108 protein-coding genes, 1 tRNA gene, 3 pseudogenes and 1 riboswitch (2 of these 113 cut by a window edge) are annotated in these 114,387 nt (G+C 52.1%); of the genes and pseudogenes, 62 read left to right on the top strand and 50 right to left on the bottom strand.

Annotated elements, in window-relative coordinates; translation table 11 throughout:
- The 10 genes and pseudogenes from zorC to I6L74_RS21370 all read left to right on the top strand — a co-directional run.
- A protein-coding gene (gene zorC / locus I6L74_RS05120) for a type I Zorya anti-phage system protein ZorC (protein ID WP_059177446.1) crosses the window boundary here: on the top strand, positions 1-375 show its 3' portion. Its footprint begins 1,476 nt before the window's first position; 375 of the gene's 1,851 nt are visible here — the last part of the coding sequence; its start codon lies beyond the left edge, outside the window; it ends in the stop codon at positions 373-375.
- Positions 375-3,602 carry a type I Zorya anti-phage system protein ZorD gene (gene zorD / locus I6L74_RS05115; protein WP_059177447.1) on the top strand — a complete coding sequence of 1,076 codons (3,228 nt, stop codon included), beginning with the start codon at positions 375-377 and terminating at the stop codon, positions 3,600-3,602. Before zorC ends, zorD begins: the two co-directional genes overlap by 1 nt.
- Before the next feature lie 592 nt (positions 3,603-4,194).
- On the top strand, positions 4,195-6,009 hold the full coding sequence (locus I6L74_RS05110; RefSeq protein WP_207761304.1) for a DNA recombination protein RmuC: 1,815 nt from the start codon (positions 4,195-4,197) through the stop codon (positions 6,007-6,009).
- A 120-nt stretch (positions 6,010-6,129) separates the two neighbouring features.
- On the top strand, positions 6,130-6,993 hold the full coding sequence (locus I6L74_RS05105) for a GTPase family protein (protein WP_059177449.1): 864 nt from the start codon (positions 6,130-6,132) through the stop codon (positions 6,991-6,993).
- A gap of 92 nt (positions 6,994-7,085) precedes the next feature.
- Positions 7,086-7,907 (top strand): DUF932 domain-containing protein, encoded by an 822-nt coding sequence (locus tag I6L74_RS05100; protein WP_059177450.1) that lies wholly within the window; start codon positions 7,086-7,088, stop codon positions 7,905-7,907.
- 218 nt (positions 7,908-8,125) lie between these two features.
- Entirely contained in the window at positions 8,126-8,827 is a 702-nt protein-coding gene (locus I6L74_RS05095) for a DeoR family transcriptional regulator (protein WP_059177451.1), read from the top strand.
- A 40-nt stretch (positions 8,828-8,867) separates the two neighbouring features.
- Positions 8,868-9,104, top strand: a complete 237-nt coding sequence (gene ypjK / locus I6L74_RS05090) for a protein YpjK (protein WP_042015432.1) — start codon at positions 8,868-8,870, stop codon at positions 9,102-9,104.
- A complete protein-coding gene (locus I6L74_RS05085) occupies positions 9,104-9,547 on the top strand; it encodes a YfjS/YafY family lipoprotein (protein WP_059177452.1) in 444 nt (147 codons plus the stop codon). Before ypjK ends, I6L74_RS05085 begins: the two co-directional genes overlap by 1 nt.
- Positions 9,548-9,570: 23 nt before the next feature.
- Complete coding sequence (locus I6L74_RS05080) at positions 9,571-10,038, top strand: YfjT/YkfB family phage-associated protein (protein ID WP_059177453.1); 468 nt, start codon at positions 9,571-9,573, stop codon at positions 10,036-10,038.
- A 968-nt stretch (positions 10,039-11,006) separates the two neighbouring features.
- Positions 11,007-11,369 (top strand): annotated as a pseudogene (locus I6L74_RS21370) (transposase).
- Between the two features lie 43 nt (positions 11,370-11,412).
- Here the strand turns inward: I6L74_RS21370 and mcrC are convergent.
- From mcrC to I6L74_RS05045, 8 genes and pseudogenes are all read right to left on the bottom strand, one after another.
- The gene (gene mcrC / locus I6L74_RS05075) at positions 11,413-12,564 is read right to left on the bottom strand and encodes a 5-methylcytosine-specific restriction endonuclease system specificity protein McrC (RefSeq protein ID WP_059177454.1); all 1,152 of its coding nucleotides are present in this window, start codon (positions 12,562-12,564) and stop codon (positions 11,413-11,415) included.
- A complete protein-coding gene (locus I6L74_RS05070; RefSeq protein ID WP_059177455.1) occupies positions 12,561-14,516 on the bottom strand; it encodes an AAA family ATPase in 1,956 nt (651 codons plus the stop codon). The genes mcrC and I6L74_RS05070 overlap by 4 nt, the downstream gene beginning before the upstream one ends.
- 78 nt (positions 14,517-14,594) lie before the next feature.
- A pseudogene (locus tag I6L74_RS21365) lies at positions 14,595-14,726 on the bottom strand (hypothetical protein); the annotation flags it as partial.
- Between the two features lie 463 nt (positions 14,727-15,189).
- Positions 15,190-15,531, bottom strand: coding sequence for a ubiquitination-like system serine protease family protein (locus tag I6L74_RS05065; RefSeq protein WP_072241721.1), 342 nt, complete (start codon positions 15,529-15,531; stop codon positions 15,190-15,192).
- On the bottom strand, positions 15,528-16,910 hold the full coding sequence (locus I6L74_RS05060) for a ThiF family adenylyltransferase (RefSeq protein WP_059177456.1): 1,383 nt from the start codon (positions 16,908-16,910) through the stop codon (positions 15,528-15,530). Before I6L74_RS05060 ends, I6L74_RS05065 begins: the two co-directional genes overlap by 4 nt.
- The gene (locus I6L74_RS05055; RefSeq protein ID WP_059177457.1) at positions 16,907-17,998 is read right to left on the bottom strand and encodes a multiubiquitin domain-containing protein; all 1,092 of its coding nucleotides are present in this window, start codon (positions 17,996-17,998) and stop codon (positions 16,907-16,909) included. Before I6L74_RS05055 ends, I6L74_RS05060 begins: the two co-directional genes overlap by 4 nt.
- Before the next feature lie 136 nt (positions 17,999-18,134).
- On the bottom strand, positions 18,135-18,683 hold the full coding sequence (locus I6L74_RS05050) for a MarR family transcriptional regulator (RefSeq protein WP_059177458.1): 549 nt from the start codon (positions 18,681-18,683) through the stop codon (positions 18,135-18,137).
- A 4-nt stretch (positions 18,684-18,687) separates the two neighbouring features.
- Positions 18,688-19,815 carry a hypothetical protein gene (locus tag I6L74_RS05045; protein ID WP_059177459.1) on the bottom strand — a complete coding sequence of 376 codons (1,128 nt, stop codon included), beginning with the start codon at positions 19,813-19,815 and terminating at the stop codon, positions 18,688-18,690.
- A 148-nt stretch (positions 19,816-19,963) separates the two neighbouring features.
- Here I6L74_RS05045 and I6L74_RS05040 point away from each other — a divergent pair.
- From I6L74_RS05040 to I6L74_RS05020, 5 genes and pseudogenes are all read left to right on the top strand, one after another.
- Positions 19,964-20,101, top strand: a pseudogene (locus I6L74_RS05040) (transposase); the annotation flags it as partial.
- A gap of 371 nt (positions 20,102-20,472) precedes the next feature.
- On the top strand, positions 20,473-20,952 hold the full coding sequence (gene radC / locus I6L74_RS05035; RefSeq protein ID WP_059177460.1) for a RadC family protein: 480 nt from the start codon (positions 20,473-20,475) through the stop codon (positions 20,950-20,952).
- 14 nt (positions 20,953-20,966) lie between these two features.
- A complete protein-coding gene (locus tag I6L74_RS05030; protein ID WP_059177461.1) occupies positions 20,967-21,302 on the top strand; it encodes a type IV toxin-antitoxin system YeeU family antitoxin in 336 nt (111 codons plus the stop codon).
- Between the two features lie 66 nt (positions 21,303-21,368).
- Positions 21,369-21,689: a TA system toxin CbtA family protein gene (locus I6L74_RS05025; protein WP_059177462.1), complete on the top strand. Its 321-nt coding sequence runs from the start codon at positions 21,369-21,371 to the stop codon at positions 21,687-21,689.
- Positions 21,690-21,802: 113 nt separating this feature from the next.
- Positions 21,803-22,636 (top strand): DUF4942 domain-containing protein, encoded by an 834-nt coding sequence (locus tag I6L74_RS05020; RefSeq protein WP_059177463.1) that lies wholly within the window; start codon positions 21,803-21,805, stop codon positions 22,634-22,636.
- A gap of 102 nt (positions 22,637-22,738) precedes the next feature.
- Here the strand turns inward: I6L74_RS05020 and I6L74_RS05015 are convergent.
- A tRNA-Ile gene (locus I6L74_RS05015) sits at positions 22,739-22,814 on the bottom strand.
- Positions 22,815-22,939: 125 nt separating this feature from the next.
- Between I6L74_RS05015 and mug the strand changes: the two genes are divergently transcribed.
- Positions 22,940-23,446, top strand: coding sequence for a G/U mismatch-specific DNA glycosylase (gene mug / locus I6L74_RS05010; protein ID WP_059177464.1), 507 nt, complete (start codon positions 22,940-22,942; stop codon positions 23,444-23,446).
- A gap of 118 nt (positions 23,447-23,564) precedes the next feature.
- On the opposite strand, the gene rpoD is transcribed toward mug, so the two are convergent.
- The 3 genes from rpoD to rpsU all read right to left on the bottom strand — a co-directional run bounded on the left by rpoD (position 23,565) and on the right by rpsU (position 27,824).
- The gene (gene rpoD / locus I6L74_RS05005) at positions 23,565-25,460 is read right to left on the bottom strand and encodes an RNA polymerase sigma factor RpoD (protein ID WP_072241722.1); all 1,896 of its coding nucleotides are present in this window, start codon (positions 25,458-25,460) and stop codon (positions 23,565-23,567) included.
- Between the two features lie 165 nt (positions 25,461-25,625).
- Complete coding sequence (gene dnaG / locus I6L74_RS05000) at positions 25,626-27,371, bottom strand: DNA primase (RefSeq protein ID WP_059177465.1); 1,746 nt, start codon at positions 27,369-27,371, stop codon at positions 25,626-25,628.
- 237 nt (positions 27,372-27,608) lie between these two features.
- Positions 27,609-27,824 carry a 30S ribosomal protein S21 gene (rpsU, locus tag I6L74_RS04995; RefSeq protein ID WP_001144069.1) on the bottom strand — a complete coding sequence of 72 codons (216 nt, stop codon included), beginning with the start codon at positions 27,822-27,824 and terminating at the stop codon, positions 27,609-27,611.
- Positions 27,825-28,175: 351 nt separating this feature from the next.
- Here rpsU and tsaD point away from each other — a divergent pair, with 351 nt between their 5' ends.
- Positions 28,176-29,189, top strand: coding sequence for a tRNA (adenosine(37)-N6)-threonylcarbamoyltransferase complex transferase subunit TsaD (gene tsaD / locus I6L74_RS04990; protein WP_059177466.1), 1,014 nt, complete (start codon positions 28,176-28,178; stop codon positions 29,187-29,189).
- Between the two features lie 40 nt (positions 29,190-29,229).
- On the opposite strand, the gene ureG is transcribed toward tsaD, so the two are convergent.
- The 8 genes from ureG to plsY form a co-directional block, all read right to left on the bottom strand.
- On the bottom strand, positions 29,230-29,847 hold the full coding sequence (gene ureG, locus I6L74_RS04985; RefSeq protein WP_059177467.1) for an urease accessory protein UreG: 618 nt from the start codon (positions 29,845-29,847) through the stop codon (positions 29,230-29,232).
- 9 nt (positions 29,848-29,856) lie between these two features.
- Positions 29,857-30,531, bottom strand: a complete 675-nt coding sequence (locus tag I6L74_RS04980) for an urease accessory protein UreF (protein WP_059177468.1) — start codon at positions 30,529-30,531, stop codon at positions 29,857-29,859.
- A 7-nt stretch (positions 30,532-30,538) separates the two neighbouring features.
- Positions 30,539-30,997 (bottom strand): urease accessory protein UreE, encoded by a 459-nt coding sequence (gene ureE, locus I6L74_RS04975; RefSeq protein WP_059177469.1) that lies wholly within the window; start codon positions 30,995-30,997, stop codon positions 30,539-30,541.
- Between the two features lie 9 nt (positions 30,998-31,006).
- Positions 31,007-32,710: an urease subunit alpha gene (gene ureC / locus I6L74_RS04970; protein WP_059177470.1), complete on the bottom strand. Its 1,704-nt coding sequence runs from the start codon at positions 32,708-32,710 to the stop codon at positions 31,007-31,009.
- On the bottom strand, positions 32,703-33,023 hold the full coding sequence (locus I6L74_RS04965) for an urease subunit beta (RefSeq protein ID WP_059177471.1): 321 nt from the start codon (positions 33,021-33,023) through the stop codon (positions 32,703-32,705). The genes ureC and I6L74_RS04965 overlap by 8 nt, the downstream gene beginning before the upstream one ends.
- Before the next feature lie 8 nt (positions 33,024-33,031).
- Positions 33,032-33,334 (bottom strand): urease subunit gamma, encoded by a 303-nt coding sequence (locus I6L74_RS04960; RefSeq protein WP_015960451.1) that lies wholly within the window; start codon positions 33,332-33,334, stop codon positions 33,032-33,034.
- A gap of 10 nt (positions 33,335-33,344) precedes the next feature.
- On the bottom strand, positions 33,345-34,169 hold the full coding sequence (locus I6L74_RS04955) for an urease accessory protein UreD (protein WP_059177472.1): 825 nt from the start codon (positions 34,167-34,169) through the stop codon (positions 33,345-33,347).
- A gap of 135 nt (positions 34,170-34,304) precedes the next feature.
- The gene (gene plsY, locus I6L74_RS04950; protein WP_059177473.1) at positions 34,305-34,916 is read right to left on the bottom strand and encodes a glycerol-3-phosphate 1-O-acyltransferase PlsY; all 612 of its coding nucleotides are present in this window, start codon (positions 34,914-34,916) and stop codon (positions 34,305-34,307) included.
- Positions 34,917-35,023: 107 nt separating this feature from the next.
- Between plsY and folB the strand changes: the two genes are divergently transcribed.
- Positions 35,024-35,392 (top strand): bifunctional dihydroneopterin aldolase/7,8-dihydroneopterin epimerase, encoded by a 369-nt coding sequence (folB, locus tag I6L74_RS04945; RefSeq protein ID WP_059177474.1) that lies wholly within the window; start codon positions 35,024-35,026, stop codon positions 35,390-35,392.
- A gap of 106 nt (positions 35,393-35,498) precedes the next feature.
- Positions 35,499-36,320: an undecaprenyl-diphosphate phosphatase gene (bacA, locus tag I6L74_RS04940; protein ID WP_015960447.1), complete on the top strand. Its 822-nt coding sequence runs from the start codon at positions 35,499-35,501 to the stop codon at positions 36,318-36,320.
- A gap of 10 nt (positions 36,321-36,330) precedes the next feature.
- Here bacA and I6L74_RS04935 read toward each other — a convergent pair whose 3' ends face one another.
- Both I6L74_RS04935 and I6L74_RS04930 read right to left on the bottom strand, forming a co-directional pair.
- Complete coding sequence (locus I6L74_RS04935; RefSeq protein WP_059177475.1) at positions 36,331-37,572, bottom strand: multifunctional CCA addition/repair protein; 1,242 nt, start codon at positions 37,570-37,572, stop codon at positions 36,331-36,333.
- 61 nt (positions 37,573-37,633) lie between these two features.
- On the bottom strand, positions 37,634-38,254 hold the full coding sequence (locus I6L74_RS04930; RefSeq protein ID WP_059178022.1) for a TIGR04211 family SH3 domain-containing protein: 621 nt from the start codon (positions 38,252-38,254) through the stop codon (positions 37,634-37,636).
- A 229-nt stretch (positions 38,255-38,483) separates the two neighbouring features.
- On the opposite strand from I6L74_RS04930, the gene I6L74_RS04925 reads away from it, so the two are divergent.
- The 3 genes from I6L74_RS04925 to hldE all read left to right on the top strand — a co-directional run bounded on the left by I6L74_RS04925 (position 38,484) and on the right by hldE (position 44,253).
- The gene (locus I6L74_RS04925; RefSeq protein ID WP_059177476.1) at positions 38,484-39,785 is read left to right on the top strand and encodes a CYTH domain-containing protein; all 1,302 of its coding nucleotides are present in this window, start codon (positions 38,484-38,486) and stop codon (positions 39,783-39,785) included.
- A 20-nt stretch (positions 39,786-39,805) separates the two neighbouring features.
- Entirely contained in the window at positions 39,806-42,646 is a 2,841-nt protein-coding gene (gene glnE / locus I6L74_RS04920; RefSeq protein ID WP_059177477.1) for a bifunctional [glutamate--ammonia ligase]-adenylyl-L-tyrosine phosphorylase/[glutamate--ammonia-ligase] adenylyltransferase, read from the top strand.
- 176 nt (positions 42,647-42,822) lie between these two features.
- Positions 42,823-44,253: a bifunctional D-glycero-beta-D-manno-heptose-7-phosphate kinase/D-glycero-beta-D-manno-heptose 1-phosphate adenylyltransferase HldE gene (gene hldE, locus I6L74_RS04915; protein WP_059177478.1), complete on the top strand. Its 1,431-nt coding sequence runs from the start codon at positions 42,823-42,825 to the stop codon at positions 44,251-44,253.
- 124 nt (positions 44,254-44,377) lie between these two features.
- Here hldE and ubiK read toward each other — a convergent pair whose 3' ends face one another.
- A complete protein-coding gene (ubiK, locus tag I6L74_RS04910) occupies positions 44,378-44,674 on the bottom strand; it encodes a ubiquinone biosynthesis accessory factor UbiK (protein WP_059177479.1) in 297 nt (98 codons plus the stop codon).
- Positions 44,675-44,853: 179 nt separating this feature from the next.
- Positions 44,854-45,004, top strand: a riboswitch (FMN riboswitch).
- 105 nt (positions 45,005-45,109) lie between these two features.
- Between ubiK and ribB the strand changes: the two genes are divergently transcribed.
- Positions 45,110-45,763 (top strand): 3,4-dihydroxy-2-butanone-4-phosphate synthase, encoded by a 654-nt coding sequence (gene ribB / locus I6L74_RS04905; protein WP_059177480.1) that lies wholly within the window; start codon positions 45,110-45,112, stop codon positions 45,761-45,763.
- A gap of 30 nt (positions 45,764-45,793) precedes the next feature.
- Here ribB and zupT read toward each other — a convergent pair whose 3' ends face one another.
- Positions 45,794-46,567, bottom strand: coding sequence for a zinc transporter ZupT (zupT, locus tag I6L74_RS04900; RefSeq protein WP_059177481.1), 774 nt, complete (start codon positions 46,565-46,567; stop codon positions 45,794-45,796).
- Positions 46,568-46,763: 196 nt separating this feature from the next.
- On the opposite strand from zupT, the gene ygiD reads away from it, so the two are divergent.
- Positions 46,764-47,552, top strand: a complete 789-nt coding sequence (gene ygiD / locus I6L74_RS04895; protein WP_059177482.1) for a 4,5-DOPA-extradiol-dioxygenase — start codon at positions 46,764-46,766, stop codon at positions 47,550-47,552.
- A 36-nt stretch (positions 47,553-47,588) separates the two neighbouring features.
- Here ygiD and I6L74_RS04890 read toward each other — a convergent pair whose 3' ends face one another.
- From I6L74_RS04890 to tolC, 3 genes are all read right to left on the bottom strand, one after another.
- Entirely contained in the window at positions 47,589-48,749 is a 1,161-nt protein-coding gene (locus I6L74_RS04890) for a glutathionylspermidine synthase family protein (protein ID WP_059177483.1), read from the bottom strand.
- 2 nt (positions 48,750-48,751) lie between these two features.
- Positions 48,752-49,417, bottom strand: coding sequence for a DUF1190 family protein (locus I6L74_RS04885; protein WP_059177484.1), 666 nt, complete (start codon positions 49,415-49,417; stop codon positions 48,752-48,754).
- Positions 49,418-49,593: 176 nt separating this feature from the next.
- Positions 49,594-51,078, bottom strand: a complete 1,485-nt coding sequence (tolC, locus tag I6L74_RS04880; RefSeq protein WP_059178023.1) for an outer membrane channel protein TolC — start codon at positions 51,076-51,078, stop codon at positions 49,594-49,596.
- 202 nt (positions 51,079-51,280) lie between these two features.
- Between tolC and nudF the strand changes: the two genes are divergently transcribed.
- Genes nudF through parE form a run of 5 tightly spaced genes read left to right on the top strand, consistent with a single transcriptional unit; the run spans position 51,281 to position 55,688 of the window.
- Positions 51,281-51,913, top strand: a complete 633-nt coding sequence (gene nudF / locus I6L74_RS04875) for an ADP-ribose diphosphatase (protein ID WP_059177485.1) — start codon at positions 51,281-51,283, stop codon at positions 51,911-51,913.
- Entirely contained in the window at positions 51,910-52,332 is a 423-nt protein-coding gene (locus I6L74_RS04870) for a DUF1249 family protein (protein ID WP_059177486.1), read from the top strand. Before nudF ends, I6L74_RS04870 begins: the two co-directional genes overlap by 4 nt.
- Before the next feature lie 27 nt (positions 52,333-52,359).
- Positions 52,360-53,187 carry a 3',5'-cyclic-AMP phosphodiesterase gene (gene cpdA / locus I6L74_RS04865; protein ID WP_059177487.1) on the top strand — a complete coding sequence of 276 codons (828 nt, stop codon included), beginning with the start codon at positions 52,360-52,362 and terminating at the stop codon, positions 53,185-53,187.
- A complete protein-coding gene (gene yqiA, locus I6L74_RS04860; RefSeq protein ID WP_059177488.1) occupies positions 53,187-53,768 on the top strand; it encodes an esterase YqiA in 582 nt (193 codons plus the stop codon). The genes cpdA and yqiA overlap by 1 nt, the downstream gene beginning before the upstream one ends.
- Positions 53,769-53,795: 27 nt before the next feature.
- Positions 53,796-55,688 (top strand): DNA topoisomerase IV subunit B, encoded by a 1,893-nt coding sequence (gene parE, locus I6L74_RS04855; RefSeq protein WP_059177489.1) that lies wholly within the window; start codon positions 53,796-53,798, stop codon positions 55,686-55,688.
- A 74-nt stretch (positions 55,689-55,762) separates the two neighbouring features.
- Here parE and I6L74_RS04850 read toward each other — a convergent pair whose 3' ends face one another.
- Entirely contained in the window at positions 55,763-57,904 is a 2,142-nt protein-coding gene (locus I6L74_RS04850) for a TonB-dependent siderophore receptor (RefSeq protein ID WP_059177490.1), read from the bottom strand.
- Between the two features lie 376 nt (positions 57,905-58,280).
- Here I6L74_RS04850 and I6L74_RS04845 point away from each other — a divergent pair, with 376 nt between their 5' ends.
- From I6L74_RS04845 to I6L74_RS04825, 5 genes are read left to right on the top strand one after another with little or no spacing between them, the layout of a single operon-like run.
- Positions 58,281-59,090 carry an ABC transporter ATP-binding protein gene (locus I6L74_RS04845; protein WP_059178024.1) on the top strand — a complete coding sequence of 270 codons (810 nt, stop codon included), beginning with the start codon at positions 58,281-58,283 and terminating at the stop codon, positions 59,088-59,090.
- A complete protein-coding gene (locus I6L74_RS04840; protein ID WP_096759547.1) occupies positions 59,087-60,070 on the top strand; it encodes a FecCD family ABC transporter permease in 984 nt (327 codons plus the stop codon). The genes I6L74_RS04845 and I6L74_RS04840 overlap by 4 nt, the downstream gene beginning before the upstream one ends.
- Positions 60,067-61,119, top strand: coding sequence for a FecCD family ABC transporter permease (locus tag I6L74_RS04835; RefSeq protein WP_059177492.1), 1,053 nt, complete (start codon positions 60,067-60,069; stop codon positions 61,117-61,119). Before I6L74_RS04840 ends, I6L74_RS04835 begins: the two co-directional genes overlap by 4 nt.
- Before the next feature lie 12 nt (positions 61,120-61,131).
- The gene (locus tag I6L74_RS04830; protein ID WP_059177493.1) at positions 61,132-62,079 is read left to right on the top strand and encodes an iron-siderophore ABC transporter substrate-binding protein; all 948 of its coding nucleotides are present in this window, start codon (positions 61,132-61,134) and stop codon (positions 62,077-62,079) included.
- The gene (locus I6L74_RS04825) at positions 62,076-62,963 is read left to right on the top strand and encodes a MurR/RpiR family transcriptional regulator (protein WP_059177494.1); all 888 of its coding nucleotides are present in this window, start codon (positions 62,076-62,078) and stop codon (positions 62,961-62,963) included. The genes I6L74_RS04830 and I6L74_RS04825 overlap by 4 nt, the downstream gene beginning before the upstream one ends.
- On the opposite strand, the gene I6L74_RS04820 is transcribed toward I6L74_RS04825, so the two are convergent.
- Entirely contained in the window at positions 62,964-63,803 is an 840-nt protein-coding gene (locus I6L74_RS04820) for an AraC family transcriptional regulator (RefSeq protein WP_059177495.1), read from the bottom strand. It abuts the gene before it with no gap.
- 166 nt (positions 63,804-63,969) lie between these two features.
- Here I6L74_RS04820 and I6L74_RS04815 point away from each other — a divergent pair, with 166 nt between their 5' ends.
- Genes I6L74_RS04815 through I6L74_RS04805 form a run of 3 tightly spaced genes read left to right on the top strand, consistent with a single transcriptional unit; the run spans position 63,970 to position 68,304 of the window.
- Positions 63,970-65,787 (top strand): DUF2264 domain-containing protein, encoded by a 1,818-nt coding sequence (locus I6L74_RS04815; protein ID WP_059177496.1) that lies wholly within the window; start codon positions 63,970-63,972, stop codon positions 65,785-65,787.
- Between the two features lie 33 nt (positions 65,788-65,820).
- Positions 65,821-67,089, top strand: a complete 1,269-nt coding sequence (locus I6L74_RS04810) for an oligosaccharide MFS transporter (RefSeq protein WP_059177497.1) — start codon at positions 65,821-65,823, stop codon at positions 67,087-67,089.
- A gap of 27 nt (positions 67,090-67,116) precedes the next feature.
- Positions 67,117-68,304, top strand: coding sequence for a glycoside hydrolase family 88 protein (locus tag I6L74_RS04805; protein ID WP_059177498.1), 1,188 nt, complete (start codon positions 67,117-67,119; stop codon positions 68,302-68,304).
- 89 nt (positions 68,305-68,393) lie between these two features.
- Here I6L74_RS04805 and I6L74_RS04800 read toward each other — a convergent pair whose 3' ends face one another.
- The 4 genes from I6L74_RS04800 to qseB all read right to left on the bottom strand — a co-directional run bounded on the left by I6L74_RS04800 (position 68,394) and on the right by qseB (position 71,433).
- A complete protein-coding gene (locus I6L74_RS04800) occupies positions 68,394-68,708 on the bottom strand; it encodes a putative quinol monooxygenase (protein WP_059177499.1) in 315 nt (104 codons plus the stop codon).
- 29 nt (positions 68,709-68,737) lie between these two features.
- Positions 68,738-69,319, bottom strand: coding sequence for an NAD(P)H-dependent oxidoreductase (locus I6L74_RS04795; RefSeq protein ID WP_059177500.1), 582 nt, complete (start codon positions 69,317-69,319; stop codon positions 68,738-68,740).
- Between the two features lie 111 nt (positions 69,320-69,430).
- A complete protein-coding gene (gene qseC / locus I6L74_RS04790) occupies positions 69,431-70,777 on the bottom strand; it encodes a quorum sensing histidine kinase QseC (RefSeq protein WP_059177501.1) in 1,347 nt (448 codons plus the stop codon).
- Positions 70,774-71,433 (bottom strand): quorum sensing response regulator transcription factor QseB, encoded by a 660-nt coding sequence (gene qseB / locus I6L74_RS04785; protein WP_059177502.1) that lies wholly within the window; start codon positions 71,431-71,433, stop codon positions 70,774-70,776. Before qseB ends, qseC begins: the two co-directional genes overlap by 4 nt.
- 149 nt (positions 71,434-71,582) lie before the next feature.
- Between qseB and I6L74_RS04780 the strand changes: the two genes are divergently transcribed.
- From I6L74_RS04780 to I6L74_RS04760, 5 genes are all read left to right on the top strand, one after another.
- A complete protein-coding gene (locus I6L74_RS04780) occupies positions 71,583-71,990 on the top strand; it encodes a YgiW/YdeI family stress tolerance OB fold protein (RefSeq protein ID WP_059177503.1) in 408 nt (135 codons plus the stop codon).
- 119 nt (positions 71,991-72,109) lie between these two features.
- Entirely contained in the window at positions 72,110-74,368 is a 2,259-nt protein-coding gene (parC, locus tag I6L74_RS04775) for a DNA topoisomerase IV subunit A (RefSeq protein WP_059177504.1), read from the top strand.
- Positions 74,369-74,492: 124 nt separating this feature from the next.
- Positions 74,493-75,230 (top strand): 1-acylglycerol-3-phosphate O-acyltransferase, encoded by a 738-nt coding sequence (gene plsC / locus I6L74_RS04770; RefSeq protein WP_059177505.1) that lies wholly within the window; start codon positions 74,493-74,495, stop codon positions 75,228-75,230.
- A gap of 183 nt (positions 75,231-75,413) precedes the next feature.
- Positions 75,414-76,826, top strand: a complete 1,413-nt coding sequence (gene ftsP / locus I6L74_RS04765) for a cell division protein FtsP (protein WP_059177506.1) — start codon at positions 75,414-75,416, stop codon at positions 76,824-76,826.
- 118 nt (positions 76,827-76,944) lie between these two features.
- Complete coding sequence (locus tag I6L74_RS04760) at positions 76,945-79,119, top strand: YgiQ family radical SAM protein (RefSeq protein ID WP_059177507.1); 2,175 nt, start codon at positions 76,945-76,947, stop codon at positions 79,117-79,119.
- A 259-nt stretch (positions 79,120-79,378) separates the two neighbouring features.
- On the opposite strand, the gene dkgA is transcribed toward I6L74_RS04760, so the two are convergent.
- Complete coding sequence (dkgA, locus tag I6L74_RS04755; RefSeq protein WP_059177508.1) at positions 79,379-80,206, bottom strand: 2,5-didehydrogluconate reductase DkgA; 828 nt, start codon at positions 80,204-80,206, stop codon at positions 79,379-79,381.
- 103 nt (positions 80,207-80,309) lie between these two features.
- Complete coding sequence (gene yqhD, locus I6L74_RS04750) at positions 80,310-81,473, bottom strand: alcohol dehydrogenase (protein WP_059177509.1); 1,164 nt, start codon at positions 81,471-81,473, stop codon at positions 80,310-80,312.
- Between the two features lie 195 nt (positions 81,474-81,668).
- Here yqhD and I6L74_RS04745 point away from each other — a divergent pair, with 195 nt between their 5' ends.
- Positions 81,669-82,568: an AraC family transcriptional regulator gene (locus I6L74_RS04745; RefSeq protein WP_059177510.1), complete on the top strand. Its 900-nt coding sequence runs from the start codon at positions 81,669-81,671 to the stop codon at positions 82,566-82,568.
- A gap of 31 nt (positions 82,569-82,599) precedes the next feature.
- Here I6L74_RS04745 and yghB read toward each other — a convergent pair whose 3' ends face one another.
- Together yghB and metC are read right to left on the bottom strand one after the other, a co-directional pair.
- Positions 82,600-83,259, bottom strand: coding sequence for a DedA family general envelope maintenance protein YghB (yghB, locus tag I6L74_RS04740; protein ID WP_059177511.1), 660 nt, complete (start codon positions 83,257-83,259; stop codon positions 82,600-82,602).
- A gap of 142 nt (positions 83,260-83,401) precedes the next feature.
- Complete coding sequence (gene metC / locus I6L74_RS04735) at positions 83,402-84,589, bottom strand: cystathionine beta-lyase (protein WP_059177512.1); 1,188 nt, start codon at positions 84,587-84,589, stop codon at positions 83,402-83,404.
- A 250-nt stretch (positions 84,590-84,839) separates the two neighbouring features.
- Here metC and exbB point away from each other — a divergent pair, with 250 nt between their 5' ends.
- Together exbB and exbD are read left to right on the top strand one after the other, a co-directional pair.
- Positions 84,840-85,571 (top strand): tol-pal system-associated acyl-CoA thioesterase, encoded by a 732-nt coding sequence (exbB, locus tag I6L74_RS04730; protein WP_059177513.1) that lies wholly within the window; start codon positions 84,840-84,842, stop codon positions 85,569-85,571.
- Positions 85,572-85,577: 6 nt separating this feature from the next.
- On the top strand, positions 85,578-86,003 hold the full coding sequence (exbD, locus tag I6L74_RS04725; RefSeq protein WP_059177514.1) for a TonB system transport protein ExbD: 426 nt from the start codon (positions 85,578-85,580) through the stop codon (positions 86,001-86,003).
- A gap of 43 nt (positions 86,004-86,046) precedes the next feature.
- Here exbD and I6L74_RS04720 read toward each other — a convergent pair whose 3' ends face one another.
- From I6L74_RS04720 to I6L74_RS04710, 3 genes are all read right to left on the bottom strand, one after another.
- On the bottom strand, positions 86,047-86,943 hold the full coding sequence (locus I6L74_RS04720; RefSeq protein WP_059177515.1) for an SDR family oxidoreductase: 897 nt from the start codon (positions 86,941-86,943) through the stop codon (positions 86,047-86,049).
- Between the two features lie 141 nt (positions 86,944-87,084).
- Entirely contained in the window at positions 87,085-87,537 is a 453-nt protein-coding gene (locus I6L74_RS04715; RefSeq protein ID WP_059177516.1) for a hypothetical protein, read from the bottom strand.
- A complete protein-coding gene (locus I6L74_RS04710; protein ID WP_059177517.1) occupies positions 87,530-87,934 on the bottom strand; it encodes a hypothetical protein in 405 nt (134 codons plus the stop codon). The genes I6L74_RS04715 and I6L74_RS04710 overlap by 8 nt, the downstream gene beginning before the upstream one ends.
- Before the next feature lie 101 nt (positions 87,935-88,035).
- On the opposite strand from I6L74_RS04710, the gene I6L74_RS04705 reads away from it, so the two are divergent.
- Both I6L74_RS04705 and I6L74_RS04700 read left to right on the top strand, forming a co-directional pair.
- Positions 88,036-88,539 (top strand): ESA_00282 family adhesion-associated protein, encoded by a 504-nt coding sequence (locus tag I6L74_RS04705; RefSeq protein ID WP_059177518.1) that lies wholly within the window; start codon positions 88,036-88,038, stop codon positions 88,537-88,539.
- An 81-nt stretch (positions 88,540-88,620) separates the two neighbouring features.
- Positions 88,621-89,118 carry a TIGR00645 family protein gene (locus tag I6L74_RS04700; RefSeq protein ID WP_015960399.1) on the top strand — a complete coding sequence of 166 codons (498 nt, stop codon included), beginning with the start codon at positions 88,621-88,623 and terminating at the stop codon, positions 89,116-89,118.
- 47 nt (positions 89,119-89,165) lie between these two features.
- Here I6L74_RS04700 and I6L74_RS04695 read toward each other — a convergent pair whose 3' ends face one another.
- Entirely contained in the window at positions 89,166-90,206 is a 1,041-nt protein-coding gene (locus I6L74_RS04695) for an aldo/keto reductase (RefSeq protein ID WP_059178025.1), read from the bottom strand.
- A gap of 82 nt (positions 90,207-90,288) precedes the next feature.
- Here I6L74_RS04695 and yghX point away from each other — a divergent pair, with 82 nt between their 5' ends.
- The 3 genes from yghX to I6L74_RS04680 all read left to right on the top strand — a co-directional run bounded on the left by yghX (position 90,289) and on the right by I6L74_RS04680 (position 94,217).
- Positions 90,289-91,176: a YghX family hydrolase gene (yghX, locus tag I6L74_RS04690; protein WP_096759545.1), complete on the top strand. Its 888-nt coding sequence runs from the start codon at positions 90,289-90,291 to the stop codon at positions 91,174-91,176.
- 1,012 nt (positions 91,177-92,188) lie between these two features.
- Positions 92,189-93,826, top strand: coding sequence for a methyl-accepting chemotaxis protein (locus I6L74_RS04685; RefSeq protein WP_059177520.1), 1,638 nt, complete (start codon positions 92,189-92,191; stop codon positions 93,824-93,826).
- A 103-nt stretch (positions 93,827-93,929) separates the two neighbouring features.
- Positions 93,930-94,217, top strand: a complete 288-nt coding sequence (locus I6L74_RS04680; protein ID WP_059177521.1) for a DUF2623 family protein — start codon at positions 93,930-93,932, stop codon at positions 94,215-94,217.
- On the opposite strand, the gene fucR is transcribed toward I6L74_RS04680, so the two are convergent.
- The 3 genes from fucR to I6L74_RS04665 all read right to left on the bottom strand — a co-directional run bounded on the left by fucR (position 94,199) and on the right by I6L74_RS04665 (position 96,817).
- Positions 94,199-94,915 (bottom strand): L-fucose operon activator, encoded by a 717-nt coding sequence (fucR, locus tag I6L74_RS04675; protein ID WP_059177522.1) that lies wholly within the window; start codon positions 94,913-94,915, stop codon positions 94,199-94,201. The genes I6L74_RS04680 and fucR overlap by 19 nt on opposite strands.
- Entirely contained in the window at positions 94,912-95,895 is a 984-nt protein-coding gene (locus tag I6L74_RS04670) for a sensor domain-containing diguanylate cyclase (RefSeq protein WP_059177523.1), read from the bottom strand. Before I6L74_RS04670 ends, fucR begins: the two co-directional genes overlap by 4 nt.
- 313 nt (positions 95,896-96,208) lie before the next feature.
- Positions 96,209-96,817 (bottom strand): helix-turn-helix domain-containing protein, encoded by a 609-nt coding sequence (locus tag I6L74_RS04665; protein ID WP_059177524.1) that lies wholly within the window; start codon positions 96,815-96,817, stop codon positions 96,209-96,211.
- Between the two features lie 450 nt (positions 96,818-97,267).
- Between I6L74_RS04665 and I6L74_RS04660 the strand changes: the two genes are divergently transcribed.
- The 3 genes from I6L74_RS04660 to I6L74_RS04650 all read left to right on the top strand — a co-directional run bounded on the left by I6L74_RS04660 (position 97,268) and on the right by I6L74_RS04650 (position 99,053).
- Positions 97,268-97,528, top strand: coding sequence for a hypothetical protein (locus I6L74_RS04660; RefSeq protein ID WP_059177525.1), 261 nt, complete (start codon positions 97,268-97,270; stop codon positions 97,526-97,528).
- 464 nt (positions 97,529-97,992) lie between these two features.
- A complete protein-coding gene (locus I6L74_RS04655; RefSeq protein ID WP_164841594.1) occupies positions 97,993-98,430 on the top strand; it encodes a LuxR C-terminal-related transcriptional regulator in 438 nt (145 codons plus the stop codon).
- A gap of 8 nt (positions 98,431-98,438) precedes the next feature.
- A complete protein-coding gene (locus I6L74_RS04650) occupies positions 98,439-99,053 on the top strand; it encodes a helix-turn-helix domain-containing protein (protein WP_059177527.1) in 615 nt (204 codons plus the stop codon).
- Positions 99,054-99,104: 51 nt separating this feature from the next.
- Here I6L74_RS04650 and I6L74_RS04645 read toward each other — a convergent pair whose 3' ends face one another.
- From I6L74_RS04645 to mscS, 3 genes are read right to left on the bottom strand one after another with little or no spacing between them, the layout of a single operon-like run.
- On the bottom strand, positions 99,105-99,437 hold the full coding sequence (locus I6L74_RS04645) for a hypothetical protein (RefSeq protein ID WP_059177528.1): 333 nt from the start codon (positions 99,435-99,437) through the stop codon (positions 99,105-99,107).
- On the bottom strand, positions 99,434-100,516 hold the full coding sequence (ydiK, locus tag I6L74_RS04640; RefSeq protein WP_059177529.1) for an AI-2E family transporter YdiK: 1,083 nt from the start codon (positions 100,514-100,516) through the stop codon (positions 99,434-99,436). The genes I6L74_RS04645 and ydiK overlap by 4 nt, the downstream gene beginning before the upstream one ends.
- Positions 100,513-101,388 (bottom strand): small-conductance mechanosensitive channel MscS, encoded by an 876-nt coding sequence (gene mscS / locus I6L74_RS04635; protein ID WP_059177530.1) that lies wholly within the window; start codon positions 101,386-101,388, stop codon positions 100,513-100,515. The genes ydiK and mscS overlap by 4 nt, the downstream gene beginning before the upstream one ends.
- Positions 101,389-101,555: 167 nt before the next feature.
- On the opposite strand from mscS, the gene I6L74_RS04630 reads away from it, so the two are divergent.
- Both I6L74_RS04630 and I6L74_RS04625 read left to right on the top strand, forming a co-directional pair.
- The gene (locus tag I6L74_RS04630; protein ID WP_059178026.1) at positions 101,556-102,608 is read left to right on the top strand and encodes an ABC transporter substrate-binding protein; all 1,053 of its coding nucleotides are present in this window, start codon (positions 101,556-101,558) and stop codon (positions 102,606-102,608) included.
- Positions 102,608-103,291, top strand: coding sequence for a molybdate ABC transporter substrate-binding protein (locus I6L74_RS04625; RefSeq protein ID WP_059177531.1), 684 nt, complete (start codon positions 102,608-102,610; stop codon positions 103,289-103,291). Before I6L74_RS04630 ends, I6L74_RS04625 begins: the two co-directional genes overlap by 1 nt.
- Positions 103,292-103,318: 27 nt before the next feature.
- Here I6L74_RS04625 and yghU read toward each other — a convergent pair whose 3' ends face one another.
- Positions 103,319-104,188, bottom strand: a complete 870-nt coding sequence (gene yghU / locus I6L74_RS04620; RefSeq protein ID WP_059177532.1) for a glutathione-dependent disulfide-bond oxidoreductase — start codon at positions 104,186-104,188, stop codon at positions 103,319-103,321.
- Between the two features lie 256 nt (positions 104,189-104,444).
- Here yghU and gss point away from each other — a divergent pair, with 256 nt between their 5' ends.
- From gss to I6L74_RS04585, 7 genes are all read left to right on the top strand, one after another.
- Positions 104,445-106,307, top strand: coding sequence for a bifunctional glutathionylspermidine amidase/synthase (gene gss, locus I6L74_RS04615; RefSeq protein WP_059177533.1), 1,863 nt, complete (start codon positions 104,445-104,447; stop codon positions 106,305-106,307).
- Between the two features lie 503 nt (positions 106,308-106,810).
- Entirely contained in the window at positions 106,811-107,356 is a 546-nt protein-coding gene (locus tag I6L74_RS04610; RefSeq protein WP_059177534.1) for a YfaZ family outer membrane protein, read from the top strand.
- A 134-nt stretch (positions 107,357-107,490) separates the two neighbouring features.
- On the top strand, positions 107,491-108,042 hold the full coding sequence (locus tag I6L74_RS04605; RefSeq protein WP_059177535.1) for a peroxiredoxin: 552 nt from the start codon (positions 107,491-107,493) through the stop codon (positions 108,040-108,042).
- Between the two features lie 29 nt (positions 108,043-108,071).
- Complete coding sequence (locus I6L74_RS04600) at positions 108,072-109,304, top strand: protein-disulfide reductase DsbD family protein (RefSeq protein ID WP_059177536.1); 1,233 nt, start codon at positions 108,072-108,074, stop codon at positions 109,302-109,304.
- 20 nt (positions 109,305-109,324) lie between these two features.
- Positions 109,325-109,885, top strand: a complete 561-nt coding sequence (locus tag I6L74_RS04595) for an RNA polymerase sigma factor (protein ID WP_059177537.1) — start codon at positions 109,325-109,327, stop codon at positions 109,883-109,885.
- Positions 109,872-110,498, top strand: a complete 627-nt coding sequence (locus tag I6L74_RS04590; RefSeq protein ID WP_059177538.1) for an NrsF family protein — start codon at positions 109,872-109,874, stop codon at positions 110,496-110,498. The genes I6L74_RS04595 and I6L74_RS04590 overlap by 14 nt, the downstream gene beginning before the upstream one ends.
- Positions 110,480-111,388: an HNH endonuclease gene (locus tag I6L74_RS04585; RefSeq protein ID WP_059177539.1), complete on the top strand. Its 909-nt coding sequence runs from the start codon at positions 110,480-110,482 to the stop codon at positions 111,386-111,388. The genes I6L74_RS04590 and I6L74_RS04585 overlap by 19 nt, the downstream gene beginning before the upstream one ends.
- Positions 111,389-111,467: 79 nt before the next feature.
- Here the strand turns inward: I6L74_RS04585 and I6L74_RS04580 are convergent, their stop codons facing one another.
- Positions 111,468-112,088 (bottom strand): DUF2238 domain-containing protein, encoded by a 621-nt coding sequence (locus I6L74_RS04580; RefSeq protein WP_059177540.1) that lies wholly within the window; start codon positions 112,086-112,088, stop codon positions 111,468-111,470.
- 114 nt (positions 112,089-112,202) lie between these two features.
- Positions 112,203-114,387, bottom strand: partial view of an autotransporter family protein gene (locus tag I6L74_RS04575; RefSeq protein ID WP_059177541.1) — the 3' portion only. 773 nt of this gene lie beyond the right edge of the window; 2,185 of the gene's 2,958 nt are visible here — the last part of the coding sequence; its start codon lies beyond the right edge, outside the window — the gene reads right to left on this strand; its stop codon occupies positions 112,203-112,205.

Raw genomic sequence — 114,387 nt, 5'->3', positions numbered from 1 at the left:
TTTGAAGCCAAGGGAATTAGTTACTCTAATCCGGTAGTCCGTAAGTCACCTGCCTCCCAGTCTATGCCCAGTACAGCTATTTCAGAGTTTTCAATCAAAGCCAAACAAGTGCAAGATGAAGAACGGGATCGAGAAGAGCAGATCAGAATTATTTCTAACTCACTGAAAGCCCGAAAAGAACGTGAGGATCCTTCAATCCGAGAACAGCAAATCCGGGATGTAATTAAATCAGTCGATTGCAAAGTTATGGATAAACGAGGCCTCGGTGGCGCTATTCATATTCAGTTTAATGAACCCGATCACGAGGCTGCGAGAAAGTTGCTTAGCCTTGGATTTAAACCGGTCCTGGGCAAATTCACTTACTGGAGCAAGTAATGTTCAAAAGTCTGCTAAGTAAATTTATCAAAGATAAAACAGCACTGTCGCTACCCGTTGAACCGCTGTACACCATCCAACCTGAAGGGTTGGCATTTGCGTTTCATTTAGCAGATAACAAAGATAATTGGCTCGTTGTTTCCTGCCTTGAGCAGTTGCATGAAGAGGACTATGTCTCCCACTGGTCTGATTGTTGGTTCTTGAGCTGGGATGATTTTTATCGTCTAAATGGTGTAGAAGATTACGCGACAAGTTTAGGAATCTTTGCTTTTCCACCGCAACGTGAGCTGGTGGCGCATCTTTCTTCTTCAGGCAGCATTAGCGATGATAATTTTCGCGTCATTATAGATAAATGGACCCATCCTGAAGATTACCGCGTTGTTGAAATGAAGCGAACTGGTGCGAGTTTTTCGACGTCTGAAGGCACATTCATTTTGAATTCTGAAAACTGGCATTTGATTGATTCCCTCAAGCAGTTACGCCAGCAGCAGAGCCAACAGCCAGGTGAAGCGGTTAACCAGATGGGGTGGGCAAAGATTCGGCGCCAGGCGAAAAAAGCCTGCGCGAAAATGGACGATTATTTGACGAAAACTATTGTTGTCCGGCCAGAATCTTTACAGCTCAAATTACGTGAGGCTCGGATAGCGGATACAAAGGTTTATGAAATTGAACCCACCTTTGAAGATCAACCCGTCAACTGGTTACAAAGCTTTGACCGTACACAGCAAGTGCAGGACCGGTATCGTGTACTGGGCGAAGATGGTGAGCTAAACCATGTCATTTTATCACCCGAGGTTAAAGAAGTTCTGTCTTCCGTTCATGCGATTACCGGGCGTCGTGTAGCTGGAGATGATGCGTTATCTTTTATTCGTAACCCTTATTCTTGGGTTGGTGAGGATGCAAGCAAGGTTTTAGATCCAGACGTATATGAGAAAGATCTGCAGGAAGCAGGGATCTATTTCTATGACTTTCGTCTGGAACCGAATTTTAGTGAACAGAATGAAATAGCCGCAGTTTCGCTTATTCTAAGTCCCAGAACAGAAACCCCCCAAGCGGATGAAACATTTAATTTCACTCGCCCATTTGAACTTGAAAGCTTCATTAAAGAGCTGCAACTGAAGTTGGCTTCTGACTTACCGGTCGGTATTTGGCAAGGTTACGATATTGAGTTAGGAAGGCTGACTTCTGCAGATCTTGAAAGCTATCAATCCCTTGTCGAAACCTGGCAAAAGCAGGCGGAGGGGCATGATTTTACACACGTACTGGATCTGCAAAAATACAGTGACAGGGTCATTGGTATTGGCGAATTTGAAAAAATCAGTTCACCTTACCTGGTTAAAAGTGAAAGCGAGAAATGGCTTCCGGATGATGTGGCAAAAGAGATGTGTGAAGCCATGTTTTCGGGCTGGGATCTGGACAATCAACAGCATTTCCATGAACTTGAAGAGCGTATACAACAAGCCAAGGATACTGAAGCAACTGAAGTCGCTATGCCCTGGAATGATAATCTTCTGCCGCGAGAAGATGCTGAGATTTTCCATGATAAATGGTCTAAAAAAATAGCTGATGATAGCGACACATCAGGACCTGCTGATCCACAGAGTAGGGCCGTGTTACTGATTGAGCAGAATATCGAACAAGCTCTTTACGTCAAGCAGCGGCGTGCATCATTGTTATCAGCTCATCAAGCTGAGCCAGAGCTACCTTTAGCCCTAAGAGAAAACATCGTGTTACGGGAACATCAGCGTAAAGGTGTTGCCTGGTTACAACAGCTCTTTCTCAAGTCACCGACTGAAACTACCGGTTGTTTACTGGCAGACGATATGGGACTTGGGAAGACGCTGCAGATCCTCACATTTTTGGTTTGGCATATTGAACAATTTCCGAATGGCGACCCAGCTTTGATCGTAGCCCCTGTATCATTACTTGATAACTGGGAACGTGAAGTGGGTAATTTTTTCTATCGTGATCAAATTTCAATATTAAAACTGTATGGGAATGAGTTACGAGATAAAAAATGTCCTAAGGAAAGTCTCCCGTCTGAGATAAGAAATAAAGGTATTAAAAATTTATTGCAAAATGACTGGGTCGGCGATGCACGTATCGTCCTTACAACCTATGAAACATTGCGAGATCAAGAGTTTTCTCTGGCACGCCAATCATGGTCTATCATGGTTTGTGATGAGGCCCAAAAGATTAAAAACCCGGCGGCATTAATAACCCACTCAGCTAAGGCCATTCAAGCCCGATTTAAAGTGGCATGCACCGGTACACCCGTTGAAAATACATTGGTTGATTTATGGTGCCTGTTTGACTTTGTCCAGCCTGGACTTCTCGGTGCATTAAATAATTTTGGTAAGGACTATTTACGCCCTATCGAACAACAGGGCGATGAAGTTGCTCTTGAAAAGCTCCGTAAATTAATCGAACCCCAGACTCTTCGTAGAATTAAAGAAGATGTGGCACGAGATCTCCCTGCAAAAATTGAAGACCAGATCTGTAAAAAATTAAGCATGTTGCCACTGCAGCGTGATCTCTATACTCATTCGATAGCGAAGTGGCGAAGCCAGCAGGAAATGAGTGAGGGCCTTGAGCAGCGTGGGGCCGGTATGCTTGGTTTATTACATCGTCTTAAGTTGATTTGCGCCTTGCCTTATTCAGTCAGTGCTGACTTACGTATGCGTGACAATGCTCCGAAAGTTAAGTGGATGCTTGAAACGCTAAGGCGCATACAACGATCTTCTGATGATAAGGTAATTATTTTTACTGAGTTGCGTGATATTCAGCGGGAATTACAGCAGATGGTATTACACAACTTTGGTTTTAAGCCTTTTATTATCAATGGAGATACCAGTACTAAATCTGGAAGCAGTCAAAACCGTCAAAGCCTGATAGACCAATTTCAGGATGCCGAGGGATTTAACGCCATTATACTTTCAACTGTTGCTGTCGGTTTTGGTGTCAATGTACAGAAAGCCAACCATGTTATTCACTTTACGCGTTGTTGGAATCCAGCAAAAGAAGATCAGGCAACAGACCGCGCTTATCGTATTGGCCAAACAAAAGATGTTTATGTTTATTACCCTACGGTCCGTGATAGTGAATTAATGACTTTTGAAGAAACACTGGATGAGTTGCTTAATCGTCGTCGTGCTCTGGCAAGAGACATGTTAAAAGGAGCATCAGAATTAACCGTTGCCGATTTTGAGGCTGTACTGGTTAGTTAAACATCCTCCGTGGCATTTATGTTACTTGCATGAGCGCCACATATTTACGAAATTAATAATAGATGAGTATTCTTGTTATGAAAGTTCTTTGTGTTTCTATATTCTCACTTTTTATTAGCTTTGCGGTGCAGGCCAATACATATCGTACCGACAGTTTTGGTACCACACGAGACGATCATGGTAATACCTGGCGTACTGACAGCTTCGGTAACACGCGTGGCAGTGATGGGAGTGTGTCCAGAACTGATTCTTTTGGTACGACAAGAGTCACTGATGGTAACGGCAATAATTCCAGCTATCGTACTGATTCATTTGGTACGACTCGTGGCAGCGATGGTTCCGTATCTCGTACCGATAGTTTCGGGAATACTCGCATTACTGATGCTCAAGGGAAGACGACTACCTGCCGGAGGGATTCGTTTGGTACAACACGTTGTGACTAAATTCATTGTTCTAAATATAACTAGTTGAAATATATTTAGAATTAATTATTGTTTGATATGTTTCATCAAGCATCAATGATGCGCAAGCCTGAAAGTTATCAATATTTGTGCAATATGAATAAGTAATATTTATTAAAAGTATGGGGGTAATGATGTTTTCAGTTGAATGGAATCTCGGGACTTTAATTTTTCTTATCTTTCTTGCTCTTCTTTGTTGTGGAATAGGCTATCTGTTTTCTCTTACCAGACAAGGGCGTAAGGTTGCACAGTTATCACTTCAGATTGAGCAAAATCTACAGGCTCTTAGTGTTTCAAATGCAACAATTTCTGAACAAACTTCATTACTGGATGACCGTCAGAAATCGCTGCATCAATACGAACTTTCTGAAAGTAAAATTCAGGATAAATTAAACGGCGCCCTGAGCACTGAAAAACGTCTATTAAGTGAGTTAGCCGAGTATAAAAGTAATCTTATATCGTTGGGGCAACAACTCACTGATAATCGACAGAAGCAACATGAAGCAGAAATGCAGAGTGAAACTTGCTTAGCTGATATTCGTTCGCTCAAATCCCAAGAAACTGAATTACGTGAACGCCTTAGCCATATGGAGAAAAGCTTAGAGCAGGAGCGAGCAACTACAAATGGCCTAAAAGAATTACTGGCTGAAGAAGGGAAAAAAACAAAAGCAGTAGAATCCACCAATAACGAGACACGTGAGCAATTAAGAGAATTGAAAGAACAGCTTTCTAATGCAGCAAATAAATACGATACCCTGCAGGGAAACTATGGGGAATTGCAGAGCCAATACACTAAACTTGAAACTGCGCAGCAAGAGCGCGAAGCTAGCCATAACCGAGAAGTTGCCAGTTTCGAAACTCAGAAGGCCAGCTTGGTTGAGCAATTTAAAGTGCTGTCCGGCGAGATTCTTGAGACAAAAACAAAGTCTTTGCAGGAAAGTAGTAAATCAACGTTAAGCGCACTGATGAATCCGTTCCAGCAATCAATTGATAGCTTTAAAAAAGAAGTACAGGAAATACATCATCGCGAAACTACTCAGCAAGGTGAGCTACGTAAGGAGCTGGAGTCTCTTAAAGAGTTAAATCAAAAAATCACGACTGAGGCACATGAATTATCCACCGCATTACGCGGGCAGAAAAAGCTGCAGGGTAACTGGGGAGAAATGATTCTGGAAAATGTTCTGGAACGCTCAGGTTTGCTGTTGGATAAGGATTATAAACGCGAAGTTAGTATCAATACTGAAGAAGGGCGACAACGCCCTGATGCGATAATTTATTTACCACAGGGTAAGCATTTAATCATTGATGCTAAAGTTTCTCTTAATGCCTATACTCGTTATATTAATGCGGAAGATGATGCTGAACGCTCACTTGCACTGAAAGAGCATGTGAGTGCTATCGGGGGACGAATCAGAGAGTTAGCTGATAGAGATTATTATAAACTTCCAGGTCTTAACTCTCCTGAAATCGTCTTTATGTTTGTTCCGATCGAGTCTGCTTTTGTTGAAGCGCTTAAAGCTGATGAGACGTTGTTCCAGCAAGCAATTGAAAAGAATGTCCTAGTTGCCACTCCGACAACATTGCTAACCAGCTTAAATATCGTTCGCCAGTTATGGCGCTACGAGGACCAGAATAAACATACTGCAGCTTTGGCTAACAAGGCTGAAACAGTGTTTAAAAAGTTAAATTCATTCTTGGGCAGTTTCGAGAAAATCAAGAAAGGACTTGATACGGCAAATTCTGCATATATTGCAGCAGAAGGTCAGCTGGTTAGTGGTAAGGGTAATCTTATAAAGCAAGTTGGTGAGTTTAAAAATCTGGCTCCTGCTATTAAAGCGGAGCTCCCATCATATTTTGCAGATAAAGCATCCCTCGAAATCGATTTCATACCCATGGAATTTGATGATCATAATGACAAGGAAGCAGTATTATCTGTATCACCATAATATTATCTTGAATAACATTTAAAGCTATTTTAGATATATATCATCTCCTTGAATGTTCCAACATAACGGCGAATCCATATAGGATTCGCCATTTTTGTTTTCTTTGTCTCAGGAGATGTCATGAGAAACCAAGAAGGCCTGCAACCCTTACAGGACTCACTTAAGGGATTACCGGAATGGGCTTCAGAGCGACTCATGCAGCAAATTCGTCAGCTCACAAACTACGAGCCGGTTATCGGCATCATGGGCAAAACTGGAGCAGGTAAATCATCGCTATGCAATGCCCTGTTTGCTGGATATGTGTCGCCAGTTAGTGATGTGGCAGCCTGCACACGTGAACCCTTGCGCTTTCGCCTGCAGGTAGGCGAGCGGTGCATGATGCTGGTGGATTTACCGGGCGTCGGTGAAAGCGAAAAACGCGATGTGGAATATGCTGCACTCTACCTTCACCAGTTACCAAAGCTTGACCTGATACTGTGGCTGATTAAAGCCGATGACCGTGCACTCGCAGTCGATGAGCATTTTTACCGTCAGGTGATAGGTGAGGCTTACCGGCATAAAGTGTTGTTTGTTATCAGCCAGTCAGATAAAGCGGAGCCCACCAGCAGTAGCGGTCAATTGTCCACTGAACAGAAACAAAATATCAGCCGTAAAATCTGCCTGCTGCACGAACTGTTCCAGCCCGTGCATCCGGTGTGCGCCATATCGGTCCGTCTGCAGTGGGGAGTACGGGTGATGGCAGAGCAGATGATTAAGTGCCTGCCACGCGAGGCCAGCAGCCCGGTAGTAGTGCATCTGCAGCGCCCCTTTCGCACAACGGTAGTCCAGGAGCAGGCCCGGAATGATTTTGGTGAAACCATAGGTACAGTACTTGATTCAGTCAGCGCCTTTCCCCTGATACCTGCCCCGGTGCGGGCCATCATTCAGGCCGTGCGCACCACAGTGGTGTCCGTGGCCCGCGCCGTCTGGGATTTCTTCTTCTGAGTATTTAACCCTTTCCTGTTATTCCCCAGGCCCTGTCGCTTAAGCGACAGGGTTTTCCTGTATCTATTTTTCCAGTAATGAGGAGTTTAGCTATGACCCGTCTGGCTTCGCGCTTTGGCGCAGCAAACCTTATCCGTCGTGACCGTCCGTTAACCCGTGAAGAGTTGTTTCGGGTGGTGCCCAGCGTATTCAGCGAGGATAAACACGCATCCCGCAGTGAGCGATACACGTACATACCGACCATCTCTCTGCTGGACAGTCTGCAGCGGGAAGGTTTTCAGCCGTTCTTTGCCTGTCAGACCCGGGTGCGTGACCCAGGTCGTCGGGAGCATACAAAGCATATGCTTCGCCTGCGTCGGGAGGGACAGATTACCGGTAAGCAGGTGCCGGAAATTATCCTGCTCAACTCTCACGATGGCACCAGTTCGTATCAGATGCTTCCGGGGTTATTTCGTGCCGTGTGTCAGAACGGCCTTGTCTGCGGCGAGTCGTTTGGTGAAGTAAGGGTGCCACACAAAGGGGACGTGGTGAGTCAGGTGATTGAAGGGGCATATGAGGTGCTGGGGATTTTTGACCGGGTGGAAGAAAAGCGCGATGCCATGCAGTCACTGCTGTTGCCGCCTCCCGCGCAGCGGGCACTGGCAAAAGCCGCTATCACGTACCGCTTTGGCGAGGACCACCAGCCCGTGACCGAATCGCAGATACTCTCCCCGCGCCGCTGGCAGGATGAGAGCAATGACCTGTGGACCACTTATCAGCGCGTGCAGGAAAACCTGATTAAGGGCGGACTCAGTGGCCGTAATGTTAAAGGCGGGCGGACGCACACCCGTGCGGTACGTGGCATTGACGGGGATGTGAAGCTTAACCGGGCACTGTGGGTGATGGCGGAAACATTGCTTACACAACTGCAGTAGTCATTCCCATTGTTGCCATGTTGTTAATATCGGACACCACCTGTCCGCATTGCAACGTACTGACAGATCTCACTCCCTCGAAGATGACCTGTAACCCCCGCCACATCTGACTTTTGCAGAAATGAAAAATAGTTTCTGCAGTGTCCATACCCTGTCCACACCCCTCTTTAAAATATTCACATCATTTTCAGTCAGTTAACTTTCACGGAGAACCATTCATGATACAGGCAGAACGCCGCCATGACCGGCTGGCTGTCAGGCTGTCACTGATAATCAGCCGTCTGGTGGCGGGGGAAACGCTGAGCATACGCAAACTGGCCGCTGAGTTTGGCGTGTCAGTGCGCACACTGCGGCGGGATTTTCGTGAGCGGCTGATGTATCTGGACCTGGAATATCAGTCCGGCTACTGCCGCTTACGTACTGCTGGCAGTGAGATGCAGATGGTGCCAGATGTGCTTATCTTTGCCCACCGGAGCGGGCTGGCCGGGCTTTTCCCTGGCCTTGACCGACGCCTGGTGAACGCACTGCTGATGTGTGACGAGTCTCCTTGCGTGATATCGCCCGCCAGTCCGCTCCCTTCACCGTCTGGCTCATTGTCTTTCTGGCGGTTGATTCAGGCTATTACCGGGCGCAGGCGGGTGATGCTGATTGCGGATGGACAGCGCTGTGAGCGACTGGCCCCCTGTCGGTTGCTCATCCACCAGCAGGCCTGGTACCTGGTGGGTGAGCACGGCGGACATATCGCCGTATTCACCCTGGATGAAATCCATCTGGTTCAGCCCCTGCAGGAGACGTTCCGCCGTAATGACAGTCTGTGCCGCCTGGCTGAAGAACCGGTGTTCATTCAGGCCTTGCCCCATTTTCGCTTTATCCAGCAGTCACTGCTTGCGTTTGTTCCGGCTGACAACCCACCGGAATAGCACAGGCTTTGTTATCAACCCGGCAACAGGGAGGAGCCCTATGCCCGTTATTGCCATTATCGCCATTGTTGTCATCGTCATCATTCTGAACAAAACCGGGGTGTCTGACAGCCTCACGGCCCTGACACTTGGCACCGTTGCCGCACTGCTGACAGGCGGTGGCGCAGCCGGTGCTGCCAGTGTTGCGCTGACGCCGTTCGTCGGTGTTCCGGTAGGCATTTTCGTGGGGATTTATGTCTTTGCCAAAGTCGTTCGTCTGATTTCAGGAAAAAAATAATGAAACGTAAAACACTCCCTCTGCTGACACTGGTTGCCACCACCCTGTTGCTGAGCGCCTGCGATGACAGGAGTGATGACCTGAAAGCCATCAGCAAATTCAAGGACCTCACGCCTCCGCGCTTCAGTGACGTGGTCAGCCGCCAGGATGATGTCAGTGAGGAATGGGCACAGATTGGCTTCTCCACAGGTCTCACCCTGCAGGTCTTACGTACCCGTCAGTCGCCGGAAGGTTGCGAGGGCGGCAGTTATTACTACCTGGTGGATATGGAGGAAAAAACCGTGCAGCCGCTGATGAATGCGCTGTGTATTGCCGACAACATCAAACTGGAATACCACGAGATCACGGACCCGTATACGAAGGAAAAATACTTCGAATACTCCCATGACGGCAAACTGATGGGGCGGCTGCTGATACCGTCAAATCCTGATAATCAGGAATAAAAACAAAGATAAAGGAAACAGGAATGAAAACACATTCACTCAGCCGGTTTGTGCTGGCAGGCGTACTGCTCGCGAGCTTTAATGCTTCTGCGGTTCCCGGACTCTGGCAGCAGGGTTACGGCCAGGGCAATGCGGAATACAGCGTGACGGACGCCAGTGGGAAGATGTTTACCATCAACTGTACGGAAAATCCGGACCAGAACGGTATCTACCAGCACTCGGTTTTTCTTACCCTCGCGGGAGACAAAACGGTCAGTTCGCATGATGACGGTACCGACATCACGGTGGTGATGAACCATCAGCAATACCCCATTCCGTCCAGCCTGGGCTGGCGTAACGGGGATAACGCCTGGTACGGCTTCATCATGGATATTCGCAAGGCCTCGCAGTTCGAGGTCTACGTCAATGACAGGAAAGTTGGAACGTTTAAATCTGATGTGCAGAATGCACAAAAGGTCCTGCCAACGTTAGCGGACTGCACTAACGACTGATACGTTCATTTCGATATGCAATCCAACCCCGACAGCCACCAGGCTGCCGGGGTTTTCTTTTTTTGTCGCTGAATCTCCATCGCTCTTCGTTCACTTTCACTCATGTTAAAGTTCGGCACTTATCTACGATGGATTAATTTGGGGCATCCTGGAACGTCCTCTTACAGAAATCCAATAGCGCTTTGAAATTGGGTCGACGCCAAGAAAAACAGCTATAACTCATCTCCACCTACTGAAACTAATGTAAGTTTCTGATCCGTCACTTTTTTAAAGCAGAAGCAATGATAAAATATTCGCGTATTATGTTGAGATTGTTTGTTTATTCAGCGGATGAGAAAAATTATGGATAAAATTTGTGAAAAGTGCGGACACATGATGAGTGCATGTACCTGTGGGATTTGTGAGGATTGTGACGAGAAAGAGTCTGACTGTACCTGCAAAAAATGTAACCAGTGCAACAAGCTTGAAGACTTCTGCTCTTGTAGAGTTTGTGAAGAATGTGCTGAAAAAGAAGAAGAGTGCTGCTGTTGATGTGTTAACAATACTAGCTGCAGGTGCTTCCTGCCTGCAGCTTTGATTGCCGACGTTATACCGGCTACAGCTGTGAGAACTGCTAAATACCCAATTCAAACATCGCAGCACAAAAGGATGTAGGTGTGGCCACTTCACAAGAAAATTTCGAAAGTATCCGTAACAAGTGCCGAATTCTCCTGCAGGAAAATGACCCAGAAGGTCTTCAGCAGGTTTTTCAAAATAATCTTCGTTGAGCCCATTTATTAAACGGGTATAACAGACAGCAATGAGCGAAGCGAAATTGGTATCACAGTGTATTGAGCCGTTGAAGTAACGTAAGCGTAGAGCCACTGCCGCCTGTTATTCAGATCCCGGGATCCTTAATTTAAAGTTCAGTCTAATTTAGAAGGGGATCTATTCATGGACGATACGCCGGATGACGAACCGAATCCCGCATTGTCTATTCCATCGACTTTAAACTTCGCATCGTTGAACTAGCCTCTCAGCCCGACGACAATGTTGCATAGATTGCTCGCGAAAATGGGGTTGCACACAACTTCATCTTTAAGTGGCTACGTCTGTGGCAAAACGAGGGCCGCATATCACGGCGTCTTCCGGCAACCATAGTTCACCCGGCACTGTTACCTTTTGAGATCGTGCCTGAATCTGTATCACCAGATATCAGCTCAGCCCCATGCTCGCTGAATGCCTCTTCCTATTGCGTAGAGTTCCGCCACGGCAAAATCACTCTGGAAAACCCATTGACAGAGCTACTTGCTGTTCTGCTACTTGAACTCATCGGGAGAAGTCCCGGATGATTAATCTTCCGTCGGGTAACAGCTACGTGGCTGCAATAGTAGATTAAATTGCAGCTACTGCTTTATGAAGTGGCAAGCCCTCAGCCGCGACTCCCGCGCAATCATGGGCTAATTCCAGTAATTGTTTTTTAATAGTTTTGGCATCTACAGCCATATCTACCGTAGCAAAATGGATCTTATGTCCCTGAGTGACAACATACTCATTGAGCATATAGCCAACGGCGGGATGAAGCAGAAGGCCAGCGGCATTGAGCGAAAGTGGGTCTGCCTTGCTTTCCTGTGTTCTAAGATAAGTATATAACTGATAAATATAACTATTGCGTAGCGATTGTTCTCGATGCCAGCCCTTTGTCAGGATCGCATTAAACTTGGTATCGATAATAATGCGTTGCTGGGCCATCTTGTGTTCAAGAATAATGTCTGACTTCATCGTCGGAAAAATATCTGCGCTGCCCGCACTTTGATCGCTCAATGCCCATTTCAGCTCTTTCCCGGCAAAGATCCGCCAGGTTGTTTTGGTGAGGTGTACACGATAAAAGCCCGCAATACCTTTTTCAAATAGCCTTCTCATCCAGTAAAGATTATCTGAGGGCGCGGGCAAAAGATGTTGCCCTTGATCTTCGGTCGGCATCAGCAGTTCAAAAGCTAATTGTGCGGCATCGACCATCGGTTTATCAGCGGCATCATGGCGTCCAAAACGCCGCACCGAGGGCAGTTCGCGGTTGTCAGGATACCCTCCGTTTATTCCCTCACGGCGAAGTGATAATGCCATAGCGTGGCAATCTGCTGCCAGCGACGGCTTCGCTATGATCGGAGTCAGACGTTCTAACGCGCAGCGAACATAGCGGTTTCGTGGGTTGTCGAGGGTCATGTCCTGAAAATGGCAGGCGACCCGACCCCGCTCCATCAACTGATGACTGGCCGTATACAGCACATCAATGCGTCCTCTCACCCGGTTCAGGGCCGCATGACGGGTTTGGTATCCCATGCTTAAATTGCGATGACGGCGCAGCGCAATCTCATGTAGCAAGATTGTCGCCACCAAGTCGGGTATTTCTGCCGGGTTATCTTCAACCTCAATATGACTGCGTCCCAACTGGCGAAACAGATCTGAAGCGTACAGCATCAGCAGCCAAAGATTTCGCACGGGAATGCGTGACGCTTTATGTTGCTCACTCCCGGAGATTGTCGTCATTCTGCTAATAACACTTTTCTAGCTTCGTCGACTTTGTTCGGGGCATCAAACCAGTATTCGGCTAGCAAAGGGCAGATCTCTGTATCGACGACCTGTTCATACCAGGTCTGAGCTTCGTTGATTTGCTGGCCGGTGGCTGGGGTGACGTAGCTGTGACCGATACAAAACTGCGGCCCTAAGGTGACATCTTTTGCCAGCATCTCGTTTAGCGCCGTCAGTCGAGATTCGATGATGGCTAACAGGTCTAAATCAATTGCGAACTTATGATTTACCCAGTTTTTCCACGCGTCATTAAACGCTGGCTTTAAATCGATAAATGCAAAACGGCGACGCAGTGCCAGGTCGAGTAGTGCCAGGGAGCGGTCTGCAATATTCATCGTGCCGATGATATACAGATTCTCAGGTATGTAGATTTTTTCATCAGCATTTTCACTGTAGGAGAGCGCCAGCGCCTCGGTCGGTGTGCGTTTATCGGCTTCCATCAACGTGAGTGTTTCACCGAATATTTGCGCAGGATTGCCACGGTTAATCTCTTCAATAATCACCACATATTTCGCGGCAGGATTATTGATCGCAGTTTTGATTGCATTCACAAAAGGTCCATCGATTAGCGTTAATCGCCCCTCTTTTCCTGGACGCCAGCCACGAATAAAGTCTTCGTAAGAGAGGTTCGGGTGAAATTGCACCGCGCTAATACGCTCAGGCGCTTGTTCTCCCATTAAGCAGTACGCCAGGCGGCGCGCCAGCCAGGTTTTCCCTGTTCCTGGTGGCCCTTGTAGGATCAGGTTTTTCTTGTCGATCAGGCGCTGAAGTATGAGTTGGATCTTCGCTTTTTCCAGGAAACAGCCCTCCTGAATCAGATGACTGATGGCGTAAGGCGCGTGAGTGAGTTTTGGTGGCGGCGCACTCTCTTCAACTGTTTCCTCTGTTATCGTCTGGGATTCGTTTTTTTCAAAATTCAGGTATTCATAATTTCCGCGCTCAAGGAATTTTAACTCATCATCATCGCGTAATTTCTGCAGATAAAAGGAGATTGAGCTTGTAACCGTTTTGCTCTCAGGACGTTCTGCCTTGAATACGTCCAAGTAGTTTTCTTTCAACTCCGAAGCAGTGAAATAAGGGCTCTCTTTTTTCAGGCATAACGCCTTAATTTTATTCAGTAGAGAGGCTTTCCACGTTCGATTTTCCACTTCTTCTTTAGACTGGCTAAGATCGGTATGCCACGCTGACAGGGAGAGTTCCGGGAAGGAATGAACCGGATAGTTGGGTTGGGTAAAGGCCTTGTTAAGCGCCTGCATAATGCTCAGGTAGCTTTGCCCACTGCAGCGACCTTTTACTCCGTTTTTAAGGATCTCAATGTTTAACACTTTCTGGATGTAATACTGCGACTGGCTATCTAAAGTGGGGTAGAACCAGGGACGGGCCCAGTACAGCCCCATGGTCAGATTCCAGCCGACATTCCTCACTGCAGAAGCGATGTCATATGCGGAAGTGAAGTCTGCGGAGTTGGTATTCTCGTTATCCGCAAACGTCATTGCCTGTGAGAACATCTCCCACAAGCGTTCAATGTCATCAGGATCGCGCGATTTTTCATAACCAAAGAACCAGGATTTTTGGTTATTCAGCAGCGGGATGCCGGCAAATGAGTCAGGAACCGGTTCGTTCACGCCCAACAAATTCGCCAGCCTGGCGGCAATAATTTTGCGATTGGTGTCGGTTAGGTTGCGATTGAACAAGCCCATGGTAGTAAACGGACAAATGTCTTTTAAAGGAAAGGCCTCACCCTTGGTGGGTTTGTCCTGCAGATGGGACATTCCGTCGACATCTGCGGCAATCAGGTGAATGCCTTTGGCTAATTCGTCTCTCCGGTTCCGCCAGGTCAGTAACGCGCTGGCAAAAGCCTCATAAAAACGAGCCCATGCAAATTTGACGTCATGTTCTGTTGTGTCCACGGATACTCCCTTATGCTTGTTGGGCATTGATAACTTATCTGTGTGAATTTTAATATATTATTATCAGTCTCGGGAAACTTAAACTACCTGATACAGCGATCGACATGCAGTTTTCAAGAGGTCATAGTCCACCAGCTCAACCCGATTCCCGTCCGGATCTGCAATCACCGCTTCATAAAACCCATCCCCGGTCATGTGCGGTGGGCTTAGAGCGGTCGGAGAGAAGCAAAACATGAATGGTACGCTGTCTACCACCAATCCCGAAAAAGGTCGTGCATGACCGTTTTTGGCACGCAGCAGATAGGCTGGGTGGTCATCAGGTCTGATATGAGCGATGAACGGAAGTTCGCAGTTGTTTTCACATCTGATGAATGCATTACGTAAATCGTGGTGTATTAGTCAATGGAGTGCAGGTCACGCTTACTATTTATTTTACAAAGAGAAAAGCTCGCTGAGCTGGTTCGGCTAATTGCAAACATGACAAAAGAAGAACAAACAGAACTGATTACTTAATTAAAAAGTAATCAGTCATAGTGTGCGATAGGTAAATAAAAATTAGAAACACTGGTAGCTACAAAATAATATATCACTTCATTGGGTTTTATGAAATTTAAAAAATGTAAGTTTTTAGGTTAATAACGCCAATTAGTTGGCAATGTAATATTTATCAAAATTAAGCCCAGTATATGCGACCATTTTTCAGCCAAAAATGTGATTCACATCCTGTATTCAGCCAGACCGAAGGATACAGGGAAGGCCTGTTATTTTTATCAACAATGTAACTCCAGTGTGGTGTGGCATCTTTAATAAGTAATAGTTCAATAACAGAACCACACCCACAGGGGCATCTGAAACCGACACTCCAATCCTCATCTCCATCTTTCGTTAAAATGACTGTCCGCCGCGGTATTTTTGCCGGTAACATATCGCCCTCTATAATGAGTAGCTGTCTTGCAGGAAGCCATGGTTCTGCGCCACGTATTAGTGCAGATAAGAGAGTTTTCATAAAGCTCATTTTGTGGCCCTCAGTTCAGGAAAGCCAAGCAGAGGTTCTCGGCATGCTTCTGCAAGATGGGCATTACTTCTTTTAACAAATGAATCCTCCTTATAATAGTCCTCATCTGCTCCCGCAAGGCTGAAACGAGTCCGGGCAAAGTAAGCGTTAGGGTCTTCACGAAACGGGAAGCATCTGGCAATAAACTCTGAAACGCATGCTGACGCAGCCCGCATGTTGAGAGTAATAACTGACGGTGCTTCTTCCTGAATCCCTGTTATGTAACCTTGAGCCTGTTGCTCTTGATAAAGCGCTGGTTGTGTTTTCGAGAGCATCTCCTGATGAAGCAGGGCTGATGTGTATACTTCACGATCGAAAAGTGTTGTCCCTCCAGGCTTCACATAGTCAATTCTCCCGCTAACATCAGTGATCTTTCTGCCATCTTCCGGTTCAATATGAGTTGGTATTTTGACCCCGACATCTAGAAGTGGGATAAGGAATGCCGAGGAAATGAGATCTGCAACCATTCGCCCTTGGTAACTGTCCACACAGCAAAAAATAACGTCTGCGTCAGCAACCATCAATACAGCCTCTCTGGAAAATACAGACTTATGGATTGGGACAGCAACATCTTCTCCACGAATCTTGGCTACTGCGCAGGCAAACATATCAACCTTTGATTTATTGAGCGAAGCATCTGCCAAAGTTGAATTCAGGATCCTGTTCAGGTTCTTTTCTTCGATATGGTCATCATCGACGAGTAAAATTTTGCCAAATCCCAACCGTGTTATCTGTTCAGCGACAATTGAACCGGTACCGGAGACCCCAATAATCGCTGCGGTGAGATGGTTAAAGCAGGCGGTCATACCTGAAGTAAACGCTATAACTTTATTTTGCGTAACTTTTTCATCAGCTCGCCAGAGACAAATGTTATCGCCTGGTACACTAACAAGATCTACGTTTCGCGCGTGTATCCCTTCAGGATAGATGCGAGCCCGTAGCCGACCATCAGGTACCATGATAGCTGAGCCATGGATCGCTGTGACGCCCTGATAAAGAGAGGGAATTGTCATAGCATCACTTTCATCATCTTGCAGCGAAAAATCCAGGAGTCCACCCGGATGTGAGTGGACAAGTAGAATGGACATTGAAGCTGCTTCTGCAGCATCAATCGCGCTTTCAAGGTACAGCCCTGGCCAGGATATAAAATCATTTTGGCGTGATTTACATTCATCATAGGGCACCGTAATGACGTCTTTAGCGAGCAGCTTCAGGCGATTTCCTTCATAACGATTACAGAGCAAAATTGCCGCAGCCTCCATACCATCACCCGGAAAGAGATGATTCTTAAGTTGTTGATGAAGATGCTCTGGTAAGACTAGATTAGTATATTTGTTCACTGGTCTACCTCCTGAAGCAAACAACCATTAGCCATTGCCAGTTGAGAAATTACTGTATCAGTTGCTGGATCCCAAGGGCGATGGCGGGACCATCCCTGGAATGTATTCTGATCAACTACCGCCGTGATATGTGTTGCTGGAATCTCTAAACCATTTGTCAGCTTAAGCGGTGGAAAAACGTAGAACATATCCAGCATGCTAATTGGGTAGCCTTCAGGGATGAGCAAGGCTAGCTGGATACTCTTTTGGTTGTACCCTTCAGGCAAAAGGTAATCATTAATAACGAGCCAGCGTGATTGATTGCTAAAACATGTTTCCCAGCGGTACTCCATATCATTAAGGTATTTTTCATCAGTCTCCAGAAGGCCAAAATCGTAACGGAGAGTGGTTGTAGCTTCTCCGTTTTCAACATTGCGTGGAGTCAAACGCAGTTTTTCAATGCCAGGGGTGGTTAGGTCAAGATGATCATCAATGGTTTTCTCTACCTTTGGCTGTCCTTGAACCTTGAAAAAAATAAACCAGGCTTGATCAGGATTCAGACCTGCTTTTACAACTGCATCCCTGACACTGATCACTGGGGTGTTAAAAACATACTCCTTGCCTTGGACATTGAGCTTCCAGATCGGATCTCGGCTAATAAAACGCTCAATGCCTTCTTGTTCAAGGGATACAAACTGGTGGTCCTGAATCTCTGCATCAGCAGCATCTTCTTTTTCAAGCAGAAGCCTTTTTCCTTCAGCCACATCGCCAAGCTTACGAATAGTATGCCCTGTGATCTGATTACATGGCCACTCCAGGCGTTCGCCATCAACGGTGAAAAAGTAGACCCGGTCCGATTCAACAACGATAAATTTATTATTCTCAGCACCAGAGCGGGCAAGTTCGCCAGGACTTATGCTTTCAAGCGCACCATTTGCCAGGATCTGCAGGATCACGGGAAGTTGATCCGGTTTGAAACCCGCTACTGCTGAGATTTGGTTGCCTGTGAGTGTGTTGTCATCAACGATGAACTGTTTGAAATGCAGGTTTTTATCAGCAATTTCAATTGTTTTACATTCCTTACTGCTTTGGGTATTGGAGGTAATCATGATTTCAGTCTCGTAGGTTATCCATTGATATCATTTCTGGTGAAGTTAACTAGATTTACCAGATAGCGCAAGTTGGCAAGCCAACAAGTAGGAAGATAACTCTAGGTTCTGATTAACGCAAGCAGATTTATCAGATTTATTTTATTGGAACGTAGACAAACTCATGTCCACCGGACTCTGCAACTTCCTTCTTGCCAAGGATAAGCCCTTGACGGTAAAGTTTTTTGAGCTTGCCGCTGGCATTTTGAGTAGATATATCAAATTCTGATGCCACCATGCTTGTAGTCGTGAATTCATTTTTCATGATGAAATCAATGAGCTGCATTGTCCCCTCAGTCAGGGCTGGGCCAATAATTTTATAACTGTTGTCATAAACAAAAATTGGTTGGTCCTTTGCTGTAGCGGCATATGACCAGTTATCAAGCAGGTCTTTAGACATGACCCGAGTGAGATAAAACCCTTTGTCTTCTCTTAGTAACTTTGCCAGTGAAATGACACTTTCTCTTGGGAAGGAGGCATCTGTGGCTTCAATTCCTTCAAGTGATATGCCGAAGACATTCTCCTGAGGATTATCGTCCACTATCTGTTGTAGCTTACCGAAGACCTTTCTTCCCATTTCGTTACCGAATGCAAAAGAATCCCCGACAAGATCTATGAGCTTGATGATGAGAGATTTCTGTTTCATCTGATTAAATTAATCCGATATCTTCTGAAGTGTCAATAAAGAAATCGAAACAAATATGAGTACCGCTTATCAAACTCAGATCATTCCTGACCTCTGATGATAGGAGATTCCCATCTTTGTACCTTTGCTCAATGCTGAAAGTTGTTTGTCTGATGATGAGTAGCGCTTCGTTTTTGGATGCTTGTTTTCGGGAACTCTCAAAACCTAAACCTCTACCACCCTTAGGACCATGGCGACTGATTCTACCGTTAGAGAAAACGTGCTTAACGAGTTCTACATCCGAATGTGGTGATCCGACAGGGAACTGAGCATCTAAATCAGGATAATTTTCTTTGAGCGTTGCGCGCAGCGTTGCCACAAGTCCAACCCCACTATCTGAAATGACGGTTTGGATGTGCTTTCTTTGGCCATTGTAACTCTGCAAAGCTGCAAACCCGGGAATACGACTATCGCTATGTTCTTTCACATTGTGAATGAATTCGCTAAAGACCGTCATTATGATCTGAAAGTAATCTTTCGAAGCTGCAGTAACGAATCGTTTTCCCAATCTTTGTATCAGTTGGCCGATTTCAGCGTCTGTTGAATTAAGCTCAATAGCACCAAATTCAACAAGGCTATGGCTGTTATCTTGGTATTTCACCGCTGCAGAACTACCGGGCTCTGGCCTGGATGGAAGGACTGTTATGTCCTGATGTAGCAGATCAAAAAAACCAGAACGGTTAAGAAAAGAGCTTGTTTTTTTACTTTTCGATAAATCTATGGTGACCGCGATGTTTTTGGACGAAAGCTGGTTAAGTAAAGATAGCATCCTGGCAATAGCCACCATCATCAGTGAGCAATCTTTGGGAAAAGTAATGATCGCCGATTTATAGGTACCATCAAAAGGATTGCCACGTTCGCTGAGTGCGTCTTCAAAGTGATCTTGGGTCATCCAAGATACAGGAGCAAAAGAAAGTTCAAATTCTCTGTTTTTTGACTGATACCACTTGAAGTCGTCGGTTTGTTGAAATAGATGTTTATTTCGACTCAGAAAGGAGTTGACCTTTTTTTTGTCAATATCAAGATGCTTGGCAATTTCACGTCCTGTCAGACCTGGGATAGTTTTGAGTAGCTTATCGATTGCACTGAACATTCTTATATTTTTTCCTGTCAATCCTCAGCGGAGGTCTTACCCATCATTCTAAATATTTCTTTCCGATTTCGCTATAGTTACAGCCCCATCGCGATTCACTCACATACTTGCTTGACGATCCGCTATTTAGGTCCGGTATGACACCACCATGCAGTCCTCACAAGATCGCCCGCAACACTATTCCGATATGGCCATTACCACCATACTGCCGCTTAAGAGCGTGTTTCACCTCACGTTGCGGGTTGTTCAGGGCTTTGTTGAATTAATAAATTTTTGGCTGATTGGGTCAACCGGGTGAGGTACTTTTTTTATTTGGCCGCCTAAGCAAATACGTTAACTTCCGCTTCTGGCACCCTGCAGACGATCATATCCGAGAAGTATTTGAACGAAAAAATTTCATAATAGGTCTCGGAACAAATCCATTTTTCTAAATAATTACAGATAGATATTATCCCTATGCATTCTCCCGCATCCTCACTGGATTGCGAGATTTTTTATTTTTAACACTCTGATTGGGTATGAACCACTGGTTCATTACTGGCTTCGTATCCTCATACATTTCGCACAGGTATTGCCATCTGCCTGCTCGAATACACCCATTACGTCTCCGTACCGAATCCAGTGCCATCCTTACAACCATTGATTAGGAGTTTTGCCATGGAGAAACAACTGACCTTGTTTACGCCAGAACTACCGTTGACCTCACTGCGTACCATCAAACGCGCCCTGAGTCTGCTTGACCAGCACCTGCGCGAACCGGGTGTGGCATTCACCTCCACACAGACCGCACGCGACTGGCTCAGGCTGAAGATGGGCACCCTTGAGCGGGAAGAATTTGTCGTGCTGTACCTCAATAACCAGAACCAGCTGCTTGCCCATGAAACACTGTTCACCGGCACTATCAGTCACACTGAAGTCCATCCCCGCGAGGTGGTGAAACGCGCCCTGTACTTTAACGCGGCAGCAGTGATATTTGCCCATAACCACCCATCCGGGGAGGTTGCGCCGAGCCAGGCAGACAAAGCCATCACCCAGCGTCTGGTACAGGCGCTGATGCTGGTGGAAATCCGGGTGCCAGACCATCTGATTGTCGGCGGCAGGCAGATATTCTCTTTCGCCGAACATGGTCTTCTTTAAACAGGAATAAAATTATGAATAAAGACGTTACACAAACCTGGGGTCTTAAACGAGAGATCACACCGTGTTTTGGAGCACGGCTGGTGCAGGAAGGCCATCGTCTGCATTTTCTGGCGGACTGGGCAGGATTCACCGGTATGTTCAGTGAGGTACAGGCCCTACAACTGGATGAAGCCTTCCCTCATTTTGTCGCACATCTGGAGCTGATGCTGCTCTCCTGTGAACTGAATCCCCGGTACGCGCACTGCGTCACGCTGTACCGTAACGGGTTGACCTGTGAAGCCGATACGCTGGGTAGTCATGGGTTTGTATATATCGCAATTTATCCCTCAAAACAGGTTAAAGACTGATTTTTAGCTTTATCCCTGCATCGTAATTCTTCAAACCTTTTCCTCCTTTATTAAGAGACTCAACTCATGCAAACCTCAACTGTACCGGTCACGGTGCCGGTTTTGTCACGCCTGTCGCCCGTGCAGGTCTGGCAGCAACTGTTAACGTACCTGTTAGAACACCATTACGGTCTGACACTTAACGACACGCCATTCCATGATGACGCGGCCATCCAGGAGCATATCGAAGCGGGAATAACATTGGCTGATGCGGTGAATTTCCTGGTGGAACGTTATGAGCTGGTGCGCACCGACCGCAAAGGATTTACCTGGCAGGAGCAGACGCCATTCCTGACCGCTACCGATATTCTCAGAGCAAGGCGAGCTACCGGATTAATAAACACGTAAATTCTTCGAGCCTCATTCCTGATTTTTACCTCTGTACTTTCCACCCTTTTTATTCATCGCATAATGCGCCTGCCAATTCCGGCAGGCGTGTTTGCTTTTACGGACAATTAACGATGCAAACAGAATCCGATGTATTAACGGAACACAATGAGCTTATCTGTTCCACCAGCATTGAACGTATTGTTACAGGCCGCAATGCTGCGCTGGTACAGATTGAATCCCTCATCCGGCAACTTGATGACATCTCGACACTGACCCGCAGTCTTGGTGGTGGGATGGCAAAAGACTGGGGCATGCGACAAGACTTTCGATCGGGTTGCTGGTTAATGGAGAGAATGGCAACGGCCATGGACGTCATTACCCGCAATCTTGATCGCAGTATATGGCGAGATTTGATGAAAAAATCAGGAATGCTCAGCCTGATGGATGCCCAGGCCAGGGAGCAGTGGGACAGAAATCTTGAGGGCGATAATATTCCAGCCATCAGCGAAGCCAATATCCTCAGTACTTTTGAGCAGCTACATCTGAACAAAATGGACGTCTTCGAACGTGGCGTAATCAATGTCTTCAAAGGGCTGTCGTGGGATTACAAAACCAATAGTCCCTGCAGCTTTGGTAAAAAGATCATCGTCAACAATCTGGTGACGCATAGCCGCTGGGGATTTAGTCTGAACTGGGGTTGGCGTCGGGATCAACTAGCGGATCTGGAGCGAATGCTATTTCTGCTGGATGGTAAACCGATACCCGACAATCGTGGCGATGTTACTACTCGATTGATGGAGCATATTCGGGACAACCCTTCGAAGGATGTTTACGAAGATGATTTCTTCAGTTTCCGTTACTTTCAGAAAGGAACCGCGCACATCACTTTTAAGCGGTACGATCTGACAGAAAAGATGAATGATATTGTGGCGAAGCACTACCCGGGGATGCTGGCAGCGAGATGAAGAGGGCAGGGAGGTAATTCCTTACCTGACCCATTACCTGACCCGATTCGTATAAAATGAAAAAGGAGTCAGACGATTTCTCATCTAACTCCTTGTTTTATTTGGTGGCCCCTGCTGGACTTGAACCAGCGACCAAGCGATTATGAGTCGCCTGCTCTAACCACTGAGCTAAGGGGCCGTGGCGGTGAATTATAAAGTAACTCAGCCGCGCAATCCAGCCATTCACACCTGCCTGCTGTTTTTATAAACAATGCATAATCAATCCTTTATACTAACTACCTGATGTATTGATCGGAGAATGGGATGATCAACGATATTCTTGCGCCCGGGCTACGGGTGGTGTTCTGCGGGATCAACCCGGGTAAGTCATCGGCGCACACGGGTTTTCACTTTGCCCATCCTGGGAATCGCTTCTGGAAGGTGATTCATCAGGCCGGATTTACCGACAGGCTTCTGAAGCCAGAAGAGGAGCAGCATCTGCTGGATACCCGCTGCGGTATTACTATGCTGGTCGAGCGACCCACGGTACAGGCGAATGAGGTGAATCTGCACGAATTGCGCAGCGGCGGCAGGGAATTGGTCAAAAAGATTGAGGACTATCAGCCTGCAGCGCTGGCGATCCTCGGTAAGCAGGCGTATGAGCAGGCGTTTAGTCAGCGCGGGGCGCAATGGGGCAAGCAGAGTATCACGATCGGCATGACCCAGGTGTGGGTGCTGCCCAATCCGAGCGGGCTCAACAGAGCGACGCTGGATAAACTGGTGGAAGCCTATCGGGAACTGGATGAAGCACTGGTGGTGCGGGGAAGATAATGCAGTTCTGGCCGTTCGCTCATCTTCACGTTCTTTTAAGAGAATAAATCCACGGGTTTGGCTCTGTACAGGCATAAAAAAAGCTCCCCGTAGGGAGCTTTTTTGAGTTCCGGGGCGATTAATCGTCCAGGAAGCTACGTAAAACTTCAGAGCGGCTTGGGTGGCGCAGTTTGCGCAGTGCCTTCGCTTCGATCTGACGAATACGTTCGCGCGTTACGTCGAACTGTTTACCCACTTCTTCCAGCGTGTGGTCGGTATTCATGTCGATACCGAAACGCATACGCAGGACTTTCGCTTCACGTGCGGTCAGGCCAGCCAGAACGTCGTGAGTGGCAGCACGCAGGCTCTCGGTGGTGGCAGAGTCCAGCGGCAGCTCGAGGGTGGTATCCTCAATGAAATCACCCAGATGCGAATCTTCATCATCGCCGATTGGCGTTTCCATGGAGATTGGCTCTTTCGCGATTTTCAGCACTTTACGGATCTTGTCTTCCGGCATCAACATGCGTTCAGCCAGTTCTTCCGGCGTTGGCTCGCGGCCCATCTCTTGCAACATCTGGCGAGAAATACGGTTGAGTTTGTTAATTGTCTCAATCATATGCACCGGAATACGGATGGTGCGCGCCTGATCCGCGATAGAGCGGGTAATCGCCTGACGAATCCACCATGTTGCGTAGGTGGAGAACTTATAACCACGACGGTATTCAAACTTATCTACCGCTTTCATCAGACCGATGTTGCCTTCCTGAATCAGATCCAGGAACTGCAGACCGCGGTTGGTGTATTTCTTGGCGATAGAAATAACCAGACGCAAGTTTGCCTCAACCATCTCTTTCTTCGCACGACGGGCTTTCGCTTCGCCGATAGACATACGACGGTTGATGTCTTTCACCTGCTCGATGGTCAGGCCGGTCTCTTCTTCAATCTGACGCAGTTTCTGCAAGCCGCGCTGAACGTCATCAGAGACGTCGTGCAGCTTTTCAGACCACGGTTTGTTCATGGCGATAGCGGCGTTGAACCAGGTTTCGCTGGTTTCGTTGCCGGTGAACAGTGTGATGAAGTTTTTCTTCGGCATTTTGCACTGTTCAACGCACAGTTTCATGATGATGCGTTCCTGGGTACGCACGCGATCCATCATGACGCGCATGCTGTTGACCAGGTAATCAAACTGCTTAGGCACCAGGCGGAACTGCTTGAACACGTCAGACAGCTTCTGGATCTCTTCCTTCGCAGCGGCGTGACTACGGCCTTTCGCTTTGATGGTGTCGCGGGCCAGTTCGTACTGCGTACGCAGTTCGCCAAACTTCTCGCGAGCCAGCTCAGGATCGATGCTGTTGTCGTCTTCTTCTTCTTCGTCTTCTTCGTCTTCTTCCTCGTTCTCTTCGCGCTCTTCTTTAGTGAGCTCAGAGCCAACGTGAGTAGCAGTCGGAGCGACTTCTTCTTCAGCGTTAGGATCGACGAAACCGGTGATGATGTCGGAAAGACGCGCCTCTTCAGCCTCTACGCGATCGTACTGTTCCAGCAGATAGGTGATCGCTTCCGGGTACTCGGCAACAGAACACTGAACCTGATTGATCCCGTCTTCGATGCGTTTCGCGATGTCGATTTCGCCTTCACGGGTCAGCAGCTCAACGGTACCCATTTCGCGCATGTACATGCGCACCGGGTCAGTGGTACGACCGATTTCAGATTCAACGCTGGACAGAACCTGTGCAGCGGCTTCTTCAGCGTCTTCATCGGTGTTGTTGGAGTTTTCAGCCAGCAACAGATCATCGGCATCGGGTGCTTCTTCCATCACCTGAATACCCATGTCATTGATCATTTGGATGATGTCTTCGATTTGATCTGAATCGACGATATCTTCCGGCAGATGGTCATTGACCTCGGCATAGGTCAGATAGCCTTGCTCCTTACCGCGTTGGACAAGAAGTTTCAGCTGTGACTGCGGGTTTTGCTCCATAAGACGGTATCCACACTTATTTCGTTTATTTGGTGTCGGCGGTGCTGCTACCAACATTTAAAGCGAGGGCGTACTTATATTTGTGCCGCTGCCTCTCAGTGCGGCTGCCGGGGGCTTCCCGATCGATATTCGGCATTTAAGCCGTTAAATTCTTTTATCTTTCAAGTTGTCTCTGCGTTCGCTTGCTGACTTAATGCAACTCGAATGATGTTGTCTTTCAGTTTATTTCTTGGCCAGTTCCTGGTTTAACATCCAGAGTTCCCGGCGTTCTTCGCTGCTTAAACCGTGTGTGCGCTCGCGAGCGATTAACTCTTCCTGGCGCAGCTCAAGCATCGAATCAAACATATGGTTCAGCGAGTCGGTGAACGTTTTTTCTGCAATATCCTTATCTGCTATATCGTCCCACATCGACAGTTTTTCAAGGGTTGCGGACTCTTTTGTGCCGCGATAATGCTCTAAAAGCTGTCCGGTGGTCAGTCCTGGCTGTGACAAACAGGTGTTAACCAGTTCTGAAAATAAACCGAGCCCGGGCAACTTCTCATGATTCAATCCGACCAGCGACGGCACTTGCGGTGCCAATTCCGGGTTTTGAACCAGTAACCCTATCAGTATACGCATGGTTGTGCGTTTTAGCTGTGGAGCGGGGCGAACCGCGCCGTTTTCAGACAGTTTCGGCATTAAACGTTCAAGCTGGCTGTCATCCAGAATGCCAAGCTTGTTGCCGAGTTCCTGTCGCAAATAGATACGTAGCGTTTCGCCTGGAACCTGAGTAATCAACGGCAGCGCCAGCGTACTGAGCTGCGCACGGCCATCTGGCGTGCTCAAATCTACCTGCGGCATCAGGCTGTTAAACAAAAACGTGGAGAGCGGCTGAGCCAGCTCCATCCGCGCTTCGAACGCCTCTTTGCCTTCTTTACGCACCAGCGTATCGGGATCTTCACCGTCGGGCAGGAACATAAAGCGTAACTGACGCCCATCGGTCATATAAGGCAGTGCCGTTTCCAGGGCGCGCCAGGCGGCTTCGCGTCCGGCACGGTCTCCGTCGTAACAACAGATAACGTTATTCGTCGCTCTGAACAGCAGCTGAATGTGGTCGGCAGTGGTGGACGTTCCCAACGACGCGACCGCGTAGTTGATATCGAACTGTGCCAGTGCAACCACGTCCATATAGCCTTCGACCACCAGTAAACGCCGGGGTTCAGCATTATCCTGTTGGGCTTCATAAAGGCCATAAAGCTGGCGACCTTTGTGGAAAATATCGGTTTCCGGGGAGTTGAGGTATTTCGGCAGGGCATCGCCCAGCACGCGTCCACCAAACCCAATCACCCGGCCTCGCTTATCGCGAATGGGGAACATCACCCGCTCGCGGAAGCGGTCGTAGCTTCGTCCCTGGTCGTTGGTGACCAGCATGCCCGCATCGATCAACGATTTACGATCTTCGCTATTGCCGCCAAAACGCTTTAACACGTTGTCCCAGCCGGGAGGGGCGTAACCAATAGCGAAACGCGCAATAACGTCGTCGCTTAATCCGCGCTGGTTCAAATATTGACGCGCAGGCTCAGCGGCAGATTGCTTCAAAGACTGTTGGTAAAAAGAATTCAGGCCTTCCATCAACTGATACAGCGTTTGCCGTTGATGGCGCTCTATCTGTGTTGGACCGCTGCCCGCTTCATAAGGCACTTCAAGGTTATGCATTGCGGCCAGTTCTTCGACGGTTTCTACGAACTCAAGTTTGTCGTAGTTCATCAAAAAATCGACGGCGTTACCGTGTGCGCCACAGCCGAAGCAGTGGTAAAACTGTTTTTCACCATTTACGGTGAAAGAGGGGGTTTTTTCGTTATGGAACGGACAGCACGCGTGGTAGTTCTTGCCCTGTTTTTTTAGCTTTACCCGCGCGTCGATGAGATCGACGATGTCGGTTCTGGCCAACAGGTCATTGATGAAAACGCGTGGAATTCGTCCAGCCATAAGCCCCGTTTTTTACACGTCATCCTTCAAACTGTCTCTGCGTCGGCTACGTGCGTTCACCCCTGTCACTTACTTGTGTAAGCGCCCGAGATTTACACATTTGCCACCTTGATACAGTGCGAATAATTTTGCGTAAATGCAGATTCATAAACGAAAATAAGCCGCGCATTCCTTTCGGAAGCACGGCCTTACGACTACAACTCGGTCTGTCAATTGAGGGCGCAAACCCCCAACAGATTAGTACAGACGAGTACGGCGTGCGTTTTCGCGAGCCAGTTTCTTCGCGTGACGTTTCACAGCAGAAGCTTTAGCGCGTTTACGTTCGGTAGTCGGTTTTTCATAGAACTCACGACGACGAACTTCCGCCAGAACACCTGCTTTCTCGCATGAACGCTTGAAGCGACGCAGTGCTACGTCGAACGGCTCGTTTTCACGTACTTTAATTACCGGCATGTAACTCTCACCTTTAATAAATTCGGTTTGCCGCTGGCATCAACGCCAGCTTATTTCAAAATGGTGCGGAATTTTACTGCAATTGCTGCTGCTTTGTAAAGCACCGGCGCGATTTTGAAAGGGACTTTTATAAGGAAAGGGAGTATACACGACCGATCTTCCTGGGGCGAACAAAGTTTTACCCCTTTTGCCAGTCAAACGACAGGCCCGTTTGCTTGCCTTTCTCACCCCATTGACCTCGTTGTTCCTGCGCTACCGGGGATCCGCAGTGTCGGCGCTGCACTCCTGAGGGTATACATCACCTCGCAATCGACCTAAACTGCGCGGTATTGAAAAGAGGTAAAATTAGCCATGCGTGTACTGGGTATTGAAACATCCTGCGATGAAACCGGCATCGCCATTTACGACGACGAAAAAGGCCTGTTAGCCAACCAACTGTATAGTCAGGTGAAATTGCACGCTGATTACGGCGGAGTGGTGCCTGAACTGGCTTCTCGTGACCATGTGCGTAAAACGGTTCCGCTGATTCAGGCGGCGTTAAAAGAGTCGGGGTTAACCGCGAAAGATATCGATGCAGTCGCCTACACCGCAGGCCCTGGCCTGGTGGGTGCACTTTTGGTGGGCGCGACGATTGGACGCTCGCTGGCGTTTGCGTGGGATGTGCCTGCCATTCCGGTTCACCACATGGAAGGGCACCTTCTGGCACCGATGCTCGAAGACAATCCTCCGGAATTCCCGTTTGTGGCGCTGCTGGTGTCTGGCGGTCATACCCAGCTTATCAGCGTGACGGGTATTGGCGAGTATGAACTGCTGGGCGAGTCCATCGATGATGCCGCCGGTGAAGCATTCGACAAAACCGCCAAACTGCTCGGCCTGGATTATCCTGGCGGCCCGATGCTCTCTAAACTGGCGTCGCAGGGTGTCGAAAAACGCTTTGTCTTTCCGCGTCCGATGACCGATCGTCCAGGGCTGGATTTCAGCTTCTCCGGTCTGAAAACCTTTGCTGCGAACACGATCCGCAATAACGAAAACGACGATCAGACCCGCGCTGATATCGCTCGCGCTTTTGAAGATGCCGTCGTGGATACGTTGATGATCAAGTGCAAACGCGCGCTGGATCAGACCGGCTTTAAGCGTCTGGTGATGGCGGGTGGCGTCAGCGCTAACCGCACGTTGCGGACCCGGCTGGCGGAGATGATGCAAAAACGTCGCGGTGAAGTGTTTTACGCGCGTCCGGAGTTTTGTACCGATAACGGTGCCATGATCGCCTATGCGGGTATGGTGCGCGTGAAAGGCGGTGCGACGGCCGATTTGAGCGTGTCAGTGCGTCCGCGCTGGCCGCTGGCGGAGCTGCCAGCAGCGTAACGGTTTTGCCCGGCGGCAATCCTGCTGGCCGGGCGATTCATTACACCTTCAACATTCCTTTGTCTTCCAAAAATCCAATAATCTTACTCAGACCGTCGCCAACTTTCAGATTGGTAAACGTCCACGGGCGTTCGCCGCGCATCCGGTTCGTATCCCGTTCCATGACCTCCAGCGATGCGCCCACGTAAGGTGCCAGATCGGTTTTGTTGATCACCAGAAAATCGGATTTCGTGATCCCCGGCCCGCCTTTACGCGGGATCTTTTCGCCTTCCGCCACGTCGATGACGTAAATCGTCAGATCCGCCAGCTCCGGGCTAAACGTTGCGCTTAAGTTATCACCGCCGCTTTCGACAAAAATCAGATCCAAATTGCCGAACTTTTCGCTGAGCGCTTCGACGGCGGCGAGATTCATCGACGCATCTTCGCGAATCGCGGTATGCGGACAGCCTCCCGTTTCCACTCCGACGATCCGATCCGGCTCCAGCGCGCCCGCTTCGGTCAGGATGCGCTGATCCTCTTTGGTGTAAATATCGTTGGTCACCACCGCCAGCTGGTATTGGTCACGCATTGCTTTGCACAGCGCTTCCAGAAGTGCGGTTTTGCCCGAACCCACCGGGCCGCCCACGCCAACGCGCAGGGGATGTTTATATTCAGCCATTGTGAAACCTCATGATCGGAATAACCGTGAATATTGTGTTTCGTGACGTGCCGACGCAATGGCTGAAAGCGGCGTTGCTGCGCCCAGCTCCTCATCGCCGCGTCGCCACGCGTGTTCAAGCCCAGCGGCAAAATGGTCGCTCAGCTCTATGATCAACTGCTGCGCAGCCTGTTGCCCGAATGGCACCAGTTTGACGCCCGCCATCACCGCGCTTTCGATCCAGCTATAGCCCAGGCTCAGCGCCAGTTCGTGTGCGTTTATTTCCCAGCGCACGCCCAGCCACGCCAAACCACACAGCTGACTTTGCGCAAACAGCGGCAGCCATTCTTGCGGGCAGTCGGGTTCCCAGCTTTTAATCAGTCGGGTAAACGCGGCACCGCGGTTGCGTTCTTCTTCGCGCAGCTCGCGCGTTTCGCGACAGGCCAGCAGATACGCAGTCCAGCGTTTGGCGCTCACCGCGTCGTTCTGCTCACAGGCGCGATACAGGCGGATGAACAGCGGCAAATCGACGCAGAAAAAACTCTGTTCCATCTGCTGGATCTGCCAGCGCTTAAACTCAGCATTGGTCGTAATCCAGCCCGCTTCTACCGCCCATTCCAGCCCCTGTGACCAGGTGAACGACCCCACCGGCAAACTGCTGCTGGAAAGCTGCATCAGGCGCAACTGCTGGCGGTTGTGTTCCATTTGGTTCCTAATGCGAATGCGCGTGAGAATGGCTGTGGGCGTCGCTGGTATAGGCTCCGGCTTCCGGTTCAAACGGCAGATGCGCGAAAGTGACGTCGAGATCAAACTGACGCAGCATATCGTCAAGGACGTGATCGTGGTGATAGCGCAGCTCGCCGGGCAGGATTTGTAGCGGCACGTGACGGTTGCCGAGGTGATAACAGGCGCGGGCGAGGAGATAAGGATCGGCACAGCGCACGACGGACACGGATTCTTGTGCGGCGATCACTTCGATAATCTCGCTACCGTCATCCGTGGAGAGTAAATCCCCCCCGCGTAACAGCAGACCGCGCGGCAGCATCAGACCCGCTTCGCGGCCATCATTCAGTTCCACTTTGGCGCGGCTTTTCACCCGGATATCAATCGGTAGCGTGACGCTGGCGGTCACAGTGTGCGCATGGTCAAGGCGTTGGGTTAAGGTGATCATCGTTGCTCCTCAGAACAGAAAATAACGTTGCGCCATCGGCAAAACGTCTGCCGGCTCGCTGGTAATGAGTTCGCCGTCGATACGCACCTCGTAGGTTTGCGCGTCAACGGTGATATTCGGTTGCAGACCGTTGTGGATCATGTCGGCTTTTTTCACCGTGCGGCAGCCTTTCACGACCGCAATCGCGCTTTGCAGATTGAGCTGTTGCGGGATGCGGTTGGCGTCCGCGGCTTGTGAAATAAACGTCAGGCGCGTGGCATGACGTGCCGCGCCCAGCGAGCCAAACATCGGGCGATAATGCACGGGCTGCGGCGTAGGTATGGACGCGTTGATATCGCCCATCGGCGCACAGGCAATCATCCCGCCTTTCACAATCGAAGCGGGCTTCACGCCAAAGAAGGCGGGTGACCAGACCACCAGATCCGCCAGTTTTCCCGCCTCAATGGAGCCGACCTCATGGGCGATGCCGTGCGTCAGCGCTGGATTGATGGTGTATTTCGCGACGTAACGCTTCACGCGGAAGTTGTCGTTATCGCCGGATTCTTCGGCCAGCGCACCGCGTTGCACCTTCATCCGATGCGCGACCTGCCAGGTGCGGATAATCACTTCCCCGACGCGCCCCATGGCTTGTGAATCCGATGATGTAAGCGAGAATGCGCCGATATCGTGCAGGACATCTTCTGCGGCGATGGTTTCTCGGCGAATGCGTGATTCCGCGAATGCCACGTCTTCGGCGATATCGGGATCGAGGTGATGGCAGACCATCAGCATGTCCAGATGCTCGTCGATGGTATTTACCGTGTACGGCAGCGTGGGATTGGTGGAGGAGGGCAAAATATTGGGGTGCGCGCAGGCAGTGATAATATCGGGGGCATGACCGCCGCCCGCGCCTTCGGTATGAAACGTATGAATGGTGCGACCGTCAATGGCGGCCAGCGTGTCCTCGACAAAACCCGCCTCGTTCAGCGTGTCGCTGTGCAGCGCCACCTGAATGTCCATCTCCTCGGCAACGCTTAACGAGCAGTTGATCGTCGCAGGCGTGGACCCCCAGTCCTCGTGAATTTTAAGGCCAATTGCTCCTGCTGCGATTTGCTCGCGTAGCGCGTCAGGATTCGAGCCGTTGCCTTTGCCGAGCAGACCTATATTGACGGGCAGCGTATCCGCCGCCTGGAGCATACGCGCGATATACCACGGCCCTGGCGTGCAGGTGGTGGCATTCGTGCCGGCCGCCGGGCCTGTTCCACCGCCAATCATGGTGGTGACACCGGAAACCAGCGCTTCTTCCGCCTGCTGCGGGCAGATCCAGTGGATGTGCGTGTCGATCCCGCCTGCGGTGACGATCTTGCCTTCGGCGGCGATCACTTCGGTCGCGGCACCAATCGGGATTGTCACGCCGGGCTGAATATCGGGATTACCGGCTTTGCCCACGGCAAAGATCCTGCCGTCTTTGACGCCGATATCCGCCTTCACGATCCCCCAGTGATCGACGATCAGTGCGTTGGTCAGCACCAGATCCACACAGTCCTGCGCCGTCATTTGCCCCTGGCCCATGCCGTCACGGATCACTTTTCCGCCGCCGAACTTCACTTCTTCACCGTAGATCGTGAGATCGTTTTCGACCTCAATCCACAGGTCTGTATCGGCCAGGCGTACTTTGTCGCCCGTCGTTGGACCGAACATGTCGGCATACGCCTGGCGTGAAATCTCAGCCATTTTTTATCTCCAGACCGCCCATCACGTCGCCGCGAAAACCGAAAATGCGTTGTGCGCCAGCGACCAACACCAGCGTTACTTCACGTTTTTGCCCCGGCTCAAAGCGCACGGCGGTACCGGCAGGAATATTGAGGCGATAGCCTTTTGTGGCTTCGCGATCAAATTTCAGCGCGGGATTGACCTCGTAAAAATGGTAATGGGACCCCACCTGGATCGGTCGGTCGCCATGATTCTCGACGATCGTACTTTGGGTTTCACGCCCCGCGTTGATGGCGATCTGCCCGGGTTTGATCTGATATTCGCCTGGGATCATGTCTCCCCCTATACGATCGGATTGTGAACGGTGACGAGCTTTGATCCATCCGGAAACGTGGCTTCCACCTGAATATCCGGGATCATTTCCGGCACGCCTTCCATCACCTGCGCGCGCGTCAGCACATGACGACCGGCTTCCATGAGTTCCGCCACGGTTTGTCCGTCGCGGGCCCCTTCCATAATGAAGGCACTGATCAGCGCGACCGATTCCGGGTAATTGAGCGTGACGCCTCGGGCCAGGCGACGTTCCGCGACCAGCGCGGCGGTAAACAGCAACAGCTTGTCTTTTTCTCTTGGGGTCAGTTCCATAAGGGTTCTCTCAGGTCTGCCAGATTCGGGGCGAGTGGGGCGCTTTGGCGATGACGTGCGGGCGAAGACATTGCCAGATTTCGCGCATCGCCCGCTGGCAAATCAGGTTGTCGTGCGAAAGAAAGCGCACCGACAGCAGGCCATCGGTGAGTGTCGCGCCCGCAAAATTATCCAGCGTGACGAGTTTTTCCCGCACGCTTTCCAGCAATGCCTCGCTGGCCGGATAGCACAGTAGCGTGCCGATCCACGGCTGACTGGACACGGGCGCGAGATCGCCATCGGCAAGATGCTGGCGCTCAATTAACAGTGGTTCATCGTCCAGCCATACCTCCAGCCGGCTTTCAATGGTGCCGTGGCTAAAGGTTTCATTAATCACCGGGCGGCCCAGACAGAACAGCTCCCAGGCCAGCAGCGTGCTGGAGTGATGCAGGTGAAACACAGATTGCAAAGCGGCGTTGGCACCGGGAAAAAAGATCGTGTCCTGCGGCAGCCATTCCAGCGTGGCGTTCTCTTCTATAAAGAAGTGCTGATTCAGACGTGCCTGCGGACCGCTGCTACGATAGAACTTGCTGGCACCGGGCATGGTGATAAGCGCATGGCTGTTTGGTTCAAGCTGTACGGAAATGTTGAGTTCATCGCCACCGACAATGCCGCCCGGAGGATGCAACAGGTACAAGTGGCAGGTCTCTTCTTCGGGATAAAATGGGCGTTGAACGGTGAGCGGGCCGACGTGTCGCGCCGAGTGCAGAACCGTTTTTTCAGGGGTGTGACAAAACTGCAACGCGAGCGAAGCCTGCCAGCCGTGGGTGTGCTTTTTTGCTGGTGTGCCCTGCAAGATTTCGCCCCTGTGTACGCATTCCCGAATGGTTCGAGTATGGATCAGCCGTTGGCGTTTTTTGTCATAGGAAAAGATGATGATACGAGGAAGGAAACGCCCGATATCGTTATACGTACCGGGCTAAGATAATTTTTATTTCGGTGCTTTTTTCTTTTTTAGCTTCGTCCAGATTTTGGTTTCCTGGCGACGCCACAGACGCTGAATATTGTCGTGATGACGCAGCAGAATAAGACACGAGAGCATCGAAACGGGGAAAGTGAACTGGGGTTTAAACCACCAGACGTAGAACGGGGCGATAAGCGCGCTGACGATCGCGCCGAGCGATGAATAGCCGCTCAGTAAGACGCTCAAAAGCCAGGTGCCCGCCATCACGCCGGTTAAATCCCAGCCAATGGGCGCGATAGCACCAAAGGCCGTTGCGACGCCTTTGCCACCCTTAAAATGGAAGAAAATAGGCCAGATATGACCGACGCAGGCGGCGATGGCGATAAGCCCCAGCCAGAACGGCGTGACGCCCAGCGCGTATGCGCCCCAGACGGGAAGCATCCCTTTCAGAACATCAAAAACCAAAACCGCTACGGCTGCTCTCTTGCCGCCAATTCGTAGTACATTGGTCGCCCCCGGATTCCCGGAACCACTGACGCGAGGGTCAGGTAATCCGGCGATGCGGCAGACCAGAATGGCGCTGGAGATGGAGCCGCAAAGGTAAGCGAGGAAGATCATTCCAGGCGCGATTGCACTCATAACGCTGTTCCGTTTTGAAAATGTATCTGTATTCTCTGCATCTGTGGATAATACGCATAATTCGCCGGGAGTGGTATCCGGTTTAGCCAAAAAGCAGGCAGGTCGTGATGGATATTGTATTTATAGAGCAACTTTCGGTAATCACCACAATTGGTGTTTACGACTGGGAACAGACCATCGAGCAGAAGCTGGTGTTCGATATCGAAATGGGCTGGGATAATCGCCTGTCCGCCAAAAGTGACGATGTGAAAGATTGCCTGAGCTACGCGGATATCAGCGAAACGGTCGTGAATCATGTTGAAGGGCAGCGTTTCGCGCTGGTCGAGCGCGTGGCCGAAGAGGTGGCGGATCTGCTGTTAAGCCGGTTCAATTCACCCTGGGTGCGCATCAAACTCAGCAAACCTGGCGCAGTGGCACGCGCGACAAACGTCGGCGTGATCATCGAGCGTAGCCAAAATCTTAAAGACAATAATTAACGTCATCATTGCTAAACCATTTTCAGTTATACCGGTCTTACAGCTGTATCTTTCGCGGCTACCCCTTTGGTGAGCCGTTTTTTACTTTTTAATAAGGGTTGATGAGATGAGCGATATGCACTCGCTGCTGGTGGCGGCAATATTGGGTGTGGTCGAAGGATTGACGGAATTTTTGCCGGTTTCCAGTACCGGGCACATGATCATCGTCGGTCATTTGCTGGGCTTTGAGGGAGAGACGGCCAAGACATTCGAAGTGGTCATTCAGTTAGGTTCTATCCTGGCCGTGGTGGTGATGTTCTGGCGACGCCTGTTTGGGCTCATCGGCATTCATTTTGGTCGTCCGCCGCAGCACGAAGGCGAAGGCAAAGGCCGTCTGACGCTCATTCATATCCTGCTGGGTATGGTGCCAGCCGTTGTGCTGGGGCTGATTTTCCACGACGCGATCAAATCGCTGTTTAACCCGATTAACGTGATGTACGCGCTGGTGGTGGGCGGTGTGCTGCTGATTGCCGCAGAGCTGCTGAAACCAAAAGAGCCAAAAGCGCCGGGGCTGGACGATATGACGTACCGTCAGGCCTTTATGATTGGCTGCTTCCAGTGTCTGGCGCTGTGGCCGGGCTTTTCGCGTTCAGGTGCAACCATTTCCGGCGGTATGCTGATGGGCGTGAGCCGCTATGCGGCCTCGGAATTCTCATTCCTGCTGGCGGTGCCAATGATGATGGGTGCCACCGCGCTGGATCTCTATAAGAGCTATCACTTCCTGACGGCGGCGGATTTCCCTATGTTTGCCGTAGGTTTTGTGACCGCGTTCCTCGTGGCGCTGGTGGCGATCAAAACCTTCCTGCAGCTCATCAAACGTATCTCTTTCATTCCGTTTGCTATCTACCGCTTTATCGTTGCGGCAGCCGTGTACGTGGTCTTCTTCTGACCCACTGCCCTCAGTCTTTCGGCTGAGGGCAACGCTTTTCCTTCCAGTCTGCGACGGCCTGAACGCGTCTTTTCGTTAACTCTTCCCGAATCTCTGGCCCTTTAAATCCGGCTTCAACCACGTCTTTCGTCGGCACGGCTTTGGCGATTTCCCACGCTTCACGCAGTAAACGCCCTTGTGAATAATCGCAGGCTTCAAAGCCGGTGCGTCCGCGCACGTCGGCTTCACTGGTCAGTGCAATTTGCTCCACGCGCTGCGGTTTGCGCCAGGCGTCGATGTTGTCGAACAGCTTCACGATAGTGGCGGGTTTCAGAATCGGGAAGGTATGAATTAAGTCGTGGAATTCAGCGACCAGCTTAGCCAGATCGCGAATGTCATTTGGCACACGCAGGCGCTGGCAAATCCCTTCAACCAGTTTTACACCCGCTGGACCGTGTCCGTGGTGGCGCGGCCAGAACGCTTTTGGCGTTAAGCCTTTCCCTAAATCGTGACAAAGCGTCGCAAAGCGCACGTCCACGTCGGGGCTAAGCATCGCAGCCATGCTCAGCGTCATCAGCGTATGAATGCCGGTGTCAATTTCCGGATGCCATTTCGCTGGAGCCGGCACGCCAAACAGCGCGTCAATTTCCGGGAACAGCACTTTCAACGCGCCACAGTCGCGAAGCACCTGGAAAAAGACCTGCGGATTACGCGTCGTCAGGGCATTTTCCGTCTCTTTCCACACGCGTTCTGGCGTGAGGTGTTCCAGCTCGCCCGCCGCGGTCATCGCGGTCATCAGCGCCAGGGTTTCATCGGCAATGCGGAAGCTCAGATGGGCGTAACGCGCAGCAAATCGCGCGACGCGCAGAACGCGTAGCGGATCTTCAGAAAAAGCCGGGGAGACGTGACGCAGAAGGCGGTTTTGCAGATCGCGCTTACCGCCGAACACATCGATGATATGACCGTCATCATCTTGCGCCAGCGCGTTGATCGTGAGATCGCGGCGCAGCAGATCTTGCTCAAGCGTGACGTCCGGCGCGGCGTAGCATGTGAAACCAGTATAACCCAAACCGGCTTTGCGTTCCGTGCGCGCCAGGGCGTATTCTTCGCGCGTTTTTGGGTGAAGAAACACGGGGAAATCGCGGCCTACCTGCTGATAGCCCGCGTTAAGCATCTCTTCTGGTGTGGCACCAACCACAACCCAGTCTTTATCTTTGACCGGCAGACCCAACAACGCATCACGTACCGCACCACCGACCAGATAAATCTTCACGCCTCAAACTCCCGTATTCATTTTTCACACGATGATACGTAAGTCTGGCAGAGAAGACGAATTAGTTCATCCAGCGGTCTTTGCGTTTACGGCTTGGGATCAGATGTGGCAGAACCAGACCCAGCACCAGACCGACGCCCAGCACGCCGCCGCCATACATAAACCACTGCATGATGATGGTGCGTTGTTTGTCATCGAGCTGCAGATTGGCTGCACTCACCTTTTTCTGGGCGACGATCAGCTCGTTTTTCAACTTCTGGTTCTCGTCTTTCAGGCCGTTGATCACGCTGTCGCTTTGCGCCACTTTCTGCTGCATTTCAGCGGTGCGCTGGTTCCAGGTGGTGTCGATATTGTTCAGCTTATCGGTCAGGGTTTTCACCTGATTTTCCAGGTCCGGCACGCGGGTGCGCAGGCTGGGCACGTTGCTGAGTTCTTTCAGTGGGATCCAGGAGGTGCGGCCGGTGCTGTCGCGGACCTGACCGTAGCTGGTGTCTTGATTTGTCTGTAACAAAACCACTTCCTCGCCGGCATTTACCGTGCCCACGAGGCGATAATTGTCTCCAGGACCGCTACGGACCCAGGTATTCAGTTCGTCAGAAACGTAACGTTTCTCTTCTGCATGGACCGCAGTCGCGGCGCTCAATGTCAGTAAAGTGAGTCCAATCAGGCGAAATTTAAGCATCATCAGTCGTTATTTTCGTAAAAAGTGGAACGATAGTAGAGGCAACAGTGTCTCCACGCAAAGCATTCATCAGCAATCGGAATCATCTGTGTCGCTCCTGCAAACTTTTACGCCCGTCAAATTGCTCATTGCGTGGCAATTTGGCGCAAAATACTATGTACTGACACATATATGGCGAGGAAGTTCGCCTTCATTGATGCGGCTGTGACGCAACCCAAAGTAGAAATCTATGGCTCAAGAAATTGAATTAAAATTTATCGTCGAAAATGACAGCGTTGATGCGCTGCGCACTCACCTTCATCAGCTCTCCGGCGAACATCACGACCCGGTACAGCTGCTCAACATCTATTACGAAACGCCCGACAACTGGCTACGCAGCCATGATATGGGGCTGCGTATTCGCGGTGCGAACGGCCATTACGAGATGACGATGAAAATCGCCGGACGCGTAGTCGGCGGCCTGCATCAGCGTCCTGAATACAATATCGACATTGCAAAGCCAGAACTTGAACTGGATCGCTTCCCGGCAGAAGTCTGGCCGAACGGCGAGCTGCCAGAGAGCCTGGCGGCGCAGGCAGCACCGCTGTTTAGCACCGATTTCTTACGCGAAAAGTGGCTGGTCAATGAAGGCAAAAGCCGTATTGAAATCGCCCTCGATTTAGGCGAAGTGAAAGCCGGTGAGTTCCAGGAGCCGATTTGCGAACTGGAACTTGAGCTACTGGAAGGCGATGCGGATGATGTGCTGAAGCTGGCGCGTAAGCTGGTGGGCCTGTCTGGTCTGCGTCAGGGTAGCCTGAGTAAAGCCGCGCGCGGTTATCATCTTGCCGCCGGAAATGCACCGCGCGAGCTCAAGCCGACGACTATTCTGCGCGTTCCTGCAAAAGTCAGCGTCGAGCAAGGCCTTGAAGCCGCGTTGGAACTGGCGCTGAGCCAGTGGCAGTACCATGAAGAGCTGTGGGTCCGTGGCGTGAAAGAGGCAAAAGCCAACGTGCTGTCCGCCATGGGGCTGGTGCGCAGCACGCTGACGCTTTTCGGCGGCGTGGTTCCGCGTAAAGCGAGCGCTCACTTACGCGATTTCCTGACGCAGACGGAAGCGCTCATGGCGACCGACATCTCCGCGCAAACGGCGGTCTACAGCCCGCAAACCGCTGCGGCAAAACTGGCGTTAACCGAATTTCTGGTAACACGCGGCTGGCAGCCATTCCTCGATGATAAAGCGCAGAAAAAAATCGCGGATTCATTCAAACGCTTCGCGGATACGCATATGTCCCGCAGTGCCGCGGAGCTGAAAACGATTTTTGACCGTCCGCTTGGCGATCAATACCGCGATCAGCTGATTCGTCTGACGCGCGATATCGACAGCATTCTGCTGCTGGCAGGCTCCTACGACGGCGTGAAAGCGCAGGCGTGGCTGGAGAACTGGCAGGGGCTGCGACACGCCATCGAAACGCGTCAGCGTATTGAAATTGAACATTTCCGTAATGAGGCTATTTCGCAAGAGCCGTTCTGGCTGCACAGCGGAAAACGTTAACTCAGGCAAGGAACCCCAGCATGCCGCTTTCTTCACTGTTACAGCAGCACTGGCAGACGGTTTGCGACCGTCTGCCAGAATCGTTACCCGCTTCCTCCCTAAGCGAGCAGGCGCAGCAAGTGCTTACCTTTAGCGATTTTGTTCAGGAGAGCATTACCGCCAATCCTGAATGGCTGGCTGAACTTGAGACGGCGCCGCCGCAGGCGGATGAGTGGCAGCATTATGCCCAGTGGCTGCATGAGGCGTTAGCCGATGTGGCCGATGAACCGACGCTGATGCGCGTGCTGCGCCAGTTCCGTCGTCGGGTGATGGTCCGCATCGCCTGGGCACAATCGCTGGAGCTGATAAGTGAAGAAAGCACATTACAGCAGTTAAGCTGTCTGGCGGAGACGCTGATCGTGACGGCGCGCGACTGGCTGTACGACGCCTGCTGTAAAGAGTGGGGCTCGCCGTGCAGTGAAGAGGGTACGCCGCAGCCGCTGATGATTTTAGGCATGGGCAAGCTGGGCGGTGGCGAGCTGAATTTTTCGTCGGATATCGATTTGATTTTTGCCTGGCCGGAAAAGGGCGCAACGCGCGGTGGTCGCCGCGAGCTGGATAACGCCCAGTTCTTTACGCGTCTGGGGCAGCGCTTAATCAAAGCGCTGGACCAGCCCACTCAGGACGGTTTTGTCTATCGCGTGGATATGCGTTTACGTCCGTTTGGTGACAGCGGTCCGCTGGTGTTGAGCTTTGCGGCGCTGGAAGATTATTACCAGGAGCAGGGCCGCGACTGGGAACGCTATGCGATGGTTAAAGCGCGCATCATGGGCGATAACGGCGATGTGTACGCCAGCGAGCTGCGTGCCATGCTGCGCCCGTTCGTGTTCCGCCGTTACATCGACTTCAGCGTGATTCAGTCGCTACGCAACATGAAAGGGATGATTGCGCGAGAAGTGCGTCGTCGGGGTTTGAAGGACAATATCAAACTCGGTGCGGGCGGGATTCGCGAAATCGAATTTATCGTTCAGGTGTTCCAGCTGATTCGCGGTGGACGCGAGCCGTCGCTGCAGTCCCGTTCGCTGTTGCCGACGTTAGAGGCCATTGATCAGCTGCATCTGCTGCCGGAAGGCAACGCGCAAACCTTGCGCGACGCGTATCTTTATTTACGCCGCCTGGAAAACCTGCTGCAAAGCATTAACGATGAGCAAACCCAAACGCTGCCGGGCGACGACCTGAATCGCGCACGTCTGGCCTGGGGGATGCGCGTCGATGACTGGCAGGCGCTGACCGAAAAACTGGATGCGCATATGGCCGGTGTGCGGCGCATTTTTAACGATTTGATTGGTGATGACGAGAGCGACACGCAGGATGATACGTTGTCCGAACACTGGCGCGAGCTGTGGCAGGATGCGCTGCAGGAAGACGACACCACGCCGGTGCTGGCGCATCTCAGTGACGACGACCGCCATCGCGTGGTCGCGCTGATCGCCGATTTCCGTATGGAGATGAACAAGCGCGCCATTGGACCGCGCGGACGCCAGGTGCTTGATCACCTGATGCCGCATTTATTGAGCGACGTCTGCTCGCGCGCGGACGCGCCTGTCCCGCTGTCTCGCGTGACGCCACTCCTCACGGGGATCATCACGCGGACAACCTATCTTGAGCTGCTCAGCGAATTCCCCGGGGCGCTCAAACATCTGATTTCCCTCTGCGCGGCATCGCCGATGGTGGCGAGCAAGCTGGCGCGTTATCCGCTGCTGCTCGATGAACTGCTCGATCCCAATACGCTGTACCAGCCGACCGCGATGGATGCCTATCGCGATGAGCTGCGCCAATATCTGCTGCGCGTTCCGGAAGACGATGAAGAGCAGCAGCTCGAAGCGTTGCGCCAGTTCAAGCAGGCGCAAATGCTGCGCGTGGCGGCCGCGGATATCGCTGGTACGCTGCCGGTAATGAAAGTCAGCGATCATTTAACCTGGCTTGCCGAAGCGATGATCGACGCGGTGGTGCAGCAGGCCTGGGGGCAGATGGTGGCGCGTTACGGTCAGCCAACGCACTTGTCCGATCGCGAGGGGCGTGGTTTTGCCGTGGTGGGCTATGGCAAATTGGGCGGCTGGGAGCTGGGTTACAGCTCCGATCTGGATTTGATCTTCCTGCACGATTGCCCGGTTGACGTTATGACCGATGGCGAGCGCGAAATCGACGGACGCCAGTTCTATTTGCGTCTTGCCCAGCGCGTGATGCATCTGTTCAGCACTCGCACGTCGTCCGGGATTTTGTACGAAGTCGACGCGCGTCTGCGCCCGTCCGGTGCGGCGGGGATGCTGGTTACCTCTACCGAATCTTTTGCGGAATATCAGCAACACGAGGCATGGACCTGGGAGCATCAGGCGCTGGTGCGTGCGCGCGTGGTATACGGCGATCCGCAGCTTAAAACACAGTTTGACGCCATTCGCCGCGATGTACTGATCGCGACGCGTGAAGGCGAAACGCTACAAACAGAAGTGCGCGAAATGCGCGAGAAAATGCGTGCGCATCTCGGCAATAAACATCGCGATCGCTTTGATATCAAAGCCGATGAAGGGGGAATTACGGATATCGAGTTTATTACGCAATATCTGGTGCTCCGCCACGCGCACGCCAAACCGAAGCTGACGCGCTGGTCTGATAATGTGCGCATTCTGGAGCTGCTGGCGCAAAACGACATTATGGATGAGCAGGAAGCGCAGGCGCTCACCCACGCGTACACCACGCTTCGTGACGAACTGCATCATCTGGCGTTACAGGAACAACCGGGCCATGTGGCGCTGGACTGTTTTACCGCTGAGCGCGCTCAGGTGTCTGCAAGCTGGCAGAAGTGGCTGGTGGACCGTGCTTAACGTTTCCCCGTCATCCTTCGAGCGACAGATGCGTTGGCATTCCTCGCTTACGCCAGTCATTTACTGGAGTGAGCTCCTGGGGATTCGCAGCGTTGCCGCCTGCCTGTCGCTCGAATGATTTAGAGGATAATTGTGATATTATCGCGCGCAAATTGTGAATCTTTCTGGAGTCAGGAATGAAAGTAACACTGCCAGAGTTCGAACGTGCTGGAGTTATGGTTGTCGGTGATGTGATGCTGGACCGCTACTGGTACGGGCCGACCAGCCGCATTTCCCCTGAGGCACCGGTCCCGGTTGTCAAAGTGGACACCATTGAGGAGCGTCCTGGCGGCGCGGCAAACGTGGCGATGAATATTGCCTCTCTGGGCGCGCATTCGCGTCTGGTTGGCTTGACGGGCATTGACGACGCGGCGCGTGCGCTTAGCAAAACGCTGGCCGACGTTAACGTGAAGTGTGATTTCGTTTCTGTGCCAACGCATCCGACAATCACTAAGCTGCGCGTGCTTTCGCGTAACCAGCAGCTGATCCGCCTCGACTTTGAAGAAGGTTTTGAAGGCGTCGATCCTGAGCCGATGCACGAGCGCATTGCGCAGGCATTGGGCAGCATTGGCGCGCTGGTACTGTCTGACTACGCTAAGGGCGCGTTGGCCAGCGTGCAGCAGATGATCCAGCTGGCGCGAAAAGCGGGCGTTCCGGTCTTAATCGACCCAAAAGGCACGGAATTTGAGCGCTATCGCGGCGCGACGCTCCTGACGCCAAACTTGTCCGAATTTGAAGCGGTTGCCGGCAAGTGCAAAAACGAAGAAGAGATCGTTGAGCGCGGGATGAAAATCATCGCTGATTTCGACTTCTCCGCGCTGTTGGTCACCCGTTCCGAACAAGGCATGACGCTGTTACAGCCGGGTAAACCGCCGCTGCATATGCCAACGCAGGCGCAGGAAGTTTATGATGTGACCGGTGCAGGCGATACGGTGATTGGCGTCCTGGCGGCAACGCTGGCGGCGGGCAACTCTCTGGAAGAGGCGTGCTATTTCGCTAACGCGGCCGCCGGTGTGGTCGTGGGTAAACTCGGTACATCAACCGTTTCTCCGATTGAGCTGGAAAACGCGGTGCGCGGTCGGGCTGATACCGGCTTTGGCGTGATGAGTGAAGACGAGCTGAAAGTGGCCGTCGCGGCGGCGCGTAAGCGCGGCGAGAAAGTCGTCATGACCAACGGCGTATTCGACATTCTGCACGCGGGCCATGTTTCCTACCTGGCGAACGCGCGCAAGCTTGGCGATCGTCTGATTGTGGCGGTGAATAGCGATGCATCCACAAAACGTCTCAAAGGTGAAACGCGTCCGGTGAATCCGCTGGAGCAGCGCATGATCGTCCTCGGCGCGCTGGAAGCCGTAGACTGGGTGGTCTCATTTGAAGAAGACACCCCGCAGCGCCTGATTGCCGGAATTCTGCCCGATCTGCTGGTGAAGGGTGGAGATTATAAGCCGGAGCAAATCGCGGGCAGCGAAGAGGTTTGGGCAAACGGCGGCGAAGTGATGGTGCTGAATTTTGAAGATGGGTGTTCAACCACTAACATCATTAAGAAGATCCAGAAAGACAGCCAGTAAGTCGGGCATGCATTCAGGATAATAAAAACGGGCCGCGCGGCCCGTTCGTTTTTCTTTCTCCCTCTCTCAGTGGGAGAGAGCGGGGTGAGGGCATAAGGCCGCACATCCCCAAGACGTGCGCAGATTATTCCGCTTCGTCTACCGGTGGGATCGCCGGAGCCGGTTTCACTTCAGCTGTCGTACCGCGATTTTCAAGCTCGGTCAGACGCTGTTCCAGCAGCGCGATTTTTTCGCGGGTGCGTAACAGGACTTGAGTTTGCACATCAAACTCTTCGCGGCTCACCAGATCAAGACGCGTCAGCTGTGACTGCAACACCTGGCGAATTTTCTTTTCGACGTCATCACCAAACTCACGAATGCCTTTTGGCATGGACTCATGAACCTGACGGGCAATTTGTTCAATTTTTTTCGGGTCAATCATTGTCGTTTCCCTTGATCAGAAGGTGTTAGCGACCATTGTAGCGTGTAATTTCTTCTCAGATACACAAAATCATTCAGGTCGCAGATAACTCAGCGCAGGGTGCTGAAGGAATTATATAAACCAGAATTGTTTGAAGCTTATGCATTGCCCGGGTTAATCAATAGCGTTATAGTTATCTCGCTTATTCTCAGGGCGGGGCGAAATTCCCCACCGGCGGTAAATCAGCCTTGCGCTGAAAGCCCGCGAGCGCTTTAGGTGAAAACGTAAAGGTCAGCAGATCCGGTGTAATTCCGGAGCCGACGGTTAAAGTCCGGATGGGAGAGAGTAACGATCAAGTCGGGCATGGCCCGCTCACGTTATCTTTTTGCCGCTTATACGGCGCTCCTAAGACTGCCCTGATTCTGGTAACCATAAAGTTAATGAGGTTTTTTTACCATGAATCAGACGCTACTTTCCTCTTTTGGTACTTCTATTGAACGTGTTGAACACGCACTTGATGCACTGCGCGAAGGCCGCGGTGTGATGGTGCTCGACGATGAACATCGTGAAAACGAAGGTGACATGATCTTCGCCGCAGAAAATATGACCGTTGAGCAGATGGCGCTGACCATCCGTCACGGCAGCGGCATTGTGTGCCTGTGTATCAACGAAGAACGCCGCAAACAACTCGACCTGCCAATGATGGTTGAGAACAACACCAGCGCTTTTGGCACCGGTTTTACCGTGACGATTGAAGCTGCGCACGGCGTGACAACCGGTGTTTCTGCTGCTGACCGTCTGACGACCGTTCGCGCCGCTATTGCGGATGGCGCGAAACCGTCTGACCTGCATCGCCCGGGCCACGTGTTCCCGCTGCGCGCGCAGGCGGGTGGCGTGTTGACGCGCGGTGGTCACACTGAAGCGACTATCGATCTGGTGACGCTGGCCGGCTTTAAGCCCGCAGGCGTTTTGTGTGAACTGACCAATGATGACGGTACGATGGCGCGCGCGCCGGAGTGTGTCACTTTTGCTCGTCTGCACAATATGCCGGTGGTGACGATCGAAGATCTGGTGGAGTATCGCCAGGCGCACGAGCGTAAAGCCAGCTAAAGAAAAACGCCGGGTTTGCCCGGCGTTTTTTTATCCGAATCCTGCCGTTTGCAACAGCACCAGACTTAATCCCATCACCGACATTCCGCACAGCACGCCGTAGCTCGGGTTGTTGTTAGGATCGATCTCTTTTGCCAGCGGCATCAGTTCATCCACCGATAATGCGACCATAATTCCTGCCACAGCTGCCATAATCGCAGCCATCACTACCGGCGAGATCATGCTGCCCAGAATCAGCCAGGCCAGCACGCCGCCTAAAATTTCTGCCAGACCCGAAATTCCAGCCCACAGAATCGCCGTACGTTTTGAGCCTGTCGCGGCATAAACCGGCCCCGCAACCGCCAGTCCTTCAGGAATATTGTGTAAAGCAACGGCCAGCGCGATACCAAAGCCCAGTTCGAGGTTATTGCTGGCCGTCACGTAAGTCGCAACCCCTTCCGGGAAGTTATGCAGGCTGATGCCCAGCGTCAGTAAAATGGCGGTACGTTTGATATTACCGCGAACGGGCTTAGCATTTTTCTGCATCAAATCTTGTGGATGCGCGTGCGGGACCATTTTGTCGAGAGCAAAATAACCCAGCAGCCCCACGACAAACATGCCGTAATCCATGACGGGCGACATGCCGTCGGTCCGAAGCGCCGCAGGCAACATTTCCATCAGGGAAATCAACAGCATAATCCCCGCCGCGAAACCCAGAGAAAACGCCAGCACGCGGTTAGACGGTTTCTGACCGATCACGCCAAGAATCGCACCAATAAAGGTCGCGCCCCCCGCAAGTAGGGTCAGAATCAGCGGTACTGACATTCACGTCTCCTTATGAAAATGCGTCTTACCCATGCTAATAATGAATCCGCAGCAAAGCGAGAGGGCATTCTCTGCTTTACAGACTCCTTACATTCAAAATTTCTGAAGATCATCATCATGCTTATCTGAGTTCATCTTCAGACGATAGCGCGTAATGTAGCGTTATTAAATCGACACCTTATGTAAGGATATCACCATGACTTCTTCTCGTATGCCAGCACTGTTTTTGGGCCACGGTAGCCCGATGAACGTCCTGGAAGATAACGTTTATACGCGTGCCTGGCGTGATCTGGGTGAGACGTTGCCGCGTCCAAAAGCGATCGTGGTGGTGTCTGCACACTGGTTTACGCGAGGCACTGGCGTGACGGCAATGGAAGCGCCTAAAACCATTCATGATTTTGGCGGTTTCCCTCAGGCGCTGTATGACACGCATTATCCCGCGCCAGGATCGCCTGAGCTTGCGCAGCAGCTGGTGGATCTTCTGGCTCCCGTACCGGTCACGTTGGATAAAGAAGCCTGGGGCTTTGACCATGGTTCGTGGGGCGTGCTGATCAAAATGTATCCGGATGCTGATATCCCGATGGTGCAGTTGAGTATCGACAGCACCAAACCGGCAGCGTGGCATTTAGAGATGGGGCGCAAACTGGCGAAGCTGCGCGATGAAGGCATCATGCTGGTCGCCAGTGGTAACGTGGTTCATAACCTGCGCACGGCGCGCTGGCACGGTGAAAATACCCCGTATCCATGGGCCACATCGTTCAATGATTTTGTCAAAGCGAATTTAACCTGGCAGGGCCCGGTGGAAGAGCATCCGCTGGTGAATTACCTAGATCATGAAGGCGGTTCACTGTCTAACCCGACGGCGGAACACTTTTTACCGCTGCTGTATGTTCTGGGGGCGTGGGATGGTCAGGAGCCAGTGAGCATACCGGTGGACGGCATTGAGATGGGCAGTCTCAGTATGTTGTCAGTGCAGGTGGGGTAATGATTCTCTCTCCCACAGGGGAGAGAGAATCAGATATTACTCGACAAAAATGTGCGGATAGAAGCGCGACAGATCCTGTGTGATCAGCGCGCGATCTTCACGGATGCCAATCCCGGCTGGCTGATCGTTGATGAGCCAGCTTCCAATCAGGACGTAGCTGTCACCAAATTTCGGCAGCGGGTAAAACTCCTGAACGATCATGCCTTCTTCGCCATACGGCCCTTCGGCAGCTTCCAGGGTTTTGCCGTTTTCGATAATCGAAACGTTGGCCCCTTCGCGTGAGAAGATCGGCTTGATGACGTATTTGTCCATCGGCGGATGATCGTCTTCAGCGAAGTACGCTTGCAGCAGATTGGGGTGATTGGGGAACATCTCCCACAGCATCGGCAGCAGCGCTTTATTGGAGATAATGCTTTTCCAGGCAGGCTCCAGCCAGCGTACGCCTGCGTCTTCCAGTTTGGTGGAAAACACTTCGCGCAGCATGAATTCCCACGGATAGAGTTTGAACAGGTTGCTAATCACCTGATCTTGCGTATCCGTGAACTGTCCGCGCTCGCCTAAACCGATATCTTCGATGTACAAAAATTCAGTGGCGACTTCCGCTTCTGCCGCGCAATCCTGCAAATACTGCACTGTTCCACGATCTTCAACCGTGTCACGACAGCACGCAAGATGCAGCAGATTGAACCCGTGCTGCTCGCGCAGCTCGGCGAAGCGTTCGATCAGCTTTTCCTGCAAACTGTTGAACTGATCGCTGCCTTCCGGCAGGTTGCCCGCGGCGATCTGATCTTCAAGCCAGATGTACTGAAAGAACGCCGCTTCATACAGTGAGGTCGGGGTATCTGCGTTATTTTCCAGCATTTTAGGATCGCCCACGCCATCCCACGCCAGGTCGAGGCGGGAATAGAGAGAAGGCTGATTGGTCTGCCAGGCATGACGCACAAAGCCCCAGGTATGCTTAGGGATGCGGAATTTGGTCATCAGCTCATCGCTGGCAATCACTTTTTCCACAACCTTGAGGCACATCTGATGCAGTTCGGCGGTGACGTCTTCGAGTTTCTCAACCTGAGCGAGCGTCAATTTGTAGTAAGCATCCTCACACCAGTACGGTTCGCCGTACATGGTGTGGAAATTAAAGCCGTATTCGGTCGCTTTTTCGCGCCAGTCCGGGCGCTCAACAATACTGACTCGTTCCATTATCAGCCGCCCATTGAGCGCGTGGAAGAACCCGTCGCGCTACGCTGCATGGTGGACTGTTTTGCAACGGAGTCGCCAAACCCGCCACGCGTCACGGTGCTGGTGGTTGCCGGTTTTGGTGCCATGGCGGTTTTTGGAACGGTCGCAGTGCGGCCTGGCTGTGCAGCACCGTAGCCTTTGCCGCTGGCGTCGGTGTATTTACCGTAAGCCGGGCTATTTGGATTTTTAGAGCTGAACAGAGGCTGCTGCTGGAAGCCCGCGCCGCCGCCCATCATACGGCCCATCATGTAGCCCGCCATCAGCGGCATCCAGAAGCTGCCGCTGGATTGTGCTTGCGCCTGGTTTTCTGGCGCCATGCCTGCCTGTGCAGGCGCTTGCTGACACTGACCTTCACCGAATTCGGCGATACAGTCTTCACGCGTCGCATATTTCGGCGCAGTGCGTTCGGCTTCTTTCAGCGCATTGTTGTATGCAGTGGTACATTCTGCGCTTTTGCCGGTGGCGCTTGAGCAGTCATCGGCATTCTGATACATCGATACCGTTTCGTCGGCTTGCTCACATCCCGCCAGCAAAAATACGGCGGTGATCGCCAGAGCGACCGGAGTGAGATGGCGTGCGTTCCAGTTTTTGCGGAACGAGGCGTGATTAATCGTTTTTGTCCGTTTCATTTTTGTCTTCCAGGACCCAGTGGTATTACATAGGAAATAAGGCTTAGGATAGAGGATGAGTGGTTGAAAATGAAGCGCAGAGGGAGCGTCAGGGGGATCTTTACGTTGGCTTACGTTTATATGTCGACTGGAGCAGAGCTAACCCGGCCTATGGAGCCATAGACCGGGTTTTAACATCAGTTACGGAACGGGTTACCGGCTGAGTTTTTGGTGGTCGTGCGAGCCGCTGCGGGCTGTGCAACAGGGGCGGCACCGTTGGCGTTATAGCCATCAGCGCTGGCGTCCTGCTGTGGGTTTTCCGGCGCCACGTTTTCAGGCGTTGTCGGAATTGGCTTGCCCAGCGTACTGTTCAGCATCTGCAGATCCTGCTCGTTCAGCGTACCCAGAGCTGATTTAATATTCAGCTGGTTAATCAGGTAGTTGTAACGTGCGTTGGAGAGCTGTTGTTTGGCGTTAAACAGCGTGGTGGTCGCATCCAGCACGTCAACAATGGTACGCGTACCGACCGAATAACCGGCTTCTGATGCGTCCAATGAACTCTGCGCCGACACTACCGCCTGTTTGTAGGCGTTGATGCTGCTGATAGAGGCATTCACGTTGTTGAACGAAGAGCGCACGGTCTGCACCACGTTGCGGTGCGCGCTTTCCAGCTGTTCGCTTGCGCCAACGAAGTTGTACTGAGCTTGTTTTACCTGAGAGTTAACCATACCGCCCTGATACAGCGGCATGGAGAAGCTCAGGCCCACTTTATTTTGGCCCACATTGCTGTCGTCAAACTGCGAAGCATTGGCGCCGCCCGTTTTAGAACCGCTATAAGAGGTGTCCGTGACGGCACTGGACGCCGTAAGACTCAGGGTTGGCAGGTGACCATCCTGGGCCTGACGGATTTGTTCGCGTGCCAGATCCTGGCTCAGACGTGCCTGTAACAGCGCCAGGTTGCGGTTTTCTGCTTCTTTCAGCAGGGCGTTAACGGCCTGCGGTTTATCCGTTTTGAAGTTGTCGACGTTCAACGAAGCCAGTTCAGGATAGTAATTGCCCGTCACCTGACGCAGAGATTCCAGCGCGTTATCAAGGTTATTACGCGCGGTCACTTCGTTCGCCAGTACGGTGTCGTATTGGGAGCGGGCGTTCTGCACGTCAGTGATTGCGACCAGGCCTACGTTAAAACGCTGCGTGGTTTGATCCAGCTGACGATAAACTGCTTGTTTCTGCGCTTCGGTGTAGGAGAGCGAATCGATCGCGCTCAACACGTTGAAGTACGCCGTCGCGGTGTTCAGGATCAGTGATTGCTGATCCGTCTGGTAGGTGACGTCCTGAATGCCCGCGCTTTTCTCTTGAAGACTCAGCGCACGCCACTTGGACATATCAAACAAGGTTTGCGTTAATTGCAGAGATGCGCCGGTGGTGTTGGAGTTAACACCGTTGCTATCACGGAAGCCATTGCCGTAGGTATAATCTGCACCTAAGCCCAACTGCGGCAGCAACGGGCTGCGTGCTTCGTTAATTTTTTCGAACGCAGCATCACGATCGGCAGCCGACTTACGCAGCTCAGGGTTGCTCAGACGTGCTTGCTGATAAACCTGTAACAGGTTTTCTGCCTGGCTCATCGCGCTGAAGCCCGTCAGGCTCAGGCCGATAAGGATGGGGAGCAATTTCTTCATTTGCATTCCTTGTTGTGAAGCAGTATTAGCGCTGATCTCGTTAAAAATATTTGCCGATTCTAACAGAATCATCCACACCAAAAGGTTGGCGTTACGTGCCATCCGGCTGTAATTTGCATCAATCTATCATATAGCCTTTGAAACGGCAGCCAAACAGCCTTGAAATTCATAATTTCATCATGATTATGACCAGGAAACCGTTATGCAAAAACCAGATGAATTGCCAGTGACGTTCACCAAAAACGATGTAGAAATTATTGCACGGGAAAAGTTATATAGCGGATTTTTTTCACTGGAACTTTACCGTTTTAGGCATCGCTTGTTTAACGGTGAAATGAGCGGAGAAGTTCGACGTGAAATTTTTGAGCGCGGGCATGCCGCAGTCTTGCTACCCTTTGACCCAGTGCGCGATGAAGTGGTATTGATTGAACAGATACGGATTGCGGCGCTGGATACCAGCGAAACCCCATGGCTGCTGGAAATGGTCGCAGGTATGATCGAAGAAGGTGAAACGCCGGAGGATGTCGCCCGCCGTGAGGCCGAGGAAGAAGCCGGGCTGAAAGTGGGCCGGACGAAACCCGTTCTGAGCTATCTGGCAAGCCCTGGCGGAACCACCGAGCGCTCTTCTATTCTGGTGGGGGAAGTGGACGCCACGATCGCGGAAGGTATTCACGGTCTGGCAGATGAAAACGAAGATATTCGTGTTCATGTGGTGAGTCGGGAACAGGCTTACCAGTGGGTAAAAGAGGGGAAAATCGACAACGCGGCCTCTGTCATCGCTTTGCAATGGCTCCAGCTGCATTATCAAGACTTACGAAACGAGTGGAAAAAATGAAGCGTTATACACCTGACTTCCCAGAAATGATGCGTTTGTGCGAAACCAATTTCGCGCAATTACGCCGCCTGTTGCCGCGTGATGACGCGCCCGGCGAAATGGTAAGCTATCAGGTGAGCAACGCGCAGTATCGATTAACGATTATTGAATCGACTCGTTACACGACCCTGGTAGAAATCAAGCAAACGGCTCCCGCGATCAGCTACTGGAGCCTGCCGTCGATGACGGTACGGCTTTATCATGATGCGATGGTGGCCGAAGTGTGTTCAAGTCAGCAGATCTTCCGCTTTAAAGCGCGGTATGATTATCCTAATAAAAAGTTGCATCAACGCGACGAAAAGCATCAAATTAACCAGTTTTTAGCCGACTGGCTAAGATATTGTTTTGCACATGGAGCAATGGCGATTCCGGTTTGTTAGCGTCATAAACCTACCTAAGGACACCATTTGGAAAGCCTGTTAAACCTGACTGTTGCTGGTGGGGCGCCAGTCAGGATATTACAAATCACTGATACCCACCTGTTTGCCGAAAAGCATGAAACGCTGTTAGGTGTAAACACCTGGGAGAGTTATCAGGCGGTACTGGATGCCATTCACGCCGAGAATCGCCACTGCGATTTGATAGCGGCTACGGGCGATTTGGCACAAGATCAAAGCGCTGCGGCCTATCAGCATTTTGCGACAGGGATCGCGAGCTTTAGCGTGCCCTGCGTCTGGTTACCCGGCAATCATGATTTTCAGCCAGCGATGTACAGTACGCTGCACGATGCGGGCATTTCACCCGCCAAGCGCGTGTTTGTGGGTGAACACTGGCAAATTTTGCTGTTGGATACGCAGGTGTTCGGTGTCCCGCACGGTGAGTTGAGTGATTTTCAGCTGGAGTGGCTGGAGCAAAAACTCGCTGCCGCTCCTGAGCGTCATACCCTGCTGTTACTGCATCATCATCCTTTGCCTGCGGGATGCAGCTGGCTCGATCAACATAGCCTGCGCAATTCAGCGGCGCTGGATCGCGTATTGTCCAAATATCCCCATGTCAACAATCTGTTGTGTGGTCATATTCATCAGGAACAGGATCTCGACTGGAATGGCCGCCGTTTACTGGCGACGCCGTCGACGTGTGTCCAGTTCAAACCGCACTGCGCCAACTTTACGTTAGACACGATAGCGCCAGGCTGGCGCTGGCTGGAACTGCATGCCGATGGCTCGCTGACGACGGAAGTTTGCCGTCTGCAAAGTGCGACGTTCCGCCCAGATACCGCGTCAGAAGGATACTGATGTCTACGCTCCTTTATTTACACGGGTTCAACAGCTCCCCGCGTTCCGCGAAGGCGACGCAATTTGGTCAGTGGCTCGGCGCGCATCATCCGCACATTGAGATCATCGTTCCGCAACTCCCGCCGTATCCGGCTGATGCCGCAGAGATGCTGGAGTCCATCGTGATGGAACATGGCGGTGAATCGTTCGGCGTCGTGGGCTCTTCGCTGGGCGGTTATTACGCCACCTGGCTCTCGCAATGCTTTATGCTCCCTGCGGTAGTTGTTAACCCGGCAGTACGGCCCTTTGAGCTGCTGAGGGACTTTCTCGGGCAAAACGAGAACCCCTACACCGGACAACAATATGTGCTAGAGTCACGCCATATTTACGACCTCAAAGTTATGCAGATAGACCCGCTGGACGCGCCCGATCTTATCTGGCTGCTGCAACAGACGGGTGATGAAGTGCTGGATTACCGCCAGGCAGTGGCGTATTACGCCTCTTGCCGCCAGACTGTAGAAGAGGGCGGAAACCATGCTTTCACGGGCTTTGAGAATCATTTCACCCAGATTGTCGATTTTCTTGGACTGCACAGCCACTGACAATCACTGCGAATTGCTAGCTAAATCATGACGCAAACCTATAACGCTGATGCCATTGAGGTACTCACCGGGCTTGAGCCGGTTCGCCGCCGCCCGGGGATGTATACCGATACGACGCGCCCAAACCACCTGGGCCAGGAAGTGATTGATAACAGTGTGGACGAAGCGCTGGCGGGTCATGCCAAACGCATCGACGTCATTCTGCACGCCGATCAGTCGCTCGAAGTGATTGACGACGGACGCGGTATGCCGGTCGACATCCACCCGGAAGAAGGGGTTCCAGCCGTTGAGCTGATCCTCTGCCGTCTGCATGCGGGCGGTAAATTCTCCAATAAAAACTACCAGTTCTCCGGCGGCCTTCACGGCGTGGGGATCTCTGTGGTTAATGCCTTGTCAAAGCGCGTTGAGGTCACCGTACGCCGTGATGGTCAGGTATATAACATTGCGTTTGAAAACGGCGATAAAGTGCAGGAATTACAGGTCATCGGGACGTGCGGCAAACGCAATACCGGTACCAGCGTGCATTTCTGGCCGGACGAAAGCTTCTTCGACAGCCCACGTTTTTCTGTCACGCGCATGACGCACATCCTGAAAGCGAAAGCGGTACTGTGCCCTGGCGTTGAAATCACCTTTAAAGATGAAGTCAACAACAGCGAGCAGCGCTGGTGCTATCAGGACGGTCTGAATGACTATCTGGGCGAGGCGGTCAATGGCCTGCCGACGCTGCCGGAAAAACCGTTCCTCGGTAATTTCTCGGGTGACACCGAAGCGGTTGACTGGGCGCTGCTCTGGCTGCCAGAAGGCGGCGAGCTGCTGACTGAAAGTTACGTTAACCTCATCCCAACGATGCAGGGCGGGACGCACGTCAACGGCCTGCGTCAGGGCCTGCTGGACGCGATGCGCGAATTCTGCGAATACCGCAATATTCTGCCGCGTGGCGTGAAGCTGTCAGCGGAAGATATCTGGGATCGCTGTGCGTACGTGCTTTCTGTGAAAATGCAGGATCCGCAGTTCGCCGGACAGACCAAAGAGCGTCTGTCATCGCGCCAGTGCGCCGCGTTTGTCTCCGGTGTGGTGAAAGACGCATTTAGCCTGTGGCTGAATCAGAACATACAGACAGCTGAAATGCTGGCTGAAATGGCGATCTCCAGCGCGCAACGCCGTATGCGTGCCGCGAAAAAAGTGGTGCGTAAAAAGCTCACCAGTGGTCCGGCGCTGCCGGGTAAACTGGCGGATTGCACCGCGCAGGATCTGAATCGTACTGAGCTGTTCCTCGTCGAAGGGGACTCGGCAGGCGGTTCCGCCAAGCAGGCGCGCGATCGTGAATTCCAGGCGATCATGCCGCTGAAAGGTAAGATCCTGAACACCTGGGAAGTTTCTTCCGATGAAGTCCTCGCGTCGCAGGAAGTGCACGACATTTCGGTGGCGATCGGTATCGATCCGGACAGTGACGATTTGAGCCAGCTGCGTTACGGCAAGATCTGCATTCTCGCGGATGCGGACTCAGACGGTCTGCACATAGCCACGTTGCTGTGCGCGCTGTTCGTGAAACACTTCCGTGCGCTGGTGAAAAACGGCCACGTCCACGTTGCGTTGCCGCCGCTCTACCGTATCGATCTCGGTAAAGAGGTGTATTACGCGCTGACGGAAGAAGAAAAAGCAGGCGTGCTGGAGCAGCTCAAGCGCAAGAAGGGCAAGCCAAACGTCCAGCGCTTTAAAGGGTTGGGTGAGATGAACCCCTTGCAGTTGCGTGAAACCACGCTCGATCCCAATACCCGTCGTCTGGTGCAGCTGGTTATCAGCGATGAAGACGAGCAGCAAACCAATGCCATGATGGATATGCTGCTGGCCAAGAAACGTTCTGAAGACCGACGCAACTGGCTACAGGAAAAAGGCGATCTGGCGGATATCGAAGGCTGATGTCCTAACCCTCTCTTACGGAGAGGGGATCGATCGTAGGCCCGGTAAGCGTAGCGCCACCGGGCTTTTTTACATCAAAAATCCATCTTCACCGTAAACTGCACTTCGCGCGGATCGCCAATCTGGTTACCCAGATTATTGCTGCCAATCGATGACGTGTAGTAGGTCTTATCAAACAGATTCTTCACGTTCAGCTGCAGCGTCACCGGATACTGCAACTTCATCTTATACGCGGCAAACGCATCTGCGACGACGTAACCCGGCAGGTAATAGTCCGCGCCATTGGTTGCGGAACGACGGCTCACGCCATGCCCGCCGCCGCCCAGCGTCAGCGTATTTCCGCCGATTACATTATGAATGTCGTACGTCAGGAACAGGGAACCCGTATGTCGCGGAACGTTTGGCAGCGGCTTGCCAGCATAATCGGGATCTTCCAGCACTTTCGCATCCGTATACCCATAGCTGGCGATAATATTGGTGTTCTCGGTCAACGCCCCCGCCACGTCCACTTCCACACCCTGTGAGCGCACGCGCCCGGCGGTTTTGGCGATCGTTTCATCTCCCACGCTTTCGGTGTAAAGCACATTGCGTTTATGGATATCAAACAGCGCGATGTTGGCAGTAATGCCATCGAAAAGGTCAAACTTGGCACCGACTTCGTAGGCATTTGACGTTTCAGGCGGCAGATTTCCGATGTAGCTGGCGATGGAAGACTGCGGCATAAACGTCTGGGAATAGTTCGCGAACAACGAGACCGAAGGCGTTAACTTGTAAACCAGACCTGCTTTCGGCGTCCACTGGTCGTCGCGGCTGTCGGTATTGACGTTAAACGGCCGACCTTTGCCTGCATATTGCGTGTAGGACTGATAGCGAAGCCCAGTGACCGCAATCCATTTATCCGTCAGATAAAGCGCATCCTGAACGTAAGCAGAATAGCTCTCCTGCTTAATCCTCTGGTCGCTGTCGGACGCTGAAACGGAAGTGCATTTACTGAGATCGCCATAAGTGGGGTTATAGATATTGAAGCCTTTAACGTTCTTACAGCGGATCATATCCGTGCGCAGCAGATCGTAATTTTCATACGATACGCCGGTCAGGATCTCGTTATAAAACCCCGCAATGTCGACGTTACCCTGGAGATCCGCGCGGGTACTGTGCATGCGCTGGGTCGATCCTTGCGTCGCATCGACGCGCCGGGTCAGATTCCCGGTGGACGCGTCATACGCCATCACGCGAGCCTGATTATCCGTGTATTTATCCTGGCTAAAGCTGTAGTCAAATTTCGCAGTCCACTCGCTGTTAAGGCGATATTCGGCGTTCAACTGCGCCAGATCGGACTCACCATCTGTAATGTTAAACGGCTCGTCGAAACGTGTTTTGCGATCCACGTTAACAGGCTTTTTGGTCTCGAGATCGAAAATAGTCCCGCGATCGAAGGGCGTTTTGTAGTCGCGATGGGAGTAGAGCACCGAGACCGTCGCGTCATCACCAAACCAGGTCAGCGACGGCGCAATATAGGTGCTGCGCTCTTTGCCAAAATTACGCCAGTAATCTTCATTCTGGTATTCCCCCGTCAGACGATACGCCAGACGCGTTCCGTCGATCGGGCCCGTCACATCAAACTGTCCGGTGCCACCGCCAAAGCTGGTGGAAGTTGCCGAGATCGATCCGCCAAAGGTTTTTTCCGGGCGTTTAGTCACGACATTGATCAACCCGCCAGGATCCAGAATGCCGTAAAGCGTCGATGCCGGGCCTTTTAGCACTTCGACACGCTCGGTCGAGGCGTTAAAACTACGGGGTAGCACGGTGCGTAAACCGTTGGTCATCACGGAACCATCGCGATTAGCGCCAAAGCCACGACGAACAAACGCATCCTGCGTGCCGCCAAGCGTGTTGGTTTGCACCACGTTGCTGACGTTATACAGCGCTTCGTCGAGGGTGGTGGCGTGCTGATCTTGCAGTACTTTGTCGCTTACGGTATTCACCACCTGCGGGATATCCAGCATCGGCATGGTGGTGAGCGTGGCGGTAGACGTGTTCAGCGGCTGATAGCCGTTGGTCGCTTCCGTTTTAGCGTTGGGATCGGCAATGACGGTTAACGTCTCGCCGTCTTTCGTTGTTTTATTTTCTGCCGCCTGTGCCAGGGGCACAATAAACAGCAGTGAAAAGAGCGCGCGCCCTTTTACCCCAGAGAAGGAAGGTGTGAACTTAACCATTTAATATTTATCCCGAAATACCAGCGAATGCTCGCGGGTGAAGCTGTGTTTCATTGCCCGTAAAGCGCTACCCGTTTGCCTGAGCGGTATCGGGTATGTAATTGAGAATCATTCAATCATGGCGAGATGTAGTAGTAAATGGAAAAAATAGAAAAACAACTACACAGAATTGATACGGAAATATCATCGCAATAAATAAGGTTAAGTGCCTGTAAATTAACTGGTTAAATCATTATCTCTTTGACGAATTACCGTACATTACCCCTTTTATTTTTAAGGTGTTTATCCTCTTGACTACTACATGGCGCAACGGCAAACTCACAAAAGAGAATGAGTTTTATTTTTATTTGTCTGTTATTTGATTAAGTTGGCACACGTGGCTCAAAACGCGACAGAGCAGGGGTTGGTTCTCGATAATCTCTCTGCTGGTTATCAGAAAAAAATCATCGTTGATGACATTTCTCTCACCATTCCCCCTGAAAAAATGACCGTTCTGGTTGGGGCGAACGGATGCGGTAAATCGACCCTGCTCAGTACGATTGCGCGTTTGCTGCAACCCATGGGCGGCACGGTATTGCTCGACGGCAAGAGTATCCATGAACAGCCCACTAAAAGGGTCTCGCGCAGGCTGGGCATTTTGCCGCAGTCACCGCTCTTACCCGAAGGGCTAACGGTATTTGAGCTGGTGTCGCGTGGGCGTTTTCCCTGGCAAAATTTTATGCGCCAGTGGACCGACGCCGACGAACAGGCCGTTGAAGAGGCGCTACGTTTAACCGGCACCCAGGATTATGCGCATCTGCCTGTTGAAAGCCTCTCTGGTGGCCAGCGTCAGCGCTGCTGGATTGCTATGGCCCTGGCGCAACAAACGCCGTATATCCTTCTCGATGAGCCAACCACTTACCTCGATTTGCGCTATCAGGTCGAGATTCTGGAACTGCTTCATGACTTAACCCGCCATCACGGGCGCACCGTCATCGTGGTGTTGCACGATCTGAACTTTGCGGTGAACTACGGCGATACGCTGGTCTTTTTACGCGAAGGGAAAGTGCAGCGCGTGCTGCATGAAGGTGATGTGTGTACGCCAGAGCTTATCAAAGCGGTCTTCGATGTAGACGTGCAAATGTCGATCAATCCTGCGACGGGTAAACCCTTCTTTATGCCGTTTCGCCGCGCAGGAAAATCATGATGCGCACCCGTCTTGCATCTGTTGTTTTCATCGCGTTACTGCTGGCAGGGGCTATTTTACATCTTGGTATCGGCGCGCGTTTTATTCCTCCGCAGAGCGTAGCGCAGGCCTTTCTTGCGTTCGACCCGCGCAATTTCGATCACAACGTGATTATCAACCTGCGCCTGTTGCGCCTGCTCGCGGCTCTGATGACCGGCGCCGCGCTGGGTGTGGCGGGCGTGTTATTGCAAGCGGTGATCCGCAACCCTCTTGGCGAGCCACATATTTTGGGGCTGAATGCCGGGGCGGCACTGGCGGTGGTGCTGACCAGTGCGCTTGGGCTGACATTTCCCTTTGGGCGTCCGCTGATTGCGGCGGCGGGCGCGGGGGCATTATTTTTGCTGGTCTTAACGCTGTCGTCCGCTGGTCGAACCGGATTAACCCCCATGAAAGTGACGCTTTGCGGCGTCGCGATTTCGGCATTTGCCTCGTCAATCACCGCTGCAGTCTTAATTCTGGATGAGCAAACGTTGCTTTCTATGCGCACCTGGCTTGCTGGTGATGTAGCTGGCGTAAGCTGGGCGACAATTCAGACCGCCGCCTGGGTTGCCGCGGCGGGATTGACGCTGGCGATTGCGCTTGCCCCTTCTGTGAACATGCTGGCGCTCGGCGATCGCATGGCGCAGGGCCTGGGCGTTTCGCTGCTGCGCACGCGTCTCCTCTGCCTGCTGGCGATTGCATTGCTGTGTGGTGCAGCGGTGTCGATTGCCGGGCCGATAGGGTTTATTGGCCTGGTGGTGCCGCAAATTATCCGTCGTCTGGTGTCGACTGATTTGCGCGTCATGGTGCCGCTGTCGGCCTGCTGCGGCGCGCTGGCGTTACTGCTGGCAGATATCGCCGCCCGTGCGCTATTTGCTCCCCACGAACTGGCGACCGGCGTGGTCACCGCTCTGGTCGGGGCGCCGGTCTTTATCCTCATGGCGACGAGAATGTTCAAATGAAGCCAGCGATTCTTCGCGCAGGCCTAAGGCCTCTTCGTCTGGGTGGGTTTTCTGCCGTCGTTCGTCCTAAAGCACTCCTATTGCTGGGGGCGCTCGTCCTGCTTTGTCTGGGGATGATGCTGTTTGGACTTACCCACGGCTCGCTGTCTATTCCCGCGTCGGCAATAGGACGTGCGCTGTTTTACCCCGATGCGCTCAGTGCCGACGCGCGTTACATCGTCCAGGATATTCGTCTGCCGCGCCTGCTGATGGCGCTTCTGTGCGGAGCCATGCTGGGTGTCGCGGGGGCGGCGATGCAGTCGGTAACCCGTAACGGCCTCGCCGATCCCGGGCTGATTGGCGTGAAAGAGGGCTGTAGCGTCGCGGTATTACTGCTGATTTTCCAGTTCCCGGCGCTGGGCGTTATCTGGCGTCCGGCGATAGGCATGGCAGGCGGGCTGCTGACAGCGCTTTTGGTCGTGCTGCTCGCCCGCGATATCTCGCGCCCGCGCTTTATTTTGATTGGCATTGGCGTGTCGTGGGCATTTGCCGCTGGAATGGGCGTTTTCATGACCACCGCTGACGTTCGCGACGTGCAGACCGCGCTGCTGTGGCTGGCCGGAAGCTTGCATGCGGCCAACTGGACGCTGGTCAGCGTTGCCGCCGGCTGGGCACTACCGGCATTTGCGTTACTGCTGTTCACCGCGCGTGCGACCGACGTTTCGCTCCTGGGCCATCAGGCCGCCACCGGGCTTGGCGTGCGCCCCGCCAGACTGGCGTTGCTGCAAGTCATCGCGCCCGTTTTATTAACGGCCGCCTGCGTCTCTTGCGTGGGGAGTATTGGCTTTGTGGGGTTAATCGCTCCGCACATGACACGATTTTTACTGCGCGGCGGCCAGACGTCGCTGCTTGCGGGCAGTGCGGTGTCAGGCGCGCTGCTGGTTTTACTGGCGGATAATGTTGGGCGGCTGGCTTTTCTGCCGCTGCAATTGCCCGCAGGAATTATTGTCTCGCTGATCGGCGGGCCATTTTTCCTGATGCTGCTCTGGCAGCGTCGGGACAGGTTTTAAACGGGGAGCGTTATGCGTTTATTCTTATCCTTGTTGCTGCTGGTGGGGTTTTCCGTCAGCGCAGCTGAAGACAAGCAGACATTTACGGATGATTTGGGGCGTTCGGTGCAGGTACCCGTCCACCCAAAACGGATTGTGTCGTTACACGATCTCGACATCACGATCCCGCTAATCGAACTCGGAGTGCCGCCCATCGCCAGCCATGGACGCACGCGTCCTGACGGTAGCCATTTTCTTCGGTCCAGCGGCATCTTAACGGGCGTTGATTTTGATAATTCCGACATCAAATTTATCGGCACAGCGGATATCGATATTGAAGCCATTGCCGCCGCAAAACCGGATCTGATTATCACCGAGCCGACGCGTAACACGCCGGTTGAGCAGCTGGCGCGGATCGCTCCCACGGTGAGCATCGATCATCTCGACGGCGGCGCGCCGGAAATCTACCGCAAGCTGGCGCAATTGACCGGCACGCAGGCGCGACTGAGCATTCTGGAACGTCGCTATCAGGAACAACTTAACGCACTGAAAGCGACGATAGACACCCAGAAGATCTCCGTTTCGGTCATTCAGGCCAACCAGGGCAAAATCACCGCCATGCACAGCTATCATTCGCTGGGGCGCGTGCTGCGTGATGCCGGATTCACCTTCCCGCCGCTTATCGACAGCATCCCTGACGGTGGCCGTATTGACGTGAGCGCCGAGCGTTTGCCGGAGCTGGACGCCGATTTTGTCTTTGCGACCTGGCGCGGCGATACCGGTGGCAAACCGCAAGACGAGCTGACGGCCATGGAAGCCGTGATGCCTGGCTGGTGTCAGTTTCTTACCGCCTGTCGTACCGGGCATTACATCCTGATTTCCCGTGAAGAGGCGATCTCTAACTCTTTCGCTTCGCTGGGCCTGATGGTGGCGCAAGTACAGTCACAAATCGCGGGTCGCCCGCTTCCGGAGGCGAAGTGATCCGCAAAGATAAATCGCGTGTGGATCTCTATGGCGATCGCTTTCGCGCCCGCGCGCACCAGCTGACGCCTCGCCTGCATCAGGTCGCCACGTACATCAACGAGAACCGTGAAGCGGTGATGGAACAAACGGCGATGGAGATCGCAGCGCTGTTGAAAACGTCTGATGCCACCGTGGTGCGGGCGATCCAGGCGCTCGGCTTTGCGGGTCTGCGGGATCTGAAAAGTACGCTTGAGCACTGGTTTGGACCGGCAATCAGCGCCAGTGAAAAGATCTCAACCACGGTCAATATCCTGACCAGCGACGTTAATTCCAGCATCGATTTTGTGCTGGAAGGGCATCAACATACCTGTGAGGTGTTGTCAGAACCGAACAATCGTTACGCCATGGCGCAGGCGGTGGCGCTGCTGAGCGAGGCGCGGCAGGTGGCCATTTTTGGCATTGGCGCATCGGGCGTTCTGGCGGAGTACACCGCCCGCATGTTTAGCCGAATGGGGTTGCCTGCGACGGCGCTCAACCGTACGGGAATCGGGCTGGCTGAACAACTTATCGAGCTCCAGCGTGGCGATGTGCTGGTGATGATGGCGCAAAAATCCGCTCACAGGGAAGGACAAACCACCCTGCGCGAGGCGAAACGGCTGGGCATTCCCGCCATCCTGCTCACTAACGCCCTGGACTCGCGCTTCAGCAAAGAGGCAAACGTCGTGATCCACGTTCCGCGCGGTGGCGAGAGAGGCAAAATTCCCCTGCACGGCACGGTACTGCTGTGTCTGGAGATGATCATCCTCTCGGTCGCCTCTACCACACCGCAGCGCAGCATTAAATCGATAAAGCGCATCAATGAATTACACCGCGGATTGAAGCCAGGTAAAAAGAGTGGTTGATCACGCGCCAGGGTGATTCTTCCGGTACTGCAAGGGCGTCTCACCGATGCCCTTTTTGAATGCGCTAATAAAATACGTCACGTCTGAAAATCCCACGCGCGTGGCGATATCCCGCACGCTCTCATGGCTGTGAAGCAGGCATTCACAGGCTTTTCGCAGCCGCAGCGTATTGAGGTAATCATGAATTTTCTCGCCCGTTTCGGCATGAAATTTTCGTGATACGTAACTGCGGGATTTCCCCAGCTCGCTTGCCAGTGCGTCCAGACTGAATTTTTGCTGGTAGTTTTCATCAAGCCAGAACATGACCTGGCTGGCGATGCCGTGGCTGCTGCCGGGTGCGCCGTCATTATCATCCGGCAGCATCGCAAACAGACTGATGATCAGGCTGGCGACACTTTCGCTGGTTAACGGCGGATGATAGCGGTTAAACAGATGATGAATATGGGAATGACAATCTGCCATATCCGCCACCCACGCTTCACCGCCGCGTCGGGACAGTTTTTGCAGCCGCTGCTGTGTCTGCGGGAAATCGCGCAGCACTTTCAGAACCGCATGGTGATCGAGATGAATAATCGTGCGGCGATAAATCGCCTCGGCCCGCTCATCGACCATGACTTTGTGCAGGGTAAACGGCGGGAAGAAAAACAGCCGTCCAGGGCGCATGGTGTAATGACGATTATCGACAATCGCCACGCCAAAGCCTTCTTCCACATAGAGAATTTCCAGACATTGGTGCCAGTGGTGGTACCGCACGGTATTGGCAAAGAGCCGACTGAACGACACGATGGTGTCGTTTAAGGTAATCAGCTCCAGATGGTCGGATGTTGGCATCTCACGCATAGTGCAATAGAACTCAACTTTTACCCTTCTGTTTGTATTTATAAACCACCTTTTTAAATTTTATCAACTACGGGTTTATTCATCGCTCACCACTGTGACGTGGCTAACATTTCTGCGGTGTAGGGATTCACTATTCTTTGCCGCAGAAGATAACGAGGGTAAGCGTATGTGGGCGGCAAACAAAGAAACATCAAATCCGTTGTCTACCCGTCAGGACGTGGCGGCGGAATTGAATACGATGCTGGGTGCGGTGGATAAGCAGTTTCCGGCGGGGAGTTCACGCTTTTCGCTGGGGGACACCTGCGCGCACTACGCCACCGATGTGGCGCAAATGGAGGGGCTCTCCCGCGTGCTGTGGGGGCTGTTTCCGCTGATGGCGGCGGGCGACACCACGCCGTTTAGCGACAAATACATCGCGGCCATTAAGCAGGGTACCGATCCGCAAAGCGCAGGCTACTGGGGCGAAACCGAACCTTACGATCAGCGCCTGGTCGAGATGGCGGCGTACGGCCTCGGGTTGTCGCTGTTGCAGGACAAACTCACCGAGCTGTTCACCGAGCGCGAGGTGATGAACCTGCATGCGTGGCTCAATCAGATTACCGATGCGCAAATGCCGGACAGTAACTGGAACTACTTTGCCATTATGGTTCAGCTTGGTTTTAAACGCGCCGGGTTGCCGTATGATCAGCAGGCGATCGATCGCCGCTTCGCCATGATGGACGCCTATTATCTCGGCGACGGTTGGTATTCTGATGGTCCTGGGCGGCCAAAAGATTACTACATCTCGATGGCATTTCACTTTTATGGCCTGATCTACGCCACCCTGAGCGGCGATGAGGAGAGGGCGACGGTGCTGCGCGAGCGTTCGCGTCAGTTCGCCGAAGATTTCATTTACATGTCTGCCGCCGATGGTGCATCAATCCCCTTTGGCCGCAGCCTGACCTATCGTTTTGCGATGGTGGCGTTCTGGAGCGCCGTCGCTTTTTCCGGCCTTGAGGTGTTCACGCCGGGCATCGTGAAAGGCATCATTCTACGCCATCTTCGCTGGTGGCAACGGCAGCCGATTCGCGATCGGGACGGCATCCTGACGCTCGGTTTTGCCTATCCCAACCTGGCGATGTGTGAAGATTACAACTCGCCAGGCTCGCCATACTGGGCGCTGAAAACGTATCTGATTCTGGCGCTGCCGGAGGAGCATCCGTTCTGGCAAGCGCAAGAACAGCCGCTGCCAGCGCTGGCCGAGAAACGCGTTATTGCACACGCCCAGCAAATCCTGATGCATGGCGAGGATTCACAGCACGTCACTATGCTCACCGCCGGGCAGCTTGAGCTGAACAACTACGTGAATACCGACGCGAAATACACCAAATTCGCCTACTCCAGCCGCTTCGGCTTTACGATTGAGCGCGGGCGCTACGGCCTTAAACACGCGGCCTGCGACTCTATGCTGCTGTTATCCGATGGCGACAACTACTACCGTGGGCGACGGGAATGCGCGGAAGTGCGCGTCGACGAAAACGCTATTTTCTCGCGCTGGTCACCGTGGCAAGACGTCCACATCGACACCTGGCTAGTGCCGTTTGGCGAGTGGCATGTCCGCCTGCATCGGGTGAATAGCGCCCGGACCTTACAGGCAGTGGAAGGCGGCTTTGCGGTGATGAAAACACCACCGCAGCTGACCGCGCACGGATGTTATCTCTCGGCAGATAACGGCAGCAGCGTGATTGCCGATCTGTCGCCTGTTATCAGGCGTCAACCTGACGCCGTCGTTACGCCGCCAAACAGCAGCATTATGTTTGCTGAATGCGCCGCTATTCCGGTACTCACCACAACCCTCCCGCAAGGAGAAAGCTGGCTGTGCTGTGCAGTTATGGCGAGTGGTGATGCAGACAAAATAGCGGAAATTCCGCAGCTTCAAATCAACACCGATCGGGTCGTTATTCGTGATCCTGATAATAAACGACAGCTCTCATTCTTTTTATAACACTCTGGCACCCTATATTTCGGCGAGGATAGTATGGAAAATACATCAACGAATAACAGAACCGAATATTACAAAATCAGTACCTTTATCTTTCTCTATTTCTTTACGTGGTCGGCAAGTATTGGTTTGCTGGCGATCTGGCTTGGACAAAAGGCCAACCTCAGCGGTTCGGTTATCGGGACGGTATTTGCGGTTAACGGTATTTTCTCCGTTATTTTAAAACCGATCTACGGCTACATTCTCGATAAGATCGGGATGAGCAAATACCTGCTCTATTTTGTGGTGGCAATGTCGGCCCTGATGGCACCGTTCTTTATTTATGTCTACCAGCCGCTGTTAATGTCCAACACCATGCTGGGCATTATTATCGGTGCGCTCTATTTAAGCTTTGCCTGGTACGCGGGCGTGGCGGCGTGTGAATCCTATTCCGATCGCTTCAGTCGTCTGAACGGCATGGAGTTTGGTCAGATTCGTATGTGGGGGTCGCTTGGCTGGGCGGTAGCGTCGTCATTCTCCGGCCTGCTGTTTAACCTCTCGCCAGCGTATAATTTTATTATGGGTAGCGTGGCCTCCGTCATCATGCTCATCGTCCTGTTGAACCTGAAAGTAAACACTAACTCCGCACATGCCGGAGACGTGCTGACCAAAGAGAAAATCGCCCCTTCGGATGTTTATGCGCTGCTGCGTAACCGCAAGTTTTGGGCCTTCTGCCTGTATGTTGCCGGCGTGGCGTGGATGATGTTTATCGCCGAGCAGCAGTTCTCGCGCTACTTCGTCACTTTCTTTGACGATGTGCATCAGGGTAATGCGGTATTCGGCTACCTCGGCACGGTTCAGTCGGGTATGGAATTCGTCATGTATATGGTGATTCCGCTGTTCGTGAACTTTATCGGTGCCAAGCGCGGATTACTGATTGTGGGGATGATTGTCGGTGCGCGTCTGATTATTTCCGGCGTGTGCGATTCACACTTATTAATTTCCGTCCTCAAACCTTTATACGGTCTGGAAATCTGTTTACTGCTGGTATCGGTATTTAAATATATCGCCGAGCATTTCGATAAACGAGTCAACGCCACCATGTATTTATTGGGCTATCAGGCGATGCTGTATGTCGGTAACGTGGTGATCTCTTCACCTGCGGGATATATGTATGATCGCATCGGATTTGAACAGACTTATATCATCATGGGCGCAACGGCGCTGACCTTTACGCTGATCTCTGCCTTTACGTTATCCGCCTGCCAAAGCAAATGGCGCGGCACATCTGCAATCTCTGTAGCAGAACAGAATCCATCTCGATAATTTTGCCGTCAAAGAAGGAACCGAAATATGTTAAGTCATATCACAGAGGAACGTCTGGCCGATATTCCTGCACCCGTTAATGCACATGCATTCAGGGATGAATTAAGCTCGGCACGCCAGCACGTTCTCGAACTGATTAGCCGTCATTTAACGGAGTTCGGTGAACAATTCCCGGCGGAAACCTGTAAAGACGGATTTTATCCGCTAACCGAAAACGTCGAATGGACAACCAGCTTCTGGACCGGGCAGCTGTGGCTGGCGTGGGAGATGAGCGGTGACGAAAAGTTCCGCGCGATGGCCAGGAAGCATACCCGCTCTTTTGGCCTGCGCATCGCCGGGCGTCACGACACGAATACCCACGATTTGGGCTTCCTCTATACGCTCTCGTGCGTGGCGGACTGGCGTCTGACTGGCAACCGCGAGGCGCGCGGCTTTTCGCTGCTGGCGGCAGAAGCGTTGCTTGAGCGTTACCACGATAAGGCCAGGATCATTCAGGCGTGGGGCGATCTGTCCGATCCCGAGCAGGCCGGGCGAATGATCATCGACTGCAATATGAATCTGCCCTTGCTGTATTGGGCGACCGAGCAGACGGGCGATCCGCGCTTTGCCGACGCCGCCAAAGCCCACGTTATGCAGGCGGCGACGTATCTGATCCGCGAAGATGCTTCAACGTTCCACACCTATTATATGGATGTGAAAACCGGCGCGCCGCGTTACGGCAACACGCAGCAGGGCTACGCCGACGACTCCTGCTGGTCGCGCGGCCAGGCATGGGGGATTTACGGTTTTCTGCTGAGCTACATTTATACCGGCGACGACACGATGATTGCTCTGTCGAAAAGACTGGCGAACTATTTCCTCAATCGACTTCCGCAAGACGGTGTTTGTCACTGGGATTTGGCGCTGGTTGGCACTGATGCGCTGCGTGATTCGTCTTCGGCGGCGATTGCGGTATGCGGCCTACTGGAGCTGGTCAAACACCTGCCTGCGACCGATCCGGATCGCGAACGTTATCTGGAATGGGCGAAGGGTATTATGTCCTCGCTGACAAAGCACTATCTGATGGGGAAAGACGAGAAGGGGAACGGGCTTCTCAAACACTCGGTTTATCATCTGGCGAGCGATAAAGGCGTGGATGAGTGTGCAAGCTGGGGGGATTATTTCTACGTCGAGGCACTAGTGCGGTTCACGCAAAGCTGGAAATTGTACTGGTAATAACCCTCACTCTACCCCTCTTCCCATAGGGGAGAGGGGATGGTTCGGTGCTATTTTTCCCCTGCCCTTAGGGGAGGGGGAAGGGGAATTTAAACCCCTTGCTCCAGAATACGGATATGCGTTTCCAGAACGTTACCTTTCACCGCTTCGCCCCACGCTTTCATGTGTGGCGTTTGCAGATGTGCTTCCAGATGGGCCACGGTTTCCCACTGCTCAACCATTATGATGGAGTCAGGTGCGGTGGTCTGGAAGCTCACGCCCGCGGCGGTGTCCACCATCGGCGCATAGCCGTGGCAGCCTTCTTCTTTCAATACAGCCGGGATAATCTTCACGAACTCATCCAGCACGGCCTGGCGGTGATGTTGGCCTGGACGCGTACGGATTTCAGCAATAACAGTTAACATGATCATTTCTCCTGATGACAGGCTACCAGTTAAGCAAAAATCTCGGCGAGATGCTTGCGATATTCGGCGATATAGCGCGGCACGTCGGGCATTTTAATCACGTCATTCACGATAAACGTCGGTAGCGGCTCCAGCGCCAGGAACTGATTGGCCTTATGGAAGGGCAAATATGCGCCATCAACGCCCACGCCATGGAAGAACTGATCTTCGTCGGTGAAGGCATCCAGCGGGGCATTCCAGGTCAGAGACAGCATGTATTTTTTGCCGTGCAGCAGACCGCCGGAACCGTATTTTTTAGCGCCATCGGAACGGGAGCGCCCGTCGCTGGCATACAGCGAACCGTGGCCTTCGGTAAACACATCATCCATATACTTTTTCACGGTCCACGGCGCGCCCATCCACCAGCCCGGCATCTGCCAGACGATGACATCGGCCCACAGGAAATTCTGCACTTCGGCTTGAATGTCGTAATCGCCGTCGGTACGCACGACTTTAACATCGTGTCCGGCGTCGCGCAGGAAACCGTCCGCGACCTCGGTCAGAGTGTCATTCAGTTGGCCGTTAGAGTGGGCGAATTTTTTCGCGCCATTGATAATCAGGATATTGCTCATTCGTTTCCTCAGTCTTGTGACTTGTGAGATTGGTCACGATTTTACCCGCAACAACGATGCGGTGAAATGAGCAAAATGTGTAAAGTCTTTTGCTTCTGGCGCAATAATGAGTCACCAACTCACCGTCACCTCAAAGCCGCCTTCTCGAGCATTGGTCAGCGAAACGCGCATACCGTGCAGCGCGGCAATACGCTTCACAATGGACAGCCCCAGGCCGCTGCCGGTTTCATCCTGGCCAGGCGGGCGATAAAAACGCTCGCCAATTCGCGCGAGCGCGTCGGGGGAAATGCCGGGGCCATTGTCGCGGACGGTAAAATTCTGCGCATTCAACGTGACGTCCACGGCGCTGCCACGCGGGCTGTAGCGCACGGCATTGTCCAGCAGATTGCGAATCAGCAGGCTCAGCAGCAAGGGCTGGCCGGAGCGGGTCACCTGAGCGTGAATATTCAGGCGGATTTCAATCCCCGCACGCTGGGCGTGATGGTAAATATCCATTACGGCGGATTGCAGCAGATCGGCCAGCGGGATCGCGTCGACATCATCGAGATTTTCCAGCGAATCCAGGCGTGACAGCGTGAGCAGTTGATCCACCAGACGCGATGCGCGATCGATGCCCGTGTGCAGCTGGGCGAGCGCTTTTTCCTGCGCGGCGGGATCGTCGAGCGAAAGCTGCGCCACTTCGGTTTGTACCTTTAGCGCCGTCAGTGGGCTGCGGAGTTCGTGCGCGGCATCCGATGTAAAACGCCGCTCGCGAGTCATCATCTCTTGCGTGCGGTCAAACAGGTGATTCAGCGCGTCGAGCAGGGGACGCACTTCCGTCGGCACGCCCTCGGTGGCGAGTTTTTCTGTGGCATCCGGCGCGCGCTGGCGTAACGACTGTGCCAGGCGCTTCAGAGGACGTAGCTCGCGGCTTAATAAAACGATGAGCAGTAACAGCATCAGCGGCAGCGCGACCAGCCATGGCGTGAGCTGCGAAGTGACAATATCCAGCGCCATCTCCTGGCGATATTCCCACTCCTGGCCGACCACAATGCGGTATTTGCCATCGGGTGCCGTTAGCCAAAGAAAACGCCATGCGTCTTTGTCACCGCTGAGCTGGCCGTTATCAAAGCCATCACGGCGATAGTCGTACGGAATATCCTGACCATTTTCGCCATCGTGCAGCAGCATTTTGCCGTCGGTAGAATAAATTGCGAAGGCCAGCGCGTCGTCGTCAAGATGCCCGTGCCTGGCTTTTTTGGGCACGTCGCGCATGCGGGCAGGCGCGTTGAGTTCGTCGATGTCCATCGTCAGCAGACGTTTAGCGAACAGCATCTGCTGGGTATCGAACAGCTTATCGAGCTTGTGCGTGGTCTGCTGCCATGCCACCACGCTGGCGACCAGCCAGGCTCCCAGTGAAAGCGCTAAAAAAAGCAGCGTCAGGCGTAATTTCAAGCTTAAACGTGGCGTCAGTTTCATACGTCACCCAGGGTGTAACCGATCCCGTGGACGGTGCGGATAAAATGGCTGCCAAGTTTGCGGCGCAGATGATGCACGTGAACTTCAACAGCGTTGCTGGAAACGTCATCATCCCAGGTATACAGCTTCTCTTCGATGTTTTTACGCGGCAACACGCGGCCTACGTTGCGCATCAGCAATTCCAGCAGGGCGAACTCTTTCGGCTTGAGAGGGAGCGTTTCACCGTCCAGTCTGGCCACCAGACTCACGGGATCCAGCGTTACGTTGCCGTGACGTAATTCACTGCGGGTCTGGCCGTGGCTGCGTCGCACCAGCGCCTCAAGTCGTGCGGCGACTTCCACTAACGCAAAGGGTTTGCACAGATAGTCATCGGCCCCCAGGCGCAGCCCCTCCACGCGCTGATAGAGCGCGTCGCGCGCGGTGAGGATCAGTATCGGCTCGCTGCGCCCTTTTTCGCGCCATTCGCGCAGAATATCGAGGCCGTCCATACCCGGCAGTGTGAGATCCAGCACGACCGCATCGTAAGGTGCGGAATAGAGCGCGGTTTTACCGGTACCGCCGTCAGTGAACCAGTCAACGCTAAAGCCCATTTTTGTCAGCCCGGCCTTCAGGCCGTCGCCAATGAGCTTGTCATCTTCTACCAGTAAAATGCGCATTATTTCCTCCATGATGTTGCCGTGAATGAGCAATTAACCTCCAGTAAGCCTCTGCTGTACAGTAAAAAAAATTAAATTTCCGCCTTAAGAAGTTGTTAAGGTTTACGCTGTTTAATGGAGTTCTAAACAACATAAAGGGAGATATAACGATGAAAAAATTAGCAGCGATGACCGCTATCATGATGATGACCACCGCCCCCGTGTTTGCCGCGCAAGGCGGATTCAACGGCCCGTCGGCGACGCCGGCCCAGACCCAGACGCAAACTCAGCAGGGCGGGTTCGTGGACAACGACGCCAATCTCACCACGGCGGCGAAGGTGAAAGATCAGAAGGACGACAGCTGGGTCAAACTGCGCGGGAACATCACCGAGCGCCTGTCTGACGACCGCTACCTGTTCCGCGATACTACCGGCACGGTGAATGTCGAAATCGACCATAAACGCTGGAACGGCCAGACCATCAGCCCGCAGGATAAAGTCGAAATTCAGGGTAAAGTCGATAAAGAGTGGAATGAGTTTGAAATCGACGTCAAACAGGTCATCAAGCTGAACAAATAATGTCAAAAAGGGCCGTTTCCGCGGCCCTTTTTCTTTGTGACTCAACTCGTCAGATAGGGTAGTATCTGCGGCAATATTGCCTGAAACCCACAGGTTTCTGAGTTGAGGAATGACATTTAATGAGCGATATGGCAGAGCGCCTCGCGCTACATGAATTCACTGAAAACGCCTATCTGAACTATTCCATGTACGTCATCATGGACAGGGCACTGCCGTTTATCGGCGATGGCCTGAAGCCGGTTCAGCGTCGCATCGTTTTCGCGATGTCAGAACTGGGCCTGAGCGCCAGCGCGAAATTCAAAAAATCCGCCCGTACCGTGGGTGACGTTCTCGGTAAATACCATCCGCACGGCGACAGCGCCTGTTATGAAGCGATGGTGTTAATGGCACAGCCATTCTCCTACCGTTATCCGCTGGTCGATGGCCAGGGAAACTGGGGGGCACCGGACGATCCAAAATCCTTCGCCGCGATGCGTTATACCGAATCGCGCTTATCAAAATACGCAGAAGTGCTGCTCGGCGAACTGGGCCAGGGCACGGTCGACTGGGTGCCAAACTTTGACGGCACGATGCAGGAGCCGAAAATGTTGCCTGCGCGTCTGCCCAATATTTTGCTGAACGGCACGACCGGTATCGCCGTGGGGATGGCGACGGATATTCCGCCGCACAACCTGCGCGAAGTGGCGAAAGCGGCGATTACGCTGATCGAAAAACCGAACACCTCCCTCGACGAAGTGCTGGATATCGTGCAGGGGCCGGATTATCCGACCGAAGCCGAAATCATCACCTCGCGGGCGGAAATCCGCAAGATTTACCAGAACGGTCGCGGCTCCGTGCGCATGCGTGCGGTGTGGACTAAAGAAGACGGCGCGGTAGTGATCACTGCGCTGCCGCATCAGGTGTCGGGCGCCAAAGTGCTGGAGCAAATTGCTGCGCAGATGCGCAACAAAAAGCTGCCGATGGTGGACGATCTGCGTGACGAATCCGACCACGAAAACCCGACGCGTCTGGTCATTGTCCCGCGCTCAAACCGCGTGGACATGGAGCAGGTGATGAACCACCTGTTCGTCACCACCGATCTGGAAAAAAGCTACCGCATCAACCTGAACATGATTGGTCTGGATGGTCGTCCGTCGGTGAAAAACCTGCTGGAGATCCTGACCGAATGGCTGGCGTTCCGTCGCGATACCGTGCGCCGCCGCCTGAACTATCGTCTGGAGAAAGTCCTTAAGCGCCTGCATATTCTTGAAGGTTTGCTGGTGGCGTTCCTCAATATTGACGAAGTGATCGAAATCATTCGTTCTGAGGATGAGCCGAAGCCCGCGCTGATGTCGCGTTTTGGCATCAGCGAAACCCAGGCCGAAGCGATCCTCGAGCTGAAACTGCGCCATCTCGCCAAGCTGGAAGAGATGAAAATCCGCGGCGAGCAGAACGAACTGGAAAAAGAGCGCGATCAGCTGCAGGCGATTCTGGCGTCCGAGCGCAAGATGAGCAATCTGCTGAAGAAAGAGCTGCAGGCCGATTCCGACGCATATGGCGATGACCGCCGTTCGCCGCTGCACGAACGCGAAGAAGCGAAGGCGATGAACGAGCACGATATGCTGCCGTCAGAGCCGGTGACGATTGTTCTCTCGCAAAGCGGCTGGGTTCGTAGCGCCAAAGGCCATGATATTGATGCGCCAGGATTGAGCTACAAAGCGGGCGACAGCTTTAAATCTGCCGTCAAAGGCAAGAGCAATCAGCCTGTGGTGTTTATCGATTCCACGGGGCGCAGCTATGCTATCGATCCGATTACGCTGCCTTCGGCGCGTGGGCAAGGCGAGCCGATTACCGGCAAGCTGACGCTGCCGCCAGGCGCAACGGTTGACCATATGCTGATGGAAGGCGAAGAGCAGAAACTGCTGATGGCGTCTGATGCCGGCTACGGCTTTATCTGTACCTTTAACGATCTCGTGGCGCGTAACCGTGCCGGTAAAGCGCTGATCAGCCTGCCGGATAACGCACATGTGATGCCACCGCTGGTGATTGAGAACGACAGCGACATGCTGCTGGCGATCACCGCCGCAGGCCGCATGCTGATGTTCCCGGTCAGCGATCTGCCGCAGTTGTCGAAAGGCAAGGGCAACAAGATCATCAGCATCCCGTCAGCAGAAGCGGCAAAAGGCGAAGATGGTCTGGCGCATCTCTTCATTCTGCCGCCGCAGAGCACGCTGACGGTGCATGTTGGCAAGCGCAAAATTAAACTGCGTCCGGAAGAGCTGCAAAAAGTGGTCGGTGAACGTGGACGCCGTGGTTCGCTGATGCGTGGTTTGCAACGCATTGACCGCGTGGAAATTGACTCCCCGACCCGTGCAAAATCGGGCGACAGCGAAGAGTAAACGAGCTTCACCCCCTTCTGCTCAGAAGGGGGTTCTCGCTAAAATTTCCGATATAAAAAAACAAAATTCTTACCCGGCGACAGTTGAAGTATAATTGTCAGCTATTAGGGCTTCTGAGGTCGCTATGCTATTAATTGTTCGCTTAATTCTTACTGTTATCTACTGCATTCTGGTCTGCGTGTTCGGGTGCATTTACTGCCTCTTCAGCCCACGTAATCCAAAGCACGTTTCGACGTTTGGCCGCCTGTTCAGTCATCTTGCGCCGCTGTTTGGCCTGAAGGTCGAAAAGCGCCTGCCAGAAGGCGCAGAACACTTCGGTAACGCCATCTATATCGGAAACCATCAAAATAACTACGATATGGTGACTGCCGCCGGCATTGTTCTGCCACCCACGGTGACTGTCGGTAAGAAAAGCCTCCTGTGGGTCCCGTTTTTCGGCCTGCTGTACTGGCTCACTGGCAATTTGCTGATTGACCGTAACAACCGGGCTAAAGCGCACAGCACCATCGCAGAAGTGGTGAGCCATTTTAAGAAACGCAAAATCTCTATCTGGATGTTCCCCGAAGGGACGCGCAGCCGTGGTCGCGGACTGCTGCCATTCAAAACCGGTGCGTTTCATGCTGCCATTGCGGCAGGCGTACCGATTATTCCTGTGTGCGTTTCCAATACTTCTAATAAAATTAATCTCAACCGTTGGAATAACGGACTCGTGATTGTCGAAATGCTGCCGCCCGTGGATACCAGCAAATATGGCAAAGATCAGGTTCGCGAACTGGCCGCTCATTGCCGTGAGCTGATGGCGCAAAAAATCGCCGAGCTCGACAAAGAAGTCGCAGAGAGAGAAGCCGCCGGTAAAATCTAAACCGGAGCTACAGGGAAATGGGTTCCCAGGTTTTTTTCACACAAAATCATTCAAGTTGTATCAAGGCGGCAAGCCTGAGAGGCCCCAGGAGCTTACTCACGTAAGTGACTGTGGCGAGCAGGCGAAGCCAACGCAGAGGCAGCTTGAAGGATAAAGTGTGTAGTCGTTTCATATGGAGCAATTATGTCACTCAGTCGGCGTCAGTTTATTCAGGCTTCCGGAATCGCCCTTTGTGCCGGCGCGGTTCCGCTGACAGCCAACGCCGCCGGGCAGCAACAGCCGCTGCCCATTCCGCCGTTGCTCGAATCCCGTCGCGGTCAGCCCCTTTTTCTCACCATGCAGCGTTCGCACTGGTCCTTCACCCAAGGTACGCGTGCGGCGGTATGGGGTGTGAATGGCCGTTATCTTGGCCCGACCATTCGCGTCTGGAACGGCGATGACGTGAAGCTGATTTACAGCAACCGTCTGACCGAAAATGTCGCCATGACGATCAGTGGATTGCAGGTACCAGGCCCGCTGATTGGCGGCGCGGCGCGTATGATGACGCCGAGCGCCGACTGGGCGCCCGTTCTGCCAATCCGTCAGAGCGCTTCCACGCTGTGGTATCGCGCAAATACACCTAACCGCACCGCGCAACAGGTATATAACGGCCTGGCCGGGATGTGGTTAGTTGAAGATGACGTGAGCAAGTCTCTGCCGATTCCCAACCATTACGGCGTGGACGATTTCCCGATCATTATTCAGGACAAGCGCCTGGATAACTTTGGTACGCCGGAGTACAGCGAGCCAGGCAGCGGTGGGTTTGTCGGTGACATCCTGATGGTCAACGGTGCGCAAAGCCCGTATGTCGAGGTCTCTCGCGGCTGGGTTCGTCTGCGCTTGCTCAACGCTTCCAATTCGCGTCGTTATTTACTGCAAATGAGCGATGGCCGCGCGCTGCATGTGATTTCTGGCGATCAGGGCTTTTTACCTGCGCCGGTGTCCGTCAAGCAGCTGGCGCTGGCGCCGGGTGAACGCCGTGAAATTCTCGTCGACATGACCAACGGTGATGAAGTGTCCATCACCTGCGGCGAGGCGGCGAGCATTGTGGATCGCATCCGTGGCTTCTTTGAGCCATCAAGCATTCTGGTCTCGACACTGGTGCTGACGCTGCGGCCAACGGGTTTGTTACCGCTGGTGACGGACAGTTTGCCGATGCGTTTATTGCCGCAAGAGATCGTGAGCGGTACGCCGGTCCGCAGTCGTGATATCAGTCTTGGCGACGATCCGGGCATTAACGGTGCGCTGTGGGACATTAATCGCATTGATATCACTGCTCAGCAAGGAACGTGGGAGCGCTGGACGGTGCGGGCGGAGATGCCCCAGGCCTTCCATATCGAAGGCGTAAGCTTCCTGATCCGCAACGTCAACGGGGCGATGCCGTTCCCGGAAGACAGGGGCTGGAAAGATACCGTTTGGGTCGACGGGCAGGTCGAACTGCTGGTCTATTACGGGCAGCCTTCCTGGCCTCACTTCCCGTTCCTGTTCCACAGCCAGACGCTGGAAATGGCGGATCGCGGTTCCGTGGGTCAGCTGCTGGTGAACCCAGCACCGTAATCTTCTTTTCGCTCTCTCCCTGTGGGAGAGGGCAGCTGCCCGCATAATACCCCTTCATTTCCCGCATTATTCCAGCGTATAATCCCCGCCCTTTGTTTATTTTTTCTTCGGAAGCATTATGAGCGCAATATCCTTGATCCAGCCGGATCGAGATCTCTTCTCCTGGCCCCAGTACTGGGCGGCCTGTTTTGGACCGGCGCCCTTCCTGCCGATGTCCCGCGAAGAGATGGACCAACTGGGCTGGGACAGCTGCGATATTATTCTGGTGACTGGCGACGCGTACGTCGATCACCCGAGCTTTGGCATGGCCATCTGTGGACGCATGCTGGAAGCGCAGGGCTTCCGTGTAGGGATCATCGCCCAGCCGGACTGGAACAGCAAAGAGGCTTTCATGAGCCTCGGCAAACCGAACCTGTTCTTCGGCGTCACCGCCGGCAATATGGATTCGATGATCAACCGCTATACCGCCGATCGTAAATTGCGCCACGACGATGCGTACACCGCCGATAACGTCGCGGGAAAACGCCCGGATCGCGCCACTTTGGTTTACACCCAGCGCTGTAAAGAAGCATGGAAAGACGTGCCGGTCATCCTGGGTGGAATCGAAGCAAGCCTGCGCCGTACCGCGCATTACGATTACTGGTCTGACACCGTGCGCCGTTCGGTGCTGGTGGATTCTAAAGCTGACATGCTGATCTTCGGCAACGGTGAACGCCCGCTGGTAGAAGTGGCGCATCGTCTGTCGCAGGGTGAGCCGGTTGGCAATATTCGCGACGTGCGCAACACCGCGATTATGGTGAAAGAAGCACTCCCTGGCTGGAGCGGCGTGGATTCCCGCATCATTGATATGCCGGGCAAAATCGACCCAATCCCCCATCCGTACGGTGATGATCTGCCGTGCGCGGATAACAAACCGGTTGAGCCGAAAAAGACCGAGGCCAAAGCCGTTGTCGTTCAGCCTCCGCGCCCTAAACCATGGGAAAAGACCTATGTGCTGCTGCCGTCTTTCGAAAAAGTGAAAGGCGACAAAGTACTGTATGCTCACGCGTCGCGTATTTTGCACCACGAAACGAACCCTGGCTGCGCGCGCGCCTTGATGCAAAAGCATGGCGAGCGTTATATCTGGGTCAACCCGCCAGCAATTCCGCTCTCTACCGAAGAGATGGACAGCGTATTTGCTCTGCCGTACAAGCGCGTGCCGCATCCCGCGTATGGCGATAGCCGCATTCCGGCGTATGAGATGATCCGTTTCTCGATCAACATCATGCGCGGTTGTTTTGGTGGGTGTTCTTTCTGTTCAATCACCGAGCACGAAGGGCGCATTATCCAGAGCCGCTCTGAAGAGTCGATTGTGAACGAGATCGAAGCCATTCGCGACACGGTCCCGGGTTTTACCGGCGTGATTTCCGATTTGGGTGGCCCAACGGCGAACATGTATATGCTGCGCTGCAAGTCGCCGCGTGCGGAACAGACCTGCCGTCGTCTGTCATGTGTTTATCCGAGCATTTGCGAGCATATGGACACCAACCACGAGCCGACGATCAATCTGTATCGCCGCGCCCGCGATCTGAAGGGCATCAAGAAGATCCTGATCGCCTCCGGTGTACGTTATGACATCGCGGTAGAAGATCCACGCTATATCAAGGAGCTGGCGACCCATCACGTCGGCGGCTACCTGAAAATTGCGCCAGAACACACCGAAGAAGGCCCATTATCGAAGATGATGAAGCCGGGAATGGGCAGCTATGACCGCTTTAAAGAGCTGTTCGACACCTATTCCAAACAGGCGGGCAAAGAGCAATATCTGATCCCTTACTTCATCTCTGCGCACCCCGGTACGCGTGACGAAGATATGGTGAACCTGGCACTGTGGCTGAAACAGCGCCGCTTCCGTCTGGATCAGGTGCAGAACTTCTATCCGTCGCCGCTCGCCAACTCCACGACCATGTATTACACCGGCAAGAACCCGCTGAGTAAGATTGGTTATAAGAGTGAAGATGTGGTGGTGCCGAAGGGCGACAAACAGCGCCGTCTGCATAAAGCGCTGCTGCGTTATCACGATCCGGCAAACTGGCCGTTAATCCGTCAGGCGCTGGAAGATATGGGCAAAAAGCATTTGATTGGTTCACGCCGCGATTGTCTGGTGCCTGCGCCAACGCTGGATGAAATGCGCGAAGCACGTCGTCAGAATCGTCACACACGCCCGGCACTCACCAAGCATACGCCGATTGTGCATCAGCGTTCGAATGGTGCGGCGGGTACGAAGAAAAGTGTGAAACGTAAAAACGGGTGAGTGCGGTGTGTTGCCCTCACCCTAACCCTCTCCCACTGGGAGAGGGAACTGTTCAAGTTTCCCCCTCACCTGTGGGCTTACCTTTCTCTCTCTCCCATTGGGAGAGAGAACCGTTTAGGTTTTTCCTTCGCCTATGGGCTACCTTTCTCTCTCGCGTGTAGGGAGAGGGAACCGTTCGGCTTTCTCCTTCGCCAGGGGCTCGCTTTTCTCCCTCACCCTGTGGGAGAGGGCAGGGGTGAGGGCAACAGCGTACTAGAACTTAACCACCAAACTGATCCGGATCGGGGCCTAGCCGTTTACCCTGGTCCAGTTTTGCGATCTCGCCCAGCTCATCTTTATCCAGACGGAAATCCCATACGTCAAAGTTCTCGGCAATGCGCGACGGTGTGACCGATTTTGGGATCACCACCAGGCCGCTATCCAGATGCCAGCGAATGACAATCTGCGCCACGGTTTTGCCGTACTTCTCGGCCAGTTCACGAATGATTTTTTGATCGAAAACGCCTTCGCCACCCTGTGCCAGCGGGCTCCAGGATTCGGTCTGGATCTTGTGCGTGGCGTTCCATGCGTGAAGCTGGCGCTGCTGCATCAGCGGGTGAAGCTCGATCTGGTTGATTACCGGCGCAACGCCCGTTTCATCGATCAGCCGTTGCAGATGATGCACCTGGAAATTACACACCCCGATACTCTTCGCCAGCCCTGCCTGCTGTAGCGCGATCATGCCTTTCCAGGCGTCAACGTAATGATCGATCGCGGGAACCGGCCAGTGCATCAGATACAGATCGACGAAATCCAGCTGGAGCTTATCCAGGCTTTCCTGAAGGGCGTCATGCGGGCGTTTTTGGTCGTCATTCCACAGTTTGGTGGTGATGAATAACTCATCGCGCGGGACACCGGCGCTGGCAAGCGCTGTTCCTACGCCGTCTTCATTTTTGTATGCGGCGGCGGTATCGATGGACCGATAGCCGACTTCCAGTGCTTTGTGAATGGCGGACACGACCTCGTCGTTACCGGCTTTCCATACGCCTAGCCCTAACTGGGGCATTACGTTGCCGTCCTGAAGCTTGATTACGGTTTGGTTTGCCATTTTTCCTCCTCCATTTGCTCATTTCCGGGGGAGCCCCCGGAAATGTGGTGTGCATTAAGTCTGGACGAAAAGTCAAAAAACGAAAGGCAAGATGCTAAAACGCTTAGCGTGCCGCTTCGTAAATGCGACGGCTCACGTCCAGGGTAATGTCTTGATGTTCACCCAGTTGGGTCATGCCGTGCTCGGATAGTTTAGCCAGCAGAGCCGGGATAGAGCTGCCGTCAAGGCCGTAGCCGGAGAGACGCGTTGGCACGCCCATTTGCTCGAAGAAATTGCGCGTCGCTTCGATTGCCGCATCGATGCGCTCGTCTTCGGAGCCTGAAGTGATGTTCCATACGCGCTCGGCGTATTGCAGCAGTTTGGCGCGTTTGGTGTCACGTTTTTCATTCCACAGCGCAGGCAGAACCACCGCCAGCGTTTGTGCGTGATCCAGACCGTGCATCGCAGTCAGCTCATGTCCCAGCATATGCGTTGCCCAGTCCTGCGGCACGCCTGCACCGATCAGGCCGTTCAGCGCCTGCGTCGCTGCCCACATTACGTTGGCACGCACATCGTAGTTTTCTGGCTCTTGCAGCGCTTTTGGACCGTCTTCGATCAGCGTCAGCAGAATACCTTCGGCAAAACGATCCTGAATTTTGCCGTTCACCGGATAAGTCACGTACTGCTCAACCGTGTGAACGAAGGCATCCACCACACCGTTAGCAACCTGACGCGGCGGCAACGTATAGGTGTAAACCGGATCCAGAATAGCAAACACCGGCTGAACGTGGTCGTTCATAAAGGCCTGTTTATCACCCGTGGTTTTACGGGAAATCACCGCGCCTTTGTTTGATTCCGAGCCGGTTGCAGGCAGCGTCAGCACAGAACCCATCGGGATCGCGCTGGTGATCTTGCTTCCGCCGGTTTGCAGGATTTCCCACGGATCCACGCCATCGGCATAATGCGCGGCTGCGGCGATAAATTTGGTGCCGTCGAGGACGGAACCGCCGCCCACAGCCAGCAGGAAGGTGATGTTCTCTTCACGGGCGATCTTGACTGCGTTCATCAGCGTTTCGTAAGACGGGTTTGGCTCGATGCCGCCGAACTCACGCACATCCACGCCTTCCAGGGCGCTGTAAACCTGATCCAGCACGCCGGTCTTTTTGACGCTACCGCCACCGTACGTGATCAGCACGCGAGCGCCTTCAGGAATTTGATCGCGCAGATCGGCGATAGCATTTTTGCCAAACAGAATGCGGGTGGGGGTATGCAGATTAAAGTTGTTCATTGCTCGTTCCCTTATGTGGGTGAAAAATCGTGGTGGCGAAGAGGGCTACCTGATGGTGATCATTGTGGCTATCGGACGCTATCCTCTCAATGCACATTTCTGCCGTTGTCTTGCCCATTTCTACAGATGGCTGGAGAAAATGCGAAAAAGTGCGCACACTGTCATCCATGGAAACCGTAGGAGGAGCAAGTACAGATGAACCGCGAAGAGATTTGCCAGCAATTGACTGAGAAAATTAACAATTTGAAAGATAAAGAAAATAATCTCAACGATGTGCTGCCAGATATTCGTCTGTTATACGGTACACAGCCCGGAACGCGTACGCCGGTGATGTATCAGCCGGGCATCGTTTTTCTCTTTTCGGGCCATAAAATTGGTTATATCAACGAACGTGTGTTCCGCTACGACACCAATGAATATTTGCTCCTGACAGTACCTTTACCCTTCGAATGTGAAACCTTCGCGACAGAAGCGGTTCCGCTGGCGGGTATCCGGGTCAATGTCGATATTCTTCAGCTCCAGGAGCTATTGATGGATATCGGTGAAGATGAGCTTTTCCAGCCTGCGATGGCGGCGAGCGGCATCAACTCTGCTACGCTCTCCGAGGAGATTTTGTGCGCCATTGAGCGCTTACTGGATGTAATGGAAAGGCCGCTGGATGCGCGAATCCTCGGCAAGCAAATTGTACGCGAGATTCTTTATCATGTGCTGATGGGGCCGGGAGGCGGGGCGCTGCTGGCGCTGGTGAGCCGCCAGACGCATTTTAGCCTCATTAGCCGCGTACTGAAGCGTATCGAAAGCCAGTACACCGAAAACCTGAGTGTGGATGAGCTGGCGTCAGAAGCGAATATGAGTATTTCGGCGTTCCATCATAATTTTAAATCGGTCACCAGCACATCGCCACTGCAGTACCTGAAAAGCTATCGTCTGCACAAAGCCCGCATGCTGATGATTCATGACGGCATGAAGGCCAGCGCCGCGGCAATGCGCGTGGGCTATGAGAGTGCCTCGCAGTTTAGTCGTGAGTTCAAACGTTATTTCGGCGTGACGCCAGGGGAAGATGCGGCGCGTATCAGGATGATGCAGGGAGTGTGAGATTTGCCCTCTCGGCAGAGAGGGCATTCGATCAGGCGTTACAGTATTTCTTTTTAATGACCACCGCGATGGTGCCCACCAGTCCTGCCACTAACAGGAACATCGGCAGAATCATCAGGAACGTCATCACCTGATCTTCGTGACGCTTCACAAACGGGATCATGCTGATGGCGTAACCCAGTGACGTCACCACGCCGACCCACAGCAGTGCGCTCAGCCAGTTGAAGAACTGGAAGCGACGGTTCGACAGGCCAGAGATCCCCGCCATGGTAGGCAGCAATGTGCGAACAAAGGCCAGAAAACGCCCCGCTAACAGTGCCAGTAAACCATGACGATCGAACATACAGGTCGCCCGCTCATGATATTTAACAGGTAATTGCGACAGCCAGCTTTTCACCACGCGGGTGTTACCAAGCCATCGCCCCTGTAAATAGCTCAACCAGCAGCCCAGGCTCGCAGCTGAAGTTAGAATGACAACGGTAGGGGCGAAGTCCATAACACCTTTACCGATTAACGCACCTGCCAGTAATAGCAGGCTATCCCCTGGAAGAAACGATGCGGGAAGCAGACCGTTTTCCAGAAACAGCGTTGCGAACATGACAAAATAAACAACACCCACAACGTGTGGATCCGCCAGCGCAGCAAAATCGTGTTGCCAGAGCGCAGCGATAATATCTTGAATGACAGCCATGGACTTTCCTGTGGAACAACTTATATGCGGCTATTGTACTCCTCATTTTACGTGCTGGCGTTGATCGCGGACGCAACAAATGCAGACTTTTCTACTCATGGCGTAGATAAAACGGTTCGGGAGTACAGTTTAAGCCTGCACATTACACGATACGCTCAAAACCTGCCGATAAATCCGCAATCAGATCGTCAACATTTTCTAAACCGATATGCAGTCGGATCAGCGTACCGGTAAAGTCCACTTCGCCGCCGGGACGTAATTCGGCAATCTGTTCTGGTTGGTTCGGCAGAATCAGCGATTCAAACCCGCCCCAGGAATAGGCCATGCTGAACAGCGTGAAGTTATCCAGATAGGTTGCCAGCTCGTCATTGCTCAGACGTTTATTGAGCACAAATGAGAACAAGCCGCTGCTGCCCGTAAAGTCACGCTGCCAGAACGCATGGCCTTTACTGCCCGGCAGCGCCGGATGATTAACGCGAGCCACCTGGGGATGTTGCGCCAGCCACTCGGCCACTTTCAGACTGCTTTCATGATGCTGACGCAAGCGTACACCGAGCGTACGCAGTCCGCGGCTGGTCATATACGCGGTATCGGCATCCACCATTTGTCCCATCAGATAGGCATTTTCACGCAGTTGCTCCCAACAGCGGGCGTTGGACACCGCCGTGCCGATCATGCCATCAGAGTGGCCGATCAGGTATTTTGTGGCGGCCTGAATGGAGATGTCGATGTCGAAATCCAGCGCTTTGAACAACACGCCCGCCGCCCAGGTGTTATCGATCATAATGATGGCGTCGGGTGCGACGCGACGCACGGCACGAACGATCGCCGGAACATCATGCACTTCCATGGTGATGGAGCCGGGCGATTCCAGGAACACAATTCGCGTATTCGGTTGGATAAGCTCCGCAATCCCTTCACCAATCAAAGGATCGAACCAGCCGGTCGTGACGCCCAGTTTAGTCAGGATTTTGGTACAGAAATCCTGGCTGGGTTCGTAGGCGGTGTTAGTCATCAGGATATGATCGCCCTGTTCGACAAACGCCAGAATAGTGTTTGCGACAGCCGCCGCACCGCAGGGGAACAACGCACAGCCTGCGCCGCCTTCCAGTTCGCACATCGCATCCTGCAGCGAAAAATGGGTCAGCGTGCCGCGGCGCCCGTAAAACAGTTCGCCTTTCGCGCGGTTGCGGGTAGCGTGCTTTTTGGCCTCGACGGTTTCAAAAACCAGCGAGGAGGCGCGCTGGATAACGCTATTTACCGAACCCTGAGTATACTTTTTACTCCGTCCAGCCTGGACAAGCGTGGTATCAAGATGTTTCTCTGCCATGTTCGCTAAACCTGTTTTATACGTCTGGACGTCCAGACTACCATGAATGGAAAACTCTGCACCCGGATGCTTAGCGAATAAGCACAATATTTTCTAAAAAATAAGCATAAGAAATTTTTACTGTGTAAGCGCAAGGAAAATGAGCGGAAATTACGGCAGTATGTAAATACTAATGAGAACCACTATCAATTCGATGTGGTTTTGATATTATTATGCTCAGAAAATGTGATTTGCGTCCTGGAGATACAGAGTGGGTAATAATTTGATGCAGACGGATCTCTCCGTTTGGGGCATGTACCAACATGCTGACATCGTGGTTAAGATTGTGATGATCGGCCTGATTCTGGCGTCCGTGATCACCTGGGCTATTTTCTTCAGCAAAAGCGTTGAGCTGATCTCCCAAAAGCGTCGCCTGAAGCGCGAACAACAGCAGTTGGCTGAGGCACGCTCTCTGGATCAGGCAAATGACATGACGTCGGCGTTCCATGCGAAAAGCCTGACCTCTATTTTAGTGAACGAAGCGCAGAACGAGCTGGAACTTTCCGCAGGCAGTGAAGATAACGAAGGCATTAAAGAGCGTACCGGCTTCCGTCTGGAGCGTCGCGTTGCTGCCGTAGGTCGTCACATGGGTCGCGGTAACGGTTATCTGGCGACTATCGGTGCGATTTCCCCGTTCGTTGGTCTGTTTGGTACGGTTTGGGGCATCATGAACAGCTTCATCGGTATCGCCCAGACCCAAACCACCAACCTGGCCGTTGTGGCGCCAGGCATCGCAGAAGCATTGTTGGCAACGGCTATCGGTCTGATCGCAGCAATTCCTGCGGTTGTCATCTATAACGTCTTTGCCCGTATGATTGGCAGCTTCAAAGCGACGTTGGGCGATGTTGCCGCGCAGGTTCTGCTCCTGCAAAGCCGCGATCTTGACCTCAGCGCCAGCAACGTTAAGCCGGTTCATGCTGCTTCGAAACTGCGTTTAGGTTAATCAATCATGGCAATGCGTCTTAATGAAAATCTGGACGATAATGGCGAAATGCATGAAATCAACGTGACGCCGTTTATCGACGTAATGTTGGTTCTGCTGATTATCTTCATGGTCGCCGCGCCTTTGGCGACGGTCGATGTGAAGGTCAATCTGCCTGCGTCCTCGAGCCAGCCGCAGCCGCGTCCGGAAAAACCGATTTATCTCTCAGTGAAAGCGGATAAATCGATGTTCCTGGGCAACGATCCGGTGACTGATGACTCTGTCATTCCCGCGCTCGATGCCATGACGCAAGGAAAGAAAGACACCACGGTCTTCTTTCGGGCTGACAAAACCGTCGACTACGAAACCATGATGAAAGTGATGGACACGCTGCACCAGGCGGGTTATCTCAAAATAGGTTTAGTTGGCGAAGAGACAGTCAAAGCGAAATGAAAAAAAGCTGGCGAAAGCCAGCTTTTTTGCGTCCAGAGCCTGATTATCCCAGGTGTTCCCCACCGCATACGCCATGCACTTCGGCCGTGACGTAGCTCGATTCCTGACTCGCCAGATAGACATACACCGCCGCCAGTTCCGCCGGTTGCCCCGCGCGTTTCATTGGCGTCTGCTGGCCAAACTGCGGAATTTTTTCCTGCGTCTGACCGCCAGATATTTGCAGTGCCGTCCAGATTGGGCCCGGTGCGACCACATTTACCCGAATGCCTTTCTCCGCAACCTGTTTTGCCAGCCCACGGCTGTAGTTGAGGATCGCGGCTTTGGTTGAAGCATAATCCAGCAGATGTGGACTGGGCTGATAAGCCTGAATCGAAGAGGTCGTCACAATGCTGGAACCGGCTGGCAGGAGTGGGATCGCCTCCTGAGTTATCCAGAAAAGCGCCAGCACGTTCACCGCGTACGTCTCTTTAAATTGTTCCGTGGTGAGGTCGGCAATGTTTTCAACAGCGGTCTGCTTACCCGCGACCAGCGCCAGCGTATCCAGCCCTCCCAGCGCGTCATGTGCGGTATGCACCAATGACCGGGCAAAAGACTCATCGCTTAAATCGCCTGGAATCAGCACCGCTTTACGGCCGGCTTCTTGAATGAGCTGTTTGACCTGCTGAGCATCTTCTTCTTCAGCGGGCAGAAAGTTAATCGCCACGTCAGCACCTTCACGTGCGTAAGCAATCGCTGCTGCGCGTCCGATACCGGAGTCACCCCCCGTGACCAGCGCTTTGCGCCCGCTTAGCCTGCCGCTGCCCTTGTACGTCTTCTCGCCGCAGTCAGGGATGGGCGTCATCTTCGATTGCACGCCGGGAGCAGGTTGTTTCTGTTTAGGGAAGTCACCGGTGTAATACTGAGTGGTCGGATCCTGGAATTTTGTCTGGTGATTTGCCATAAGGAATCTCCTTGCTCGCGTTGTAAAACACTAAGCTTAGGTGATTCATTCAGGCTTTAGGGATCATTCAGGATAATCCTTAATCCCATGCCGAACACGATCGGACGGGGCGAATAAAGCGACACAAGGGGAGGGGGAAGTCTAAGGCGTGTTCGAGGGAGTCTCTGTTTTAGAGGTCAGCGCGTCTTCATCCAGTGCAACCGTGGTGACATTTGATGTGTGGTAGCCGCCATCAGCCAGTTTACGGGAGAGGCGCAGGGTTGCAGTTTCACGGGCCAGTAAATACTGGTAATTTGTTTCCAGGCGCCCCATGATTTTATCTTTCAATTCGGGCTTCAGTTCCATCACTGCATTAATCATCGCGCCGTAGATTTCTTCTTTAACCTGCAAAGAATAAATTTCATGACGATTTTGCCATTTCAAACGGACGACGGCTGCCGGGATCGATACCACGTCTTGTGCAATGCGGGCCATCTCGTCATTTTTATGTTTTTTTAGGGCTTCGAGATTTTGCTTTAAGATAAACTCATCACTTTTATGGTTATCTAAAGTCAAATAAACGTTATTATCTTCAACTACTTTCACGTTAATCATCCTCTAGTTTATAAAAAATAGGGTTGTTTTTCTCTCTGGTAATAAGATTAAGCCAAATTTCGTTGCCTGCTTCATTTATTTGTTCGGACTTTTCAGCCATTATTTGACTTAATGTCTGGGCATCTATTTCACCTTCGGCCTGTAGGTCGTTAAGGAGATGCGCAAAAGCTTCGATCTTTATCACGCGAAACAGTCGGTCTTTAATATGTCTGTCGTGCTCTTCCAGCAGCATATTACGTGATTTACCGGTACGGGTAACACCAATTAATATGTCGGCTTCGAAATCGGAAAGTTTTCTTTTTCCCTGAGTGAAATTAGCATTGCTTTCTCCTTCCCCCGATTTTGGAACCACAGAGGCGATGTGGAACCTGACCGGGACGAGATTCTCGGGCAGCATTTTTATTTCCTTTAATTTCAACCGGGTAGGATTAGATAGGGCGTGAGATTCGTTGACAATAACATGAGGCAAATTTAAAATCAAAAAAAATGGAGCCAACCATGAACAGCATTTTTTATTCTGTCATTACATTGCTTTTGCTTACCGCTGGCGTTCTTTTATTGATGCGAGAGTTCAATAAGACGAAGGACTCACGGTCACTCGACGAGCAGCCTCAGCCCATTCCTATGACCAAGGAAGAGGGGGAAGATCATTTCTCGCTGCTGATGAATTCGATAACACCGGTGTGGTACTGGCGCGTCAATCACGAATATATCGATTTTCTTCATGCGACAATTAAGCGAATGAAGATGACGGAAATAAATGATACGCCGGGCCTTTTTGAAGCTCAGCGCCGTTGCAGTGACCTGAATTCAGCGGTGTATAAATATTACGACAATATCAAAAAACGCTGTCTTAACGGCGAAAAGGTCTCTTATTCTGACCTTGATGTGTTGAACCTGCGTCAGTGTTTCCGTGAGTTTAGCCTTGAAGCCTATCCGGATTTGGTGGTAATCGTCTGGCCGGAATATCAACGCCCGCAGGTTAATCCCTCAGAGGTGTAAGGTCTTTGTTGGTAAGTTGTTGCAAACAGTTCACCGCGCTGCGATATAATGCGGCCTGGTTTCGCTTGCTGACAGGACTTTATGGAACGCTTTTTTGAAAACGCAATGTATGCTTCGCGCTGGTTATTGGCACCCGTCTATTTTGGGTTATCGCTGGCACTCGTCGCGCTGAGCATTAAATTTTTCCAGGAAATTTTTCACGTTCTCCCCAATATTTTTTCAGTGGCAGAGTCCGATCTGATTCTGGTGCTGCTGTCGTTAGTGGATATGACGCTGGTGGGCGGGCTGTTGGTTATGGTGATGTTCTCGGGTTATGAGAACTTTGTCTCACAGTTAGATATCGCCGAGCACAAAGAGAAGCTCAGTTGGCTGGGCAAAATGGACGCCTCGTCGCTGAAAAATAAAGTTGCGGCATCGATTGTGGCGATCTCTTCCATCCATCTGCTGCGCGTATTTATGGATGCGAAAAACATCCCGGACAATAAACTGATGTGGTACGTCATTATTCATCTGACGTTTGTGCTGTCGGCGTTTGTCATGGGCTATCTGGATAAAATTAACCGCAGCGGCAAGTACTGATCCCTTCGCCCTCTCCGCCGGGAGAGGGCATCTGGTAGCACAAAACACTATTTATCCGACGACGCCTGCCATAAATTCAACTGCCCATCTTCAACATGCTGATCAATTCTTTTCAGCTCGTCTTCGCTAAAGCGCAGATTGTTCAGGGCCTGCACGTTTTCCTCGAGTTGTTCCGGGCGGCTGGCGCCAATCAATACGGACGTCACGCGCTCGTCTTTAAGCAGCCAGCTTAGCGCCATTTGCGCCATCGTCTGACCGCGCGTCTGCGCCATTTCATTGAGCAAACGCAGGCTGCTGAGGTTGGCTTCGGTCAGCATATTCTCCGTTAAACCCCGCACTTTTTTGCCTTCTCGCTGCATGCGTGAGCCATCAGGAATGCCGTTCAGGTATTTTCCAGTTAACAAACCCTGCGCCAGCGGCGTAAACGCGATACACCCGGTTCCGTTGGCTTGCAGCGTATCCAGCAGGCCGCTCTTATCCACCCAGCGATTGAGCACGTTGTACGAAGGCTGATGGATCAGCAGCGGGATTTTCCATTCACGCAATAAATCAGCCATCTCCTGCGTGCGCTCGGGTGAATAGGATGAGATACCGACGTAAAGCGCTTTCCCGCTCTGCACGGCCTGCGCCAGCGCAGAGGCGGTCTCTTCCATCGGCGTATTTTCGTCAACCCGATGCGAATAGAAGATGTCGACATACTCCAGCCCCATGCGCACAAGGCTCTGGTCGAGGCTCGCCAGCAGATATTTACGCGAGCCGCCGGAACCATACGGGCCCGGCCACATGTCGTAACCGGCTTTGGTAGAGATGATTAACTCATCGCGATAAGCCGCGAAATCCTGGCGCAGCAGGCGACCAAAATTCTCTTCGGCGCTGCCCGGAGGCGGGCCGTAGTTGTTGGCCAGATCAAAATGGGTAATGCCTAAATCAAAGGCTTTGCGCAGCAGGGCGCGCTGGCTATCGAGAGGTTGCACGTGGCCGAAGCTGTGCCACAGGCCAAGTGATAGCGCGGGCAGACGTAAGCCACTTTTACCGCAGTATCGATACTGCATATTTTCGTAGCGGCTTGGGTAGGGGGTCCAGGTCATGATCTCTCCTTTCATAGCGATGAATTTTCGAAACAGCGTTTTCATTCTATCCTTATAAAATCACAATTCCTGGAGATATGCGATGACGCGTCTGACCGCCAAAGATTTTCCGCAAGAGTTGCTCGATTATTACGACTACTACGCGCACGGAAAAATTAACAAACGCGAGTTTCTGAATCTGGCTGCACGCTACGCTGTGGGGGGGGTCACGGCGCTGGCGTTGTTTAATATGCTCAAGCCGAATTACGCCCTTGCGGAACAAGTTAAATTTACCGATCCCGATATTCTCCCGGAATATATTCAGTATCCCTCCCCGAACGGGCACGGGGAGGTGCGTGGCTATCTTGTGAAACCGGCCAAAGCGACGGGAAAAGTGCCCGCAGTTGTCGTCGTGCATGAAAACCGGGGGCTGAATCCCTATATCGAAGACGTCGCCCGACGCGTGGCCAAAGCGGGATACATTGCGCTGGCGCCGGATGGATTAAGCTCGGTCGGCGGCTATCCGGGCAACGATGAAGAAGGCAAAGTGCTGCAGCAAAAGGTCGATCCGACCAAACTGATGAACGATTTCTTTGCCGCCGTGGAGTTTATGCAAACGCATCCAGATGCGACCGGAAAAGTGGGGATCACCGGGTTTTGCTATGGCGGTGGCGTGTCGAATGCCGCAGCGGTGGCGTATCCCGAACTGGCGTGTGCGGTGCCGTTTTATGGTCGCCAGCCTGCGGCCAGCGATGTGTCCAAAATCAAAGCCCCTTTGCTGCTTCATTATGCCGAGTTAGATAAAAATATTAACGAGGGTTGGCCCGCTTATGAAGCGGCGCTAAAAGAGAATAATACTGTCTACGAGGCTTATATTTATCCTGGCGTAAATCACGGTTTTCATAATGATTCCACGCCGCGTTACGATGAGCCCGCTGCAGAGCTCGCGTGGAAACGGACCTTGGGCTGGTTTGAGAAATATTTGCGTTAAGCTCCGGTCGGGGTAATAGGGGGGCGTCGTTTTTATTGATAGCTCCACTATTGCCCTTCGCAATACCGTTATTAAGTGCGCGTTTTTTGCGCTATTTCATGCTGAGTCGCATCAACAAAAGAGCGGCTAAGCGCGATCGTAATATCGGCTTTATCGCTCCGGGCCAAAATTCCCTCTTATCCAGCGCGCTTTACCTCAAGTCTATATTTTCGTGCCCGTGTCAGCCCCGCGAGTGCTTCGATCATTGAGAGAAGAATGAATACCGTTTACCGTCGTATGGGTGGTTGAGCCATATGTACGGGTTTCAATCATATCAACCGTGGCATCCGCCATTACGGCATCAGTGACGCCGTTAGCCTGAGTGTGGCTCCAGTGATGATATTACGACAGACCACAATTTTATGCCGTGTGGCTATGAGAACACGGTGTGATAGAAGGGCTCGCAGGAAAGCTGATGAAGACATTACTACACGTTTTGCAAGCAATGTGCGTTTACGTCATTTTCGCATTGGACACTGTCGATGCCTTAAGTGAAATTGGTTCTATTTTAAATTAAAATTATCTAATTAAGATTTTTCCTAGGATGCTTTGGTGTAATTAAAATTTAAAATAGATTGGGTAGATAATTAATCATTAAAATATTAAAACTTGATTAATTGTGTAAAAAATATTTGTCTAGTAAATACTGGTGATTAATTAGCATGCAAATTGTGCGGGTAATGAACGGAAAATGTGTGCATTGATTGGTTCAAACTATGATGTGATTAACCCTTTTGAATGATCCGGTTAATTTACTGAAAGCGTGTTTTACCTTTTCTTATCCTTGAATATGTTAAAAAACGTATTTTGAATGAGATGTTCGCCCCTTCTGGATAAATTCGCATTACCACAGCCAGCATGTGAAATTTTTTTTTAATTACATGTGAACATGTATATGTTCGCCATTTTCTGCCGATAACAAAAGTAAGACTCGCCTTTGGGCGAGTTTTCCCTAACGGCAAGGATAATTCTTATGCAGATGCTTCGTAATTTTACCATCCGTTTCGTCGTGTTGGCGATTCTGGGTGTTTTTTGTTTAATGTGGGCCGGGGTCGGATTTTATAGCTCCTGGTCACTTTCCAGGGTCTCAGAAGGTAATGACATCGATCGTCAAATTGTTAAAAAAATGACAATCCTTGGACAGGGCAACGATCAATATTTTCGCTTCGTCACACGCCTGAGTCGTGCGATGGAAGCTAAAGCAACTGGGGGCACTCCCGATTTAACGTCTGCGCAAACGGCGCTGGACAACATGAGCAAACGTCTTGAGGAGATGAAATCAGTCTCGCACGGCGCGATGAATGAAGCGGTCTATGGGGAAGTGATTAGCTCCTGGCAGGCATTGTTAGAGCAAGGCGTTGTGCCGCAGATGCAAAAGGCGCAGCAAGGCGATGATGCGGGTTACCGTAAACAGGCAAATGAGGTGACTCCGCCGCTCAGTCGCGCGTTTGGCGTAGCAGCAGAGAAATTCAACCAGGAGGCTGACAATACGCTCGAAGAAACGCGTGTTGTCGTAGACAATCTGACCAGCATGATTCGTACCGTGATTATCAGTGCCATGGTGCTGGGTTTGTTGATTCTGATCTTCACCGATCGCTATTTGGTCGCCATGTTGGTCAAGCCGCTGAGCCGCATCCGCGAACACTTCCGTCAGATTGCGCAGGGCGATCTCAGCCAGTCGGTAGAGCCATTTGGGCGCAACTGTGTGGGTCAGCTCGTCCCGCTGCTGACGGCTATGCAGGACAGTTTACGCGACGCGGTCAGCTCAATTCGTACCGGTAGCGATAATATCTGGCGAGGCGCAACGGAAATCTCCAGCGGAAATAACAACCTTTCTTCACGTACCGAGGAGCAGGCCGCAGCACTGGAAGAGACGGCTGCGAGTATGGAGCAACTCACGGCGACCGTGAAGCTCAACGCGGATAACGCACGACAGGCAAGTGAGCTGGCTGATGTGGCATCGAGCACAGCCAGTCGCGGTGGTTCGTTGGTTCAGGAAGTGGTCACCACTATGTCCGGGATTTCGGCCAGTTCGAAGAAAATCGCGGAGATCACCTCTGTCATTAATGGCATTGCTTTCCAGACGAATATTCTAGCACTGAATGCGGCAGTCGAAGCTGCGCGTGCCGGGGAGCAGGGGCGTGGATTCGCCGTGGTCGCAGGTGAAGTGCGAAACCTCGCAAGCCGAAGCGCAGATGCGGCGAAGGAAATTGAAGGGCTGATTGCTGATTCGGTTTCACGCGTCGAGCGAGGGGCGAAAATTGTGGATGATACAGGAACCACAATGGAAGCAATCCTGCGGGCGGTGACGGAAGTCACGACCATCATGAAGCAAATCGCCTCTGCTTCAGAAGAACAGAGTAAAGGTATTTCGCAGGTGGGGATCGCGATTACGCAAATGGATGGTGTGACGCAGCAAAACGCCTCGCTTGTCGAACAGGTCTCAAGTGCGGCATCCGCACTGGAAGCCCAGACCGAAGAGCTCCAGCGTTCGGTTCAGAAATTCCGTCTCTCTTCTCAGGAATCCGCCAGCGTCGTGAGCGTCTCGTCGCCTAAAGCTATCGTTAGGGCAAAATCCGCCGGTAAAACGGACGAGTGGGTTTCTTTCTAATTTCTTTCTAAACAAAAGGCCGCTGATGCGGCCTTAAAATAGCATTAGGCATCGCTCAAAATTTCGCTATATAATTTATTATATATCGATTAAGGGTAGAGCGATGAACAATCACTTTGGTAAGGGGCTGCTGGCTGGAATGCGGGCCGAACAGGCCGACACGGCGCAAAACGCGGCACACTTCTGTTCTGACTATAAACGTGGATTTGTGCTGGGTTATTCGCAGCGCATGTTTGAGCAAACAGGCGACCGTCAGCTTGGCGCCTGGGAGGCAGGTATTTTGACGCGTCGTTACGGGCTGGATCGCGATATGGTGATGGACTTTTTTAAAGAGAACCCGTCCAGCACAACACTGCGCTACTTTATGGCGGGTTATCGGCTTGAAGGGTGAGCGTCACTGACGATTTGCGTGACCTGAGAAAGGTCACCAATTTTGACTTCGCTTGAGCGCTGAAATTTACTCTTATCAATGAGTAGCAGCGACTGGCTGGCTCGTTTAAGAAGCTGCGCCTTAAATCCAGCACTCTGTTCCGTTGGGTCCCACATGTTTCCCGCTTCGTCTACGCCTTCGCAGGAGAAGATAAACAGATCGACCTCAATGCTTTTCAGCAACGTCACCAGCGCAGGATTGACGTAGCAGCGGTATTTACGCTCGAGTATTCCGCCAGAACAGATCAGCGTGATTTTTTCGCGTTTCGCCATTTCATGACATATCGGCAGGCTGTTGGTAAACACCGTCAGTTCGATATCGGGAAGCTGACGTGCGAGGTGAAAACAGGTCGAACTGGCATCAAGCGCGATGGTCATCCCTTCGCTGAGATACCCTAACGCGTGTCGGGCAATATCGGCCTTATCAGCGTAATGGCTTTTTAGCCGCGCACCAAAAGGTTCCCCTCCATCACGGTTATCCGCCTGGATGGCTCGCGCACGCCCATGGTGGCGCACGATTTTTCCCTGCTGCTGAAGCTCTTTCAGGTCACGACGGATCGTTTCTTTACTGACGGCCAGTTGCCCGGCCAGTGTGTCGGTGGTGAGTCCGTCGCAGCCGCTCAGCAACTGAATGATTTTCTGTTGTCGGCTGCTTTTCACGCGTCCGTCCCGGTGCGTGAAATCGAAATGAGCGTGGAACCGATCGCCACGCCGTTTTTGCCGGTGTGTTTAATTTGATACATCGATTGGTCAGCGCGACGCAGTGCGTTAATAAAATCATCTTGCGGGTGCACTTCGTCAATACCAATTGACGCGCCAACCCGCGCCTGACCATTGTCCAGTTCGAATGGCGTGAGGGCCGCGTGCAGGCACTTATGCGCAGTACTATTGACCCACAGGCTAGACAGCGAAAAAGGGAGCAGCAGCACAAATTCATCACCGCCAAGTCGACCCACAATGGAGCCTTCTGGACAGGTTGCGCATAATCGTTTACTCAGTTGAATCAACAACTCATCGCCGCTACGGTGACCAAAGGTATCGTTAACGGATTTGAAATCATCAAGATCAATGAAAGCAACGCAAAGCGGCCCCTGATCTTTGAGCTGAGCAAAATGTTTGACGAGCGCATGACGGTTCGCCAGCCCTGTGAGCGGATCATGGTTTGCCAGCAGCGCGAGCTGCTCCTCGTACTGCTTCTCTTTGGTCATATCAATGTGAGTGCCCGTGACCTTGAGAGGATTTCCATGCTCATCCCATTCACTGACGCGCCCGCGATCCAATACCCAACTGACGGTGCCATTTTTATGCTGCATGCGATGCAATGCTTCATAAAAGGGCGTTTTACCGTGCAGGTGGTCATAAAACGCATCCAGCACCATTTTCTTGTCTTCAGGATGAAGATGTTCGCGCCAGACCTCAAACTGCGCATTCAGCTCTTTCGGCTGGTAACCGAGCATCGACCCCCAACGACGATTATAGATAATCAGCTTTCCACTCGGGACGTCGAGTTGCCACAGGCATAGCCCAGTTCCATCCAGCGCGGCGCTCAGCTTACTGCGGGCGTCACGCGCCAGCCTGGCAAGCCGGGCATTATGCTTTTTCAGATTTTGAATCTGTTGTTTCAGCGCCTGTTCTGACATGAGATATTTCTTAGAAAAATAAGAATGATTCTTGCCAGTTTAGCGTGTGCTTGTAAATATGATGTTGAAAAAAGAATAGGGAGTGGCGTCAGGAATGCGTTTATTACACTTTCACATTGTTAGCCGATTTTGGATGACGAAGAGTTGATGCAAACACTGTCTTTCCCTGAACGAACAATCCCTTTTGAGCCGTGATAGTGCTCTGGTTTTGACAATGGTTTCGGCATTGTCACGTCAACACGTTTTCGCTGAGCACGGACTCATTTCCCTAATCTAAATTTAAATGATCTCCTCAAATAATATTACTCTTGAATCAATATTTTGCTGGCAGATTATGAATGGTTAACAGAACTCCGCGCTGGAGTTCAATGTGCTCACCATGTTTGAGCTCGCTAAGCATCTTCATAATCCCGCTGCGAGAAAGCAGCGTTTTTTCCTGAATATAATCACACGTGTTAGTGGCTAAGCGAAGCTCTTCACTTTCATTCATTAACGCGATGAGGTTATTACGAACCAGATCGTATGTGGACACGCCGCAGGATGTGAAATTGTTTTGTAAAAAACGTTTGGAACTGAACATGAAATAATAAGCAAGACTCTCCCAAAGATCCTGGTCCCGAATTTTCTCTTCAAACTTTGAGCGAGGGACTATCTCGTAAGCAACAGAACTCCGCGCCTGGAAATAAAGTTCACTGTTCTTTTGAAATAAAAGGTTAAGACCCATTACATGCGGTGCCTTGATGTGGGACAGAAGCAAATGATCGTATCCTCTATAAATAGCAGCTGTTCCCTTATGTAAAATAAAGCACATCGGCTCGGCATATTGCTGGAGAGAGATGATTTGCCTTTCTCTGCTATTTTGAATGCGAGTGCCATCAGACACTGAGTTTATAAGTTTAGCTATATGTTCTGTTGGTTTCATGGCAAGCACCATAGGTTAAAGGTTTAACACGTTGAGACTTTCAAAATAAATGTTAGCGTACACAAATCAGTATTTCTAGTTGTGAATCCAGATTTGGATTCACAACTACGTTAAATTATAAAAATGCTTTTGAAAATTCTTGAGATCAAGAGTGAATCATAAATTTAGAATATTTAGTTTAGATCCAAAAATGGAAAATAAAGTGATTTTTGGCATTCTCAGCGGTGGATGAATCTGTATGCAGTAAACAGTAGAGCGACGGCGTTAATGTTTAATTAATACTCCGAGATTTTCGTTCCTACTAAAGTTTAGGACGGACGATTGCCTTTCTAACAGGTGAATGTTTAAATTAGGATATTCACAATCCAAAAATAGATTTCATCCCGGAGGCGTTGTAACGATAAATTTAGTAACATACATTTACTAAACTCATTAATAGAAGGTCAGGCTATGCATCACTTCGCTGAAGTTGTGAAGGAAACTATCGCTGTGGTGGTACTGTCATTTCTTTGCGCATTTGCCGCTCATGCGACAGAACAGGCGGAGCAACGTCACGAAGCGCGTGATGTCAGGCAGGACACGCGTTCTCAGGCGCGTCATGACAAACGTGAATGCAAAGAAGATGATGAGAAAAGTCACCATCAATGCCGTGAAGATAAGCGTAAGGCTAAACAGGATGGTCGGCAAAAAGCGCGAGATATTAAGTATTAATTATTTGCAATCCTGCCACGTTTCTCAGCGTTTTTTATCTTAAATAAAAAGAGCATGCTGATAAGGTTTAATAGGGTTACTCGTAGTTGATTGGAGAATAAATACTAAACGAAATGTGCAATAGGATTAATGCACTCTTGTAAGTGACTTTACATATTGCCAGAGTATGACATTTAATTTTTAGGGCTAACCTCTTATAAAATAATAGAATCTAACGCGATATCTTTTTTTAGAACGTTTTTTTGTTGAACAAAAATCTCTAAGAATTATCTTGGTAGGGTTTTTATTTTATATAAGCAATGGATGCGATGAATTCTTTACCCGTTATCATTTTATATGAACCCCGCATATTGCTGCGAAGGGGTTTAACCACACGCCTTCAGGATGAAGGCCATCAGGTGGTGTCGTGTACGTCCACGGAGCAACTGACTGAAGAGATCTGTCTGCAAACCGGTCGCCCCAGGGTGCTACTGGTCGGCGTCGGAGGACTGGGTAATACGCTTTTAAGAATATTGCGCACGCTTCATGCCACCCATAAGTTGTCGCTTAAAACGTTAGTCTATCTGCCTCAGCATGATGACGTGCTGGCGCGTATGTTCAAAGGCGCTGGGGCGAGTCATTGTCTCACGGAAGATGAGCTTGAAAGTCAGCTGCTTTCGCTTATTCCTGGCGCTGTAACGGCGTGTCGCCGCGGTGTGCTTTTGACACCTTCAGAGCTCAATGTGCTGATTGATTATGCCTCTGGTTTGCAAGCGAGCGAAATTGCTGTCCGCCGTAATTGCAGCTACAAAACGGTTAGCACCATAAAACTTCTGGTACGAAATCGTTTGAATATCGAAACAAAAAGTAGCTGGGTTAATCTGCTCACGCATATTGATCAGCTCACCTCGCTGTATAAATAAGGACTGTTATGTTTACCTGCCAAATTCGCTATGTTGCTCGCAATGATATTTATCTTTCTGGAATTCGTGCAGGTCTTGAAAGTATTGTGAGCGCCAACCCCGGTTGGGATTGCCAGCTTTCTCCCTTGTCAACGCTCGCGCAGGAAGAAGAACATCTGATTATTATCGATGCGACAGGGTGTGAGAATACCAATGACTTGTCACCGGTGAGTGTGAGCGTACTAAACAGTAAACATACGTTGGTCATGGTAAAGGCGATTCAACGGTGGTTCATCAAAAAACTTCTTCAGCAATACAGCTGTTCCATTTTATGCGTAGATGAAATTAATTTTCAGATGAGAGATATCATACAGCAGACAATGGAAAATAAACGCTACTTGAGTCCTCTCATTATTCGTCAGCATCACGCTTCTTCATTGGCTCAGCCCGTTGTGTTTACGCCTGCGGAATACACGGTGCTGGAATATCTTCGCAAGGGCTGTTCTGGCTCTGAAATATCTAAACTATTATTTCGCAGTGAGAAAACAATCAGTTCACATAAACGGAATATTATGGGGAAATTAGGCGTAAGAGATGATTTTGAACTTAATAGCAAAATTAATACGTCGATAGCGATGCGTTAAATTATGCGTTTGACGCCGGGCGAGCCAAAGCGGCTACCCGGCGTTGTGCTTTTAATGCGTCGCTTGTCCGATCAAACTTCCTGTCCCAGCCCCTACCGCAGCACCTTTCAGAACACTTTTCCCGGTGGCTGCCGCCGCCCCGGCGCCAACCACAGCCCCTACCGCCCCGCCTTTACGTGCCGCTTTGCCTGTCTTACCGCCTTTTAGCATCGCACCCGTTCCGGCCCCGACCACCGCGCCACCCACCGTAGATTTTACACTTTTACCTGTCGACGCGCCGATGGCCGCACCCGCAACGGCGCCCACTGCGGTTTTATCCATTGCGATGCCAGAGGTGGAGAAAATCAGAGCGCTTATAATCAGTGTCGTTTTAATCATATTCATGACAGTTCCTTTGCAGAGACAGGTTGATAATGTGCTTCGCTCACCCACGAGGAGAGCAATTTCCAGGAGACGGCCAGTAATACGGGACCAATCATTAGACCAATCATGCCCCATGTCAGCATGCCGCCTATAACACCGGTCATGATCAGCAGCAGCGAGGTATCCGCGCCGCGTTTAATCAATATCGGTTTTAAGATGTTATCCAGTGAACCGGCGATGACGGTCCAGATAAGTAACACTGCGCCATACCAGTGTTCCCCCTGGTAAAATAGCCAGATAAGTGCCGGGAGCATGATAATCACGGGGCCGAGCTGCATCAGACAGAGCACAAATATAATGCCGGTCAGCAGGGCGCTTGACGGAATATGACAGACTGCCAGCCCCAGTCCCGCAAAGGCGGACTGAATCACCGCCGTCAGGACAACGCCCATCGCCACGGCCTGAATGGTTGTTCCTGCGAGCAGCACGGCGTTGTCGCCACGAGCACCTGCAACGCGAAAAGCGAACTGACGCAGCCCACGGGTGATAGTGATCCCATAAAGGTAAAATGCCAGACAGGCGAGAAGCATCATCAGCCCATTTACAAACAACGCGCCAAATTGTGAAAGACCTTGCGCCAGTATCACAATAAATTGGGCGATCCACGGTTTTAGCGTGCCAAAAATACTCTCAGCATTTTCATGCATCAGCGCCAGCCATTTGCGATGTAAATGCTCACCAACCAATGGGATATGCGTCAGGAAGTCCAGGGATGGCAGGTGAGATTTATCGAGATGCATCAGCCATTGCAGCAAATCTTTAAGCAGTGTTGAAAGCATTCCGGCACTGAAAATAATCGGCAGCAGAAATATCGCCGTCAGAAAAATCATCATAGCGGTCATCGCGAGCTTTCTGCGGCCACCGAGTTTGCGTTGTACGGTGGTATAAAGCGGCCAGGTTGCAATAACGATCAGACCAGCCCACACGATGCTCAGCAGAAAAGGGTGCAGGATCCAGATGGCGGAACACAATAATGTCAGGATGATAATGACGCCAAAAAGCGTTTGCGGTAAATCGCGCGGATGTTTAATGGCATTCATTGTTGCATCATCTCCAACGAGGGAGTGCGTTGACGCTGATCGTTTAAATGCACATCCATCTGCGGATACGGCATCTGAATCTCATTGGCATCCAGCGCATTTTTGATGTTTTCCATCAGATCGTAATACACATCCCAGTAATGCTTATTTTCAGTCCATACGCGGACCACAAAATTCAGCGAGGAAGGGGCAAATTCATTGAGCCGTATGATGTGGCCCTTGTCGTGGAGAATGCGCGGATCGAGTTGAATGACCGTTTTAATGACGTTTTTAAGATGTTCAATTGAGGTGTTATAGGCCACGCCCAGCGTAATATCGACACGACGCTCTTTCTGACGGGAAAAGTTAGTGATCTCACTGGCGATAATTTTGCCATTGGGTACCACGACCATTTTATTGTCGGATGTGCGCAGGGTGGTTGAGAAAATATGGACTTCTTCAATCGTGCCAGCCACGGCCCCCACGCTCGCGTATTCCCCCGCGCGAATAGGGCGTAACGTTACCAGTAAAACGCCCGCCGCGAAGTTTGCGAGTGAGCCTTGCAGCGCCAGGCCGATCGCCAGCCCGGCAGCACCAATCACCGCGATAATGGATGATGTCTCAACGCCGATGCGTCCGAGTGCGGCAATTGCCGCAAACGCCACCATGGCGTAGCGCAACAGTGCGCTGCAAAACTGCGTAATGGTTTTATCGACGTGACGGCTTAAGAGTAATTTTTTAAAGCCGCTGCTGGTGACGCGGGCGATAAAAAGTCCTACGAATAACAGGAAAATAGCGCCAACCAGATTGGCGATCCCCTGCACGATAACGGATTCGTTATTAATGACCCAGTGGATTAACTGCTTGATCCCGGGAAAGGCTTCAAACTTCATGACGGTGTTCCGGTTAAAAAGAAAACCCGCATTTTAGTGAGTGGCATGCGCGATCCCGCCGGGTATTTAATCCAAATTTAGAGCGAAATTCGCTACTCCCGAAGAGGGGCACGACGTTCCAGTTGATTCGTTATATAATATTTTGCATAACGAAAAGTGAGGGCATGATGAAAAAACGATTTTGGCGGGGCGCTGTTTTTATTTTACTGATTTCTCTACCGCTGTTTTCGCAGGCGGCGCGGCAGATAACGGATCAGATTGGACGTCAGGTAACAATTCCTGATGAAGTGGATCGTGTGGTGGTTCTCCAGCATCAGACCCTGAATTTGCTGGTGCAAATGAACGCTACCGACAAAATTGTTGGGATTCTGGCGAACTGGAAGCAGCAGCTTGGAGAAGGTTACGCGCGTCTTGCGCCGGCGCTGAACCAAAAAGCGACGCTTGGCGATCTCACCCACGTTGATCCTGAAAAGCTCATCGCGCTGCATCCGCAGGTGGTGTTTTTGACCAACTACGCACCGCAGGAGATGATCGACAAGATCAGCAGTTTAGGCATTCCCGTGGTGGCCATTTCGCTGCGCCATGATGCTGTGGGCGAGAAAGCCAAAATGAACCCGACTCTGGCTGATGAAGAAAAAGCTTACGATCAGGGGCTGCGTGAAGGCATCACTCTGATCGGTGAGATCGTCAATAAACCTCAGGAAGCGAAAGCATTGATCGACGCGACAGTTAAAGGTCGCAAAATGGTCAGCGATCGCCTGAAAGATATCCCTGAACAAAAACGCATCCGCGCCTATATGGCAAATCCGGAACTGACGACGTACGGTTCTGGAAAATACACGGGCCTGATGATGGCGCATGCCGGCGCAATAAATGTGGCCGCAGCGACGATTCAAGGATTCAAAACGGTGGCGATGGAGCAAGTCATTGCATGGAACCCGCAGGTGATTTTTGTGCAGGACCGTTATCCCTCTGTAGTCGATGAGATTAAAAACTCTGCCCAGTGGAAGGTCATTGATGCAGTGAAAAACCAGCGTGTCTATCTGATGCCAGATTATGCCAAAGCCTGGGGTTACCCGATGCCGGAAGCCATGGGTATCGGTGAACTATGGATGGCGAAAAAACTCTATCCCGAAAAATTCAAAGACGTGGACATGCACAAAGTCGTGAACGACTGGTATCAGCGTTTCTATCGCACAGCGTATCAGGGCATCGACTGATGCGCGTGCTGGCAGCGGGCAGTCTGCGAGGGGTGTGGGCGCAACTTATCACACACTTTTCAGAACCTGTTGAAACGCATTTTGGCCCAGCCGGAATCTTACAAGAGCGTATTCTCGCGGGGGAAGAGTGCGACCTGTTTGCTTCAGCAAATCTGGCGCACCCGCAGGCTTTGCTGGCGGCCGGACGCGCGCAGGCTGTGGTGCCTTTTGCCAGCAATAAACTGTGCCTGACCGTTCGCAGCGATGTGATGCGCGTCGGTGACGATTGGTGTGCTCTGCTTAATCGCACTGACTTACGTCTCGCAACTTCAACGGCGGGGTGCGATCCTTCTGGTGACTATACGCAGGAACTGTTTAACCGGATGGGCGTGGAAGGACATGCCGCGCGACAACGTGCGTTGACGCTGGTCGGCGGGCGCAATTCCGCTCTCATTCCAACAGGCACGCTGGCGGCTCAGTGGGTGATTGAGTCTGGGCAGGCTGAAATGTTTATTGAGTACGCCAGCTACGCAAACACGCTGCGACAAACGGAGGGGCTAACTGTACTTGCTATTCCTGAACCCTTTAACCCCCATGCACAGTATGCACTGGCGGTTCTGACGCCTAAGGCACAGCGGCTGGCAGAATTTATACAGTCAAAAGAAGCCAAAGTGATACTGCGCGAGGCGGGATTTGGCGTTTAACCGGGCGGAAAACCGCCCGGTCAATCATTACGCCTGACGCTTGTCTTCGGTTTGCGTATCGAAGTCGCTCGCCGCATGGCGTTCATGTAACTGCTCGGATGGCTCGCCAAAGGTACGATTGACGATACGGCCGCGTTTCACCGCTGGACGCTGCGCGATCTCTTTTGCCCAACGCTGCACGTGGGTGTATTTCTCGGCGTCGAGGAATTCGGCGGCGTTATAAACGTTGCCGAGCGCCACGCTGCCAAACCACGGCCAGATGGCAATATCGGCGATGGTGTACTCATCACCCGCGACGTAACGACTCCGCGCAAGCTGTTTATCCAGCACGTCGAACAGACGTTTTGCCTCCATCGTGAAGCGGTCAATGGCGTACTGAATTTTCACCGGCGCATAATTATAGAAGTGACCAAAACCCCCGCCGAGGAACGGTGCGGAACCTTGCAGCCAGAATAGCCAGTTCAGCGTTTCGGTACGTCCCGCCGGATCTTTTGGCAAAAGTTGACCAAATTTCTCTGCCAGATACAGCAGAATATGGCCCGATTCAAATACGCGCGTCGGTGGGGTTGTGGAGTGGTCACGAAGTGCCGGAATCTTCGAGTTCGGGTTTACGTCCACAAAGCCGCTCGAGAACTGGTCCCCTTCCCCGATGCGAATCAACCATGCGTCGTATTCCGCCTCGCTGACACCCAGCGCCAACAGCTCTTCAAGCATGATCGTGACTTTCTGACCGTTTGGCGTACCCAGTGAATACAGCTGCAAAGGATGCTGCCCGACGGGCAAATCTTTCTCGTGCGTGGCACCGGAAATGGGGCGATTGATATTCGCGAACGCGCCGCCGTTACCGTTCTGATCCCATTCCCACACTTTCGGTGGTTGGTAGTTGTTGTCTGACATGTTGATCTGCCTTTTGCGTGATGTGTTGTGGCAGTGTAGCAGGAGATTTGTGAACGCTTTAACGTTGCGAGCGCAATAGATTTTCCGCTTTTCTTGTCTGCGGTTGATACACAGGTCGTCAGGCAATTTGGTCAACACGCGATTTAAATCATTCCGCTCAGAGGTGTATGATTAATCCACCTCTGTCTGGTTAATCACATTGTGCAGACGACGACAACCCTTCAAAAATTGCCGCCTGCCCGTTTAGGTTGGATACATGCGTAAAGGAAAGTTAAGCAGTGACGCTCCGTTTGGGACGTTGTTAGGTTATGCGCCGGGAGGCGTGGCGATTTACTCCTCGAATTACAGCAGCCTTGACCCGCGCCAGTACCCGGAAGACGCGGAGTTTCGTAGCTATATTGGCAACGAATATATGGGGCATAAATGGCAGTGCGTTGAGTTTGCGCGCCGCTTTCTGTTTCTCAATTACGGCTATGTCTTTACCGATGTTGGCATGGCGTGGGAGATTTTCTCGCTGCGCTTTCTGCGTCAGGTGGTTAACGACAACCTCCTGCCGTTACAGGCTTTCGCGAACGGTTCAAAGCGCGCACCAGAAGCGGGCGCGCTGCTCATCTGGCGCAATGACGGCGAATTCAGTGAAACCGGACACGTTGCTATCATCACCCAGTTGATGGGCGATAAGGTGCGTATTGCAGAACAGAACGTGCTGCATTCGCCGCTGCCGATTGGCCAGCAGTGGACGCGCGAGCTGCGCTTATCAGTCGAGAATGGCCACTACACCCTGCACGACACGTATACCGACACTCACATTCTTGGCTGGATGATCCAGACCGACGACACAGAACACAGCTTGCCGCAGCCGGAAATCGAGAGTGATTTGCTTAACCTTACCGGCGCACGACTGCAAAACAAACGCCAGTTCGACGGTAAATGGCTCAATGAAAATGACGCGCTACAGCAGGCGTATGTCCGGGCGAACGGTCACGTCATCAATAAAGATCCCTGCCAGTATTTCACCATGACCGAAAGCGCCGAGCAGGAGCTGATCAAGGCGACCAACGAGCTGCATCTGATGTATTTGCACGCCACCGACAAAGTGTTGAAAGACGATAATCTTCTGGCACTTTTCGACATCCCGAAAATCCTCTGGCCGCGCTTGCGTCTATCCTGGCAGTGGCGTCGTCATCATATGATTACGGGCCGTATGGATTTTTGCATGGATGAGCGCGGGCTGAAGGTTTACGAATACAATGCGGATTCAGCGTCTTGCCATACCGAAGGCGGCCTTATCCTCGAAGAGTGGGTGAAAAACGGTTATCGCGGTACGGGGCATAATCCGGCGGAAGGCTTGCTTGAGGAACTGACCGGCGCATGGAAACACAGCAATGCGCGTCCGTTCGTTCACATCATGCAGGACAATGACATCGAAGAGGATTATCACGCGTTGTTTATTCAGCGCTCGCTGATGCAGGCAGGCTTTGAGACCAAAATTCTTCACGGGCTGAAGACGTTAAGCTGGGATGTCGCCGGACAGCTGGTGGATGATGAAGGCCGCCACGTCAACTGCGTGTGGAAAACCTGGGCGTGGGAAACCGCGATCGAGCAGGTCCGTGAAGTCAGCGAAACCGAATACGCCGCCGTGCCGATTCGTACCGGTCATCCACAGAATGAAGTGCGCTTAATCGATGTGCTGCTGCGCCCGGAAGTGCTGGTCTTTGAACCGTTATGGACGGTTATTCCAGGCAACAAAGCGATTTTGCCGGTGCTGTGGCAACTGTTCCCGAACCATCGCTATCTGCTGGATACTGATTTTGAGGTCAACGAACGGCTGAGCAAAACCGGCTATGCGGTGAAGCCCATCGCCGGGCGATGCGGCAGTAATATCGATCTCATCAGTGCTCAGGAAGAGCTATTAGATAAATCCAGCGGTAAGTTTGTCGATCGCAAAAATATCTACCAGCAGCTGTGGTGTCTACCTAAAGTGGATGGCAAGTATATTCAGGTCTGCACCTTTACCGTAGGCGGAAATTACGGCGGGACCTGTTTGCGCGGGGATGATTCGCTGGTGATTAAAAAAGAGAGTGATATCGAACCGTTAATTGTGGTGAAAGATAAATAGCCTCTTTACAACAGCAACGTACAGGTATCCGCAGGCTCGACTTGCGGATGCCAACGTGCAACGTGCGGTTTATCTTCTTCAAAATATATTCACTCTCTGACTTAATTAATTAAAAAAAGCAAATTTCGCCCCATGATTTATCGCAAAGATTCGGAACTCAGCGGGAATATCACGGTCTACGGACATGTTGTTTTTTAATGAAGTGTAAATCAGCGTAATAAAGTATGATTATTGAGGCTTTTCACTTAATTATTCAATTCCGAATTAATGCATTTTGAATGGTTTAATCTGTGGTGTTCATGTTTTGTTTAGTGATAAACCTAAATGAATCCTAAACAGCCGGGGATAATTCATTGACGATGAATTTAAAATAAGAAAATGCAACGAAATTAATACAAAAAAACATCATGAAAATATAATGAGTCAATATTTAGTCACGTTTGCATGTTGGCATTTTGATTGTTAATTTACGACCAAATCAATTTGCTTAACGAGGTCGTAATATGAAAAAGATTAATTTTGTACTGATGGGTATTCTGGCAGTTTCTTCTGGTTCTGCATTAGCAATGGGCGTCGGCCTGGAGCAGGGGAAAAACTTCACTAACCTGAATGCGGAATTAGGCAAAGACTCTTCAGGCATTTATACAGAAGGTCACTGGCTTAAAAATACCCAGGATGGTACTCAGGTGGGTGGCGTCGGTGCCGGATATAATTTTGAAGTCGGCCCGGTCATGTTGAATGCAGGTGCGAAAGCCGTTTATCTGGGACCAAAAAAAGGGGATAACGGCGTAGCTTTCCCGTTCGGTGGTGGTGTTAACGTCGCACTGACTGACAGCGTGAGCGTATTTGGCGAAGGTTATGTTGCGCCTGATGGATTGAACAACAGCGTAAAAAACTATGTTGAAGCGAACGGCGGCGTGAGCTGGACACCGGTTAAGCCGCTGACGCTGAAAGTGGGTTATCGCCACGTGAGCGTCGACGGCAAAGATGGCCGTCCGAACCACACTCTGATTGACGGCGCTTACTTCGGTGGTGGCGTCAGCTTCTAACGAATCATCGCGTTACTCTCTTGAACATCCGCAAGTATCCCTTGCGGATGTTTTTTTATGGCTGGGCGAAACTTTTCAGGAACACCGGGCGAACTATTATTCAGATAGCACATTCCCCCCTGAGGAGTTCGACCATGAAACGTTTGAAAATCATCTCTGCTGCTGTTGCTCTCACTTTTTCGTTAATTGCCGTCAATGCGCAGGCCGCACTTGAAGCTGGCGCGAAAGCACCTGATTTCAGTTTACAGGGTGCGTTGGGCGGTAAACCCTTGACCTTCTCCTTGCAGCAAGCGCTGCAAAAAGGGCCTGTCGTGCTCTACTTTTTCCCGGCCGCCTTTACTAAAGGCTGCACTCTCGAAGCGCATGCTTTTGCTGAAGCAACGGATGACTTTAAAAAACTGGGCGCAACCGTAGTGGGCGTGACGGCTGGCAATGTCGATCAGGTCGATGAATTCTCCAAACTGGAGTGCCGCGATAAGTTTGCGGTGGCCGCCGATCCGGGGGCAAAAGTGGCCGCAGAATATGAAACTTTGATGCAAATGAACGGCAAAACCGTTTCCGATCGCACGTCTTTCGTCATCGCTCCGGATGGCAAAATTCTGCTGAGCTACACTGACCGTAACCCTGACGCGCATATCCAGAAAACGATGGATGCGGTTAAGCAATACGCGAAGTCACATTCGTAATTCACTCTGATTTCGCATCGAGGTTCGCCATGTTAACCGCTATTCTGGCCGCCTTTTTGGGCGGCATTATCCTCAATTTTATGCCCTGCGTATTTCCCGTTATCTCCTTAAAAGCGCTGGGAATCATGCGCCATCAGGGCAATAGCGCCAGCGCGCGGACGGAAGGGCTGGGTTTTTTAGCGGGAGTGATTTTTACCATGATGGTGCTGGCGGCCGTTTTGCTGGCGCTGCGCGCCGGAGGAACCGCCGTTGGATGGGGTTTTCAGCTCCAGTCTCCGCTGGTGATTTCCATTCTGGCGCTCATTATTCTTGGCGCAGCGCTGAATCTTCTCGGCGTGTTTGAGGTGGGGCTTTCGTTACAGCGGGCAGGCGAGATCTCTCTCGGACGCGGTGCGTTTATTCGCTCGGCGCTGACCGGCGCGCTGGCCATCATCGTTGCGACGCCGTGCTCCGCGCCGTTTATGGCGGGAGCCATCGGCTATGCGTTGGTCCAACCGCCTGTGGTTTCACTGGCAATTTTCCTGTCGCTCGCGCTCGGTTTTGCGGCTCCCTTTACGGTGGTTTCGCTATTCCCGGCAATTGCCCGTCGATTACCCCGTCCTGGCGCGTGGATGGATTTTCTCAAGAAAGGGCTGGCGTTTCCGATGTTGGGTGCCTTTGCCTGGCTGGTGTGGGTGTTGGCGCAGCAGGCCGGAACGGCAGCGCTTGCGGCGCTGTTGGCCTGCGCGGTGATCGTCAGTTTTGCCGCCTGGCTGTACGGCATTGCCCAGCGCAGGCGTTATCAGGGACAGTCTTATAAGATACTTTTGGCATTCACCGTGGCATTTTTTGCCGTAGCCGTTGCGCCATTGCCGAGCGTCATGAAAACGGGGGAAGCGCTAACGGCCAGGCAAAATAATGAAAATGTCACTCCGGTTAAATGGTCGCCGCAGAATGTGGACGCGATGCGCGGCCACGGCAAAGCGATTTTTGTGAATTTCACCGCGTCGTGGTGCATCACTTGCCAGGTCAATGACCGTACCTCTTTATCTACGCAGGCCGTCAAGCAGGCCATGGCGAGGACGGGAACCGTCTATATGGTGGCCGATTCAACCTCGTTTAACGCCGATATCGATGACGCGATGAACAGGTTCGGGCAGGGTGGATTACCGTTATATGTGGTGTATCCGGCGGACGGAAGCGCGCCAAAAGTGTTGCCGCAGGTGCTCACGCCGTCGATTGTGGTCACCGCGCTGGATCAGGCTGCTGGCAAAAAAGCATGAGGTAAATAGCATGGCGAAATATGGATAACGTTTTTGCGCCACGCGAAGCATGGCCCGCGCTGATGGTAAAAGCGCAGGTGGGGGATCGTGACGCTTATACGCAGCTTTTGCGCGCTATCGTTCCGGCTATCCGGGCGATCGTGCGCAAACAGGTGTCCGATCCGGTGTTGATCGAAGATGTCATTCAGGATGTCCTTTTGACGGTCCATCGGGTGCGCCATACCTACGATCCAGCCTGTCCTTTTTTGCCGTGGCTGATGGCCATTTCGCAGGCCCGCGCGATCGACGCGCTTCGCCATCGGGGGCGTTCTCAGCGGCGTGAAACTACAGCTGATGCATCGTTATCAGATTATGCGGCACTGGATGATTCAGAACATCAGGAGATGCAGGAGGAGCTGTCGCTTATATTAGACCGGCTGCCTTCTCGTCAGCGCCAGATTGTGCAGCATATCCACCTTGAGGAAATGACGCTCGCCGAGGCAGCTCAGCGCCACAATCTGAGCCTTTCAGCCGTGAAATCTTTATTACACAGAGCATTAACGAATCTTCGCCGAATGGGAGCGAATCATGGCCGATCATGACGTGTTTATCGAAAAACTAAGCCAGCAAGCGCGGCCGGTTAAGCGCCCCTGGCACACGGGCTGGCGCGTGCTGGCGTGGACGCTGATGGCGCTGCCGTTCGGGTGGTTAACCAGCCTGCTGATGCAGCGCGTAGCGACCGACTGGAGCCAGTCCGGCGCGCTGTTAGCCACGCTGCAACTGTCGCTGACTTTCATCCTCGGGATCATGGCGATCGGTAACGCCTTTTTAATCAGTATTCCCGGGCGACGGCCGTTAAGCTGGCACTGGTTTGCGCCATTGCTGGTGCTCTGGCTGGGATCGGTCATGGTGAGTTTGAGTCAGACATCTCCCGTGAACCATCCTGAAGAGGTGAGTTGTTACACCTTTATGCTGGCGGTCAGCACCCCGATGCTCGCGCTGGTGATTGGCTATTTGCGGCGCACCCGTTCATTGCATCCGCTGCGCAGCCTGGCGACAGCGGGCGCTGGGGTCGCTTTTATGGCGCTGACGCTGCTGTCGTTTTGCCATCCGATAGAGGTACATCCACTGGATTTTGCATTACATATCGCGGCGATCATCACTATCGTGGCTATCACCATCCTTCTGGGCTGGAAATGGGTGATGATTCGTTAACTACCTTAACGCTTGCGGATAACGTTGTCTTAAACTCTGAACCTAAATATATAGATAATGGTGCCGATAATATCTTTATTATAAATAATAAGGATTTGAGTATGAATTATTTTTACGCTTATCACGGCCCGGCAAATAGACATGATTTTGAATTTGAAAAGGGCTATGGCGTAGGGCGCGAATCGACATGGAATCGTGTTAAAAAAGGCGACTGTGTTTTTGTGATTCAGCATCCTGAGGGACAGGAGGATTATAAGCTTTGCGGTCTCTACGAGATCGTAGGGCATTATAAAGAACCGGCCAGCATTTATCCTCTCAGATTTGAATTAAACAATATTACCCCCGGTGAAGGCTTTATTAGGCTCGATGAGACGATCCTGAATGCGCAGCTACCCGATATGTATGGTGACAAACGCCTGAGTATTTTTAAACAGCATTTCTGCCGTCAAGGGGCGACTTTCCAGGCTCCGCTTGAATCCCCCGTTGTGGCGATTCTGAGTGAGTTGCTGGACGTTACGGAACAGTATGCTGAGCCCGCCACGTTTCGTGAAGATGGTGTGCAGATGGTTAAAGTCCGCCGCGGGCAGGAAGTATTCCGTAAAAAGATCCTGTTAAATTGGGAAAATAAGTGCGCTATTACTGGGTGCTCATTGGCGCTGGAAGCGTGTCACATTATCAGCCATGCAACCAAAGTCTGTTACACGATTGAGAACGGTATTGTTTTGACGGCCGATTTACATAAGCTATTTGATTACGGCCACCTGAGCATTGAGAATAACACCGTTATCTTATCGCCAGCGGCACAACAAGAACCCCGATATGCCCGGTTACATAATCAGCCGCTGCGCAAGCCGCTTCAGCCAGTGCATCTTATTTCTGGCGTTGTTTAAGACGACCTGCGTCTGGAATGACTTCACGTTGCTGACAAAAAACTCCAGGCCGCAATGATGCGGCCTGTGCGTCACGATGTTAGTCAGGCAGTCTCTCCAGCTGCCGCTGGTGATATCTGCTAAGAATCAGCACGGTGGTCAGCGCGCCGAGCAGGGCGCAAAACATATCTGATTGCGTATCCCACGGGTCACCCTGCGTCCCCAGGAAGTCATCAGCGCCTTGCCCCATGGCAAGTGCCGCCCACCATTCAATCAACTCGTAGGTCGCACTGATCGCCAGGGCAATACAACACACCAGAAAACCCGTCATTTTGCGGCCATTGACATAACCGCCTCGCAGCAGAATCTCGCGGGCCGCCAGGGCAGGCACCAGACCCTGGAAAAAATGTCCCAGTTTGTCGTAGGGATTACGGCTCAGATTGAACATCTCCTGAACCTCAAAACCTATCGGTACTTTGGCATAGGTGTACATGCCGCCAATCATCAATATGATCGCGTGAAAGAAAATGAGCGTATAGAGCAGGGGCGTGAGCGGATAGCGTCGATGCGTTGCGAGCAGAAGCGGCACAATGATGATGACCGGCGTGACTTCCATCAGCCAGGTGGCTCTGTCGCCGGTGAACATTCCCGTATACACCAGAATGACGACCAAAAGCAGCGCGCCGATTTTCAAAGCAGGGTTAAGAGCTGAAGCGTTCATATCAGTTTACGTATGAGAAAAGGATAACTATCGACGCGCTAACTGAAAAACTCAATCTTTTGCAGCACATAAAAAAACGGGGCCCTTTCAGGCCCCGTTTATTCATCATCTCAATTAGAACATTTTGCGCAGACGCAGGCTGAAAGTATGTGCCTGATAGCGCTCGCCCGCTTGCAGATCGTAGCGCGCGTCGAGGTTCAACTCATTCGCCTCATACAACGTGCTGCCGATCGCGACGCCAGCCATGTCTTCCACTGGCGATGCGCCTTTGGTCGTGAAGCTGGTTTCACCGACAGTATCAGCGGCGTAGGACGCGCGGCTGCTGACCTGGCGGTCATCATACTGATGCAACCACGTCACCTGGGCGAATGGCGTCAGATTGCCAAGACCCGTTGCGAAGGTTTTCTCAATACGCGCGCCAATGTCGCTTACGACGGATTGTGCGTGACTGCTGCCAACATCCAGCGCCATACCGTTGCCGCCAGTCTCTTTATAGCCATCAACGTGCTGATAGCCGTAAGTCAGGCTGGCAAGCGGTGTCAGAACCACGCCAGCTGGCAGCGTCAGCGGATAGCCGAATTCAGTCTGCAGCGTGACGGACTGACCGTTGAATTTACCCTGCGCAGCGCCGGAGAAACCGGTGAAATCAGCGCGACGAACGGAGGTGTAGTTCTGACGGTTCACACCCGCAGACAAGTTGAGATACCATGGATCGCCTGTGAAACCGGCATAACCAATGACGCCGTAGTTATCGGCCGTCGAGGTATTGCCACTCAGGTTTCCTTTACCGTGAACAGACGTATTGCTGTAGTTCACCGCCGCACCCAGACGCCAGTCGTCACCCAGCGAACGATCCGCACCCATGATCAGGCCGCCAAACTTCGCGCTGTAACCACTGACTTCAGCGGTGCTGTCCTGACGTGCATAGCCACCGAACGGTTGACCCCAGACAATCCAGTTGCTGGCGTAGTCATCACCCGTCGCCACGCCGCTGGTACCGGAATTGCTCGGATTACGGACGGCATCAATGTGCGCACCCACTACGGCCTGAGCGGTCGACGTTGCCACCGCAGCGGCTGAACTGGTGTTGATGTTCTGACCCGGAGACAAACTCTCGCCTACGCGGTTCGCTTCACCTTTGCTGTCAATTGCCAGCGAGGCGTTATAAAGCTCCAGTAATTGCGGTGACGCAATCCCGGTATAGTTCCCCAGACCGCCGAGTGATGCGGTGGCGCTTGGAATCGTCGCCAAACCGCGATCTGGCTGCGTCGGAGGCGTCACAACAGGTGGTGTGACAACTGGCGGCGTCACAACAGGTGGTGTTACTACAGGCGGCGTGACAACAGGCGGTGTCACCACCGGTGGTTTTACGACGGGAGGCGTGACAACTGGCGGCGTTACGACAGGCGGAGTGACTGGCTGCTCAGCGCCGACGGTTAAGACCAGCGCTTTATTCTCGCCATCATCATAAACAGAACCTTGTACAGCACCACGGTAGCCGATGGCTTTGTAGTTCAGTTTATCCGCATTGTAATCGGTCGCGGCACCCGCGGCATTCACCACCACAAAGCGCTGACCTTCGGCGAATTTATAGGTATTACCCGTACGCACCAGATTAACGCTGGACCCTTGATCAATCGTGGCATTACCGGTCACATTCAGGCGACCATAGCCGGTTTCGGCGATAAGATCGGTGCGTGAAATCGCCAAATCAGAGATACCAGAGATCAGCGTGGCAGCGGCTTTCTGATGGTAATCTCCCGCAACCGTGATGCTGTTGTTCACCTGCAATGACGCAGCATTGTTAACAACGGTACTGGCCACGACATTGTCGTTAAGCAGCAGTGAGCCCGTACCGAATTCTACGTTAGAACGGGTACTGGTAATGGTCCCAATTCCGTTCAAGCCGGTTAACTCGCCCATGGTGGTGGTTCCACCATTAATTTTTAACGCTTCAGAATTATTGGTATAAATATCACCCGCAACCACACCGCTGTTGGTTAGGGTAATATTGGCAGCGGAAGAGGAGTTGCTGTCGCTCTGGAGATAAAGGGCAAAGTTTGTGCCGCTCAGCAGTCCCTTGTTGATAATATTTGTTTCCAGGCTTTGGCTGTAGGTGGAAATCAAAATCCCGTAGCTCGCACCGCTGATTTCACCATTATTGGCTATCGTGCCAATAGAGGTTGCATTAGAGGTACTTGCGTAGATGCCAAAATTGTTTGCGGTGATCTTACCGTTGTTTTCAATGGTACCAATTGCACCATAGTTTTCAATACCGAAAGAACTCCCTATGATTTCA

This window comes from Lelliottia amnigena, assembly GCF_019047465.1.
GTDB lineage: Bacteria > Pseudomonadota > Gammaproteobacteria > Enterobacterales > Enterobacteriaceae > Enterobacter > Enterobacter amnigenus.
Note: the sequence above shows the minus strand (reverse complement) of the source record. Positions and strands in the feature narration are given on the sequence as shown.

Excerpts from the sequence above, each read along its gene's own strand:
- zorD (WP_059177447.1), top strand. The coding sequence starts at position 375 with ATGTTCAAAAGTCTGCTAAGTAAATTTATCAAAGATAAAACAGCACTG.
- I6L74_RS05110 (WP_207761304.1), top strand. The coding sequence starts at position 4,195 with ATGATGTTTTCAGTTGAATGGAATCTCGGGACTTTAATTTTTCTTATC.
- I6L74_RS05105 (WP_059177449.1), top strand. The coding sequence starts at position 6,130 with ATGAGAAACCAAGAAGGCCTGCAACCCTTACAGGACTCACTTAAGGGA.
- I6L74_RS05100 (WP_059177450.1), top strand. The coding sequence starts at position 7,086 with ATGACCCGTCTGGCTTCGCGCTTTGGCGCAGCAAACCTTATCCGTCGT.
- I6L74_RS05095 (WP_059177451.1), top strand. The coding sequence starts at position 8,126 with ATGATACAGGCAGAACGCCGCCATGACCGGCTGGCTGTCAGGCTGTCA.
- ypjK (WP_042015432.1), top strand. The coding sequence starts at position 8,868 with ATGCCCGTTATTGCCATTATCGCCATTGTTGTCATCGTCATCATTCTG.
- I6L74_RS05085 (WP_059177452.1), top strand. The coding sequence starts at position 9,104 with ATGAAACGTAAAACACTCCCTCTGCTGACACTGGTTGCCACCACCCTG.
- I6L74_RS05080 (WP_059177453.1), top strand. The coding sequence starts at position 9,571 with ATGAAAACACATTCACTCAGCCGGTTTGTGCTGGCAGGCGTACTGCTC.
- mcrC (WP_059177454.1), bottom strand. The coding sequence starts at position 12,564 with ATGACGACAATCTCCGGGAGTGAGCAACATAAAGCGTCACGCATTCCC.
- I6L74_RS05065 (WP_072241721.1), bottom strand. The coding sequence starts at position 15,531 with ATGAGCTTTATGAAAACTCTCTTATCTGCACTAATACGTGGCGCAGAA.
- I6L74_RS05055 (WP_059177457.1), bottom strand. The coding sequence starts at position 17,998 with ATGATTACCTCCAATACCCAAAGCAGTAAGGAATGTAAAACAATTGAA.
- I6L74_RS05050 (WP_059177458.1), bottom strand. The coding sequence starts at position 18,683 with ATGAAACAGAAATCTCTCATCATCAAGCTCATAGATCTTGTCGGGGAT.
- I6L74_RS05045 (WP_059177459.1), bottom strand. The coding sequence starts at position 19,815 with ATGTTCAGTGCAATCGATAAGCTACTCAAAACTATCCCAGGTCTGACA.
- radC (WP_059177460.1), top strand. The coding sequence starts at position 20,473 with ATGGAGAAACAACTGACCTTGTTTACGCCAGAACTACCGTTGACCTCA.
- I6L74_RS05030 (WP_059177461.1), top strand. The coding sequence starts at position 20,967 with ATGAATAAAGACGTTACACAAACCTGGGGTCTTAAACGAGAGATCACA.
- I6L74_RS05025 (WP_059177462.1), top strand. The coding sequence starts at position 21,369 with ATGCAAACCTCAACTGTACCGGTCACGGTGCCGGTTTTGTCACGCCTG.
- I6L74_RS05020 (WP_059177463.1), top strand. The coding sequence starts at position 21,803 with ATGCAAACAGAATCCGATGTATTAACGGAACACAATGAGCTTATCTGT.
- mug (WP_059177464.1), top strand. The coding sequence starts at position 22,940 with ATGATCAACGATATTCTTGCGCCCGGGCTACGGGTGGTGTTCTGCGGG.
- rpoD (WP_072241722.1), bottom strand. The coding sequence starts at position 25,460 with ATGTTGGTAGCAGCACCGCCGACACCAAATAAACGAAATAAGTGTGGA.
- dnaG (WP_059177465.1), bottom strand. The coding sequence starts at position 27,371 with ATGGCTGGACGAATTCCACGCGTTTTCATCAATGACCTGTTGGCCAGA.
- rpsU (WP_001144069.1), bottom strand. The coding sequence starts at position 27,824 with ATGCCGGTAATTAAAGTACGTGAAAACGAGCCGTTCGACGTAGCACTG.
- tsaD (WP_059177466.1), top strand. The coding sequence starts at position 28,176 with ATGCGTGTACTGGGTATTGAAACATCCTGCGATGAAACCGGCATCGCC.
- ureG (WP_059177467.1), bottom strand. The coding sequence starts at position 29,847 with ATGGCTGAATATAAACATCCCCTGCGCGTTGGCGTGGGCGGCCCGGTG.
- I6L74_RS04980 (WP_059177468.1), bottom strand. The coding sequence starts at position 30,531 with ATGGAACACAACCGCCAGCAGTTGCGCCTGATGCAGCTTTCCAGCAGC.
- ureE (WP_059177469.1), bottom strand. The coding sequence starts at position 30,997 with ATGATCACCTTAACCCAACGCCTTGACCATGCGCACACTGTGACCGCC.
- ureC (WP_059177470.1), bottom strand. The coding sequence starts at position 32,710 with ATGGCTGAGATTTCACGCCAGGCGTATGCCGACATGTTCGGTCCAACG.
- I6L74_RS04965 (WP_059177471.1), bottom strand. The coding sequence starts at position 33,023 with ATGATCCCAGGCGAATATCAGATCAAACCCGGGCAGATCGCCATCAAC.
- I6L74_RS04960 (WP_015960451.1), bottom strand. The coding sequence starts at position 33,334 with ATGGAACTGACCCCAAGAGAAAAAGACAAGCTGTTGCTGTTTACCGCC.
- plsY (WP_059177473.1), bottom strand. The coding sequence starts at position 34,916 with ATGAGTGCAATCGCGCCTGGAATGATCTTCCTCGCTTACCTTTGCGGC.
- folB (WP_059177474.1), top strand. The coding sequence starts at position 35,024 with ATGGATATTGTATTTATAGAGCAACTTTCGGTAATCACCACAATTGGT.
- bacA (WP_015960447.1), top strand. The coding sequence starts at position 35,499 with ATGAGCGATATGCACTCGCTGCTGGTGGCGGCAATATTGGGTGTGGTC.
- I6L74_RS04930 (WP_059178022.1), bottom strand. The coding sequence starts at position 38,254 with ATGCTTAAATTTCGCCTGATTGGACTCACTTTACTGACATTGAGCGCC.
- I6L74_RS04925 (WP_059177476.1), top strand. The coding sequence starts at position 38,484 with ATGGCTCAAGAAATTGAATTAAAATTTATCGTCGAAAATGACAGCGTT.
- glnE (WP_059177477.1), top strand. The coding sequence starts at position 39,806 with ATGCCGCTTTCTTCACTGTTACAGCAGCACTGGCAGACGGTTTGCGAC.
- hldE (WP_059177478.1), top strand. The coding sequence starts at position 42,823 with ATGAAAGTAACACTGCCAGAGTTCGAACGTGCTGGAGTTATGGTTGTC.
- ubiK (WP_059177479.1), bottom strand. The coding sequence starts at position 44,674 with ATGATTGACCCGAAAAAAATTGAACAAATTGCCCGTCAGGTTCATGAG.
- ribB (WP_059177480.1), top strand. The coding sequence starts at position 45,110 with ATGAATCAGACGCTACTTTCCTCTTTTGGTACTTCTATTGAACGTGTT.
- zupT (WP_059177481.1), bottom strand. The coding sequence starts at position 46,567 with ATGTCAGTACCGCTGATTCTGACCCTACTTGCGGGGGGCGCGACCTTT.
- ygiD (WP_059177482.1), top strand. The coding sequence starts at position 46,764 with ATGACTTCTTCTCGTATGCCAGCACTGTTTTTGGGCCACGGTAGCCCG.
- I6L74_RS04890 (WP_059177483.1), bottom strand. The coding sequence starts at position 48,749 with ATGGAACGAGTCAGTATTGTTGAGCGCCCGGACTGGCGCGAAAAAGCG.
- I6L74_RS04885 (WP_059177484.1), bottom strand. The coding sequence starts at position 49,417 with ATGAAACGGACAAAAACGATTAATCACGCCTCGTTCCGCAAAAACTGG.
- tolC (WP_059178023.1), bottom strand. The coding sequence starts at position 51,078 with ATGAAGAAATTGCTCCCCATCCTTATCGGCCTGAGCCTGACGGGCTTC.
- nudF (WP_059177485.1), top strand. The coding sequence starts at position 51,281 with ATGCAAAAACCAGATGAATTGCCAGTGACGTTCACCAAAAACGATGTA.
- I6L74_RS04870 (WP_059177486.1), top strand. The coding sequence starts at position 51,910 with ATGAAGCGTTATACACCTGACTTCCCAGAAATGATGCGTTTGTGCGAA.
- yqiA (WP_059177488.1), top strand. The coding sequence starts at position 53,187 with ATGTCTACGCTCCTTTATTTACACGGGTTCAACAGCTCCCCGCGTTCC.
- parE (WP_059177489.1), top strand. The coding sequence starts at position 53,796 with ATGACGCAAACCTATAACGCTGATGCCATTGAGGTACTCACCGGGCTT.
- I6L74_RS04850 (WP_059177490.1), bottom strand. The coding sequence starts at position 57,904 with ATGGTTAAGTTCACACCTTCCTTCTCTGGGGTAAAAGGGCGCGCGCTC.
- I6L74_RS04840 (WP_096759547.1), top strand. The coding sequence starts at position 59,087 with ATGATGCGCACCCGTCTTGCATCTGTTGTTTTCATCGCGTTACTGCTG.
- I6L74_RS04835 (WP_059177492.1), top strand. The coding sequence starts at position 60,067 with ATGAAGCCAGCGATTCTTCGCGCAGGCCTAAGGCCTCTTCGTCTGGGT.
- I6L74_RS04830 (WP_059177493.1), top strand. The coding sequence starts at position 61,132 with ATGCGTTTATTCTTATCCTTGTTGCTGCTGGTGGGGTTTTCCGTCAGC.
- I6L74_RS04820 (WP_059177495.1), bottom strand. The coding sequence starts at position 63,803 with ATGCGTGAGATGCCAACATCCGACCATCTGGAGCTGATTACCTTAAAC.
- I6L74_RS04815 (WP_059177496.1), top strand. The coding sequence starts at position 63,970 with ATGTGGGCGGCAAACAAAGAAACATCAAATCCGTTGTCTACCCGTCAG.
- I6L74_RS04810 (WP_059177497.1), top strand. The coding sequence starts at position 65,821 with ATGGAAAATACATCAACGAATAACAGAACCGAATATTACAAAATCAGT.
- I6L74_RS04805 (WP_059177498.1), top strand. The coding sequence starts at position 67,117 with ATGTTAAGTCATATCACAGAGGAACGTCTGGCCGATATTCCTGCACCC.
- I6L74_RS04800 (WP_059177499.1), bottom strand. The coding sequence starts at position 68,708 with ATGTTAACTGTTATTGCTGAAATCCGTACGCGTCCAGGCCAACATCAC.
- I6L74_RS04795 (WP_059177500.1), bottom strand. The coding sequence starts at position 69,319 with ATGAGCAATATCCTGATTATCAATGGCGCGAAAAAATTCGCCCACTCT.
- qseC (WP_059177501.1), bottom strand. The coding sequence starts at position 70,777 with ATGAAACTGACGCCACGTTTAAGCTTGAAATTACGCCTGACGCTGCTT.
- qseB (WP_059177502.1), bottom strand. The coding sequence starts at position 71,433 with ATGCGCATTTTACTGGTAGAAGATGACAAGCTCATTGGCGACGGCCTG.
- I6L74_RS04780 (WP_059177503.1), top strand. The coding sequence starts at position 71,583 with ATGAAAAAATTAGCAGCGATGACCGCTATCATGATGATGACCACCGCC.
- parC (WP_059177504.1), top strand. The coding sequence starts at position 72,110 with ATGAGCGATATGGCAGAGCGCCTCGCGCTACATGAATTCACTGAAAAC.
- plsC (WP_059177505.1), top strand. The coding sequence starts at position 74,493 with ATGCTATTAATTGTTCGCTTAATTCTTACTGTTATCTACTGCATTCTG.
- ftsP (WP_059177506.1), top strand. The coding sequence starts at position 75,414 with ATGTCACTCAGTCGGCGTCAGTTTATTCAGGCTTCCGGAATCGCCCTT.
- I6L74_RS04760 (WP_059177507.1), top strand. The coding sequence starts at position 76,945 with ATGAGCGCAATATCCTTGATCCAGCCGGATCGAGATCTCTTCTCCTGG.
- dkgA (WP_059177508.1), bottom strand. The coding sequence starts at position 80,206 with ATGGCAAACCAAACCGTAATCAAGCTTCAGGACGGCAACGTAATGCCC.
- yqhD (WP_059177509.1), bottom strand. The coding sequence starts at position 81,473 with ATGAACAACTTTAATCTGCATACCCCCACCCGCATTCTGTTTGGCAAA.
- I6L74_RS04745 (WP_059177510.1), top strand. The coding sequence starts at position 81,669 with ATGAACCGCGAAGAGATTTGCCAGCAATTGACTGAGAAAATTAACAAT.
- yghB (WP_059177511.1), bottom strand. The coding sequence starts at position 83,259 with ATGGCTGTCATTCAAGATATTATCGCTGCGCTCTGGCAACACGATTTT.
- metC (WP_059177512.1), bottom strand. The coding sequence starts at position 84,589 with ATGGCAGAGAAACATCTTGATACCACGCTTGTCCAGGCTGGACGGAGT.
- exbD (WP_059177514.1), top strand. The coding sequence starts at position 85,578 with ATGGCAATGCGTCTTAATGAAAATCTGGACGATAATGGCGAAATGCAT.
- I6L74_RS04720 (WP_059177515.1), bottom strand. The coding sequence starts at position 86,943 with ATGGCAAATCACCAGACAAAATTCCAGGATCCGACCACTCAGTATTAC.
- I6L74_RS04715 (WP_059177516.1), bottom strand. The coding sequence starts at position 87,537 with ATGATTAACGTGAAAGTAGTTGAAGATAATAACGTTTATTTGACTTTA.
- I6L74_RS04710 (WP_059177517.1), bottom strand. The coding sequence starts at position 87,934 with ATGCTGCCCGAGAATCTCGTCCCGGTCAGGTTCCACATCGCCTCTGTG.
- I6L74_RS04705 (WP_059177518.1), top strand. The coding sequence starts at position 88,036 with ATGAACAGCATTTTTTATTCTGTCATTACATTGCTTTTGCTTACCGCT.
- I6L74_RS04700 (WP_015960399.1), top strand. The coding sequence starts at position 88,621 with ATGGAACGCTTTTTTGAAAACGCAATGTATGCTTCGCGCTGGTTATTG.
- I6L74_RS04695 (WP_059178025.1), bottom strand. The coding sequence starts at position 90,206 with ATGACCTGGACCCCCTACCCAAGCCGCTACGAAAATATGCAGTATCGA.
- yghX (WP_096759545.1), top strand. The coding sequence starts at position 90,289 with ATGACGCGTCTGACCGCCAAAGATTTTCCGCAAGAGTTGCTCGATTAT.
- I6L74_RS04685 (WP_059177520.1), top strand. The coding sequence starts at position 92,189 with ATGCAGATGCTTCGTAATTTTACCATCCGTTTCGTCGTGTTGGCGATT.
- I6L74_RS04680 (WP_059177521.1), top strand. The coding sequence starts at position 93,930 with ATGAACAATCACTTTGGTAAGGGGCTGCTGGCTGGAATGCGGGCCGAA.
- I6L74_RS04670 (WP_059177523.1), bottom strand. The coding sequence starts at position 95,895 with ATGTCAGAACAGGCGCTGAAACAACAGATTCAAAATCTGAAAAAGCAT.
- I6L74_RS04665 (WP_059177524.1), bottom strand. The coding sequence starts at position 96,817 with ATGAAACCAACAGAACATATAGCTAAACTTATAAACTCAGTGTCTGAT.
- I6L74_RS04660 (WP_059177525.1), top strand. The coding sequence starts at position 97,268 with ATGCATCACTTCGCTGAAGTTGTGAAGGAAACTATCGCTGTGGTGGTA.
- I6L74_RS04650 (WP_059177527.1), top strand. The coding sequence starts at position 98,439 with ATGTTTACCTGCCAAATTCGCTATGTTGCTCGCAATGATATTTATCTT.
- I6L74_RS04645 (WP_059177528.1), bottom strand. The coding sequence starts at position 99,437 with ATGAATATGATTAAAACGACACTGATTATAAGCGCTCTGATTTTCTCC.
- ydiK (WP_059177529.1), bottom strand. The coding sequence starts at position 100,516 with ATGAATGCCATTAAACATCCGCGCGATTTACCGCAAACGCTTTTTGGC.
- mscS (WP_059177530.1), bottom strand. The coding sequence starts at position 101,388 with ATGAAGTTTGAAGCCTTTCCCGGGATCAAGCAGTTAATCCACTGGGTC.
- I6L74_RS04630 (WP_059178026.1), top strand. The coding sequence starts at position 101,556 with ATGAAAAAACGATTTTGGCGGGGCGCTGTTTTTATTTTACTGATTTCT.
- I6L74_RS04625 (WP_059177531.1), top strand. The coding sequence starts at position 102,608 with ATGCGCGTGCTGGCAGCGGGCAGTCTGCGAGGGGTGTGGGCGCAACTT.
- yghU (WP_059177532.1), bottom strand. The coding sequence starts at position 104,188 with ATGTCAGACAACAACTACCAACCACCGAAAGTGTGGGAATGGGATCAG.
- gss (WP_059177533.1), top strand. The coding sequence starts at position 104,445 with ATGCGTAAAGGAAAGTTAAGCAGTGACGCTCCGTTTGGGACGTTGTTA.
- I6L74_RS04610 (WP_059177534.1), top strand. The coding sequence starts at position 106,811 with ATGAAAAAGATTAATTTTGTACTGATGGGTATTCTGGCAGTTTCTTCT.
- I6L74_RS04605 (WP_059177535.1), top strand. The coding sequence starts at position 107,491 with ATGAAACGTTTGAAAATCATCTCTGCTGCTGTTGCTCTCACTTTTTCG.
- I6L74_RS04600 (WP_059177536.1), top strand. The coding sequence starts at position 108,072 with ATGTTAACCGCTATTCTGGCCGCCTTTTTGGGCGGCATTATCCTCAAT.
- I6L74_RS04595 (WP_059177537.1), top strand. The coding sequence starts at position 109,325 with ATGGATAACGTTTTTGCGCCACGCGAAGCATGGCCCGCGCTGATGGTA.
- I6L74_RS04590 (WP_059177538.1), top strand. The coding sequence starts at position 109,872 with ATGGCCGATCATGACGTGTTTATCGAAAAACTAAGCCAGCAAGCGCGG.
- I6L74_RS04585 (WP_059177539.1), top strand. The coding sequence starts at position 110,480 with ATGGGTGATGATTCGTTAACTACCTTAACGCTTGCGGATAACGTTGTC.
- I6L74_RS04580 (WP_059177540.1), bottom strand. The coding sequence starts at position 112,088 with ATGAACGCTTCAGCTCTTAACCCTGCTTTGAAAATCGGCGCGCTGCTT.